At 34.3% G+C, this 115,343-nt stretch carries 106 protein-coding genes and 3 tRNA genes (1 of these 109 only partly in view); 51 read left to right on the forward strand and 58 right to left on the reverse strand.

What is annotated here, in order from left to right; all coding sequences use genetic code 11:
* A protein-coding gene (locus ACNQGJ_RS05900; RefSeq protein ID WP_417972134.1) for an FKBP-type peptidyl-prolyl cis-trans isomerase crosses the window boundary here: on the forward strand, positions 1-105 show its 3' end. It extends 882 nt beyond the left edge of the window; 105 of the gene's 987 nt are visible here — the last part of the coding sequence; the start codon falls outside the window, past its left edge; it ends in the stop codon at positions 103-105.
* Between the two features lie 66 nt (positions 106-171).
* Here ACNQGJ_RS05900 and ACNQGJ_RS05905 read toward each other — a convergent pair whose 3' ends face one another.
* Together ACNQGJ_RS05905 and ACNQGJ_RS05910 are read right to left on the reverse strand one after the other, a co-directional pair.
* Positions 172-1,125 carry a transketolase family protein gene (locus ACNQGJ_RS05905; RefSeq protein WP_417972136.1) on the reverse strand — a complete coding sequence of 318 codons (954 nt, stop codon included), beginning with the start codon at positions 1,123-1,125 and terminating at the stop codon, positions 172-174.
* 82 nt (positions 1,126-1,207) lie between these two features.
* Complete coding sequence (locus ACNQGJ_RS05910; RefSeq protein ID WP_417972138.1) at positions 1,208-2,059, reverse strand: transketolase; 852 nt, start codon at positions 2,057-2,059, stop codon at positions 1,208-1,210.
* Positions 2,060-2,782: 723 nt separating this feature from the next.
* Between ACNQGJ_RS05910 and ACNQGJ_RS05915 the strand changes: the two genes are divergently transcribed.
* Together ACNQGJ_RS05915 and ACNQGJ_RS05920 are read left to right on the forward strand one after the other, a co-directional pair.
* Entirely contained in the window at positions 2,783-3,160 is a 378-nt protein-coding gene (locus ACNQGJ_RS05915) for a hypothetical protein (protein WP_417972140.1), read from the forward strand.
* Between the two features lie 191 nt (positions 3,161-3,351).
* The gene (locus tag ACNQGJ_RS05920) at positions 3,352-4,197 is read left to right on the forward strand and encodes an alpha/beta hydrolase (RefSeq protein ID WP_417972142.1); all 846 of its coding nucleotides are present in this window, start codon (positions 3,352-3,354) and stop codon (positions 4,195-4,197) included.
* A 74-nt stretch (positions 4,198-4,271) separates the two neighbouring features.
* Here ACNQGJ_RS05920 and ACNQGJ_RS05925 read toward each other — a convergent pair whose 3' ends face one another.
* Both ACNQGJ_RS05925 and ACNQGJ_RS05930 read right to left on the reverse strand, forming a co-directional pair.
* Positions 4,272-4,691, reverse strand: coding sequence for a DoxX family protein (locus ACNQGJ_RS05925; RefSeq protein ID WP_417972144.1), 420 nt, complete (start codon positions 4,689-4,691; stop codon positions 4,272-4,274).
* 106 nt (positions 4,692-4,797) lie between these two features.
* Positions 4,798-5,175, reverse strand: coding sequence for a ribosomal maturation YjgA family protein (locus ACNQGJ_RS05930; protein WP_417972146.1), 378 nt, complete (start codon positions 5,173-5,175; stop codon positions 4,798-4,800).
* Between the two features lie 382 nt (positions 5,176-5,557).
* Here ACNQGJ_RS05930 and ACNQGJ_RS05935 point away from each other — a divergent pair, with 382 nt between their 5' ends.
* The 5 genes from ACNQGJ_RS05935 to guaB all read left to right on the forward strand — a co-directional run bounded on the left by ACNQGJ_RS05935 (position 5,558) and on the right by guaB (position 11,395).
* On the forward strand, positions 5,558-6,577 hold the full coding sequence (locus ACNQGJ_RS05935) for a quinone-dependent dihydroorotate dehydrogenase (protein ID WP_417972148.1): 1,020 nt from the start codon (positions 5,558-5,560) through the stop codon (positions 6,575-6,577).
* Between the two features lie 202 nt (positions 6,578-6,779).
* Complete coding sequence (locus ACNQGJ_RS05940; RefSeq protein ID WP_417972150.1) at positions 6,780-7,643, forward strand: hydroxymethylglutaryl-CoA lyase; 864 nt, start codon at positions 6,780-6,782, stop codon at positions 7,641-7,643.
* 105 nt (positions 7,644-7,748) lie between these two features.
* Complete coding sequence (locus tag ACNQGJ_RS05945) at positions 7,749-8,303, forward strand: hypothetical protein (RefSeq protein WP_417972152.1); 555 nt, start codon at positions 7,749-7,751, stop codon at positions 8,301-8,303.
* Positions 8,300-9,694: a DUF5723 family protein gene (locus tag ACNQGJ_RS05950; protein WP_417972154.1), complete on the forward strand. Its 1,395-nt coding sequence runs from the start codon at positions 8,300-8,302 to the stop codon at positions 9,692-9,694. Before ACNQGJ_RS05945 ends, ACNQGJ_RS05950 begins: the two co-directional genes overlap by 4 nt.
* A gap of 228 nt (positions 9,695-9,922) precedes the next feature.
* Entirely contained in the window at positions 9,923-11,395 is a 1,473-nt protein-coding gene (gene guaB, locus ACNQGJ_RS05955) for an IMP dehydrogenase (protein WP_417972156.1), read from the forward strand.
* 79 nt (positions 11,396-11,474) lie between these two features.
* Here the strand turns inward: guaB and ACNQGJ_RS05960 are convergent, their stop codons facing one another.
* The 5 genes from ACNQGJ_RS05960 to ACNQGJ_RS05980 all read right to left on the reverse strand — a co-directional run bounded on the left by ACNQGJ_RS05960 (position 11,475) and on the right by ACNQGJ_RS05980 (position 18,818).
* Positions 11,475-13,376, reverse strand: coding sequence for a monovalent cation:proton antiporter-2 (CPA2) family protein (locus ACNQGJ_RS05960; RefSeq protein WP_417972158.1), 1,902 nt, complete (start codon positions 13,374-13,376; stop codon positions 11,475-11,477).
* Between the two features lies 1 nt (position 13,377).
* Positions 13,378-13,983: an NAD(P)H-dependent oxidoreductase gene (locus ACNQGJ_RS05965; RefSeq protein WP_417972160.1), complete on the reverse strand. Its 606-nt coding sequence runs from the start codon at positions 13,981-13,983 to the stop codon at positions 13,378-13,380.
* A gap of 255 nt (positions 13,984-14,238) precedes the next feature.
* The gene (locus tag ACNQGJ_RS05970; protein WP_417972162.1) at positions 14,239-16,479 is read right to left on the reverse strand and encodes a cation:proton antiporter domain-containing protein; all 2,241 of its coding nucleotides are present in this window, start codon (positions 16,477-16,479) and stop codon (positions 14,239-14,241) included.
* A gap of 181 nt (positions 16,480-16,660) precedes the next feature.
* Positions 16,661-18,007 carry an adenylosuccinate lyase gene (purB, locus tag ACNQGJ_RS05975; RefSeq protein ID WP_417972164.1) on the reverse strand — a complete coding sequence of 449 codons (1,347 nt, stop codon included), beginning with the start codon at positions 18,005-18,007 and terminating at the stop codon, positions 16,661-16,663.
* A 115-nt stretch (positions 18,008-18,122) separates the two neighbouring features.
* Complete coding sequence (locus tag ACNQGJ_RS05980) at positions 18,123-18,818, reverse strand: SIR2 family NAD-dependent protein deacylase (protein WP_417972166.1); 696 nt, start codon at positions 18,816-18,818, stop codon at positions 18,123-18,125.
* 218 nt (positions 18,819-19,036) lie between these two features.
* On the opposite strand from ACNQGJ_RS05980, the gene ACNQGJ_RS05985 reads away from it, so the two are divergent.
* Positions 19,037-19,699 (forward strand): TrmH family RNA methyltransferase, encoded by a 663-nt coding sequence (locus tag ACNQGJ_RS05985; RefSeq protein WP_417972369.1) that lies wholly within the window; start codon positions 19,037-19,039, stop codon positions 19,697-19,699.
* Positions 19,700-19,824: 125 nt separating this feature from the next.
* On the forward strand, positions 19,825-20,646 hold the full coding sequence (locus tag ACNQGJ_RS05990) for a haloacid dehalogenase type II (protein WP_417972168.1): 822 nt from the start codon (positions 19,825-19,827) through the stop codon (positions 20,644-20,646).
* 227 nt (positions 20,647-20,873) lie between these two features.
* On the opposite strand, the gene ACNQGJ_RS05995 is transcribed toward ACNQGJ_RS05990, so the two are convergent.
* The 9 genes from ACNQGJ_RS05995 to ACNQGJ_RS06035 form a co-directional block, all read right to left on the reverse strand.
* Positions 20,874-21,179, reverse strand: a complete 306-nt coding sequence (locus tag ACNQGJ_RS05995; RefSeq protein ID WP_417972170.1) for a type II toxin-antitoxin system RelE/ParE family toxin — start codon at positions 21,177-21,179, stop codon at positions 20,874-20,876.
* Positions 21,179-21,397, reverse strand: coding sequence for a hypothetical protein (locus ACNQGJ_RS06000; RefSeq protein WP_417972172.1), 219 nt, complete (start codon positions 21,395-21,397; stop codon positions 21,179-21,181). Before ACNQGJ_RS06000 ends, ACNQGJ_RS05995 begins: the two co-directional genes overlap by 1 nt.
* 553 nt (positions 21,398-21,950) lie before the next feature.
* Entirely contained in the window at positions 21,951-22,751 is an 801-nt protein-coding gene (locus ACNQGJ_RS06005) for a hypothetical protein (RefSeq protein ID WP_417972174.1), read from the reverse strand.
* Positions 22,752-23,022: 271 nt separating this feature from the next.
* Positions 23,023-23,685 (reverse strand): hypothetical protein, encoded by a 663-nt coding sequence (locus ACNQGJ_RS06010; RefSeq protein WP_417972176.1) that lies wholly within the window; start codon positions 23,683-23,685, stop codon positions 23,023-23,025.
* 509 nt (positions 23,686-24,194) lie between these two features.
* A complete protein-coding gene (secA, locus tag ACNQGJ_RS06015; RefSeq protein ID WP_417972178.1) occupies positions 24,195-27,548 on the reverse strand; it encodes a preprotein translocase subunit SecA in 3,354 nt (1,117 codons plus the stop codon).
* Between the two features lie 85 nt (positions 27,549-27,633).
* Positions 27,634-27,855, reverse strand: coding sequence for a DUF2795 domain-containing protein (locus tag ACNQGJ_RS06020; protein WP_007138072.1), 222 nt, complete (start codon positions 27,853-27,855; stop codon positions 27,634-27,636).
* 247 nt (positions 27,856-28,102) lie between these two features.
* A complete protein-coding gene (locus tag ACNQGJ_RS06025) occupies positions 28,103-28,672 on the reverse strand; it encodes a cob(I)yrinic acid a,c-diamide adenosyltransferase (RefSeq protein WP_417972180.1) in 570 nt (189 codons plus the stop codon).
* Positions 28,673-28,701: 29 nt separating this feature from the next.
* A complete protein-coding gene (locus ACNQGJ_RS06030) occupies positions 28,702-29,559 on the reverse strand; it encodes an ATP-grasp domain-containing protein (RefSeq protein ID WP_417972182.1) in 858 nt (285 codons plus the stop codon).
* A gap of 155 nt (positions 29,560-29,714) precedes the next feature.
* Positions 29,715-30,401, reverse strand: a complete 687-nt coding sequence (locus tag ACNQGJ_RS06035) for an ABC transporter ATP-binding protein (RefSeq protein ID WP_417972184.1) — start codon at positions 30,399-30,401, stop codon at positions 29,715-29,717.
* A gap of 380 nt (positions 30,402-30,781) precedes the next feature.
* Here ACNQGJ_RS06035 and ACNQGJ_RS06040 point away from each other — a divergent pair, with 380 nt between their 5' ends.
* A complete protein-coding gene (locus ACNQGJ_RS06040) occupies positions 30,782-31,456 on the forward strand; it encodes a hypothetical protein (protein ID WP_417972186.1) in 675 nt (224 codons plus the stop codon).
* A 54-nt stretch (positions 31,457-31,510) separates the two neighbouring features.
* Here the strand turns inward: ACNQGJ_RS06040 and ACNQGJ_RS06045 are convergent, their stop codons facing one another.
* Complete coding sequence (locus tag ACNQGJ_RS06045; protein ID WP_417972188.1) at positions 31,511-32,335, reverse strand: O-methyltransferase; 825 nt, start codon at positions 32,333-32,335, stop codon at positions 31,511-31,513.
* Between the two features lie 177 nt (positions 32,336-32,512).
* Here ACNQGJ_RS06045 and ACNQGJ_RS06050 point away from each other — a divergent pair, with 177 nt between their 5' ends.
* Positions 32,513-34,060 carry an SDR family NAD(P)-dependent oxidoreductase gene (locus ACNQGJ_RS06050; RefSeq protein WP_417972370.1) on the forward strand — a complete coding sequence of 516 codons (1,548 nt, stop codon included), beginning with the start codon at positions 32,513-32,515 and terminating at the stop codon, positions 34,058-34,060.
* Positions 34,061-34,630: 570 nt separating this feature from the next.
* Here ACNQGJ_RS06050 and ACNQGJ_RS06055 read toward each other — a convergent pair.
* The 3 genes from ACNQGJ_RS06055 to ACNQGJ_RS06065 form a co-directional block, all read right to left on the reverse strand.
* The gene (locus ACNQGJ_RS06055; RefSeq protein WP_417972190.1) at positions 34,631-35,083 is read right to left on the reverse strand and encodes a Gmad2 immunoglobulin-like domain-containing protein; all 453 of its coding nucleotides are present in this window, start codon (positions 35,081-35,083) and stop codon (positions 34,631-34,633) included.
* A 53-nt stretch (positions 35,084-35,136) separates the two neighbouring features.
* A complete protein-coding gene (locus ACNQGJ_RS06060; RefSeq protein ID WP_417972192.1) occupies positions 35,137-35,442 on the reverse strand; it encodes a hypothetical protein in 306 nt (101 codons plus the stop codon).
* Positions 35,443-35,543: 101 nt separating this feature from the next.
* Positions 35,544-35,828 carry a hypothetical protein gene (locus tag ACNQGJ_RS06065; RefSeq protein ID WP_417972194.1) on the reverse strand — a complete coding sequence of 95 codons (285 nt, stop codon included), beginning with the start codon at positions 35,826-35,828 and terminating at the stop codon, positions 35,544-35,546.
* Positions 35,829-36,005: 177 nt separating this feature from the next.
* Between ACNQGJ_RS06065 and ACNQGJ_RS06070 the strand changes: the two genes are divergently transcribed.
* Positions 36,006-36,770, forward strand: a complete 765-nt coding sequence (locus tag ACNQGJ_RS06070) for an oxygenase MpaB family protein (protein WP_417972196.1) — start codon at positions 36,006-36,008, stop codon at positions 36,768-36,770.
* Positions 36,771-36,868: 98 nt separating this feature from the next.
* On the opposite strand, the gene ACNQGJ_RS06075 is transcribed toward ACNQGJ_RS06070, so the two are convergent.
* Positions 36,869-38,731, reverse strand: a complete 1,863-nt coding sequence (locus ACNQGJ_RS06075; RefSeq protein WP_417972198.1) for an ABC-F family ATP-binding cassette domain-containing protein — start codon at positions 38,729-38,731, stop codon at positions 36,869-36,871.
* 109 nt (positions 38,732-38,840) lie between these two features.
* Between ACNQGJ_RS06075 and ACNQGJ_RS06080 the strand changes: the two genes are divergently transcribed.
* From ACNQGJ_RS06080 to ftsY, 14 genes are all read left to right on the forward strand, one after another.
* Positions 38,841-38,999 carry a hypothetical protein gene (locus ACNQGJ_RS06080; RefSeq protein ID WP_417972200.1) on the forward strand — a complete coding sequence of 53 codons (159 nt, stop codon included), beginning with the start codon at positions 38,841-38,843 and terminating at the stop codon, positions 38,997-38,999.
* A gap of 35 nt (positions 39,000-39,034) precedes the next feature.
* A complete protein-coding gene (locus ACNQGJ_RS06085; protein ID WP_417972202.1) occupies positions 39,035-39,277 on the forward strand; it encodes a hypothetical protein in 243 nt (80 codons plus the stop codon).
* Entirely contained in the window at positions 39,277-39,567 is a 291-nt protein-coding gene (locus ACNQGJ_RS06090) for a type II toxin-antitoxin system RelE/ParE family toxin (RefSeq protein WP_417972204.1), read from the forward strand. Before ACNQGJ_RS06085 ends, ACNQGJ_RS06090 begins: the two co-directional genes overlap by 1 nt.
* 3 nt (positions 39,568-39,570) lie before the next feature.
* On the forward strand, positions 39,571-40,758 hold the full coding sequence (locus tag ACNQGJ_RS06095) for a glycosyltransferase family 2 protein (protein WP_417972206.1): 1,188 nt from the start codon (positions 39,571-39,573) through the stop codon (positions 40,756-40,758).
* 84 nt (positions 40,759-40,842) lie between these two features.
* Complete coding sequence (locus ACNQGJ_RS06100; RefSeq protein WP_417972208.1) at positions 40,843-42,141, forward strand: dihydrolipoamide acetyltransferase family protein; 1,299 nt, start codon at positions 40,843-40,845, stop codon at positions 42,139-42,141.
* 143 nt (positions 42,142-42,284) lie between these two features.
* Entirely contained in the window at positions 42,285-43,055 is a 771-nt protein-coding gene (locus ACNQGJ_RS06105) for an exonuclease domain-containing protein (RefSeq protein ID WP_417972210.1), read from the forward strand.
* A 76-nt stretch (positions 43,056-43,131) separates the two neighbouring features.
* Complete coding sequence (locus ACNQGJ_RS06110; protein WP_417972212.1) at positions 43,132-43,743, forward strand: fumarylacetoacetate hydrolase family protein; 612 nt, start codon at positions 43,132-43,134, stop codon at positions 43,741-43,743.
* Positions 43,743-44,087: an Hpt domain-containing protein gene (locus tag ACNQGJ_RS06115; RefSeq protein WP_417972214.1), complete on the forward strand. Its 345-nt coding sequence runs from the start codon at positions 43,743-43,745 to the stop codon at positions 44,085-44,087. Before ACNQGJ_RS06110 ends, ACNQGJ_RS06115 begins: the two co-directional genes overlap by 1 nt.
* 218 nt (positions 44,088-44,305) lie before the next feature.
* Complete coding sequence (locus tag ACNQGJ_RS06120) at positions 44,306-45,001, forward strand: hypothetical protein (RefSeq protein WP_417972216.1); 696 nt, start codon at positions 44,306-44,308, stop codon at positions 44,999-45,001.
* A gap of 47 nt (positions 45,002-45,048) precedes the next feature.
* Entirely contained in the window at positions 45,049-46,302 is a 1,254-nt protein-coding gene (locus tag ACNQGJ_RS06125) for a CinA family nicotinamide mononucleotide deamidase-related protein (RefSeq protein WP_417972218.1), read from the forward strand.
* A gap of 72 nt (positions 46,303-46,374) precedes the next feature.
* Positions 46,375-46,611, forward strand: a complete 237-nt coding sequence (gene rpmB / locus ACNQGJ_RS06130) for a 50S ribosomal protein L28 (RefSeq protein WP_024980263.1) — start codon at positions 46,375-46,377, stop codon at positions 46,609-46,611.
* Between the two features lie 27 nt (positions 46,612-46,638).
* Complete coding sequence (gene rpmG, locus ACNQGJ_RS06135) at positions 46,639-46,821, forward strand: 50S ribosomal protein L33 (RefSeq protein ID WP_017495179.1); 183 nt, start codon at positions 46,639-46,641, stop codon at positions 46,819-46,821.
* Positions 46,822-46,896: 75 nt separating this feature from the next.
* Positions 46,897-47,049, forward strand: coding sequence for a DUF4295 domain-containing protein (locus ACNQGJ_RS06140; protein WP_331580581.1), 153 nt, complete (start codon positions 46,897-46,899; stop codon positions 47,047-47,049).
* A gap of 127 nt (positions 47,050-47,176) precedes the next feature.
* Entirely contained in the window at positions 47,177-48,130 is a 954-nt protein-coding gene (gene ftsY / locus ACNQGJ_RS06145; protein WP_417972221.1) for a signal recognition particle-docking protein FtsY, read from the forward strand.
* A gap of 195 nt (positions 48,131-48,325) precedes the next feature.
* Here ftsY and ACNQGJ_RS06150 read toward each other — a convergent pair whose 3' ends face one another.
* Positions 48,326-48,484, reverse strand: a complete 159-nt coding sequence (locus ACNQGJ_RS06150) for a hypothetical protein (RefSeq protein ID WP_417972223.1) — start codon at positions 48,482-48,484, stop codon at positions 48,326-48,328.
* Positions 48,485-48,679: 195 nt separating this feature from the next.
* On the opposite strand from ACNQGJ_RS06150, the gene ACNQGJ_RS06155 reads away from it, so the two are divergent.
* A complete protein-coding gene (locus ACNQGJ_RS06155) occupies positions 48,680-49,120 on the forward strand; it encodes a hypothetical protein (protein ID WP_417972225.1) in 441 nt (146 codons plus the stop codon).
* Positions 49,101-49,397, forward strand: coding sequence for a DciA family protein (locus tag ACNQGJ_RS06160; protein ID WP_417972227.1), 297 nt, complete (start codon positions 49,101-49,103; stop codon positions 49,395-49,397). Before ACNQGJ_RS06155 ends, ACNQGJ_RS06160 begins: the two co-directional genes overlap by 20 nt.
* A gap of 129 nt (positions 49,398-49,526) precedes the next feature.
* On the opposite strand, the gene ACNQGJ_RS06165 is transcribed toward ACNQGJ_RS06160, so the two are convergent.
* The 3 genes from ACNQGJ_RS06165 to ACNQGJ_RS06175 form a co-directional block, all read right to left on the reverse strand.
* Complete coding sequence (locus ACNQGJ_RS06165; RefSeq protein WP_073355172.1) at positions 49,527-49,946, reverse strand: nucleoside-diphosphate kinase; 420 nt, start codon at positions 49,944-49,946, stop codon at positions 49,527-49,529.
* An 86-nt stretch (positions 49,947-50,032) separates the two neighbouring features.
* On the reverse strand, positions 50,033-51,622 hold the full coding sequence (gene bshC / locus ACNQGJ_RS06170; RefSeq protein WP_417972229.1) for a bacillithiol biosynthesis cysteine-adding enzyme BshC: 1,590 nt from the start codon (positions 51,620-51,622) through the stop codon (positions 50,033-50,035).
* 85 nt (positions 51,623-51,707) lie between these two features.
* Positions 51,708-53,801 carry a T9SS type B sorting domain-containing protein gene (locus tag ACNQGJ_RS06175; protein WP_417972231.1) on the reverse strand — a complete coding sequence of 698 codons (2,094 nt, stop codon included), beginning with the start codon at positions 53,799-53,801 and terminating at the stop codon, positions 51,708-51,710.
* A gap of 263 nt (positions 53,802-54,064) precedes the next feature.
* On the opposite strand from ACNQGJ_RS06175, the gene ACNQGJ_RS06180 reads away from it, so the two are divergent.
* From ACNQGJ_RS06180 to ACNQGJ_RS06210, 7 genes are all read left to right on the forward strand, one after another.
* Complete coding sequence (locus ACNQGJ_RS06180; protein WP_417972233.1) at positions 54,065-56,260, forward strand: B12-binding domain-containing radical SAM protein; 2,196 nt, start codon at positions 54,065-54,067, stop codon at positions 56,258-56,260.
* 100 nt (positions 56,261-56,360) lie between these two features.
* The gene (locus ACNQGJ_RS06185) at positions 56,361-56,846 is read left to right on the forward strand and encodes an acyl-CoA carboxylase biotin carboxyl carrier protein subunit (RefSeq protein ID WP_417972235.1); all 486 of its coding nucleotides are present in this window, start codon (positions 56,361-56,363) and stop codon (positions 56,844-56,846) included.
* A gap of 101 nt (positions 56,847-56,947) precedes the next feature.
* Complete coding sequence (gene accC / locus ACNQGJ_RS06190; RefSeq protein WP_417972237.1) at positions 56,948-58,387, forward strand: acetyl-CoA carboxylase biotin carboxylase subunit; 1,440 nt, start codon at positions 56,948-56,950, stop codon at positions 58,385-58,387.
* A 120-nt stretch (positions 58,388-58,507) separates the two neighbouring features.
* A complete protein-coding gene (locus tag ACNQGJ_RS06195) occupies positions 58,508-60,049 on the forward strand; it encodes an acyl-CoA carboxylase subunit beta (RefSeq protein ID WP_417972239.1) in 1,542 nt (513 codons plus the stop codon).
* A gap of 173 nt (positions 60,050-60,222) precedes the next feature.
* Positions 60,223-61,179 (forward strand): aldo/keto reductase, encoded by a 957-nt coding sequence (locus ACNQGJ_RS06200; RefSeq protein ID WP_417972241.1) that lies wholly within the window; start codon positions 60,223-60,225, stop codon positions 61,177-61,179.
* Between the two features lie 242 nt (positions 61,180-61,421).
* Positions 61,422-63,533: an ATP-binding protein gene (locus tag ACNQGJ_RS06205; protein WP_417972243.1), complete on the forward strand. Its 2,112-nt coding sequence runs from the start codon at positions 61,422-61,424 to the stop codon at positions 63,531-63,533.
* 257 nt (positions 63,534-63,790) lie between these two features.
* Entirely contained in the window at positions 63,791-65,143 is a 1,353-nt protein-coding gene (locus ACNQGJ_RS06210; protein ID WP_417972245.1) for an NAD-dependent succinate-semialdehyde dehydrogenase, read from the forward strand.
* Between the two features lie 140 nt (positions 65,144-65,283).
* Here the strand turns inward: ACNQGJ_RS06210 and ACNQGJ_RS06215 are convergent, their stop codons facing one another.
* Both ACNQGJ_RS06215 and ACNQGJ_RS06220 read right to left on the reverse strand, forming a co-directional pair.
* Positions 65,284-65,763 carry a hypothetical protein gene (locus tag ACNQGJ_RS06215; RefSeq protein ID WP_417972247.1) on the reverse strand — a complete coding sequence of 160 codons (480 nt, stop codon included), beginning with the start codon at positions 65,761-65,763 and terminating at the stop codon, positions 65,284-65,286.
* 83 nt (positions 65,764-65,846) lie between these two features.
* Positions 65,847-66,071, reverse strand: a complete 225-nt coding sequence (locus ACNQGJ_RS06220) for a hypothetical protein (RefSeq protein ID WP_417972249.1) — start codon at positions 66,069-66,071, stop codon at positions 65,847-65,849.
* A 700-nt stretch (positions 66,072-66,771) separates the two neighbouring features.
* On the opposite strand from ACNQGJ_RS06220, the gene ACNQGJ_RS06225 reads away from it, so the two are divergent.
* A complete protein-coding gene (locus ACNQGJ_RS06225) occupies positions 66,772-67,821 on the forward strand; it encodes an outer membrane beta-barrel protein (protein ID WP_417972251.1) in 1,050 nt (349 codons plus the stop codon).
* 190 nt (positions 67,822-68,011) lie between these two features.
* On the opposite strand, the gene ACNQGJ_RS06230 is transcribed toward ACNQGJ_RS06225, so the two are convergent.
* From ACNQGJ_RS06230 to ACNQGJ_RS06250, 5 genes are all read right to left on the reverse strand, one after another.
* Positions 68,012-68,914 carry an N-acetylmuramoyl-L-alanine amidase gene (locus ACNQGJ_RS06230; protein WP_417972253.1) on the reverse strand — a complete coding sequence of 301 codons (903 nt, stop codon included), beginning with the start codon at positions 68,912-68,914 and terminating at the stop codon, positions 68,012-68,014.
* A 33-nt stretch (positions 68,915-68,947) separates the two neighbouring features.
* A complete protein-coding gene (locus ACNQGJ_RS06235) occupies positions 68,948-69,421 on the reverse strand; it encodes a hypothetical protein (protein ID WP_417972255.1) in 474 nt (157 codons plus the stop codon).
* Between the two features lie 39 nt (positions 69,422-69,460).
* On the reverse strand, positions 69,461-70,774 hold the full coding sequence (gene rimO / locus ACNQGJ_RS06240; RefSeq protein ID WP_417972257.1) for a 30S ribosomal protein S12 methylthiotransferase RimO: 1,314 nt from the start codon (positions 70,772-70,774) through the stop codon (positions 69,461-69,463).
* A gap of 205 nt (positions 70,775-70,979) precedes the next feature.
* Positions 70,980-72,557, reverse strand: coding sequence for an OmpP1/FadL family transporter (locus tag ACNQGJ_RS06245; RefSeq protein WP_417972259.1), 1,578 nt, complete (start codon positions 72,555-72,557; stop codon positions 70,980-70,982).
* 43 nt (positions 72,558-72,600) lie between these two features.
* Positions 72,601-73,626, reverse strand: coding sequence for a hypothetical protein (locus ACNQGJ_RS06250; RefSeq protein ID WP_417972261.1), 1,026 nt, complete (start codon positions 73,624-73,626; stop codon positions 72,601-72,603).
* Between the two features lie 100 nt (positions 73,627-73,726).
* Here ACNQGJ_RS06250 and proS point away from each other — a divergent pair, with 100 nt between their 5' ends.
* The 5 genes from proS to rpsT all read left to right on the forward strand — a co-directional run bounded on the left by proS (position 73,727) and on the right by rpsT (position 75,870).
* Positions 73,727-75,205, forward strand: a complete 1,479-nt coding sequence (proS, locus tag ACNQGJ_RS06255; protein WP_417972263.1) for a proline--tRNA ligase — start codon at positions 73,727-73,729, stop codon at positions 75,203-75,205.
* A gap of 78 nt (positions 75,206-75,283) precedes the next feature.
* Positions 75,284-75,355 (forward strand) — tRNA-Glu (locus tag ACNQGJ_RS06260).
* A gap of 47 nt (positions 75,356-75,402) precedes the next feature.
* A tRNA-Glu gene (locus tag ACNQGJ_RS06265) sits at positions 75,403-75,474 on the forward strand.
* A gap of 40 nt (positions 75,475-75,514) precedes the next feature.
* Positions 75,515-75,586 (forward strand) — tRNA-Glu (locus ACNQGJ_RS06270).
* Between the two features lie 32 nt (positions 75,587-75,618).
* Positions 75,619-75,870, forward strand: a complete 252-nt coding sequence (gene rpsT, locus ACNQGJ_RS06275) for a 30S ribosomal protein S20 (RefSeq protein WP_091166799.1) — start codon at positions 75,619-75,621, stop codon at positions 75,868-75,870.
* Positions 75,871-75,939: 69 nt separating this feature from the next.
* Here the strand turns inward: rpsT and ACNQGJ_RS06280 are convergent, their stop codons facing one another.
* Together ACNQGJ_RS06280 and ACNQGJ_RS06285 are read right to left on the reverse strand one after the other, a co-directional pair.
* On the reverse strand, positions 75,940-76,347 hold the full coding sequence (locus tag ACNQGJ_RS06280; RefSeq protein ID WP_417972265.1) for a response regulator: 408 nt from the start codon (positions 76,345-76,347) through the stop codon (positions 75,940-75,942).
* A complete protein-coding gene (locus ACNQGJ_RS06285; RefSeq protein ID WP_417972267.1) occupies positions 76,347-78,062 on the reverse strand; it encodes a PAS domain-containing sensor histidine kinase in 1,716 nt (571 codons plus the stop codon). Before ACNQGJ_RS06285 ends, ACNQGJ_RS06280 begins: the two co-directional genes overlap by 1 nt.
* Before the next feature lie 173 nt (positions 78,063-78,235).
* On the opposite strand from ACNQGJ_RS06285, the gene typA reads away from it, so the two are divergent.
* Entirely contained in the window at positions 78,236-80,032 is a 1,797-nt protein-coding gene (gene typA / locus ACNQGJ_RS06290) for a translational GTPase TypA (RefSeq protein ID WP_417972268.1), read from the forward strand.
* A 183-nt stretch (positions 80,033-80,215) separates the two neighbouring features.
* On the opposite strand, the gene ACNQGJ_RS06295 is transcribed toward typA, so the two are convergent.
* From ACNQGJ_RS06295 to ACNQGJ_RS06320, 6 genes are all read right to left on the reverse strand, one after another.
* Positions 80,216-84,691: a T9SS type B sorting domain-containing protein gene (locus ACNQGJ_RS06295; RefSeq protein ID WP_417972269.1), complete on the reverse strand. Its 4,476-nt coding sequence runs from the start codon at positions 84,689-84,691 to the stop codon at positions 80,216-80,218.
* 24 nt (positions 84,692-84,715) lie between these two features.
* On the reverse strand, positions 84,716-87,046 hold the full coding sequence (locus ACNQGJ_RS06300) for a choice-of-anchor L domain-containing protein (RefSeq protein ID WP_417972270.1): 2,331 nt from the start codon (positions 87,044-87,046) through the stop codon (positions 84,716-84,718).
* 11 nt (positions 87,047-87,057) lie between these two features.
* The gene (locus ACNQGJ_RS06305; protein WP_417972271.1) at positions 87,058-87,894 is read right to left on the reverse strand and encodes an ABC transporter permease; all 837 of its coding nucleotides are present in this window, start codon (positions 87,892-87,894) and stop codon (positions 87,058-87,060) included.
* A 3-nt stretch (positions 87,895-87,897) separates the two neighbouring features.
* Entirely contained in the window at positions 87,898-88,809 is a 912-nt protein-coding gene (locus tag ACNQGJ_RS06310) for an ABC transporter ATP-binding protein (RefSeq protein ID WP_417972371.1), read from the reverse strand.
* Between the two features lie 67 nt (positions 88,810-88,876).
* Positions 88,877-89,278, reverse strand: coding sequence for a response regulator (locus ACNQGJ_RS06315; protein WP_417972272.1), 402 nt, complete (start codon positions 89,276-89,278; stop codon positions 88,877-88,879).
* Positions 89,268-91,097, reverse strand: coding sequence for a PAS domain-containing sensor histidine kinase (locus ACNQGJ_RS06320; RefSeq protein WP_417972273.1), 1,830 nt, complete (start codon positions 91,095-91,097; stop codon positions 89,268-89,270). The genes ACNQGJ_RS06315 and ACNQGJ_RS06320 overlap by 11 nt, the downstream gene beginning before the upstream one ends.
* A gap of 401 nt (positions 91,098-91,498) precedes the next feature.
* Here ACNQGJ_RS06320 and ACNQGJ_RS06325 point away from each other — a divergent pair, with 401 nt between their 5' ends.
* Positions 91,499-92,566, forward strand: a complete 1,068-nt coding sequence (locus ACNQGJ_RS06325) for a hypothetical protein (RefSeq protein ID WP_417972274.1) — start codon at positions 91,499-91,501, stop codon at positions 92,564-92,566.
* A gap of 36 nt (positions 92,567-92,602) precedes the next feature.
* Positions 92,603-93,481, forward strand: coding sequence for a hypothetical protein (locus tag ACNQGJ_RS06330; protein WP_417972275.1), 879 nt, complete (start codon positions 92,603-92,605; stop codon positions 93,479-93,481).
* Here ACNQGJ_RS06330 and ACNQGJ_RS06335 read toward each other — a convergent pair.
* The 10 genes from ACNQGJ_RS06335 to ACNQGJ_RS06380 form a co-directional block, all read right to left on the reverse strand.
* Positions 93,464-97,198 carry a metallophosphoesterase gene (locus tag ACNQGJ_RS06335; protein WP_417972276.1) on the reverse strand — a complete coding sequence of 1,245 codons (3,735 nt, stop codon included), beginning with the start codon at positions 97,196-97,198 and terminating at the stop codon, positions 93,464-93,466. The genes ACNQGJ_RS06330 and ACNQGJ_RS06335 overlap by 18 nt on opposite strands.
* A 397-nt stretch (positions 97,199-97,595) precedes the next feature.
* A complete protein-coding gene (locus ACNQGJ_RS06340; RefSeq protein WP_417972277.1) occupies positions 97,596-97,832 on the reverse strand; it encodes a hypothetical protein in 237 nt (78 codons plus the stop codon).
* A gap of 230 nt (positions 97,833-98,062) precedes the next feature.
* Positions 98,063-99,121 (reverse strand): nucleoid-associated protein, encoded by a 1,059-nt coding sequence (locus tag ACNQGJ_RS06345; RefSeq protein WP_417972278.1) that lies wholly within the window; start codon positions 99,119-99,121, stop codon positions 98,063-98,065.
* A gap of 87 nt (positions 99,122-99,208) precedes the next feature.
* A complete protein-coding gene (locus tag ACNQGJ_RS06350) occupies positions 99,209-99,748 on the reverse strand; it encodes an IS1096 element passenger TnpR family protein (RefSeq protein WP_417972279.1) in 540 nt (179 codons plus the stop codon).
* Positions 99,749-99,872: 124 nt separating this feature from the next.
* A complete protein-coding gene (locus ACNQGJ_RS06355; RefSeq protein WP_417972280.1) occupies positions 99,873-100,478 on the reverse strand; it encodes an HPP family protein in 606 nt (201 codons plus the stop codon).
* Positions 100,479-100,484: 6 nt separating this feature from the next.
* Positions 100,485-101,765 (reverse strand): chloride channel protein, encoded by a 1,281-nt coding sequence (locus tag ACNQGJ_RS06360; RefSeq protein ID WP_417972281.1) that lies wholly within the window; start codon positions 101,763-101,765, stop codon positions 100,485-100,487.
* A gap of 175 nt (positions 101,766-101,940) precedes the next feature.
* Positions 101,941-102,330 carry an SMU1112c/YaeR family gloxylase I-like metalloprotein gene (gene gloA2 / locus ACNQGJ_RS06365; protein WP_417972372.1) on the reverse strand — a complete coding sequence of 130 codons (390 nt, stop codon included), beginning with the start codon at positions 102,328-102,330 and terminating at the stop codon, positions 101,941-101,943.
* A 282-nt stretch (positions 102,331-102,612) separates the two neighbouring features.
* Positions 102,613-103,008, reverse strand: a complete 396-nt coding sequence (locus tag ACNQGJ_RS06370; RefSeq protein ID WP_417972282.1) for a hypothetical protein — start codon at positions 103,006-103,008, stop codon at positions 102,613-102,615.
* An 81-nt stretch (positions 103,009-103,089) separates the two neighbouring features.
* A complete protein-coding gene (locus ACNQGJ_RS06375) occupies positions 103,090-103,647 on the reverse strand; it encodes a sugar O-acetyltransferase (protein WP_417972283.1) in 558 nt (185 codons plus the stop codon).
* A gap of 220 nt (positions 103,648-103,867) precedes the next feature.
* Positions 103,868-103,999 (reverse strand): hypothetical protein, encoded by a 132-nt coding sequence (locus ACNQGJ_RS06380; protein ID WP_417972284.1) that lies wholly within the window; start codon positions 103,997-103,999, stop codon positions 103,868-103,870.
* A 192-nt stretch (positions 104,000-104,191) separates the two neighbouring features.
* On the opposite strand from ACNQGJ_RS06380, the gene ACNQGJ_RS06385 reads away from it, so the two are divergent.
* The 6 genes from ACNQGJ_RS06385 to ACNQGJ_RS06410 all read left to right on the forward strand — a co-directional run bounded on the left by ACNQGJ_RS06385 (position 104,192) and on the right by ACNQGJ_RS06410 (position 110,242).
* Positions 104,192-106,396: a TonB-dependent receptor gene (locus tag ACNQGJ_RS06385; protein ID WP_417972285.1), complete on the forward strand. Its 2,205-nt coding sequence runs from the start codon at positions 104,192-104,194 to the stop codon at positions 106,394-106,396.
* A 204-nt stretch (positions 106,397-106,600) separates the two neighbouring features.
* Positions 106,601-107,221 carry a hypothetical protein gene (locus tag ACNQGJ_RS06390; protein ID WP_417972286.1) on the forward strand — a complete coding sequence of 207 codons (621 nt, stop codon included), beginning with the start codon at positions 106,601-106,603 and terminating at the stop codon, positions 107,219-107,221.
* Positions 107,222-107,296: 75 nt separating this feature from the next.
* Positions 107,297-108,652: a histidine kinase gene (locus ACNQGJ_RS06395; RefSeq protein WP_417972287.1), complete on the forward strand. Its 1,356-nt coding sequence runs from the start codon at positions 107,297-107,299 to the stop codon at positions 108,650-108,652.
* A gap of 44 nt (positions 108,653-108,696) precedes the next feature.
* On the forward strand, positions 108,697-109,002 hold the full coding sequence (locus tag ACNQGJ_RS06400) for a 2TM domain-containing protein (protein ID WP_417972288.1): 306 nt from the start codon (positions 108,697-108,699) through the stop codon (positions 109,000-109,002).
* A gap of 69 nt (positions 109,003-109,071) precedes the next feature.
* Positions 109,072-109,407 (forward strand): 2TM domain-containing protein, encoded by a 336-nt coding sequence (locus ACNQGJ_RS06405; RefSeq protein WP_417972289.1) that lies wholly within the window; start codon positions 109,072-109,074, stop codon positions 109,405-109,407.
* 79 nt (positions 109,408-109,486) lie between these two features.
* Complete coding sequence (locus ACNQGJ_RS06410; RefSeq protein WP_417972290.1) at positions 109,487-110,242, forward strand: LytR/AlgR family response regulator transcription factor; 756 nt, start codon at positions 109,487-109,489, stop codon at positions 110,240-110,242.
* 103 nt (positions 110,243-110,345) lie between these two features.
* On the opposite strand, the gene ACNQGJ_RS06415 is transcribed toward ACNQGJ_RS06410, so the two are convergent.
* From ACNQGJ_RS06415 to ACNQGJ_RS06440, 6 genes are all read right to left on the reverse strand, one after another.
* A complete protein-coding gene (locus ACNQGJ_RS06415) occupies positions 110,346-110,528 on the reverse strand; it encodes a CsbD family protein (RefSeq protein ID WP_417972291.1) in 183 nt (60 codons plus the stop codon).
* A gap of 238 nt (positions 110,529-110,766) precedes the next feature.
* Positions 110,767-111,540 carry a CDP-alcohol phosphatidyltransferase family protein gene (locus ACNQGJ_RS06420; RefSeq protein WP_417972292.1) on the reverse strand — a complete coding sequence of 258 codons (774 nt, stop codon included), beginning with the start codon at positions 111,538-111,540 and terminating at the stop codon, positions 110,767-110,769.
* Between the two features lie 58 nt (positions 111,541-111,598).
* A complete protein-coding gene (locus ACNQGJ_RS06425; protein ID WP_417972293.1) occupies positions 111,599-112,621 on the reverse strand; it encodes a COX15/CtaA family protein in 1,023 nt (340 codons plus the stop codon).
* Between the two features lie 51 nt (positions 112,622-112,672).
* On the reverse strand, positions 112,673-114,094 hold the full coding sequence (locus ACNQGJ_RS06430) for a CCA tRNA nucleotidyltransferase (protein WP_417972373.1): 1,422 nt from the start codon (positions 114,092-114,094) through the stop codon (positions 112,673-112,675).
* A 67-nt stretch (positions 114,095-114,161) separates the two neighbouring features.
* Positions 114,162-114,545 carry a GxxExxY protein gene (locus ACNQGJ_RS06435; RefSeq protein WP_417972294.1) on the reverse strand — a complete coding sequence of 128 codons (384 nt, stop codon included), beginning with the start codon at positions 114,543-114,545 and terminating at the stop codon, positions 114,162-114,164.
* Positions 114,546-114,611: 66 nt separating this feature from the next.
* Complete coding sequence (locus ACNQGJ_RS06440; RefSeq protein ID WP_417972295.1) at positions 114,612-115,178, reverse strand: L-threonylcarbamoyladenylate synthase; 567 nt, start codon at positions 115,176-115,178, stop codon at positions 114,612-114,614.
* Positions 115,179-115,343 lie beyond the last annotated feature (165 nt).

Below are 115,343 nucleotides of genomic sequence, written 5' to 3' on the forward strand. Positions count from 1 at the left end.
ACTGGTGCTAATGGCGTTTTGATTCCATTTGCAGCTATTCCTAGTTGTGATGGAAATACCACCGATCCAGCAAGGATAAAAAGACATTTAGTGAAGTGCAATTAAAAAAATATAAGTCAAAAAAAATCCAGTTCAATTGAACTGGATTTTTTTTGGTGTAACATGAAATGTTTATTTTCTTTTCATTACTCTTTCTACAGCTTCAACAATTGCTTGATTGTTCAATTTGTATTTTTCCATTAATTTTTCAGGTGTTCCAGATTCTCCAAAACTGTCATTTACAGCAACAAACTCTTGTGGAGCAGGACTGTTTAATGCTAATACTCTGGAAACGCTTTCGCCAAGACCACCAATAATATTATGTTCTTCAGCAGTAACGATACATTTTGTTTTTGCCAATGATTTCAAAATCGCTTCTTCATCCAATGGTTTGATAGTGTGAATATTGATCACTTCGGCAGAAATACCTTTAGCTTCTAATGCTTCAGCAGCGATAAGAGCTTCCCAAACTAAGTGTCCTGTAGCAATAATTGTTACATCCGAACCTTCGCTTAAAACAATTGCTTTCCCGATGACGAAAGGTTCGTCAGCTGGCATAAAGTTAGGTACAACTGGACGACCAAAACGCAAATAAACAGGGCCATGGTGATCTGCAATTGCCAATGTAGCTGCTTTAGTTTGATTGTAATCACAAGTATTGATTACAGTCATTCCAGGTAACATTTTCATTAATCCAATGTCTTCAAGAATTTGATGCGTTGCACCGTCTTCACCTAATGTTAATCCAGCGTGTGAAGCACATATTTTCACATTTTTTTCAGAATACGCTACCGATTGACGGATTTGATCATACACTCTTCCTGTAGAAAAATTAGCGAAAGTTCCAGTAAAAGGAATTTTCCCACCGATAGTTAAACCAGCAGCTATTCCGATCATATTTGCCTCGGCAATTCCAATTTGGAAAAAACGTTCTGGGTGATTTTTCTTGAAATCGTCAAATTTTAAAGAACCAATTAAATCCGCGCAAAGTGCCACCACATTTTCATTCTTTTGACCTAATTCAGTCATTCCCGCTCCAAAACCCGAACGAGTATCTTTACTTCCTGTATTTGTATATTTTTTCATTATTCTGCTTTAATTGAAAGATTAAAAAGTTGAAAGATTAAAAAATTCTGCATTCAGAAATCGTTAATTTTCAATCTTAATTCTAGTAATCGCTTGCGGCTTCCGTGTAGTTTTGACCTAAAGCAATTTCAAGTTGTGTATCGTTTGGCGCTTTACCGTGCCATGCATGACTGTACATCATAAAATCTACACCGTTACCCATTTCAGTATGCAACAACACACAAACCGGTTTTCCTTTTCCAGTTCTTGATTTTGCATCGTTCATTCCGGCAATAATGGCGTCAATATCATTTCCTTTTTCAATTTCTAAAACATCCCAATCAAAAGCTTCAAATTTAGCACGGATACTTCCCATTGGTAAAACTTCGTCAGTTGTTCCGTCAATTTGTTTTCCGTTCAAATCGATTGTAGCGATAAGATTGTCCACTTTTTTTGCAGAAGCATACATAATTGCTTCCCAGTTTTGACCTTCTTGTAATTCACCATCTCCGTGAAGCGTATAAATAATATGGTTGTCACCATTTAATTTTTTAGCTTGGGCAGCACCAATTCCTATTGATAATCCTTGTCCGAGAGAACCAGACGCAATTCTCACCCCAGGTAAACCATCGTGAGTAGTTGGGTGACCTTGTAATCTTGAATTGATCAAACGGAAAGTTGCTAATTCCGATACCGGGAAATAACCACTTCTCGCTAAAACGCTATAGAACACAGGAGAAATATGTCCGTTTGAAAGGAAGAAAAGATCTTCTCCAATACCGTCCATATCAAAACCTTCTTTGCGTTCCATTATATTTTGGTATAAGGTTACCAGAAATTCAGTACAACCTAGAGAACCACCTGGGTGACCTGAGTTGACAGCGTGTACCATTCGAAGAATATCTCTTCTGACTTGGATTGTTAAGTCATTTAATTGTTGTGTGTTAGGCTTCATTTTATGTGTAAAAGTTAAACTATTGCAAATATAATTTTTATTTAGGGTTACCGCAAAAGTTTTCACGAATATTTAGGGTAACATTCCTTTTAGATTTAAGGACACTAAAAACACCAACTGACGGTTGTATATTTCATAAAACAGCACGCATTTGAATTGTTTTTGTCATTGCATAAATACAGAGTAACGGTAAATTCTCCAATTACCTTAATTGCTAAAGATTGTGTCCGTTGGCTTCACCCGTTTATTGTTTGCTGAGAATGCAATTCATCTGAGATATTACCGGAACAAACCAGCAACTTGTTCCCATTTCTTGGCGAATAATAAACGGGCAGCCTTTTCCCTATTTTAAAAGTAAATATATACGATTAAACTGATATAAAGTTATATTTTGTAAAATGTAGTTTGATTATTTTGCAATAAAATGTTGCGATCTATTCTAAACAAGCGAGATTAAATTAAGAAACTATAGATTCTAATTTCCTGATTTTAGGATAATAAAATAAGTACGGTAATAACGCCAACAACCATTTATTTAAAGGTTTAGGTAGCTTTTCTTTCTGATTTAGTGTAAATTAGCATTTGCTATTCGAAAAAGTAATGTTGGTATTTACTACCACTAATTGGAAACTGCAGCTTGTTTTTTAATGAAAAAAAATTTCATCCTTCACGGCAAGATTTTAGCTATTCAACAATATTAGTATCAATAAAAAAATAAATATTATGTCAGTAAAAAGTAAAAAACAATTTGGAGTTTGGATGGATTCCCATAACGCAACAATTGTAGGTCGAGAAAGTGTAGATTCAGGTAATTTCGTGGTGTTAGGTCACGAAAAAGTAGACGGTCAAGGCAGTAATTCAAGTGAGAATGCAGCAAATAATGCGGAAAGAGATTTACTTCACAAATTATTCAAAAATATCACCTCGCACATGCAGAATGTTGACGAATTGCATGTTACTGGTTCAGGCACGACTCAAGAACAATTTATTAAATATTTGAAAGAGACACCACAGTACAAAAATGTTGAGGCTAAAGAAAGCACTTCAAATAAAATGAGTGATGATAGTTTAATTGAATATGTGACGTCACAGTTCATGTAATCTATAGTAAAAAATTGGAGTGAGGTTGTTTAATGGAAGAAAGGCAGCCTCTTTTTTTTGAGTTATTTTTCCGTTTTTTAAATTAGAATTAAAATATAGAATCGTTTTTAGTACTTGCTGATTTTTAACTGTGTTTTTTAAAAATGGTTTGTGACACGATTTTTTCTCAAGCTTAGAATTCGTAAAATAAAATGAACATGCGCTTCTCTTTTGTAATCATCATTTTTTCGGCTGGGGTTCTACTGGTTAACTGTGGTGCGAAAAAAAGTACTGATGTTTCTTATTTAGAATCTTCGGAAAAAAACGGGGTAAAAATGCCTCAGCTGAACGTTTTTGTTCCCAGAAAATCGAGCGCAACGCAATTGCCGGTATTGATCTTTGTTCATGGAGGAAACTGGAACAGCGGCAGAAAAGGAACGTATGATTTATTAGGAAGGAATTTTGCACGTAAAGGCGTAATTACCGTTATTCCGGATTATACCCTGAGTCCGGACGCAATTTATGATGATATGGCACGTCAAATTGTGTCTGTTATACAGTGGACAAAAAAGAATATCAGCCAGTATAACGGGAATCCAAATACCATTTACGTTACTGGTCATTCTGCAGGAGGACATCTTGGCGCTTTAGCAGTTATGAATCCCAAATATGGAATTGATTCCGGCAGTATTTCTGGAATCATCCTCAACGATGCGGCAGGATTGGATATGAAAAATTATTTAGATGAAAATCCACCCACTTCAAAAGACGATTATCTGGTTACTTGGAGCTCAAATCCCGCGCAGTGGAAAGATGCTTCGCCAATTTATTTTTTAAATAATAACACGCCTCCTTTTTTAATTTATATTGGAAATAAAACCTATAATTCTATAAAAATTGCGAATAACCGTTTTGTAAATGCTTTGAAACCTTTCCAACCGAAGGTCACGCCAATATTCTTGAATAAGAAACACGTTCCAATGGTGCTTCAGTATTTTTCGCCTTGGAGTAATCGATTTGATGAGATTATAGCTTTTATGAAACTGCACAATAAGTAAAATCTTAAATGTACGGTGTGAAGAGTATGCCTAAAGTAGCACCAAAGTAAAATATATAATTTGCAACAGTTTGATCAGACTTCTCTTTTCAAAACGGTATCCATTGAGTAGGCACCACTTCCTATTAAAAAGAGCGCAATATAAGAAAGCAAATACAGTAAGGCAGGTTCAATTGTTCCCAGATCGTCATTAATATGAACAATAAACACGGCAACTGCCATTGTAATAATAAGCGGAATTAACGCTAGCCTGGTCCACAATCCTACTATGATTAATAAGGAGCATAATACCTCGGCAAAAACAGTCAAAGCTAATGATGCGGGGACACCAATGCCTATTGGATCACCAAATTCCATCGTTCCGTTCACTAACTTCATCAGTTTTGGGATGCCATGACTTAACATCAATAAACCAAGTGTTAATCGTAAAATAAGGGAAGCCCAGGCAGTTGCGTTTGCGGACCAGGAAATTGGAGATAATAGTTTTTGAATCATAATAAAATTTTTTAATATAATGTTCTTACAAACGTAAGATTTATTTACAAGAATGTGCGGTATGAAAAGGCTTATTTTACCTGTAGCTCATAGTTATTATCGCATTTTATGATCTGGTTTTAAAGCGGCATTTTTCAATAAAGATAATAGATGATATGCCAAGAATATAGGCAAGCAGATCCATCCACGCAAATGAACTTCCAAGAACAGCGGTAGCAATTTGAGAGTGCTGTAAACCTAGTATTTCAACCGTTTTAAAATATTGTGCAATTTCAATAGCGAATGCAAAGACTAACACAAGACTCGCAGCCAGCCATACCGAAACGTTTACAAATGCTTTTAGAAAACTATATAGTAGCATGACCACTAAAAAATCTCCAAAATAAGGCCTTATAAAGTTGTCATGAACAAACCAAGCGATGGCAATTTCTACGAGAAAAAATAAAACTGTAAACGTAAAATATTTTAAGTTGAAATATAGCATATTCGTTATTATCAGTTTGCAGATTTATTTTTTTTTATTCATTTTTGTTGATCATTTATTGTATTGTCTTTTCAAGTCGCACTATTTTAGTCTGATAAGGGACAAAGATCTACTGAAACTTAACTATTTTTATAAGTGCTTTTTAAACTTAAATATTAAAAAGCAAATCAAAATTTTATTTTTAATCGACAGATAGTACTTACAGCCAAATCTTTAATAGTAATTGTTCCGACTGATTCTGTTAAAAATAAATAAAAATTAGTTTAGAAAAATTTAATTTGAAAAGAATATTTGAAGCTATAAAATGATTTTCTAAAATTATTTTTCAAATATTTATTTATCGACTAGATAATTCTATTTTTGCACGACCAACACAATAAACATGTATAAATTAATAATTCGCCCAATACTTTTTTGGTTTGATCCGGAAAAAGTTCATTATTTTACTTTTTCAGTGATTCAATTTTTATCAAAAATACCTGGATTTTCATTCTTTTTCAAATCAATGTATGACATTGATGACCCAAGACTAGAAACGGAAGTATTTGGATTGAAATTTAAAAATCCAGTTGGACTTGCAGCAGGGTTTGATAAGGATGCCAAATTGTATACAGAATTGTCCAATTTTGGTTTTGGTTTTATCGAAATAGGAACGCTAACTCCAAAGGGACAGGAAGGAAACCCTAAAAAACGATTGTTTCGTTTAAAAGAAGATCGTGCAATTATCAACAGAATGGGTTTCAATAACGGCGGAGTTTTAGAAGCGGTGGAACGTTTGAAACAAAATAAAGGGGTGTTAATAGGTGGAAACATTGGTAAAAATAAGTTGACACCAAACGAAGAAGCCACTTCAGATTACGAAATTTGTTTTGATGCATTATATGATTATGTTGATTATTTTGTGGTGAATGTGAGTTCGCCAAACACGCCAAATCTTCGAGCATTGCAAGACAAGGAACCGTTGACACACTTGTTGCAAACCTTACAAAATAAAAATTTGGCTAAGCCAAGACAGAAACCAATTCTCTTGAAAATTGCTCCTGATTTAACAGATGAACAGTTGCTTGACATCATAGCTATAATTCAGGACACTAATATTGCAGGCGTAATTGCTACTAACACGACGATTTCTCGCGAAGGATTGCAATCAAATAATAAAACGGAAATAGGTGGGTTATCAGGAAAACCATTAACACAACGTTCTACCGAAGTAATCCGTTTTTTATCTGAAAAAAGTAATAAAGCCTTCCCAATTATTGGAGTAGGAGGCATCCATTCCGCCGCCGATGCACTAGAGAAATTAGATGCCGGAGCAAGTTTAGTTCAGTTGTACACCGGTTTTATTTATGAAGGTCCGTCTTTGGTGAAAGCCATAAACAAAAAGATTTTAGAAAGATTGTAATACTCCATATTGAAGACGGCAGTTTTCTCGAGTTGATAATGTCTCAGGGATTACTTATGATAATTCATTCATAATTTAAAAATCAAGTTTAATTCTAAAATTTTAATATCAAAATAGTACCAAAATATGTAATACCATCAATTTTATAAATTTTAAAATCATAATTTTAAAATCTTAATTGTTTTTCTATCTTTGGCTTTCTATGGAGCCAATAAAAATTATAGAATGTCCACGTGATGCCATGCAAGGCATAAAGCCATTTATTCCTACGGCAAAAAAAGTGACTTACATCCAGTCTTTATTGCGTGTAGGTTTTGATACTATAGATTTTGGCAGCTTTGTTTCGCCTAAAGCGATTCCGCAAATGCAGGATACCGCTGAAGTTTTGGCACAACTTGATCTATCGCAGACTAAAAGCAAATTATTGGCAATTATTGCAAATACCCAAGGAGCAACTTTAGCTTCAAATCATTCTGAAATACAGTATTTAGGATTTCCTTTTTCGATTTCCGAGAATTTCCAAATGCGAAATACCCATAAGACAATTGCCGAATCATTAATTACGTTACAAGAAATCCTTGAAATTGCCGATCGCACTAATAAGGAAGTTGTTGCCTACCTTTCGATGGGATTTGGTAATCCTTACGGTGATCCTTGGAGCGTTGAAATTGTAGGAGAGTGGACTGAAAAATTAGCTCAAATGGGAGTCAAAATTTTATCTCTTTCAGACACGGTAGGAAGTTCAACACCAGATATGATTTCATATTTATTTTCGAATTTAATTCCAAAATACCCTAAAATAGAATTTGGCGCCCATCTTCATACTACACCGGAGAAGTGGTTGGAGAAAATTGATGCGGCTTACAAAGCAGGTTGTCGCCGTTTTGATGGTGCTATTCAAGGTTTTGGCGGATGTCCCATGGCTACCGATGATTTAACGGGTAATATGCCCACAGAGAAGCTATTGTCCTATTTCACATCGCAAAAAGTAACGACAGATACGAGTCCCATGAGTTTTGAAAGTGCTTACAATGAGGCTTCAAAGTTATTTGGTGAATTTCATTAAAATTAAAAAGTGATATTCGTAGTTGCGCTCTAGATCTTACAAATAATATGTTAATGATTAATACGTTAGTTATTCAGTTCCCCAATTTATTTTTAATAGACTAATATGATGAAACTAAGAGCCATCCGTAGACTGATAAGCATACCAATGCTGATCTTATTTTTGTCTTCTTGCGCAAGTGATTTAGATTATAATCAAGTAAATGACATAAAATTAGAACCTGTGTTTATATCAAATTTAGCTTATTTTGATATTCAGGCAAATCAATTTGTAACTGGAGGTGTTGAACAAAACGTAATTTATGCTGCGCCAACTGTTGCGATATTCAATGAAAAATTTTTCAGGGATAATTTAAAGAGAGTTGATATTTTTTTTGAATTTAACAATACTATAAGAAGAGATTACAAAATAGATTTAGTGTTTATGGACCGAAATAATCAGCCAGTTCATTCCACAAACTTTTTCTTACGAGCTTATTCCGGTGCAGAAAATTTAGTTACAAAAACTGAAATATTTGAAAACGCTTCATTGGATTTATTAAAGAGAACGACTAACATTGCCTTCACGCTCACCATGCTTTCGGGACCCCAATTAAGCGAAAGCAGCACGGGAAGTTTAAAATTACGTTCAGGAATAACCGCTTATTTTATACTGGAATGAGAAAAATAATTTTGATTTTTGCTCTGTTTCTAACAGTAGGTTGCTTTTCACAAAACAAACAGATTTTATATAATTTCACTTCAGTACCCCAGTCATTGCTGGCTAATCCGGGCGGTGATGTCAAATACGATTGGTATTTAGGAATTCCTCTGCTGTCTGGTATTTCTGCCAATGTAGGTTCTAGTGGATTCTCCGCGTACGATTTATTTGCTGATAATGGCGTAGACTTTAATGTAAAACTGCGAAATGTAGTATTTTCCACAACACGAAAAGATAGAGTAGCCATAAACGAACAAATAGAATTATTTAACGGAGGATTTAAAATAGCGGGAGATCAAGGAGATTCCTTTGTTTCTTTTGGGGTGTACCAAGAATTTGATTTTATGAGTTATATTCCTAAAGATATTGCAATTTTAGCTTTGGATGGAAATCAAAATTATTTGGGCAAAGTATTCAATTTAGGGGATTTAAATGTAAATGCAGATATGCTTACAGTTTTTCATCTTGGATTTCATAAAAATATAAATGAAAAATTAATTTTGGGAGCGCGCGGAAAGATTTATTCTAGTATTTATAATGTCAATTCAACTAATAATTCAGGATATATTTATACAATTCCCTCCACACAGGGGGTTTATGAACAAATGATTTATTCGGATTTACAACTCAATACATCAGGGATTGCTAAATATGATGATGCTGATGATGATTCCAATGTGGTGAAAGATATCACTAAAAGAGCTTTTTTAGGAGGTAATTTAGGTTTGGGATTTGATGCTGGTTTAACTTATTATCCAAAGAAAAATATTCAATTAACAGCAAGTGTAATTGATTTTGGTTTTATAAAACATACCAAAGAAGTTGAAAATTTGACTTTAAAGGGGACGTACAAATATGAAGGTGTGCTTCCCAAATTCAATTCTGGAGGAATAGGAGAAGATGACTTTCAGGAATTTAAGGATGCGATTCCCTTGGATACCTTATACGCCGATTACACAACTTGGAGACCAACAAAATTCAATACTTCCGTTCAATTTTCATTCGAAGAAGAAGTATCTGAAGACTGCAATTGTCTTCATTATGATCCTGAAACTATTTATAAAAGTGCTGTAGGTGCACAATTATTCGTATTGTCTACACCGAGAACGCCTTTAGTAGCTTTTACGACTTATTATAGAAGAAAAATTTTCAATTCGTTCCAAATGAAGGCAACGTATACCATAGATTCCTATTCCTACAAAAATGTAGGATTGGGATTATCCAGTATGTTTGGACCGGTTAATTTCTACGTTCTTGCTGATAATCTATTGGAATATAACGATGTCAGTAAAGCCAATAGTTTATCTTTTCAGCTAGGGCTTAATGTTATTTTTAAGAATAATAAAAAATAATATTGGGTTTGTATTTGAATTTTTGTCGATTAAATCTGCTGTAATTTTCTATTCATTCTGTCCTTGAAAAACGAATGAATCAAATTTTCTTGATTGCAATCCAAAGAATAATTTAGGACCAAATAATTGACTTTGAACTACAATTTAATTATTTATTGGAACTTGATAGCGATTTTTTGCTTAAAATTATCTATATTTGCACGCAATTAAACTCCAACTACAATTGCAATGATCGCACACAACTCTAAGATTATCGGTGAAGGATTAACTTACGATGATGTTCTGTTAGTTCCCAATTACTCAAATGTGCTTCCTCGCGAAGTGAGTATTCAATCTAAATTTTCAAGAAATATTACACTTAATGTTCCTATTGTGTCTGCTGCTATGGATACAGTTACCGAAAGTGCAATGGCAATTGCTATGGCGCAAGAAGGCGGAATTGGTGTTTTACATAAAAATATGACTATCGAGCAACAAGCTGCGAAAGTTAGAAAAGTAAAACGTGCAGAGTCAGGAATGATTATCGATCCGGTTACTTTGCCATTGACTTCTACCGTTGCAGATGCTAAAAGTGCAATGAAAGAATTTGGTATTGGTGGTATTCCAATTGTAGATGAAAACCAAATATTAAAAGGAATTGTTACAAATAGAGATTTACGTTTCGAAAAAAATAGTTCAAGACCTATTGTTGAGGTGATGACTAGTGAAAACTTAGTAACTGTTGCTGAAGGTACGTCTTTGGAACAGGCAGAAGTAGTTTTACAAGGTCATAAAATTGAAAAACTTCCAGTAGTAAATGCTGATTATAAATTAGTGGGTCTGATTACCTTTAGGGACATCACTAAATTGACTCAAAAACCAAATGCAAACAAAGACAAATACGGACGTTTACGTGTAGCTGCTGCGTTAGGTGTAACTGCAGATGCAGTTGAAAGAGCTACTGCTTTGGTTAAGGCCGGGGTAGATGCGGTTATAATCGATACCGCTCACGGACACACAAAAGGAGTTGTCGATGTATTAAAATTAGTTAAAGCTAAATTTCCGGAATTAGACGTTATTGTTGGTAATATTGCCACTGCTGAAGCAGCCAAATATCTTGTTGAAAATGGTGCAGATGGAGTAAAAGTAGGTATTGGTCCAGGGTCTATTTGTACGACTCGTATTGTTGCCGGTGTTGGTTTTCCTCAGTTTTCAGCTGTTCTTGAAGTAGCTGCGGCTATCAAAGGTTCTGGAGTTCCAGTAATTGCTGATGGTGGAATTCGTTACACTGGAGATATTCCAAAAGCTATTGCTGCAGGTGCTGATTGTGTAATGTTGGGTTCATTACTTGCTGGTACGATGGAATCTCCTGGTGAAACTATTATTTTCGAAGGAAGAAAATTTAAGTCATACCGTGGTATGGGTTCTGTTGAAGCAATGCAAGAAGGTTCAAAAGACCGTTATTTTCAAGATGTGGAAGATGATGTGAAAAAGCTGGTTCCGGAAGGAATTGTGGGGCGTGTTCCTTATAAAGGAGAGTTGAACGAAAGTATGCAACAATTTATTGGTGGTCTTCGTGCTGGAATGGGTTATTGCGGTTCAAAAGATATTCCAACATTACAGGAAACAGGACGTTTTGTTCGTATTACAGCAAGCGGAATCAATGAAAGTCATCCTCATAACGTAACGATTACAAAAGAAGCTCCCAATTATTCTAGATAATACCTTTTAAAATTATAAAAAATCAGCATAATTAATTCCGTTTAAAGGGTGTTAATTATGCTTTTTTAGTAGTAGAGCTTTAGCTTTGTAATTCGGATGAGTCCGACAAGTCTGCCAGATTGTTTTTTAAATGTTGGCTGTCCCAACTGTGATTGGTTGCTGCAACTTGTGAATAGATATCACTTTTTAGTAATTGTTCCTGTAATTCAATTTCTTCCCTTATGGTAATCATGTATGCCATTTTATCGTGACGTTTTTCGGCTAATTTGCGCGTGGTAATTTCGTCGTATTTTATAAATTGTTGGCCTTGTCTTGTTGCTGTATATTTTCGAAGTCCTAATTCGACTAATGCATCAACACCCATATTTACAGCGCTGTATAATGTTTCCCTATAAATATGTTCCACCTTATGATCAATTAATTCATAAGCGTCATTTCGGTTTCGGGCACGCGTTAAGATTTTTAAATTGGGAAAGTGCTTCTTTAAGGTTTCTATTACTTGTAGATTTACGGTTGGATTATCGATGGCGGCGATAAATACTTTTGCATTTTCACAACCGGCGGCTTTTAATAGTTCTAATCGGGTTGCATCTCCATAATAGACTTTAAAACCCATCTTTCGCAGTAAATCGATACGGTCTGAATCATAATCCAGAATAGTTGATTTTATTTGGTTAGCTCTTAATAATCGCCCGACTGTACTTCCAAAATGCCCAAAACCAGCTATGATCACGGGATTGTCCTCATCAATATAATCGTTGTCTTTTTTTACTTCTTTTTCCTGACTTCTAGTATTTGGATAAATTAGTCGCTCATTTATTAAAAGTAAAAAAGGAGTTGCAACCATACTCATGGCTATGACGGCCATAATTTGATTGGCTAAAACGGTAGGTACAATATTTAATTGCATGCAAAAACTCATGATCACAAAACCAAATTCTCCCGCTTGGCTTAAACCAAATGCAAACAGTAAGTTTTGATCCAATTTCTTTTTGTAAAATCGACTGGTTAAATACAGAACTATGAATTTTACTAAAGTTAGAATTGCTCCAAAAAGAAAAATAAAGAACGGATTATTAATAATTAATTGAAAGTTTATTGAAGCACCTACACCTAAAAAGAATAAGCCTAAAAGCAATCCTTTAAATGGTGCAATATCTCCTTCTAATTCGTGACGAAACTCAGAGTTGGCCAGTACGACACCAGCCATAAAAGCACCAAGCGCAGGACTTAATCCAATTAATTGCATCATGTACGAAACACCAACGACCAATAGTAATGATGTCGCTGTAAACAATTCTTGTAATCGGGTTTTTGCGATTATATGCAATAAGGGAACAAACAAAAAGCGGCCTGCAAAATAGATTGTAGAAACAATTCCGATTACGATTACCGTTTGTAGCCAGCTCGCATAACCTGTAATTAGGGATTGTGGCGCATCATTTATTGCCTCAAGATTTACTGTGGATAAAAGAGGTAAAAAGGCTAAAATTGGAATTACAGCAATGTCTTGAAAAAGTAGGACTGCAAATGAGGAACGTCCTACGGAAGTGTTTGACAATCCTTTTTCTTTTAATGTTTGCAATACAATCGCGGTAGAAGATAAAGCCAACGCTAGCGAAATCGCTAATGCAGTTTCCCATATCCAGTCCATAAATAAAAGACATCCTAGAAATAGTATGATTGTGGTTCCAATTAATTGCATGGAACCCATTCCAAGAATGAATTTCCGCATTTTCCAAAATTTGCTTGGCTCTAATTCAAGTCCAATTAAAAAAAGCATCATTACCACACCAAATTCGGCAAAATGCATTATGTCCTGACCTTCCTGCCCAATAAAACCAAGCACATGAGGACCAATTACTATTCCGGCTAATAAATAGCCTAAAATAGAACTTAATCCTAATTTTTTAGCAATTGGCACGCAAATTACGGCAGCTGTTAAATAAATGATTGCCTGGAGTAAAAAATTTGTATCCATGTTATGTCAATATTGTGGCAAACCATTCATTTAAATAACGGTGTTGCAAAATTTCATCTGTATCTATTTCGTGATTCTCTAAATAGTCCAAAAAATAACCGTAAACCAAACCATTTTTTTCATAATCTTCTTTGGTCATATTATGTGTTCCATGTACCACAAAAGGCGGCAAATAAATCATGTTGCACACTTTTGCAGTTTGATTAAAAGGTTCCAGCAATTCAAGAATAGTGTATCGATCACTACCTGTTTCACAATAATTTTCTTTATCGCCACCCGTAGTAATTACCTGAAAAATAATTTTGTCCTGCAACGCATTTCCTCTTTTTCCGTACGCCCAGTTGTGCTCCAGTACCATATCAATCCATTGCTTCATCAATGGCGGGCAGCTGTACCAGTACATGGGATGATGCCAAATGATAATGTCATGCTGACTTAATAAATCTTGTTCGCGTTTTACATCAATATCAAAATCCGGATATTCCTCATATAAATCATGAAAAGTAATGTTTTCTGATTCGGGTATATTTTTCACTAAAGCTTGATTCGCATGGGATTTTTCGAATAGCGGATGTGAAAATAAGATTAAGATTTTATAAGTCGGCATGAAATTTATTTTTACTACTTAAAATAATTAGTATGTTGATTTACAATGGTTTTATGGAAATAAAATTGCTCTAAGGTATAAAATATTGCTTAATTTTAATGATTTACTATGGTTCTAATGCTATATTTAATACTAAATAGAAAATCCCTTCTGAACAAAATCTAAATTTTCGTCGAGAAGGGATGTAATTTGAATTTACATTTTGGACAGCAGTACTACAATTAAAATGGGATTGTGAAAAACAAATCCCCTTATTTAATTCTTTGAAAGATTTGCTAACAATTTTTTGCTGCCCACAATCCAAAGAATATCATTTTTTTCTAAAATTAATTTTGACTCTGGGTTGAGAATTCTTTTTCCTCCTCGTTCTAGTCCAACAATCAAACCACGTGTTTTTTCACGTAATTCAGAACTACGTATACTTTTCCCAATAAATGCTTGGTCGATTAGCTCTAGCTGTTGTAAAACAATATCAGACTCAGTTGCTAACGGGGAAACATCAATTTCATTTTGGTCTAAATATTTTTTAAATGCGACCACTTGGATATCAGAGCCAATGACGCAAATTTCATCACCTGGAAAAAGTCTTTCGTTTCTGCTGGGAATATTTATAGTGATTTCGCCCCGCTTGATGAACGCAATATTTATTCCTAATAGCTCCCTGATACCTAATTTTTCTAATGTTTTCCCCGCAATATTCGAGGTTGGGGCAATTTCAAAAATGGTCATGTGACCATCCCAAGGCGTTAAATCACTGCGACTTCTTACCGCTTTTTTGATTTCTCGGGCATTTAAATTTTTCAAAAAATGATCTTCTATTTTAAAATATTTTGCATTTAATTTTTTCGGAAAAACAAAATATACGACAACAGCTGCTATTAAAGCAATAAAGGCAATTATGGGAGAGAAAAAGATATTTAATAAAAATCCGATGTAAAAAAGAGTTAAAACCATTCGTAACAAAATCATCATTACAATTGGTGCGCGATATTTACGTTCCTCTCTTAAAATGGCTACTTCTTTTACCGCAACACGTCGCAATGAAAGTGCCCATAAAAAAGGAGATAGTATCACTAATGTAATTAATGCACCCAATATGTTTCCAAATTGTGATCCTTGCACTAAAGGTAAAATGAATTTAGAGGAAAGTAAAATGACAGCCACGATGATTACAGAATGGATAACTACTTGTGTCAGAAAAGCCCGTACGACTATCTGCCAGTTGCTTACTAATTTTATAGATTGCGCATTGGCGCTGTATCGTTCGATTTTTTTGATCCATTTTCGAGGTAATTTCTTTCCTAGATATTCAGAAAATGGAGTAGAGAATTTCACCATAAAAGGAGTTGTAAAAGTGGTCACTGCTGATACTGCCACGACAATAGGATATAGAAAATCACTCGTTACATTAAGTGTCATTCCCAGTGTTGCAATAATAAAAGAGAACTCCCCAATTTGCGATAAACTCATTCCTGTTTGCACGGATTGTTTCAGAGGTTGCCCGGAAAGTAAAGCACCAATTGTGGAACTGACGGATTGTCCAATAAGCACCACAAAAGTTAAAATGGCGACAGGAAAAGCATATTCATACAACGTTTCCGGATTAATTAACATACCCACAGATACGAAAAAGACGGCTCCAAAAAGATCTTTTACCGGTTTAACTAAATGTTCGATGTGTTCTGCCTGAGTAGTTTCAGCAATTATGGAACCCATGATAAAAGCACCTAATGCAGGAGAAAAACCCACATTGGCCGCTAGAACCACCATCATTAAGCACAAAGCGAGTGAGATGATGAGCAGCATTTCATCTGTCAATATGTTTTTGGCTTTTTTAAGTAAAGTCGGTATAAAAAAGATACCACCAACAAACCATATGGTCAGGAAAAAGAGCAGTTTAAAAACGGATAATAATAATTCACTTCCCGAAAACTGTTGACTCACCGCAATAGTTGATAATAATACCATCATCAAAATAGCAAGTATATCTTGAACGATAAGGGAACCAATAACTATTCCTGCAAATTTTTGGGTTTTTACGCCGAGTTCATCAAAAGTTTTCAGGATAATGGTGGTGGATGAAATCGAAAGTATCACTCCTAAAAAGATGCTATCCATCTGTTTCCAACCAATCCATTGGCCTACTAAATACCCGATGGTAACCATCGAAATTATTTGTGTTACAGCCGTAATCGATGCGGTTCCACCTACCTTCATCAGTTTCTTAAAACTAAATTCCAACCCCAAACTAAATAATAAAAAGATTACTCCAATTTCTGCCCAGACTTCAACGCTTTTAATATCTTTTACGGATGGGAAAAAATCAAAATGATTTCCTGCCAAAAACCCGGCAATTAAATAACCTAGAACTAACGGTTGTTTTATTTTTTTAAATAACAAAACTGCCACTGCAGCGGTCATAAGAATTAATCCCAAATCACTAATGAGAGGTTGTAAGTGATGTGATGCATTGGCTACTGTTTCTGCTGTATTCATTGGCGTTTACTTATTTTCATGGTTTGAGTGTATCTTGGTAAGATATAAAAAACATTACTTTTTTAAAGTATAATTCTAACGAAATACGACGGTGTATGATTTTTTAAACAAAAAAAATCCCGTTGAAAAAAAAATAGCTCTTTTCAGCGGGATTTTATAAAAACGAATTTTTTCGTAAAGCTTAAATTCCTAAGAAATTGCTAGGAGTGATTTGCATCAGTTCGGCTTTAATTTCATCCGAAACTTCTAAGGTTGTGATAAAGCCGTGAATTGCCTTTTTATCAATCGCTTCATTGGTTCTAGTCAATCCTTTCAACGCTTCATACGGATTAGGATATCCTTCACGGCGCAAAATCGTTTGAATCGCTTCCGCAACAACAGCCCAGTTTTTTTCTAAATCTTCATGAAATTTTGGTTCGTTTAATAGCAATTTATTCAGCCCTTTCAACGTGGCTTCAAAAGCGATTAAAGTATGCCCAATTGGTACGCCAATATTTCTTAAAACCGTACTGTCGGTTAAATCACGTTGTAATCTTGACAAAGGTAATTTAGCTGATAAATGTTCGAAAATCGCATTGGCAATTCCTAAATTTCCTTCTGAATTTTCAAAATCAATAGGATTAACTTTATGGGGCATCGCCGATGATCCTATTTCTCCTGCTTTGATTTTTTGTTTGAAATATTCCATTGAAACGTACGTCCAAATATCTCGGTCTAAATCAATTATGATAGTATTTATTCTTTTCAACGCATCAAAAAATGCGGCGAAATGATCGTAATGTTCAATTTGTGTAGTAGGGAAGGAGTGGTGTAGACCAAGATTTTCCTCCACAAATTTTCCTCCAAATTTTCGCCAGTCAATTTGTGGATACGCCACGTGATGCGCGTTGTAATTTCCAGTTGCTCCGCCAAATTTAGCTGCAAACGGGATGTTGAACAACAAACGCATTTGCTCTTCTAAACGTTCTACAAAAACACCAATTTCTTTTCCCAAACGAGTGGGTGAAGCTGGTTGTCCATGCGTACGGGCAAGCATTGGAATATCGCGCCATTCAACACTTAAATCTTTCAATTTTGATGTCAAAGTAATTAAAGACGGCATGTATACTTTCTCGAAAGCCTCTTTTGTTGAAAGCGGAATTGCCGTGTTGTTAATATCCTGAGAAGTCAATCCAAAGTGAATGAACTCTTTATATTCCGTTAAGCCTAATTTTTCAAAAGCATCTTTAATGAAGTATTCCACCGCTTTTACATCGTGGTTAGTCACTTTTTCTGTTTCTTTGATCCAAAGCGCATCTTCAGTAGAGAAATTTTTATAAATGTTGCGCAAACTTTCAAATAAATCTGGGTTTACGTTTTTAAGTTGAGGCAAAGGCACTTCGCACAAAGCAATGAAATATTCAATTTCAACCAATACGCGGTATTTGATTAAGGCCTCTTCCGAGAAAAATGGAGCCAGCGAAATAGTCTTGTTTCTATATCTTCCGTCAATTGGCGATATAGCATTCAATTCGTTTAAAGTAGTCATTGTTTAATTGTTTGTTCGAAAGGCACAAAAATAGTTATAAGTTATAAGGTATGGGTTATAAGTTTAGATTTTTATTGCAATTGTAATTGATTTTTTGCCATTGCAATTGTTGTTGTCATTGCATTTGATTGAGTAATTTTTCTTTCATAAAAGCAACTCCTTCCGTGGCACGCATAGGAATTACTTCCAACGGATTTCGAAGATTGGGAATTTTTATGGGTTTTGGATCAATATAAAAAATGGGCGTTTCTCTGCTTGTGAAATCGATTAATCCCGCAGCAGGATATACCTGTAGCGATGTTCCAATGACGGCAAAATAATCCGCACTTTGAGTAAGTGTTAACGCTTCTTCAAGCGCTGGAACTTCCTCTCCAAACCAAACGATGTGTGGACGCAATTGGTTTTCGTTCTCATCGAAATCACCAAAATTCAAATCATCTTGCCAATCCCGAATATAATTTGGATTTTTAGTACTTCTTACTTTCAATAATTCGCCGTGCAAATGCAATACATTGGAACTTCCGGCACGTTCGTGTAAATCATCTACATTTTGTGTGATAATGAAAACATCAAAGTAATCTTCTAATTCAGCCAAAATTAGATGGCCCAAATTGGGTTGTACATCCTTAAGTTGTTTTCGCCTTTGATTGTAAAAATTCAGTACCAAAGCGGGGTTTTTATGCCAGCCTTCTGGAGTTGCAACATCCATAACATTATGGCCTTCCCAAAGCCCGTCACTATCGCGAAAGGTTTTGATGCCACTTTCGGCACTAATTCCTGCTCCTGTCAAAACCACCAATTTCTTTTTCATTTTATTTCAATTTGGGCGTGACCGCAAGGGTCGGGCTTTCGGCTTTATCTTTTTGGCTAAAAAGCCCAAAAAAGGATATCGCCTCTATCCCTCACGCGAATTCCGCAAACATTCATAATTCCGCTTTTATGGAACAATCCCAAAAGCAGCAATCAGAATCTATTTTTGAAGGTATAAAGCTAGTCTTTTTTGCTATTTTTGCAAAAATAAATATTCTAATGATCGACATTGATTACCTTAATTTTCTCGAAAATATCCTGACTGATAACCGCAAAGAAAAATTTCTGAAAGTATTGGAAAACAGAACCAAGCATTTTACGATTGTTGTCGAGGATATTTTTCAAATGCACAATACTAGTGCTGTAATGCGCAGTTGTGAGATTTTTGGAATTCAGGAATTGAACGTTATCGAGCAACGGTATGGAAAAAGTATAGATAAGGAAATTGCTATGGGTGCCCAAAAATGGGTTGACATCAACACATTCGACAACATTACGAATTGTTTGGACACGTTAAAAAGTCAAGGCTACCAGATTATCGCTACCACGCCTCACGAGAATGATTGTTTGATGGAAGATTTTGATATTTCGAAACCGAGCGCTTTATTTTTTGGAACAGAAAGGGATGGACTATCCGAGGAAATTTTACAGCGCGCCGACGGTTTTCTTAAAATTCCTATGGTTGGTTTTACCGAAAGCTTGAATATCTCGGTTTCAGCCGCTATTATTATTCAAAACTTGACCATTCGATTACGCAGTTCAAATATTGATTGGCATTTATCCGAAAATGAAATTTTAGAAAAACGATTGGCTTGGGCCAAAAATTCTATAAAAGACATCAAGCGAATTGAAGAACGCTATTTTTCTGAAAACGTGAAATAGTTCTTTCATATAATGGCACGCTAATGTTTTTTATTTTAAAAAATATCATGTAACTTGTACTGTTTTCACGAAACAAGATACTTTGTCGTATATTTTATTTAACGCATGATTTAAAAAGAAAAACAATGAAAGACTTTAACAATAGCAACCAAGACTTAATAAATACTACATTGCCAGTTGGAGACGAAGAAATTAGCGCGCCTATTTTAATATTAAAAGAGGAGACGGACAATAATGAGGAGTATAGCGTTGGTTATTTACAAAGACCCAAGGTTTTATTTTTTGATGTAAATGAAACGTTGCTAGATCTTAATATGATGAAAGAAAGTATTGGCGCGGCGTTAGGAGGTCATCCTGAATTGATGTCCTTGTGGTTCACTACAATGCTTCAGTATTCATTGGTTACAACAGTAGCAAACCAATATCATGATTTTGGAACAATTGGAGCGGCTGCACTAGTGATGGTTGCCCACAAAAATGGAATTGATATAACGGATAAACAAGCCAAAGATGCTGTTGCCGCAATTTTATCATTGCCTGCACATCCAGAAGTGAAAGAAGCACTCTTACTGTTAAAAAAAGAAGGTTTTAAATTAGTTGCCTTCACCAACTCATCCAATAAAGCGGTAGCAACGCAACTTAAATATGCCGGGATTCATGATCTATTTGACGATGTGTTAAGTATTGAAGATGTAAGTAAATTCAAGCCACATACAGATACTTATAATTGGGCTGCCAAAAAAATGGGATTAAAACCGAATGAATGTATGTTGATCGCTGCCCACGGTTGGGATGTTGCAGGTGCAAATTGGGCAGGTTGGCAAACGGCTTTTGTCAGCCGTCCGGGACAGCAATTGTTTCCTCTTGCAAATCTACCTGAAATTAATGAAGAGAATATTTTATCAGTTGCTCAGAAGCTAATTTCAACACGGTTTCAGCAGTTCTAATCATTGAAAAATTAGCGAACCGATTGCGCAATTCAAACATTGATTGGTATTTATCCGAAAATGAAATTTTGGTAAAAAGATTGGCTTGAACCAAAAATTTCATAAAAAATATCAAAAAGAATGGAGGAAAGGTATTTTGAAGAGAATCCAAGGTAGATTGGCCACGGGTAGGAATTGCAAATTCAAACAATTGTTATAAAAACCAAGTTGGGAAACGGTTTTCAAATTTATCTTATGTCTTTTTCTAACTTGTCTGGATTTTGTCTTGTGTCAAAAACGGTAATAATCTCAATCTCTTTTTTGTCAAAGTTTACTCTATAGTAAAAAGTAGTTTGTTTTGTTACAACACATTTAAAAAGCCCTTTGAATAAGTATGATTCTGGACAACTTTCAGGTTGATTTAAAATTTGTTCAATTTTAGAGGTTAGCTTTTTAATAAAATCATTACGAACTTTCAAATTCCAATTCTTTAAAAGGAACTCATTTAATTTTAAAAGTTTACTTTCAGCTAATTCGGATAAAAAGACTTTCACTAAGAGATTTTTTTAAGAAAGTCGTTGAACTCAACTCTTTTTCCTTTATTCAATTCTTTTATTCCTTTCTCGATTTCCTCCTGCTCAGTAACACTCAATTCACACCAAAAATCTACTTTTTCTTTTTGAATAAATTCCGTAATTTTTTCGATAAATTTATCATTCTCAATGTTGAGAATGATTTTTACCAATTCTATTTTAGAAGATTGAATATCCATATCATTTATTTCTTAAATTCAAAGTTACAAAAAAATAGTCACAGATATTTCCATCGCTTTGTCTTTCCAACGAAGGAGGAATTGTAGTACGTATTTTGACAAAGTTTAGTTTACTCAACTTTGTTTTTTAACGATTTGCTGAGTCGTTGCGAGGAACGAAGCAATCACATCCTGTATTTTCTTTTGATTAAGTGCTTATCGTTGTGGGCACGAATTGCAAATCTTCGCAAACGGGGTTATTGCGAGGAACGAAATAAACATATCTTGTATTTTCTTTTTATTAGTGCTTGTCGTTGTGGGCACGGATTGCAAATCCGTGCTATCGTGGTTCAAAGGAAATTTCTTTATTTTATATTTTGAATATCTGTGTCATTGGTATCTTTATTATTGTTGCGGTTCATGTAAACATATCTTGTATTTTCTATGGATTAAGTGCTTATCGGTGTAAACACGAATTCTAAAAATTGTGGAAAGTCAGAGACATTTGCGCAGCATTCACGAAAAATTTATTGATTTAATGGATACTTTGCGGAGCGGGGCATTTTTTCGATAATTAATTAACCAAAATATTTCCGTTTTTGTCATACAAATATTGCCAGTTATTTTCATATTTTGTAGTTATCACATCATCATCGTAATGTATTTCAGTATATTTTCTGTAATTGTTTTTTGAGATTGAACCGTAGAAATACTGATCTAATAAATAAAATCTTTTCAAAGGATTTATAGAATTATCATAATTCTCAAATATTCGAACAATTTTTTCACCTTTATTTACTCCGTTGCGTTGCTCAAAATATTCAGCTTTAATTAAATTGCCATTAGAGTTATAATTGAATTTTTCTGAATAAGTCAACAAATAATTATCGGGAAATGTATATGGTGTATTTGGAAAAGTTGTTTTTATTTCCACAAGTTTATTGTTTAAATAATAATAAACAAGTTTTCTACGCCATGAGTCATTGTAACCATGTGGAATTTCTTTTTTCTCAATTTGCATTGATTTATTTAAAGTAATGTAAATAGATTCCTTAGGAACAGACTTTCCCACGAATGTTGTGAAGTTTTCGACAGTAACTGTAGTATTGTCATATATTAAAGAGGTGTATATTTCGTTGTAATAAAATGTTTTGATACCTATTTCAATAAATCCTCCCGATTTTTTGGTTAATCGTTTAGCATTGTCATATTCAAAATAAGTGTAGAGTCCAGATTGATTTTCTGAAGTAAGATTGTAAGGACTCATTTTGGTTATCAAAGGGAAATTATCTTGATCGTTCACAATTTCCTCTTCATTACTAGAACAAGAAAAAAGTAAAATTCCTAGGGTTAAAAATGTAAAAATTTTTTTCATTTATTATTTGTTTAGTGTTATGGCTAACGTTCCCTCGCTACGCGCCAACTAGTATATAGATCTGATGTTATTAGACTTATCACGATTATTTGGAAAGATATCCCTGATAAACCTCAGACTTTAGTTATTTTCAAATATATAAATAAATCGCTGAAAATACTTATAAAAACAAACAGTAATTCATTTGTTTTCTAAGATATATTCTTTGCTTACAGCATTATTTCGGGTAGTAAATCCGCGATGCAAATCCAGCAATGAGTTATAGCTATTGTTATGTACCGTAATCTATGTCAAGTGTCATCTTTTGGACGACATCGTTCGTGTTATAAATGTCAGCAATTTCTTTTAGAGGTCCGATATTAAGAATTAATGGTAAACTTGTTTGATTGCGCACCACAAAACGATGTTCGTGCTGATAACTGTACAGATGAGATTTCTGGAAATAAGTAATTTGATGACTATTTTTTTTATAATTTTTATATTGAACTAAATTGTGAAAATAGGTAAGATTAAGTTTCTTTAGTTCAGTTTCAATTAATTCGAAAAACTTAGGAACATCGTGGATTAGTAAGCAATTCGTGCCGAATGATATCATCCTTTTGTCCACTCGATGCAATTTTTTCCTATTTAATAATCGATCCGAAAGTGAATAAGTGGAATATATGTTCCCTAAATCGCCAAGAAAATCTTTTCTATACTGGGCGGTTTGTAATTGAAAATTATATGTCTCACCAGTCGCCACAGATGTAAGCTTTAAATTGCTCTCACCGAAATTTTTAATTTCAACCGTACGTTCAAATTTGTCACCGACTTCTTTTTTGTCTAGTTCTGCAAATGTTTGAAGAGTATTCATATAAATTTCTCCGTTTTCATACAGATTTTGAATATGCGATTTTTCACCAAATTTGAGGAGATAATGTACAGTTGTATTCACGTGATTGTTGGTTTTAAGGCACGAAATTTGTAAATAGGTGCCTTAAAGTGGCGGTAATCAACCCCTTTTGTGGGTGGTTGTGCCACAAAAGTAACTACTAATTACTTTTTCAAATATATAAATAAATCGCTGAAAATACTTATAAAAAAATAGCAATTCATTTGTTTTCAAACATATATTCTTTTCATGCAGGATCATTTCGGTAAACCGTAAACGATTTTATTTACCACAAAATTCCTAGCCCCGACAGCAGTGGAAAGCCTATGCCGGTTGAAAGCCTGGTGGTGGCAGAGCGACCAAAGGAAGCTCCTGACAGCGGCTAGAAAAAGGGTTTGAAACCAAATAGCTTGCAGTGTAGGGCGGGAAATTGCTCCTGAAATAAATTCAGGATAAATCCTGAAAAAGATTTAAAATAAACATTTAAAAAGATCCTGAAATAAATTCAGAATAAAAAAAAATTCCCCAACTACTTTCGTAATTGGGGAATTTAAATTAAGGTATTGAAACGGTTATTTATTCACGATAACCCATTGTCCTGAAGCAATTAAGCTTTCGGCTTTTTTGTATTTCATTTCTTGTGTTTGTCCGTTAGCCACGTTTTGAATCGTTACGTTGTCGTTACGATTGATTTTTGGCATATCTCTCACGATAGTTTCGGTAACTTGTCGTTGTTGGGTTTGTCCCGCTTCACGATTTTGTGTTGCTAATTCATCAGAATTCAGCACCTCGTCTTTACTCAATTGAAAATCTTCTTTTTGACGAACTTCTTTTGCTTCTTGAATTTGTTGATTTTCTTGAGCTGGTAAGTCGCCTTTAAATAAGAATGAAATCACTTCTTTATTTACATTGTCTATCATTGCTCTAAACAAATTGAAAGCTTCCAGTTTGTAAATAAGTAATGGATCTTTTTGTTCGTGAACCGCAAGTTGAACCGATTGTTTCAACTCATCCATTTTACGTAAGTGTTTCTTCCAAGCTTCGTCAACAATAGATAACGTAATATTTTTTTCAAAATCAGCAACAAGCTGAGCGCCCTCAGTTTCGTAGGCGCGTTTCAAATCAGTAACTACATTCAACGATTTGATTCCATCTGTAAAAGGAACTACAATACGTTCAAATTGGTTGTTTTTATCTTCGTAAACGCTTTTTATGATAGGAAATGCTTCTCTGGCGCTTCTTTCTGTTTTCTCCGTATAATATTCCAGCGTTGCTTTGTATATTTTACCGGTTAATTCCATGTCGTTCAATTTACTGAACTCACTTTCGGTCACAGGTGAGGTAATCGAGAAATAACGAATTAATTCGAATTCAAAGTTTTTGAAATTGTTTGTTGCTTTGTTTTGTTCAACAATCAATTCACAAGTATCATACAGCATATTCGCAATATCCAATTTCAATCGCTCTCCAAACAAAGCATGACGACGGCGTTTGTACACCACTTCACGTTGTGCATTCATTACATCATCATATTCCAATAAACGCTTACGAACACCAAAATTGTTTTCTTCTACTTTTTTCTGAGCCCGTTCGATTGATTTAGTCATCATAGAATGCTGAATCACTTCACCTTCCTGCAATCCCATTCTGTCCATCACTTTAGCCACTCTTTCAGAACCAAATAAACGCATTAAGTTGTCCTCAAGAGAAACATAAAACTGAGAACTTCCAGGATCACCTTGACGTCCGGCACGACCACGTAACTGACGGTCAACACGACGCGAATCATGACGTTCAGTTCCTACAATTGCTAATCCACCAGCGGCTTTCACTTCGGCAGATAATTTAATATCGGTACCACGACCAGCCATGTTGGTTGCAATAGTTACAACTCCGGGTTTTCCGGCTTCTTCAACAATTTGCGCTTCTTGTTTGTGCATTTTTGCATTCAAGACATTGTGTGCAACGCCTCTCATTTTCAACATTCGGCTTAATAATTCCGAAATCTCTACTGAAGTTGTACCAATAAGAACCGGTCTTCCTGCTTTAGATAATTCGGTAACGTCTTCAATTACGGCATTGAATTTTTCGCGAGTCGTTTTATAAATAAAATCCTCTTTGTCTAATCTTGCCATTGGTCGGTTAGTAGGAATTTCTACCACGTCCAATTTATATATTTGCCATAGCTCGCCTGCTTCAGTAGAGGCTGTTCCAGTCATTCCTCCCAGTTTGTTGTACATTCTGAAGTAATTCTGTAATGTTACGGTAGCAAATGTTTGTGTAGCAGCTTCAATTTTTACATTTTCTTTGGCTTCAATCGCTTGGTGCAAACCATCAGAATAACGGCGACCATCCATGATACGGCCCGTTTGCTCATCAACAATCATGATTTTATTATCCATGATTACATATTCCACATCTTTTTCGAATAAAGCGTACGCTTTCAAAAGTTGTGTCAATGTGTGAATACGCTCGCTTTTTATACCAAAATCTTGAAATAATTTTTCTTTTTCTTCCGCTTCTGCATCTTTGTCGAGTTTTCTTTTTTCGATCGCAGCAATTTCTGTTCCAATATCCGGAAGTACAAAAAAGTCCGAATCATCATCTCCAGAAAGAAATTTTATACCGTTATCAGATAATTCTACCTGATTGTTTTTTTCTTCAATGACAAAATACAATGCATCATCAATCTTGTGCATTTCTCTTTTGTTATCCTGCATGTATTGATTTTCTGTTTTTTGAAGCAATTGTCTAATTCCTTCTTCACTTAAAAACTTGATCAGTGCTTTATTTTTTGGTAACGCTCGGTACGCTCTTAATAATTGAAATCCACCATCTTTGGTATTTCCTTCTTTTATTAATTTTTTAGCTTCGGATAAAAATCCATTTGCCAGTTGACGTTGTAAACTAACTAAGTTTTCAATTTTTGGTTTCAGTTCGTTAAACTCATGACGATCTCCCTGCGGAACTGGACCTGAAATAATTAATGGTGTTCTTGCATCATCAATTAATACAGAATCTACCTCATCGACGATAGCATAATTGTGTTTTCTTTGCACTAAATCCTCTGGCGAATGAGCCATATTATCTCTCAAATAGTCAAAACCAAATTCATTATTGGTTCCGTAAGTGATATCCGCATCGTATGCTTTTTTTCTACCTTCTGAACTTGGCTGATAATTATCAATACATTCTACTGTCATTCCGTGAAATTCGAACAATGGAGCTTTCCAAGTACTATCTCTTTTTGCCAAATAATCATTCACAGTTACTAAATGAACTCCATTTCCTGTCAATGCATTTAGGTAAAGCGGTAAAGTTGCCACTAATGTTTTTCCCTCTCCTGTTTGCATTTCAGCTACTTTTCCTTCATGCAATACCATTCCGCCGATTAATTGTACGTCATAGTGAATCATGTCCCAAGTAATTTCTTTACCGGCAGCACTCCATGAATTTGCCCAAACGGATTTGTCGCCATCTAAAGTGATGTAGCTTTTTATCGCTGAAAGTTCACGGTCCTTTTCACTTGCAGTTACAACTACTTCAGTGTTGTCTTTGAAACGTCTTGCTGTTTCCTTTACAACGGCAAAAGCTTCCGGAAGAATTTCCATCAAGGTTTTTTCCGAAATATCGTAAGCTTCTTTCTCTAAGGCATCAATAGCGATGTAAATATCTTCTCGTTTGTCAATATCTTCAATGCTTTCTACTTCCAGTTTCAAAGCAGTAATTTTTGCGTCTTTTTCGGAACGAGCTTGTTTTATTTTGTCTTTGAAAAAGCTTGTTCGACCTCTAAGTTCATCATTAGATAATACTTGTAATGGTTCCTCAAAAGTTTTTACTTTGTTGAGATAAGGTTGTAAAGCTTTGACATCTTTTTGGGACTTATCGCCAACAAAGACTTTAATGATACTGTTTATGAAACTCATGATATATTTTTATTTCTAATTGTGTAATTCTGTAAATTTAAACCAAAAAAAAGCCTCTTTTGAGACTTTTTTATTGATTTACTTTTTAATATTCATCCTCGTTCCAAAGATAATCTTCGTCAGTAGGATAATCTGGCCAAATTTCTTCCATTGATTCATATATCTCGCCTTCATCTTCGATAGATTGAAGGTTTTCTACTACCTCTAATGGAGCCCCTGCTCTAATAGCGTAGTCAATAAGTTCGTCTTTGTTAGCAGGCCATGGTGCATCGCTTAAATATGATGCTAATTCTAATGTCCAATACATGTGTTGTCTATTTAGTTTTGTGCAAAAATAAATTTTTTACTGAAAAATACAAGTAAAAAATCATTTATTTTTTATTAAAGTTAAGAACGTTTTGTTGATTGCTGATTTTTGATTTCAGATTAACGATTTTTGATTTTAAAAAATGCTGTTTCACGGTTTTAAATCGCTGATAATCATTTGAATTAAATATAGATTTAACTTTTCAGTAAATCTGAAATTAAAAATCGTTAATCTTCAATCTGAAATCTTATTTCCTCGGAATCCACTGAACTTCCGCGGCTTTCAAATCATGGGACAACTTTCGTGCCAACACAAAAAGGTAGTCAGAAAGTCGGTTTAAGTACTTGATTGCTATTTCAGCAACGGGTTCATTGTGGCTTAAATGAACTGCTAAACGCTCTGCTCTACGACAAACGCAACGTGCAATGTGACAATATGACACTGTTGAGTGTCCGCCGGGAAGTACAAAATGAGTCATTGGCGGTAATGCTTCTTCCATGGCGTCAATTTCATTTTCTAATAATTCAATATCAGATTCGATAATTCCTAACTTTTTCAAACGAAGTTCTCCGTTTTTCAGCACTTCTTTTTCAGGTGGTGTTGCTAATATCGCGCCCACAGTGAAAAGACGATCTTGGATTTCTATAAGAATTTCTTTGTAATGCGCATTCATTTCCTGATCACGAATCAGACCTATATGAGAATTCAATTCGTCAACGGTTCCGTAACTTTCAATTCGGGCATGGTCTTTTGGGACTCTGGTTCCGCCAAAAAGTGCTGTTGTTCCATTATCTCCAGTCTTTGTATATACTTTCATCTACCGTTTATTTGATTTAAAAAACAAATTTAGCGTATTAATTCCACTATTGCCGTAACAAATCGCTCCAGTGAGTTTTCACTGAGATTGAAATATAAATCGGGTTCAATGCATTCAATTTCCATTAAACAGAGTTCATTGTCAATTAGAATTCCATCTACACGAGCATATAATAGGTTTTCCTTAAAGGTGTCAACTACTTTTTGAGCTTTCTCAATCATTTCTAGACTTGGTTGAACCAAATTGTATTTTCCTCCAAATAACGACTGTACTCTAAAATCGCCATCAACAGGTTTTTTATTCACTGCGTGAGAGAATTTTTTATTAAAAAAAATAAAAGAAGTTTCACCCAATGTTTGAATTTCGGGCATGAATTCCTGTAAAAGCAACTCTTTCTCTGCAGCTATACTTTTATATTTAGCGCTTATTTCTTGAATATCTGCTTTTTCAAAAACTTCGGTGAGATAGGATCCTGCTGAAAAGGCCGGTTTTACAACCGCTTTTTTCCAATGTGGTGGAATAAGTTCTGCTAAATTGAGATGGTTCGTTTTGTCAATAAAAACGGTTGGTAGAATTGTGACTCCTTGCTTTTCCATTTCACGCAAATAAAACTTATGAATATTTTGCTTGATTATTTCAATAGGGTTAAGCGTTTTTATTCCTAGTTTTTCTATTTGGTCGAGCCAAATCTTAAACTCGATTTCTTTTTCAAAATAATCCCAAGTATTGCGAAAAATTAGATAATCAAAGTCAGTCCAATTGATGGTTTTGTCACTCCAAATAACTGGTTTGGCATCTATATTATGTTTGGCTAATGCCGGAATAATTTTTTGATCTTCGGGATTTAAATCGGGAAGTTTTTCGCAGGTTAGTATAGCGATTTTCATTTTTGGGTAGGTATTATTTGGAATGTTAGCTGGTATTGTGTTGGGGATTTCCTAGCCCGGATAAAAGCGGCATCCTCTTTCTTGACATTCAGACGAAGGAAGAATGGCAAGAAAGAGATAGAGCGGATAGCCGGAAAAAGCTCCCGAAAAAAAAACTATTTAGTGGTGTCGCTTTCAATAAGTCCGTCACGCAAACGAATAATTCTATGTGCATAAGCGGCAATTTCTTCTTCATGCGTTACCAAAATTACGGTGTTTCCGTTAGCGTGGATGTCTCCAAAAAGTTTCATAATTTCTAATGATGTTTTGCTGTCCAGGTTTCCGGTAGGTTCATCGGCAAGAATAATAGAGGGTTTGTTGACCAAAGCACGGGCAATTGCCACACGCTGGCGTTGTCCTCCCGAAAGTTGGTTGGGTTGATGATCCATTCTGTCGGCAAGATTTACTTGATCCAAAACTTCAGTGGCGCGTTTGTTTCGTTCTGATTTAGAGAAACCGGCATAAATCATGGGCAAGGCAACATTATCTAATGCGGTGGTACGCGGTAAAAGGTTGAAAGTCTGGAAAACAAATCCTATTTCTTTATTTCGAATTTCGGCTAATTCATCATCTTTCATCTGGCTGACATCTTTTCCGTTGAGTATGTAATTCCCGGAAGTAGGTGTGTCTAAACACCCTAATAAATTCATTAAAGTTGATTTTCCAGATCCAGAAGGTCCCATTAAGGCTACATATTCGCCTTTATTAATTTCTAAATCAATGCCTTTAAGAACGTAAACGATTTCATTTCCAAGTACAAAATCGCGTTTGATATTGGTTATTTTGATTAACGGGTTTGCCATTAGAATATATGATTTTGACCTCCTACTGATCGCAGGGTGCTATTAAATTAAATTTTAAAAGTACAAAAGACTTTTGAATTATTAATAAGTAGCTGTTTTTTAAAATTTGTTACATTGTAAGCTACTTTTTTAAATAGGAACTAACTTTTTTAAAATCAAATGATTAACGTTTTTGTGTTTTTCTTTTAAAATGCGAATTTTAATACATAAAATATATTTGAAATAATTTATACTATTACGCGGTTTATTTATATAATTTACTCTTTATTTCTTTTTATTTCATAATTATATGTAATATTTATAATATTTTTGGATTATAATTCTGAATTGAATAATCTTTCTTAGATTTACTTAAATAATATTAATCAAATCAAATAGTTATGAAAACTACAAAAATGGTGTTTGGAATAGCGGTAATTGCTTTAGTATTTACTTCATGTAAAGATGAAAAAGCGGAACAAGCAGAGAAATCGGTTGATACATATGTAATGTATGTTGACTCATTGGGGAATGTTGCTTCAGAGGATGCTAAAGCAAACTGGCAAGGAATTGAGGCTACCTATCAAATAAGAAGCGGAGATGCTCAAGCAGCTTTAGTAAATATGAAAGACAACGCAGCAGCGCAGGAACGTCTAAATACTGCAACTGCTAAATATGAAGCGTTGAAAGCTAAATATGAAGCTGATATGCAGGAAACTGAACAGGCTGCTGTAGCTGCTAACCCAAAACAACAATTACGAAATGCATTGTTTGGTGAAGGAAAAATGGGAGAGGACATGAATTTTAATTGGGTAAACGCAGCGAACATTCATAATGTTTACCAACAATTTGTACATACAGCTGAGGATAATAAAGACAGATATTCGCGTGAAGATTGGGATGAAATTAAAGTAATGTATGAAGCCCTTGACAGCAGAAAAAATACTGTTGAGAAAGAAGGACTTTCTTCTGAAGATAATAGAAAAATTGCGGGTTTAAAAGCAAAATTTGGTCCTATGTATACCTTGAACCGTATGGGAGCTAAAACCTCAGAAATGAAAGAAGCCAAAGAATAAGGAATAATTAATTCAAAGTGAAAAATGACAGTCAGCAATGATTGTCATTTTTTTTTAGGTGCGAATTACGAAATGTTCTTTTGGTTGTTCGCTTCTAAAAAATACCAATCCCCATTGAAACGTGTCAATGGTTACCGTCACTTTTGGATGGGTTTTTATGATTTCCCAAGTTTCTTCCATTTCTTGTGACCAATGAATGTCATCGAATATCCAAATGGTTTCGTTAGTGATCGTAGGAAGTAATAAATCGAAATATTCCAGAGTTGCTTTCTTGGCGTGATTTCCGTCGAAGTAAATTAAGGAAAAGTGTTCAGTGTTCAGTTTGAAGTGTTCAGTTGTAGTATCTAGTAATGAATTCCGTTTCTCTAAATAAGAATTAAACGTAGTTACAATAGATTCTACATTGTTGCAATTAAATTTTTGGAATTGTAATTGAGCAATTTTTGCAGTTTCTGGACAACCTTCTAAAGTGATTATTGTTGCTTTTCTTACAGCGCTTCGGGACCCGAAGGAAAGCGCAGCAGTTGCTAATCCCAGCGAAGTTCCAATTTCTAAAATACTTTCTGGCTGAAAATAATTTACAATTCTAAATAATAATTCTGCTCTCTTCCGAGAAATTCCGGCGGTTTTGGCAATCGTGGCAATTTCTCTTATGTTGGATTTAAACACTTTCGAACCTGCACCAAAATCGGTCACTTCAATTGTATTGTTGTTTTGTAAAAGTGATTTTCGGTAATTCCTTAAAATAGCATATTCCGGTTTTGACTTTTTATCATAGAAACATTTCGTCAGTAGACTAAATACAAACGGGGAATGTACCCCATGTTCATTTTTGGAGTTCCAGAGAAATTTTAGGTAGGATTTTATTTGAAATAACATAAAGACATTTACAAAATAGGTGCGAAGATACTAAGATAATAGTCGAAAGTCAAAAGATGCGATGGCATCATCTTCAAGCTTGGACTTTTGACCTTATGACTTTGAAACTTTAAGACTATAAAGCATATATTTGCGGTCTTGAAATTACACCAAGAACAATATCTTTTTTTTACGATGATGATTGAAGGAATAAAACATAAAAGTGCCATAAGCTCGGAAGAAATTAACCGATGCATCGCAATTTTGGCACAATTGAATACCGATACCGACCAAATATTTGATATTCCAAAAGAGCAACGAACAGCTTTAATCAAAGCGGCTGGAATGTTTTCGAGACCCGACCGTGACGAGCTTTCTCGTAGAAAAAAAGACGGAAAAGTGGCTGCCAAACGCAAAATGGAAAAACGGGACCGCACCGCCAGAAAGGAAACCGGAATCCGGCATGCCCGGGAAGCGAGTATTTTTGTAGCGCCAAAATTATTGGCTTCACATGATCTCTCTCATAAAGAACAATTAGAACTGGAAACTCCCAGAAATTGTTACGTTTGTAAAACCGAGTTTACTAAAATGCACCATTTTTATGACACAATGTGTACGGACTGTGGTGATTTTAATTATGCCAAACGTTTTCAAACCGCAGATGTAAAAGGGCAAGTCGCCGTTATTACCGGTTCTCGACTAAAAATTGGCTATCACATTACGTTGATGTTGTTGCGTGGTGGCGCAACGGTTATTGCAACAACTCGTTTTCCGGTGGATTCCGCTTTGCGGTTTTCTAATGAACGTGATTTTTTAGATTGGGGACATCGCTTAAAAATTCATGGGCTGGATTTGCGACACATTCCCAGTGTGGAGATTTTTTGCAACTTTATTGAGCAAAAATATGAGCGTTTGGATATTTTAATTAATAATGCTGCGCAAACGGTGAGACGTCCCGCCGGATTCTATACCCATCTAATGGAAAATGAGGAGCGTTCCATTGCTTCTTTGCCGCCACAAGCGCAAGAATTATTGCTGGATCATACCAATTGTCTGGATGAATTAAAAGTACTAACGTCAGGAGCTTCTCCAAATCAAAACATGCCGGTGACTTGGCACGGACCGGAACCTGGAATTGGGTTGCGGGCTTCCGCCAAATTATCCCAAATTCCGTATTCGTTTGATAATGCGCTGGTGGCAAATGAAGTTTTTCCGGAAGGAGAACTCGATGCCGATTTGCAGCAAGTAGATTTAAGAAAAACCAACAGCTGGCGTTTGCGATTGGGACAAATAGAAACCACAGAAATGATCGAAGTGCAGTTGGTAAATTCGGTGGCGCCTTTTGTGTTGTGTAACCGCCTTTCGGAAGTCATGAAAAAAGACAACACCGGAAAAAAACACATCATTAATGTGTCGGCAATGGAAGGGAAGTTTCACCGCTTTTTCAAGGAAGACCGTCACCCGCACACTAATATGGCCAAAGCCGCATTGAATATGCTGACGCACACTTCCTCAGGAACTTTGGCAAAAGATGGAATTTTTATGAATGCGGTTGACACCGGTTGGGTAACCGACGAAGATCCCGCAGCATTAGCCAAAAGAAAACAAGAAGAAGAGGATTTTCAACCGCCATTAGATATTGTGGATGGAGCAGCACGAGTTATGGATCCGTTGTTTGACGGAATCAATACGGGAAAACATTGGTGCGGAAAGTTTTTGAAAGATTACAATCCGATTCCTTGGTAGAAGCCCCCTAACCCCGAGGGTGAAATTAAATAACTTTATAATATGAAAACCCACAACAGAATCTAATTTTGTTGTGGATTTTTTTAGGACTAGACACCTTACTATGCAAGCACTAAAAACTGACTATCGAGTTTTACTTAAAGATGCAGCATGACGTTTATCATAATTTGCACAGTCTTTTCCTAAATAGAATATACCAAAAACTATAAAGGCTACAAGTATCAATAGAGGCATTATTTTAAAAGGTTTTCTTGATGATGAATCAAAAGGATGATGATATTTTTTCATTTCTATTTTTTTTCTTATTTGCTAGCTAATGTATAAAAAACTTCTTAAAATTATAATTTTAAATAAAAACTTTGAAAATTTTCATAAACACTAAAAGTGTTGGAGTTGTGGAAATTATTTGTATTTGTTTTGTCATTTCGACAAAGGATAAATCTTACTTGTTTCTCTTGTTTCGCAATTTTGTGCTATCGTTGTTTTTAGCGCATTGTTATGGTCGAAAAGTTAAAGACATTTGCGCAGGTCAACCAAGAACTATTATAAGCTTTGGAAAGCGAACTCAACTTAAAAAAGAACAATTGGCAGTTCATGTTGACTGCTACCGTCTTTAGCACTTGATTCAAATAAAACGAGCGTTAATTTTGAATTCTCTTGTTTTTTTTGAACAGTAATGGTAAAGTCAAAATTACCCCATTCAGGAGCTCCCGCATCAGTCATTTGAAAACCTTTCTTTAACACATCGTGTCCGTCTTCAATAGTCCAGTTAAAGTTAGCCTCAAAGATTTGTCCTTTTCCGCGTACTCGAAATTTATTTTCATCTATCCGTTCTACAGTTACATCTTTGAAACGTTCATTAGAATATTGCTTAGGCAAAAGATTTTCTGGCATTGCAGCCCTTATTACTTTAGGGCTTTTAGGAGCGGTTATTAAAGTGTCATTCACAACAGTGGTGCGCTGAGTTTCGTTTTTATTGCATGCCAATAGTAGAAGCGCCGATAATAAAATTATCCATCTCATAGTTGTATTTTTTATTTTTATAGTCAAATCTTATTAGTTTGATACTGTAGTGACTATTGCTTGTTGTCAGGCAATAGTATAACAAAACGTTGTAAAACGAGATTCCCAAATAAAAACCAGAAGTAAGCAAAAACGCTGAACACGAAAACAAAGATAGGAGCAAAGCAAACTAAAACAACAACTCCTTTTAAACCATAAATATCTTCATTGTTAAATTTTACGGGCATAAGTCCAAAACTCACCAAGATTACAAATAATACTAAAAAGGGTAAATAAGCAAATGAAAACGTCACAAAAATTTTCTTAAATAAAGAGTTTGGCTTTCCTGAATATTTTGATAAAGTGGTTTTGAGATTCATTGGGTTTAGGTTTTACTTATAATTTTAAAAATTGTACTGACGGGCACGGATTGCAAATTCGCGCTATCTGGTTATAAATTCTGACAATCAAGGTTTACTATCTAGGAGCCGGCGAAAGGTGTCCCAAAAATACCTACTGCAAGTTCTATCCAAACGAGGAGAAGCACCGCCAGAATAACTGTACATAAAAAAAATCGATGATTAGTATTGTTCACCTTCCTCATTACGAGCTCACAGATAAGACCAGTGCCGAGCAGTAGGATACCGGCGACCACAAAATCATCGAGGTTCCAGTTTACTTCATTTGTAAATTGCATCGCTATCAATGGGATGAACAGTAAAAAAACTACTGTGAGGACAATGCCAATAAGTCTTTTGTTTTTCATAATCATAATTTTCAGTTTTATAAATTAATTTAGTCGTACATAGCCCGAAAGTGTAGCTTCCAATATTCAATATGGTTCACTTTCAACGTTTTGTTGTACAAATATAAGCAACTTTGAAATACAAAGTACTTTCTATTTGAAAAATATTCATAACTTTGTGAAAATCAATTTGAACTTATGCAAAACTTTGTTGAAAAAAATTCGGTTGTTAGAAAAATATGGGGTAAAAGCGACACCGTACTTTTTATTTTTTCGGGTGCCGCTGCTGAATTTGCCCTTAATAAAGCTGTCGATTGGCTTTACTTTACTGGCAAGCTGCCTTCCGATCCTTTAGGTCGACTGTTCTCCACAGTTACCTATGCAAGAAAGATTGTTTTTTCGTCAATGGATGAAGCTCATGGCGCCATTGACTCCTTGCGACACATACATACTGCCGTCGAACAAAACCGTGGTACGGCAATACCCGATTGGGCTTACCGTGATGTGCTGTTTATGTTGATACATTATTCCATTTCCGCCTACGAGCTGTTAGAGGAAAAATTAAGCGATGAAGAAAAGGAGGAAGTATACAATGTTTTTTATCGTGTTGGAGCAAGGATGGGATTAGTAGTGTTGCCACTTACGTATATTGAATGGCTACCTGTGCGACATGCACATTTGATGGAAGACCTGCAAAAGAGTGAATACACTACCGATCTTTTTAAACAATATAAAATACACCTTGGCGCCATGCGGTTTAAGGTATTGATTGAAGCTCAAAAATTAATTGTGCCCGATAGAGTAAAAGAGCTGCTGCATTTTACTAATTTTTCTTTGCTTACACCTGTTATACCGGTGTATAAAATTATCAGGCTGATGAAGATGGATTGGCTGCTTAAAAACATCTTGCTTCCTTCCAAGTATAAAGATCAAATAGACGAACTAGATGTGTTCCCGAGTTAAAAGCTATTGGTCCTAATTTGTTTATAGACAAAAAAAACCTCAATATTCTTAACGCTATCGTTAAAAATATTGAGGTCGTATATTTGTAAAGGAAAATTTTATCCCTCGATCTTCGCACTCAGCTCAAACCAGCGTTCCTCTTTCTCTTCAATTTTATTGATGATGTTTTTCAATTCGTTAGCTTTCTTTTCAATATCGCTTTCCCCAATTTTCCCGTCTGAGAATAATTGCTCAATGGCTACTTTCTGAATTTCTAAATCCTTGATTTCTCGCTCGATTTTCTGAAATTCTTTTTGCTCGTTAAAAGTTAAATTTCCAGTTGGATTGTTTTGTTTCCAGTCTTTCTTGTCGGCTTTGTTTTCCTCTTTTTGAGCCACATCAGTACTGTCTTCATAGGCTCTAAAATCAGAATAGTTTCCAGGGAAATCTTCCACAACACCATCACCTCTAAAAATGAATAAGTGATCCACAATTTTATCCATGAAATACCGGTCGTGAGAAACCACAACTAAACATCCAGGATAATCCAAAAGGAAACTTTCCAAAACATTCAGTGTTACAATATCCAGATCATTGGTAGGCTCATCCAGAATCAAGAAGTTTGGGTTCTGAATTAAAACCGTACACAAGTACAAACGTTTCAATTCTCCACCGCTCAATCTATCGACAAAATCATACTGTTTTTTTGCATCAAATAAGAAACGCTCTAACAACTGCGAAGCCGAAATCAATTTCCCTTTCATCAACGGAATAAATTCTCCGTATTCCTTAATCACATCAATAACGCGCTGACCCGGTTTTGGGTTAATTCCGCTTTGGGTATAGTATCCTACTTTTATGGTTTCGCCAATCACTACTTTACCACTATCTAGGGGAACGTTTCCGGTCAATAAATTTAAAAAAGTCGATTTTCCGGTTCCATTTTTCCCAATAATTCCAATGCGTTCGCCACGTTGAAAATCAAAACTGAAATTGTCCATGATCACATGATCCTTGAATTTTTTGGAAATTTTGTGAAGCTCGATAATCTTGCTTCCCATGCGTTCCATATTGATTTCCAGGTCTACCTTATTTTCACGACGGCGACTTTGTGCTTTTTCTTTGATGTCATAAAAATCATCTTGACGCGATTTCGACTTGGTTGTTCTCGCTTTTGGTTGGCGGCGCATCCATTCCAATTCTTTCACAAAAAGATTCTGCGCTTTATCCACACTCGAGTTTTCGGATGCGATGCGTTCCTCTTTTTTCTCTAGATAATAGGAGTAATTTCCTTTGTATTGGTATAATTTTCCGTTATCTAATTCGATGATTTCATTACAAACACGCTCCAGAAAGAAACGGTCGTGCGTTACCATAAACAACGTAATATTTTCTTTAGTAAAATAACTTTCTAACCATTCAATCATCTCTAAATCCAAGTGATTCGTAGGTTCATCCAGAATTAATAAATCAGGACGGTTGATCAAAATGATGGCCAGCGACAACCTTTTTTTCTGTCCACCGGAAAGATTTTTTACTTTCAGTTTGAAATCTTCCAACTTCAATTTGAACAAAATTTGTTTGTATTGCGTTTCAAAATCCCACGCATTATGCTGATCCATTCCGTCAAAAGCTTTTTGGTAGGCTTCTTCATCTTCCGGATTTTCTAATGCTTTTTCATACGCTTCAATCACTTTCAAAGTCTCATTATCCGAAGCGAAAATACTTTCTTCAATCGTCAATTCTTCCTGCAAATTGTTATTTTGTGAAAGGAAGGCCATTTTTATACCTTTTCTCAAAACAACTTGTCCGGTATCTGATTCTTCAAGACCATTAATGATACTCATGATGGTCGTTTTGCCAGAACCGTTTTTGGCTATGAAGGCAATTTTTTGATCTTTGCTAATTCCAAACGAGATGTCTTTAAACAGCGTACGTTCACCAAAAGATTTCGAGATATTTTCTACAGAAAGGTAATTCACTTTGTAAGATATGAGTTATAAATTGAAAGCTATGCCTGCGTTGCGAAACATAACTTTTTTGCAAAAGTAATTCATTTACATCAAGTTTCAAGTTTTTGTGGTTTAAGTAATGTTAAAACTAAAAAGGGTTGCCTATTTTTTAGGAGCGAAAGATTTGGTTTTATTTGGAGATATCGTTCCCGCTTTCGCCTTTATCTTTGTTCGTTCCTCTCAAAAGATATCGGCTCTATCGGGGCTAAGAAGAAACATGTTTTTTGATTTTCAATAAAATAGCGTAAATTTGAGTAGTTAAAAATTTGTATCATGAAAACGGAGACTTTAAAAATCAACATTACGCAAAGAATCTTAAATATTAACGACAATAAGATCCTTAGTAAAATAGCAAAACTTCTTGATGAAGAAAACAGTGTCGGTTATGATGCATATGGAAACCCAATTTCTGAAAAAGAATACGTAAAGGATATTCATGAGGCTTTGCATCAATTGAATGAAGGGAAATTAGAAACCTATTCGAGTGAAGAAGTTAGAAAAAAAATTTTAGGTTAATGAAAGTGCTTTGGAGTAAAAAAGCATCAAATGAACTAGAAGCTATTTATAAATATATAAAAAATGAAAGTCCTCAAAATGCCGTTTTAGTATTTAATGAAATTTATGATTTGGCAAATTCTCTACCCAATTTCCCCTATAAATTTCCAGTTGAGCCAATAATTAATGTCGAAAAAGTTAGATTTGTAGCCATTTGGAGTTTTAAAATTATCTATTCCGTGGAGAAAGATAGTATTGTGATTTTGAGAATTTTCAACACAAAACAAAATTCCAAAAAATTAAAACAATAAGCTTTGCAACTATCCGTCATCATTCTCAATTACAACGTCCGTTATTTTCTCGAACAATGTGTTTTAAGCGTTCAAAGTGCTTTAGAAACCATTGACGGTGAAATCATTGTAGTGGATAATAATTCTTCAGATGACAGTCGTGCGATGATGAAACAGCTTTTTCCAAATGTAAAACTCATACAAAATAACGAAAATGTAGGTTTTCCAAAAGGTAATAATATTGGTGTAGCCCATGCCAAAGGCGAATACATTTGCATTCTCAATCCGGATACTGTTGTCGCCGAAGATACGTTTATAAAAATTTTAAATTTTGTCACTTCGAGCGCAGTCGAGAAGAATAATTTAGGAATTGTGGGTTGTAAACTCATTGATGGAGCCGGAAAATTCCTGCCCGAAAGTAAACGAGGCGTTCCTACACCTTGGGTCGCCTTTACCAAAATTACGAGTTTATACAAATTATTTACAAAGTCAAAAACATTCGGGAAATATTACGCACAGCATTTAAACGAAAACGAAACGGGAAAAGTAGACATTCTCGTGGGTGCTTTTATGTTTCTGAAAAGAGATTTGTATCTTGAAGTGGGCGGATTTGATGAAGACTGTTTCATGTATGCTGACGATATTGATTTGTCGTATCGAATTTTGCAAAAAGGAAAGGCGAACTATTATTTCCATGAAACTACAGTACTTCATTACAAAGGAGAAAGCACCGTTAAGGACGAAACGTATGTGAAGCGGTTTCAAGAAGCGATGAATTTCTTTTATAAAAAACATTTTCGTGTACCCGTGTTATTCTCGCTTTTTATAAAAATGGGAATTGTTTTTTTCTCCGTGTTAAAGATGTTTCAAGGAAAATCATCTCAAAACGTAGCGATGAAAATTACGCCAAAATCATATCTACTGTATTCGGCTAACAAAAAATTAGCGGATAAACTCTGTTTAGTTTTGCAAAAAAAAGTCCTGTTTCACAATTTGAAAACAGAAAAAATGGTAATTTCGTATTCTGTTACAAGTAAAATAGGCACAGAAGTTATTTTAGATAACGAATTCATTTCTTTTAAAGATAGCATTGCAATTCTCGAATCTTCAAGGAATAAAGGGTTTACCTTTAAAATTATACCTAAAACAGCTAATTTTTTAATAGGAAGTAACAATAGCAACGAGAGAGGTGAGATTATAGAAATAGAATAAAAAATTACATTTAATGTAATTTATATATGATATATTTAGTAATTTCGCAAATTGAAAATCAAAATCACCTTTTAGGTTAACAATATGGCAAGATTTGAATTAAAGCTTCCAAAAATGGGAGAAAGCGTTGCAGAAGCGACCATTACAAATTGGTTAAAACAAGTTGGCGACAAAATCGAAGCCGATGAAGCTGTTCTTGAAATTGCTACTGATAAGGTAGACAGTGAAGTGCCAAGCGAAGTTTCGGGAATTTTGGTGGAACAATTGTTTGGAAAAGACGATCTGGTTCAAGTGGGTCAGACTATAGCAATTATTGAAACCGAAGGCGGAGAACTTGTACCTGTTGTTAAAGAAGAGGCTGTCCCAGAGGCTGTTGCCGAAGTAACAAAAATGGTTGAGGCAGCTAAAGAAGGCGTTGCAGCTCCAGTAGATTTCTCTGATTCTGAAAAATTCTTATCGCCTTTAGTTAAAAATATCGCCAAAGAAGAAGGTGTTTCGGTTGCTGAACTCGAAGCAATTTCCGGAACAGGAAAAGAAGGCAGAGTAACTAAAAATGATATTTTAGACTACGTAAAAAATAGAGCAAATCAACCAGCAGTTTCGGCTCCGGTTGCAGCAGTTCAAAAACCAGCAGTTCCAGTGGCTCAAAAAGCAGCGCCAATATCTGTAAGTGGTGGAGATGAAATTATAGAAATGGACAGAATGCGCAAGTTAATTGCGGGTTATATGGTGGCTTCTGTACAAACTTCGGCGCACGTACAATCATTTATTGAAGTGGATGTAACGAATATTGTAAAATGGAGAGAGAAAAATAAAGTTGCTTTCGAAAAAAGAGAAGGGGAGAAATTGACCTATACTCCCATTTTTATGGAAGCCGTTGCAAAAGCGCTGAAAGATTATCCTGGAATGAATATCTCAGTTGATGGCGATTATATCATTAAAAAGAAAAACATCAACCTTGGAATGGCAGCTTCGTTACCAAACGGCAATTTAATTGTTCCTGTAATTAAAAATGCAGATCAATTGAATTTAGTGGGAATGGCCAAAGCGGTAAACGATTTAGGAGGTCGTGCAAAAGCAGGTAAACTAAAACCGGACGACACCCAAGGCGGAACGTATACGGTTACGAATGTGGGAACTTTTGGAAGTGTTTTTGGTACTCCAATTTTGAATCAGCCGCAAGTGGGGATTCTAGCTCTTGGAGCAATCCGTAAAATGCCGGCGGTAATTGAAACTCCGGATGGGGACTTTATTGGTATTCGCCAAAAAATGTTCTTATCCCACAGCTATGACCACAGAGTAGTTGATGGCGCATTAGGAGGAAGTTTTGTAAAAAGAGTCGCTGAATACTTAGAAGCTTTTGATGTAAACAGAGATGTATAAGCGTATATAATTATTAAAAACCCGATTGATTTTTAAAAATCAATCGGGTTTTCTTTTTTTGAGGTTTTCTGGAACTTTAAGTGTTGAACTTTAAATGAAATTAAACCCAAATTTCTATATTTGTATCCACACAAAATTTAAAAATGGAACTCAAACTCAATAAACCAATTTGCTTTTTCGATCTTGAAACCACAGGAATTGACATTGGAAAAGATAGAATTGTAGAAATCTCAATATTCAAAGTTTTCCCAAACGGAAACAAAGAAAGCAAAACTTGGCTGGTTAATCCTACGATTCCAATTCCGCCACAAACCACGGCTGTTCATGGAATTACCAATGAAAAAGTGGCTAATGAGCCTACTTTTAACGAACTGGCAGCACAGGTTTATAATATGATCAAAGACAGTGATTTGGCTGGATTTAATTCGGATCGATTTGATATTCCATTGTTGGCAGAAGAAATGCTACGTGCCGGAGTGGATTTTGATATGAAAAACAGAGTTTCCGTTGATGTACAAACCGTTTTTCACAAAAAGGAAGAACGTACCTTGAGTGCGGCACTTAAGTTCTATTGCGCAAAAACACTTGAAAATGCGCATTCTGCAGAAGCAGATACTATGGCTACATACGAAATTTTGAAAGCGCAACTGGATCGTTATCCGGAATTGGAAAACGATATGAAATCATTATCGGAGTTTACCACAAGAAAGAAAATAGCTGATTTTGCAGGAATGATTGCTTTTGATAAAGATGATGAAGAGATTTTTACTTTTGGAAAACACAAAGGAGTGAAAGTGGGTAAAATTTTGGAAACAGAACCTGGTTATTTTAGCTGGATACAAAATGCGGATTTTCCACTGTATACCAAGAAGGTTTTAACGGCAATAAAATTAAGAAAACTGAATACAAAATAAGTTTTCAGTCGCGGTCTCAGTTTTCAGTTTGTATGCTGCGACTGAAAACTGCGACTGAAAACTGAATACTAAATTTATGAAAATAATCTGCATCGGTAGAAATTATACCAATCATATAGAAGAATTACAAAACGAAAGACCAACAGAGCCTGTTGTTTTTATGAAGCCCGATTCGGCCGTTTTGTTAAAGCAACACCCGTTTGTTATCCCGGAATTTTCGGAAGATGTGCACCACGAAATTGAAATTATTGTCAAAATAAATAAAGTTGGAAAATACATCGAGCCTAAATTTGCGCATAAATATTACGACGAAATCAGCGTGGGGATTGACTTTACGGCACGTGACTTACAGGAAAAATTAAAAGCAAAAGGGCTGCCTTGGGAAAAAGCCAAAGCATTTGACGGCTCGGCAGTTATAGGGGAATTTTTGTCGAAAAATCAATTTAGTTCATTGGAAAATATTACTTTTGAATTAACTAACAACAATAAAACGGTACAAAAGAGTAATTCCAGTCACATGTTGTGGAAAATTGACGAACTAATTTCATACGTTTCTCAGTTTTTTACCTTAAAAATTGGAGATATTATTTTTACGGGAACTCCTGAAGGAGTCGCTGCTGTAAAGTCAGATGACATTTTAGAAGGGTTTTTAGAAGGACAACAACTATTTAGAATACAAGTGAAATAATGGCTATAAACTACAACCTTTCAAAAGTGTACGCACTTTCAGATAACGATGCGGATTTTGTAAATGAAATTTTGACTTTGTTCGTTACTGAAGTTCCGGATGATTTATTGCAAATCAAAGAAGGAATAAAAAAGAAAGATCATAAGCATGCTTATGCTTATGCGCACAAGATAAAACCGACGCTTGATTTAATGGGTTTAAATGTAGCTTTTGAAGAGATTCTGCAAATCGAAGCTTGGACCAAAGCCGAAGGTAAAAAGAAAGACATTAAAGAAACTTTTAAAAGCGTGAAAAATCAAATTAACGACGCTATCAAAGAAATTAAAAAAGATTTTGATTTGTAAAATTTGGGCGTGACCCGCTGAAAAAGTAGGTTAGGTTGTCCAATACAACTGGATTTACTGAAGGCGAAAAAGAATAACGATTAAGGGAAGTAATCTCCGTAAAAAAACGGGAGGATTTTCACGATTATCCTTCACGCAAACTACAAATGAATACTTTCATTTAACTATTGCGTATTTTTAAAAATCACCATAGAATTGTTTTGGTATAAAAGACAAATATGAAATACAAAATAATACTACTGCTTTTGTTGTTGTGTTTTTATAATAGCTACGCTCAAAAAACGTATTCTTTTGATTACATCATTGAATATAATTTCCAGAAAAATGAAACCTCAAAAATTGAGAAACTATACCTTTTAACTAATTCTCAAGACGATAGTTACAGTGTATATGTTAATGAAGAGGATAATTTAAAGTTCAGAATGGATTTTAAAGATGAAAAAGGCATTCGTAGTATTTCGAGAATTGGTAAAAGTGATTTTTTTAAAGCAGAAACTATATCGTTGACTTGTGAAAGTGTTTCTTATCAAAAAGAGAAAAATAAGTATGATTCTACTAGGTTTGATTTTGTGAATGAAAAGGATACACTGATTGATGGTGTTACTTATGAAAATTATGCGATGAAGTATGATAAAATCAAAGAAGCGAGAAAGTATAATCGTGGAACTTCACATTATATAGTAGAGAATAATACAGAATTTCATCCGCCTTTAATGATGTTTTCAAGTATTTTCGATTTTACTGTAACCAGTAAAAATAGGCCCAATGGGATTGCAAAAGAAATTTTCTCCTTAACTTATGATGAAAAACAGTATGAGTTTATCTATAAACTATTGCAATTTGTGAAAATTAAAAAATTTTTACAAATCCCTGCAGAATGTGATTATACAAATCCTAAAGTTAGCAAGTGTTAAGTGTTAATTTTTTAGGTAAAAATTAAATTTCAAATTCTAATTTAAAAATGAAAGCAACCATAGTTACCATAGGGGACGAAATTTTAATAGGTCAAATTGTCGATACAAATTCTGGTTTTATTGCCAAGTCGTTGGATAAAATTGGTGTTGAAATCAACGAAATGATTTCGATTAGTGATGATAAAAAACACATTTTTGATACGTTTGCAGCACTTCAAAACAAAGTCGATTTGGTTATTATAACTGGAGGTTTAGGGCCAACAAAAGATGATATTACCAAGAAAACATTTTGTGATTACTTTGAAGATGAATTAGTTGTTGATCAAAAAGTGCTGGCTCATGTTACACAACTTATAGAAGGTTTTTATAAGCGAACCATTACGCAAATCAATAAAGATCAGGCGCTTGTTCCGTCAAAATGTACGGTGCTTCACAATCAAGTAGGTACTGCCCCAGGAATGTGGATGAAAAAGGAAAACACCGTTTTTATTTCGCTTCCTGGAGTTCCATATGAAATGAAGTATTTAGTGGAGCATGAAATTATCCCGAAAGTAGTTCGGGAATACAAACGCCCTTATATTATCCATAAAACTATCCTTACTTACGGACAAGGTGAAAGTATGGTGGCGGAACGTATTGAAGATTGGGAAAATAACCTTCCTGAATTTATAAAGTTGGCTTATTTACCTGCACCAGGAAGAGTTCGTTTGCGTCTTTCGGCCCGTGGCACTGATAAAGAAAAATTAGAAGCCGCTATTGCCGAAAATGTAGCCTCATTGGATGCAATCATACATGATATTATCGTAGGTTTTGATGATGAGGAAACTTTAGAGGTTGTAGTGGGAAAGATGCTTACCGCACAAAATAAAACCATTTCCACTGCGGAGAGTTGCACTGGAGGTAAGATTGCGGCAGTTTTGACATCGGTTTCCGGAGCTTCTGCCTACTTTAAAGGAACTGTGGTTTCCTATGCAACAGCTGTTAAAATTGATGTTTTGGGTATTTCGGAAAGTCTTGTAAAGGAAAATTCGGTGGTGAGTAAAGCAGTGGTTACCGCTATGGCTTTGAACATAAAAAACATGATGAAAACGGACTATGCAATTGCGACAACAGGGAATGCCGGACCGTCAAAAGGAGACTCCGATGCTGAAGTTGGAACAGTTTTTATCGCATTGGCAACACCAAGCGAAGTTATTGTTGAAGAATTTAATTTTGGTCAACCCCGTGAGAAAGTGATAGATAGAGCTGTAATTAAAAGTTTAGAACTATTACGGAAAGAAATTTTAAAAAATGTGCAATAAATATGTTGCTTAATAGGTTTATTTTTCTTTTCTTTGCACCCTGATTTTGAATAACGATAAAAGATAAGTATAATGTCAAGAGTTTGTGACCTTACAGGTAAAAGAGCGATGGTAGGAAATAACGTTTCTCACGCTATGAACAAAACTAAGAGAAAATTTTCTGTAAACTTAGTTAAAAAGCGTTTTTATCTTCCAGAAGAAGATAGATGGATTACTCTAAGAGTAGCTGCATCTACGATAAAAACAATTAATAAAAATGGAATCGCTGCAGTTTTGAAAAAAGCACAGTCAGAAGGATTTATTAAATAATCCATTCCAAAATAAAAAAATAGCAAGATGGCAAAGAAAGGTAATAGAATCCAGGTAATTTTAGAATGTACTGAGCACAAGACTTCAGGTGTTGCAGGAACTTCAAGATACATAACAACAAAGAACAAAAAGAATACACCAGATAGATTAGAGATTAAAAAATTTAATCCAATCTTGAAACGTGTAACTGTTCACAAAGAAATTAAATAATAATTAGAGATTTTAATAGAAATCTCAAATGGTGACATTTAGAGGTTTTATTTAAATTTAAATAACATTTGAATCATGGCAAAGAAAACCGTAGCATCGTTACAAACATCTTCTAAGAGATTATCAAAAGCCATCAAAATGGTGAAATCTCCAAAAACAGGTGCATATACATTCGTAGAATCTATTATGGCTCCTGAAGCTGTTGAAGAATTCTTGAAAAAGAAATAATTAGCAATCACATTATATAGAAAAGCTACTTTCATTCGGAAGTAGCTTTTTTATTTTCTATATTTACCATTAGAAAAACGTATTGGTCCTTGGACTTAAATACTTCATTCTTAATCCTATTTATACAATGAGCTTTTTCAAAAGAATATTTTCATCAGAGAAAAAAGAAACATTAGACAAAGGTCTTGAAAAATCAAAAACAAATTTCTTTTCGAAGTTAACGAAAGCGGTTGCTGGAAAGTCAAAGGTTGATGATGAAGTTTTAGATAATTTAGAGGAAATTCTTGTTGCCTCAGATGTTGGCGTAAATACAACATTAAAAATAATTACTAGAATCGAAAACCGCGTTGCCTCAGATAAATACCTTGGTATTGAAGAACTCAATGAAATTCTTAGAGAAGAGATTGCTGCTTTATTATCAGAGACTAACTCTGGCGAAGCAATTGAATTTGTGATTCCAAAGCAAACAAAACCTTATGTTTTAATGGTGGTAGGTGTTAATGGAGTTGGGAAAACGACCACCATTGGTAAACTAGCCTATCAGTTTAAAAAAGCAGGTTACAATGTAGTTCTTGGTGCTGCCGATACTTTTCGTGCCGCAGCCATTGACCAATTACAAATATGGGCGGATAGAGTAGGAGTTCCTGTTGTTCGACAAGATATGGGAAGTGATCCGGCTTCGGTAGCTTTTGATACCTTACAGTCAGCGGTAGCACAAAACGCTGATATTGTTATTATTGATACCGCAGGCCGTTTGCATAATAAAATTAATTTAATGAACGAATTGACCAAAGTAAAACGCGTGATGCAAAAAGTCGTTGGTGATGCACCACATGATGTATTATTAGTTTTGGACGGTTCAACCGGTCAAAATGCTTTTGAACAAGCCAAACAATTTACAGCAGCTACTGAGGTTACTTGTTTAGCCGTTACGAAATTAGACGGAACTGCCAAAGGTGGGGTGGTAATAGGAATCTCAGATCAATTTCAAATTCCCGTAAAATATATTGGCGTAGGAGAAGGAATTGAGGATCTTCAGGTTTTTAATAAATACGAGTTCGTAGATAGTTTTTTTAAGTAATAGTTAAGTAATGAATTTTTCTTCAATCAAAAATAGCAACCCAATTTATTTTTATTTTATAAGTATTATTTCTTTTATAGTAGCAAATCTTGTCCGAGAAAAAAGTCTTGGTTTCTATTATTTTTTGCTAATAGTAGGTTTGGTTTTCTTTGTATTAGCTTTTATGAAACGTTTGAAAACCAAGTAGTTTTATTGTTATAAAACGCTAGTTTTTTGCCATAAAGTTTCATCGAAATCGGATAAGGGAAAAGTTGGATTATCAGGATTTGCAACATCTCCCATTCTGAGTATTGCAGTAGTATTCCCCGTTTGGCCACTGGCTTGAGCAATCACATCCTGTAATTTTACATACACATTATAATCCGGAAGTCATCATAAGTAAATGTTTGTTTGTAATCAAGTTTTCTTTGGCTTTAATAAGAGTAACTTTGTATTTAGATTAAACATGATGTAACACAAATTCCCTAGCCCTGATGGAAGCGGTATCCCACGCTTTTTTTGCGTGGATTTAGCGTACAGCAGGAAACAGCTCCTAAAAACAATAATTATATGAAAAACACATTTAGCATTCTTTTTATCGTATTCCTTTTTGTAGGATGTCAACAAAATATTAAACCTGCCGATATTGCTAAAATAAATGGATATTGGGAAATTGAAAAAGTTGTTTTTGAAAAAGGAAAAGATAAGGAGTATGGGATGAATGAAAGTTATGATTTTTTCAAAATAAGCACTAATAGAGGGATTCGGAAGAAAGTAATGCCACAATTGGACGGCACTTTTTTAGTGAATGATGTTTATGAAAACGTGACGGTGCGATTTGCAGATGATAGAGTATTTTTGGATTATTCGACGCCGTATATGAAATGGAGTGAGGAATTAATTGCTCTTTCAGAGAAAGAATTAATATTGCTGAACAAGGAGAAAATGGAATATCATTATAAGAAAACAACATCAATAAATTTACTGGGCGATGGCAAGACGACTAAATAATCAAAGTACAATAGGGGATGTTTTGAAACAAATTATCCAAGTGAATAAACTGCAGCCCGGAATGGATCAAATTGACGTAAAAGACGCATGGAAAAATCTGATGGGGAATGGTGTGAATAATTATACTAAAAATGTGGTTTTGAAAGGAAGTACTTTGTATGTAGAATTGAGCTCTTCAGTTTTAAGAGAAGAATTAAGTCACGGCCGATCAAAAATTGTGGCAATGATAAATGAGGAATTAAGACGGGATGTGGTGAAAGACGTTGTTTTGAGGTAATGATTTTAGATTGTTGATTAACGATTTTAGATTTCAGATTTTTATATAAAAAAATCCCGTTTCAATTTTGAAACGGGATTTCTATTTTATTATAATTCGTAACTGTCAACTGTGACTGAAAACGGAATACTAGAACTGCTCTCTTCCAGCAAAATGGAACGCACCTTCGATAGCTGCATTTTCATCGCTATCAGAACCGTGAACTGCATTTTCTCCGATAGAAGTTGCGTATGCTTTACGGATAGTTCCTTCAGCAGCTTCAGCTGGATTTGTAGCACCAATTAAAGTTCTGAAATCTTCAACTGCATTGTCTTTTTCTAAAATTGCAGCAACAATTGGTCCTCTTGACATGAATTCAACTAATTCACCATAGAAAGGTCTTGCAGCATGAACTTCGTAAAAAGCTTGAGCATCAGCAATAGTTAATTGTGTCAATTTCAAAGAAACGATTTTGAAACCTGCAGTAGTAATCATTGCAAGTATGTTTCCGATGTGTCCGTTAGCAACAGCATCAGGCTTAATCATTGTAAATGTTCTATTAGTAGCCATCTTTTTATTTTTTAAATTTTGTGCAAAAATAGTATTTTTTTATTTATAATTTTTACAAATTTGGCATTCAAATAACCATAATCTGATTAAAGTACAATAACGTCAAATGTATTGTCCAATGGTTTAAGTTGTTTGATCAATGTTGGAATCAGATTTTCGCCGTATTCCAAATAAAATTCTGAAAAATTAGTTTGGCGTTCTTGTAAACTTTGATTGGGAAACAATTCGTTTTGCAAGTCAGTGATGCGTTGTAAAACAGTGCTCAGTTTTCTTTTTTGTGCTTTCAGCAAACGTTTCTCCAGATTTTCTAATCCTCTGGTTTGCTTTGTTTCCTGCGCTTTTACAGCGCCAAGGAAAGATTCGTCTGTTTTATTCGCTACTTCATAAAGCGTACTAAATTGTTTTTGCAATTGCGCTTTCAGATGCGTTAAGTCGATTGGAAATTCAGATAATTGTTTGGTTTTAGTATTGACTAATGTCGCTTGTTTTGAAAATAAATCAGCCCATTGCAAGTTTAATTTGTCTGCTTTTTTAGCTTGTTTTTCAGTTGCTAATAATGCAGAGTTTCTCAGTAAAAGGATGGGAAAAGTTACATTTGCAGCAGCAAAAAAAGATTTTAATTCTAACCAATACGCAATTTCTCCACCTCCGCCAATATAGCATAAATTAGGCAGAATCACTTCTTGATACAACGGACGCATAATCACGTTTGGACTGAATTTTTCGGGATGATTTTCTAAATGGGATAGAATTTCATTTTCAGAAAATTCTATTTGAGTATGATTTACTTTGTAAGTATCGTTTTCCAATATGATGCGTTCCCTGATGTCATCTTCAATATAAAACAAATTGATTTCTCTGGGGTTTACCTGAATCGTATAGTTTTTTAATTTTTCAGTAGTTTCTAATACCAATTTGTGAGAAGACTGCTGTAGTAATTCTTCTTTTATGTAAGGTATAAAGTTGCGTTTCAAATCTGAATTATCTGCGTCCAAAATAACTAAACCATACACTCCAAAAAGCGCATTCGCCAAAAACCGTGTTGCATCGGCTAAATTATCGTGTTTGAGATATGAATCCTCGAACAGTTTTTTGAGTATATTGGCGTTTGTACTGGAACCTAATTCTAGTGCATATACTTCTAGGAAATCCGATAAACCTTCAGTAGACAATCGACCAACAGGACCTGTACTTTCTTTGTTCCAACGGAATTTTTTGCCTTTAAAATTAAAATAATTGATTTCTTCAAAATCATGATCCTCGGTCGCCATCCAGTAAATGGGAACAAAATTATAAGTTGGATATTTCGCTTTTAATTCGGTTGTCAAATTAATTGTCGAAATGATTTTATATAAAAAATATAAAGGTCCGCTGAATAAATTTAGCTGATGACCCGTTGTAACAGTAAATGTATTTGGATTAGATAAAGCTTCAATATTTTGATTTGTTAAAGCCGAAGATTCACTTTTAGCGTATTGTTTTTGTAAAACGGAAACCAAAGTAGCTCTGGATTTATCATTAAAATTAGCTTGCTTTTCCTGAATTTGTTCTTTAAAGTTTTCAAGATTTGGAAAACGATGGTATAAAGATTGAAGATTGCTTTTTTCCTCTAAATAATCATTCATTAAAGCAGAAAAATATCCTGAATTCTGATAGCTGATGCAGTCGGTTGGCATGTTTTGAGTTTCTAAATTTGGTGCTAAAGTACTAAAAAGTAAAGGTAGGTTTTTTTGGTTTAAGATATGTTTAGCAAAATAATACTTATCGCTTCAAACTAAAATGCCCTTTGTATTCTTTTCCATCAGTTCTGGTTGTTACAAACCAATAATCATCGGAAGGAAGTTCTAATCCATTCATGGTTCCGTTCCAATCTCCGTTTTGGATTAATTCTGTAATTAACTTTCCATAACGGTCAAATATTTTTACAGTCAAGTTGGTTTCCGAGTCTGAAAATTTAATATTCCAAGTGTCGTTGAAACCATCACCGTTTGGGGTGAAGTATTTTGGGTATGATAATGATGAATCATCACCTATCGCCAAATCACAATTTGTAACTGCTGAAATTCGGGTATTTATTAAAATTCGATTGCTTTCACAATTAGTTACGGTTTGTGATGCGTAATAATTTATCCCGTCTTGTAATAAAGTTGTTTTCGGTAATTCTGAACCTTCCATTAGTGAATCATACCATTTAATATCTTCACCACTAATGGTTAAATCATGTAAAGTGGCATTTCGTTTCGCACAAAATTCCTGTGGAGAATTTGCTGTAGGTAAGGGTGCAACATTAATCACAATATTTACGGATTTTATAGCATCACAGCCACCAGTTCCAGTGATGTTACAACTATATTGACCACTTTTTGATGCATTTGCATTTAATATTAATGGATTTTGTTCTATTGAAGTAAAACCATTTGGTCCTGTCCAAGAATAATTAGTTCCACCAATTGCAGAAAGTTGTATAGTATTACCCAAACAAATTGGAGAATTACTGGTTGCCGAGAGATTTTGAGAACATATTTGGAGTTTAACAACCCAGAAGTCTTGTAATCCACTTTTATTTTCTGTTTTATCCCCGGATATATTAGATTGTGACCAGCCTAATGTAACATAGCCTCCATCTTTGGCTTGAACTATGGATTGGGTTTGGTCAACACTATCGCCTCCTATGGTTTTGTCCCATTCAAATTTACCGGTTGAATCGAGTTTTACTACCCAATAATCCCGTTGTCCTCTTGACGCTTCTGTTTTATGACCTGAAATTCCTGAATATGACATAATACCAAGAATAAAACCGTTGTCTGAGGTCATTCGGATGTCAGCTAATGTTTCCGTATTATCTCCTCCAATGACTTTTTGCCAAAGAATTTGCCCATCGTTGTTTAATTTTAGAAGCCAAGCATCATCAGAGTTGTTGATTTTGTTCTCCGTTTTTTCTCCAGAAATAGTAGAAAAAGAACTACCTCCTATAAGGTAATTCCCATCGGAGGTTGCTATTATAGATTTTGCGTAATCCCCGTTATTTCCTCCAATGGTTTTTTGCCAGACTATAGCTCCTAAACTATCTATTTTTAAAACCCAATAATCGCCACCGCCTCTTGAATTTTCAGTTTTGTCACCTGAAATATTTGAATGAGAAGATCCCGTTAATAAATAACCACCATCGGGTGTTTTTATCATAGATTGCACCCAATCACTATTACTTCCTCCAAAAGTTTTTTGCCACATTATATTCCCGGAAGAGTCAGTTTTAATAATCCACATATCAAGACTACCACGAGAATTCTCCGTTTTTTCACCTGAGATATTAGAATCTGATGAACCTCCTATCAGGTAACCTCCGTCAGAAGTTTCAATAATTGATGTTAATCGATCCACTCCAGTTCCACCAAAAGTTTTATCCCAAATAATATTTCTGTTAGCATCCAGTTTAACGATCCAATAATCATCATTTCCTCTTGAGCTTTGCGTTTTTTCTGCAGATATTCCAGAAGAGCTGTAACCGCCAAGAATATAACCTCCATCTTTTGTTTCTTTTCCTGATGTTAAATGGTCAAAATTGTTTCCGCCAATAGTTTTTTGCCATAATAAATTACCAGACGTGTCATCAATTTTTATAAACCAATAATCACCTGCACCTCTTGAATTTTCACTTTTATCGTCAGATATATTAGAATACGAATATCCTCCCAAAAGATAATTCCCATCATTTGATACTTCTATAAAATCACCCCAATCGTAATCATTACCTCCAATTGTATTTTGCCATTGTATCGTTTGAGAACTAATTTTGCTAGGAAAAAACACTATAATTATTAAAGAGAATATAATGAATTTTATTTTTTTTATCATTTAGTTTGGGGCTTATAATTTGTAACGGTTTAATTTCTATTTTCGAGTATAAGAAAGTGGGTTGTTAATAAAAAAGGAAAAGTAATTTTTGTCTCATATAAAAATTTAACCAAGCGTAAATGTAATTAAATAAGTACAGATTACGTAAAAACTAAAAATGACTTTATTTTATATTTGAATCCAAAGAATAAATAAAAATGCAGCCTTTTACTTTTGTGAAAAGAATAGAATTATCCCTTATTTTTGCACCAAACTTATTTCTTTTGAAAACCAAACTTTTCCTCATCACGCCACCGTTTACCCAACTGAATACACCGTATCCGGCAACCGCATATATCAAAGGGTTTCTGAATACCAAAAATATCGAGTCCGTTCAGGCAGATTTGGGTATCGAAGTGATTTTGAAATTGTTTTCGAAAGAAGGTTTGCAAAATGTTTTTGCTATTGCAACGCCTAGCACCCAAAAGCTAACACCCAACTTCCAAAGAATTCAAGCTTTGCAAGATGAATATGTAAAGACGATTGATCCCGTAATTGCTTTTCTGCAAGGGAAAAATCCAACCTTGGCACTTCAAATTTGTCAGGAAGATTTCTTGCCGGAAGCATCTCGGTTTGCACAATTGGAAGACCTCGATTGGGCTTTTGGAACGATGGGAACGCAGGATAAAGCGAAACACTTGGCGACTTTGTATCTTGAAGATATTTCTGATTTTATTGTTGAATGTGTTGATGCTAATTTTGGTTTCAGCCGCTATGCAGAACGTTTGGGACGAAGTGCCAATTCTTTTGACGAATTGTATGAAGCCCTGCAACAGCAACCAACTTATATTGATACTGTTCTTCTTTCTATTTTAAAAGAAAAAATAGAAACCATCCAACCTACATTATTCTTGATTTCAGTTCCGTTTCCAGGGAATTTATATTCGGCTTTTCGTTCGGCACAATGGGTGAAGAAGAATCATCCCAATATCAAGATTTCGATGGGTGGTGGTTTCCCGAATACCGAATTGCGTTCGCTTTCTGACGCTCGTGTGTTTGAGTTTTTTGATTTTATTACTTTGGACGATGGGGAAGCACCAATTGAAGAACTAATAAATGCTGTCACTTCGAGCGCAGTCGAGAAGAAATATAAAAGAACCTTTCTATTGGAAGAAGGAAATGTAGTTTATAAAAATAATTCCCTAAAACACGATTACAAACAATCGGAAGTCGGTACACCTGATTATTCGGATTTATTTTTGGATAAATACATTTCGGTTATCGAAATTGTGAATCCCATGCACCGCATGTGGAGTGACGGACGCTGGAATAAGCTCACCATGGCACACGGTTGCTATTGGGGAAAATGTACCTTTTGCGATATTTCTTTGGATTACATCAAAATTTACGAACCCGTTGCTGCTAATTTATTGTGCGATCGAATGGAGGAAATGATTGCCCAAACAGGTGAGAATGGATTTCATTATGTTGATGAAGCGGCTCCTCCAGCTTTAATGCGGGCTTTGGCACTCGAAATTCTTCGCAGAAAATTAGCAGTCACGTGGTGGACAAACATTCGATTCGAAAAAAGTTTTACCAAAGATTTGTGTTTGCTTCTAAAGGCTTCAGGTTGTATCGCCGTTTCTGGCGGACTCGAAGTCGCTTCTGATAGATTATTAAAACTGATTGATAAAGGCGTAACGGTGGATCAAGTGGCAAAAGTTACCCGAAATTTCACGGAAGCAGGCGTAATGGTGCATGCCTATTTGATGTACGGATATCCAACGCAAACCATTCAGGAAACCGTAGATAGTCTTGAAATGGTGCGTCAATTATTTGAAGTTGGTGTATTACAGTCAGGATTTTGGCATCAATTTGCTATGACGGCGCACAGTCCCGTAGGATTGTATCCGGAAAAATTTGGTGTGGTAAAAGAAACCGAAGCGATTGGAACTTTTGCCAATAACGATATTAATTATACGGATGCAACAGGAATTGACCATGATAAATTTAGTTTTGGACTTAAGAAATCCTTGTTTAATTTTATGCACGGAATCTGTTTTGAATATGCACTTCAGGATTGGTTCCAATTTAAAATTCCAAAGACTACGATTTCACCTGATTTTATTTTTGATGCACTCCAGGAAGAGAATGAATTCAATGTCAAACCTACAGCAAAAATAGTTTGGTTAGGCGGGAAGCCATTTGTTGATCATTTCACCAAATCTAAAAAAGGGAATTCTTGGGAAATGATGACTTTGACTTTTCATGATAAAAAGGAAAGTTTTAGTATTCAAACGAATAAAAAGGAAGGAGAATGGTTGGTGGAAATACTACAAAAAATCTCAGTTTCGAATGCTAAAATATATACATTTCAAGAAATGAAAACAGATTTTGAAGCAAATCTGGAAGACTTTGAATTATTTTGGTACTCAAAACCAATTAAAACCCTTAGAGATTTTGGATTATTACTCTTATAATTTATTTCACCAAACTATAATAAATTAGCATAAAACTTTTGTTTTTCGATTACGAAAACGTTTTCTTTTACTTATTTTTACGATTCTAAAATAGAAACAAATGAGTATTGGTTATAAAGTTAATGTAAACGAAACTTTTCATTTTGATTTGGAGAAAGAAAGTGTTTCACAACTGGATGCAGTGAGCGTGGAATCGAATAAATTCCATGTATTACATGAAAACACTCCTTATCAAGCGGAAATCATCACTTCTGATTTTCTTCAAAAAAACTACACTGTTAAGGTAAACAACAACACGTACACCGTTGCCATATCAAATTCTTTAGATATTTTGATTAAGGAAATGGGATTCGAAACGGGACTTACCAAACAAGTCAATTTTATCAAAGCACCTATGCCCGGTTTGATTCTTGAAATCAGTGTTGTGGTGGGGCAAACTGTAAAAGAGAATGACAACCTGATTATTTTGGGTGCCATGAAAATGGAAAATAGTTTTCTTTCCCCGCGTGATGGCGTTATCAAAACCATATCGGTACAGATGGGAGATGCCGTGGATAAAGGACAGTTATTAATTGAATTCGAATAAAACACCATTAATTCACTAATTAAAAATAGAATATTAAATGCTGCAACGCAATTAATTGTAAAAGCATTAAAATTAGCGAATCTGCGGTTAAAAAATATAAAATGAAAAAATTATTAGTTGCCAATAGAGGGGAAATCGCCATCAGGGTGATGAAAACCGCACAGAAGATGGGCATAAAAACCGTAGCAGTGTATTCAACTGCCGACAGAAATGCACCGCACGTAAAATTTGCTGATGAAGCCGTTTGGATTGGAGAAGCCCCTTCGAGTCAATCCTATTTGTTAGGAAGTAAAATTATAGAGGTTGCGAAATCTTTAAATGTAGATGCCATTCATCCGGGTTACGGATTTTTGAGTGAAAATGCTGATTTTGCCGAAGAAGCGGAGAAAAACAACATCATTTTTATTGGTCCAAAGTCGAAAGCAATAAAAATCATGGGAAGTAAATTAGCGGCCAAAGAGGCTGTTAAGCAATACAATATTCCAATGGTTCCCGGTTTTGACCAAGCCATTACGGATGTCGAAAAAGCTAAAGTCGTAGCCAAGGAAATTGGTTTTCCGATACTGATTAAAGCATCTGCCGGTGGTGGTGGAAAAGGTATGCGAGTGGTTGAAAGTGAAGCTGATTTTGAATCTCAAATGGATCGCGCCATCAGTGAAGCGATTGCTGCCTTTGGCGACGGTTCGGTATTTATAGAAAAATATGTGGGCTCGCCAAGACATATCGAAATTCAGGTTATGGCGGACAGTCATGGCAATGTGTTGTATTTATTTGAAAGAGAATGCAGCATACAGCGTCGTCATCAAAAAGTAATTGAAGAAGCGCCTTCTTCGGTTTTAACACCGGAATTGCGCAAAAAAATGGGTGAAGCAGCTGTTTTGGTGGCTAAATCCTGTGATTATTTAGGAGCAGGAACGGTGGAATTTTTATTGGACGAAAATAATAATTTCTACTTCTTGGAGATGAACACGCGTTTGCAAGTGGAACATCCAGTTACGGAATGGATTACAGGAACCGACTTGGTGGAACTGCAAATCAGAGTAGCAAGAGGAGAAGCATTAGCAATCAAACAAGAAGATTTGAAAATAAAAGGACACGCGATGGAATTACGTGTGTATGCCGAAGATCCGACAAATGATTTCTTGCCTAGTGTGGGTCATTTGGATGTGTATGAATTGCCTGTTGGTGAAGGAATTCGTGTGGATAATGGTTTTGAACAAGGCATGGATATTCCTATTTATTACGATCCAATGTTGGCCAAATTAATTACGTACGGCGAAACCCGCGAAGAAGCGATTCAAGTTATGTTAAAAGCTATTGAAGCGTATAAAGTTGAGGGTGTGCAAACAACTTTACCTTTTGGGAAATTTGTTTTTGAACACGAGGCATTTCGTTCCGGGAAATTTGACACCCATTTTGTAAAGAATTATTACAATGCCGACGTATTGAGAAATCAAGCGGCAAAAGAAGCCGAAATCGCTGCTCTAGTGGCATTGAAACAGTATTTTGAAGATCAAAAAATCGTACGCTTGTTAAATTAAAATATTTTTTTAACTATTAATAAATTAAGAAAATTGAAGTACTACTTTTTTTAAATGAAACTTAAATTCTTACTGGGTTTTTAATAAAATTAGCGAATTGGCGGTTAAAAAAAAGCAAATATGAAAGACAAAATAAATATACTAAACGATAAAATTGCCGAAGCTCATTTGGGTGGAGGTAAAAACAGAATTGCAAAACAACATTCGAATAAAAAACTAACCGCAAGAGAGCGTGTCAATTATTTGATGGACGAAGGTTCCTTTGAAGAAATCGGGATGTTGGTCACGCACCGAACATCTGATTTTGGAATGGAAAAAGAACTGTATTACGGGGATGGTGTCATTACGGGATATGGAACCATAAACGGACGATTGGTGTATATTTTTGCGCAGGATTTCACTGTTTTTGGTGGGTCATTATCCGAAACTCATGCCGAAAAAATTTGTAAAGTTATGGATATGGCAGTCAAAATGGGAGCACCCATGATTGGACTGAATGATTCTGGTGGCGCGCGTATTCAGGAAGGTGTTCGTTCTTTAGGTGGTTACGCGGACATTTTTTATCGAAACGTACAAGCTTCAGGAGTAATCCCGCAGATTTCTGCAATTATGGGACCCTGCGCCGGTGGAGCGGTATATTCTCCTGCAATGACTGATTTTACGATGATGGTCGAAGATACCAGTTATATGTTTGTAACAGGGCCGAATGTGGTAAAAACAGTAACCAATGAAACCGTAACTTCGGAGGAATTAGGGGGTGCGAGTACACATTCCACTAAATCGGGTGTGGCGCATTGCACGTCGACCAATGATGTGGAATGTTTGGAGGATTTAAAACGCTTGTTGAGTTATTTGCCACAAAGCAATAAAGAAAAAGCACACAATTTACCTTACGAACTGAATGACGAGGTTCGGGCCAAATTAGCGACGATTATTCCGGATAATCCAAACAAACCGTATGACATGCACATGGTGATTGGCGGAATTATTGATGAAGATTCGTTTTTTGAAATTCATAAAAATTATGCCGAAAATATTCTGGTTGGTTTTGCCCGATTGGGAGGAAAAAGCATTGGAATTATAGCAAACCAACCGATGATTTTAGCCGGTTGTCTCGATGTGAATAGTTCAAAAAAAGCAGCTCGATTTACCCGTTTTTGCGATTGTTTTAATATTCCGTTGCTGGTTTTGGTAGATGTTCCGGGCTTTTTGCCGGGAACCGATCAAGAATGGAGCGGAATTATTGTTCACGGCGCAAAATTATTATACGCTTTAAGTGAAGCAACCGTGCCGAGAGTTACCGTGATTACACGTAAAGCCTATGGTGGCGCGTATGACGTGATGAACTCGAAACACATCGGTGCCGATATGAATTTTGCTTGGCCAAGTGCCGAAATTGCAGTGATGGGAGCAAAAGGGGCCTCTGAAATTATCTTCAAGAAAGAAATTAAAGAAGCCGAAGATCATGATGCTAAACTCTTGGAAAAAGAAGCAGAATATGCCGATTTGTTTGCAAATCCATATACGGCAGCGCAACGTGGTTTTGTAGATGAGGTAATTTTACCCGAAGACACCAGACGTAAATTGATAAAAGCCTTTAGCATGCTCGAAAATAAAGTAAGTATTACTCCTAATAGAAAACACGGGAATATCCCTTTGTAATTGTTGGATAGAATTGAAGAAACCACCTGATGAAGGTGGTTTTTTTACTTTATTTGAGTTTTGTATTTAAAGCTAAAAAACTGGTTGGTGTTTTTATAGTGCTATTTGGCATTTAAGTAACTTTCGCCACTGACTAAAAATTAAATTAGAATTTGATTTTAAAAAACAAATAGATGAAATACAACAGATGTGGGAAAAGCGGTTTATTACTGCCGCAAATATCGTTAGGATTATGGCATAACTTCGGTTCGGTGGATAGTTTTAAAAACGGAGAAAATATTGTCAAAGCTGCATTTGACAAAGGAATTACCCATTTTGATTTGGCTAATAATTACGGTCCTATTCCGGGTTCGGCAGAAACTAATTTTGGAAAAATCCTAAAGAATAATTTCCAGGGAAACTTGCGCGATGAAATTGTAATTACGACTAAAGCCGGTTACACGATGTGGGACGGCCCATATGGTGACTGGGGTTCCCGAAAATATTTGCTGTCGAGTTTGGACCAGAGTCTGCAACGTATGAATTTGGAATATGTAGATATTTTCTATTCGCATCGCTTTGATCCGGAAACACCTTTGGAGGAAACCATGATGGCTTTGGACCATGCGGTCCGAAGCGGAAAAGCATTGTATGCGGGCATTTCGAACTACAACCCAGAACAAACCAGGGAAGCTACTGAAATTTTGAAAAGATTGGGAACACCTTGCTTGATTCATCAAATGAAATATTCAATGTTTGTCCGGGAGCCAGAAGCGGGATTGTTAGACGTTCTTGAAGAAAAAGGAGTAGGGGGTATTGCTTTTTCACCTTTGGCACAAGGACTTTTAACGGATAAATATTTGAAAGGAATTCCGGAAAATTCAAGAGCTTTTAATCCAAATGGTCATTTAAGAACAGAGGAAGTTTCAGAGGAAAGAATCCAAAAAATAATTCAATTGAATGCCATTGCGCAGCAAAGAAATCAATCATTGGCACAAATGGCTTTGGCTTGGCTATTAAAAGACAACCGAATTACCTCTGTTTTGATTGGTGCCAGTTCTGTGGATCAATTAAATAACAATATCGACAGTTTACAAAATCTGGATTTTTCCAAAACTGATTTATTGGAGATTGAAAATATTTTAGGATAAGTAAAATAGTGTAGACAATAGAAGTGCTATATATTTTGAAAAACCTGTAACCATGGCTTGATTAGTTTTACAAAAGTATACCGTTGATAAATAAACCTTTATTGTAAAAAACGCTGTTGCTTTAAATCAATAGCGTTTTTTTTATGATAAAAAAGCTTACCTTGCGTCACAGAAAAAAGTGATATATCTTACAAAACGTGTAGTTTATTTTATCACTGTTTCTTTTGATTCGAGTTTATTCCATGAAGAGAGTGATTAATTTAAATACGTATGTTAAACTACTGTTGTTGATAATTTCAACAAGTATTTTCTTTTTTCTAATTTACATCTTGCTGTATCTCTACACAGTTCAAGAAGAACGTCATTTTTACAAAATTACTTACAATCAATACGATAAAGAAGTGAAGTCGTTGTTTAGACTCAATTCTAAAACGGCTACAGCCACTATTGTTGATGTTACCCATTGGGATGATTTGGTTCGTTTTACTACAACAAAAGATAAAAAATGGTATGATAAATATATAGTAAGCGAATTTGAAACCTATTCTGCTGATTACATTGGTGTTTATGGTTTAGATCAAAAAATACTAAATAAAACAGCTTCCTCTAAGATTAAAAGCCTTGACTTTATTCCAAAAGAAATGATGTCAGTGCTTTATAAATCTAAACTTAAAAGATTTTACATAAAAATCCCAGAAGGTGTTGTAGAGGTGTTTGGCGCGACAATTCATCCTTCACATGACCCTCAAAAGAATAAAACAAAGCCTGCTGGTTATTTTTTTATGGCTAGACTTTTAGACGAATCATTTTTCGATGCTTTAGGGAATATAAGCAGCTCAAAAGTTACTATAGCGACAAGCGATTACGTAATTGCAAATGAAAATGATTTTGTAATTGTAGGGGTAAATTTAAAAGATTGGAAAAAGGAAGTTGTAGCCCGATTGCTTTTTAAACGACCGTTTAATTTAAATTATACCAATACTAAGGAGATTCTTTTTATTGTTGTTCTAGTTTCCTTAATTAATATCTTCGTTTACGTTTATTACACGAAAAGATGGGTTTATAATCCATTAAAGTTAATTAAAAGCATCTTGGAAACAGGGAATGTAAATTCCATAAATAGTTTAAAAAAATCTGATGGAGAGTTTGGATACATTGGAAACCTATTCGAAGACAACAGCAATCAGCGGAAACAATTAGAAATTTCCAAACAAAAAGCAGAAGAAAGCGATACGTTAAAATCCTCTTTTTTGGCTAACTTATCCCATGAAATTAGAACGCCCATGAATGCCATAATGGGGTTCAGTGATTTACTTCATGATGTAAATTTGGAAGAAAAGGAGCGATTAGAATATTTGAAAATTATAAAAAATAGTGGCGGCAGCTTGGTTTCAATAATCGAAGACCTTATCGAAATGTCTAAAATTGATGCAAAACAAATTATGCCTAATTATAAAGGATTAGATGTAGAAAAATGTATCACAGAGTTGTACGATTCCATCAAGATTACAATTCCTAAAGACAAAGAGATTCAATTTTATATTCTTGAAAATCCCGATAAACTTCAAGGAAATATTCTGACGGATGAAACCAAACTGAAACAGATTATCGTTAATTTAATTACTAATGCGTTAAAATTTACCGATAGAGGTTTTGTTGCTTTTGGATATTCAGTAAACAAAGAAAAAGATCTTTTAGAATTTAAGGTGGAAGATTCCGGTATGGGAATCAGCGAAAATTATTTAAAAGTAATTTTTGAGAGGTTCAGAAGAATTGAAGGCAATGGATCTGTCGAATTGTCTGGATTAGGGCTGGGGTTGTCAATTACAAAAGCGTATGTCGAAATGTTGGGAGGAACTATAAAGGTAGAATCTACAATTGGATTGGGTTCCGTTTTTTCATTTACGATACCTTTAAAATTGGATCAAACGGTACAAGCAGTAAAACTTAAAAAAGCAAAATCTTTTTACAGGAATTATGACAATGAAATTATTTTAGTCGCCGAGGATGATTCTATTAATTTCTTACTGTTGAAGAAAATTATTGAATTAAAAAATCATACGGTTCTTAGAGCTAAAAACGGACAAGAAGCTGTAGATATTTGTACTGAAAACCCAAACATTACTATGGTTTTTATGGATATAAAAATGCCTATTTTAGATGGTTATCAAGCGTTCGAAAAAATTAAAGTAATAAAACCGGAACTTCCTGTTATAGCCCAAACCGCTTATTCCTCCTTTGAAGATAAAGAAAAAATGATGCAATTAGGATTTATGGATTGTATCACAAAACCATTGGATAAAGAAAAAGTATTCGAACTGTTAGATACAGTTTTTATGGGAACTACTAAATAAATTTGGGGATACCTAAGCTTGAATTACTACTTTTAATTGTGCTGTTTTTCTTATTTCTATAATTTTTAGAAGTTTTCAGAATAACATTAGTTACACTTTTTCCGTTTTTACACTTTTCCTCCATTTAATAGCTGTAATTTTATTAGTAGCAAAACCTTTCTAAGGTTATGTGAATAATTAGTCAATGTTTGAAATAATATCAGACTGCGACCTATTTTTCTAAAACTTATATTTTACATAATTTAAATTACAAACACATGGTTTTTAAATCTATAAATCCGTTTTCTCAAGTAGTTATAGCGGAATACGAAGTATTGACGGATGCGCAATTAAATCAAAAATTGCACGTTGCAGAACGCGCATTTAAAAATTGGAAACAAAGCTCATTTGATCAAAGAGCAGTTATGATGAAAAAGCTAGCCCATATTCTTAGGGAAAAGAAAGAGGAGTTAGGTTTATTGATAACAAATGAGATGGGCAAGATACTATCGGAAAGTATTTCGGAAGTCGAAAAGTCAGCTAACAACTGTGACTTTTACGCCGAAAATGCCGAAAAAATGTTGAAGGATGACTATTATGATACGCCTTACAAAAGTATGTCAGTTTATGATCCCATGGGGGCGGTTTTTGCGATAATGCCTTGGAACTATCCTTTTTGGCAAGTCTTGCGGTATGCAGCTCCGGCAATTATGGCGGGAAATGTCACACTTTTAAAACATGCGTCAAATGTTATAGGTTGCGCCAAAGCTATTGAAAAAGCATTTTTGGAAGCTGGTTTTCCTGAGGGTGTTTTTCAACAAATTACTATTACTATTCCTCAGGTCGAAGGTGTAATTGCGTCAGATATTGTGCATGGAGTCACGCTGACCGGAAGTGAAGGGGCAGGATCATCTGTGGCGTCATTGGCAGGAAAACACCTCAAAAAATCAGTCATGGAATTAGGTGGCTCAGATGCTTTTATAGTTTTGAATGATGCAAATCTTGAAAAGGCAGCCACAGTTGCCACTCAATCCAGAATGTTAAATGCGGGTCAGGCCTGTATTTGCGCCAAACGATTTATTGTTACTGAAAAAGTAGCTGACGAATTTACAACGCTTTTTACCCAAAAAATAAAAACGTTGCAGCAAGGAAATCCATTAGGACAAGGAATTAATATGGGACCTCTTGCTCGATTGGATTTTGTGGATAAATTAGCAAGTCAATTGGAAAAATCATTGCAACAAGGTGCGAAGTTATTAGTTGGAGGCGAACACGAAGGTTGTAATTTCCAACCAACACTCATCGATTTTGTAGATTCAAACAATATTGCGTTTCAAGAGGAAACTTTCGGACCTTTAGCCACTATTATCCGAGCTAAAGATGAAAATGATGCGATAACCATTGCTAATAATCATAGATATGGATTGGCATCTACAATTTGGACTGAGGACCGAGAAAATGCATATAGACTGGCAAGGAGGATCGAGGCTGGAAATGTATTTGTAAATTCATTAGTACGGTCTGATTCCAGAGTTCCTTTTGGAGGAATAAAAAAATCAGGCTATGGAAGAGAATTAGGCACAATAGGAATCAAAGAATTTATGAATATGAAATCATTGATTATTGAATAATAGTATTTGGTACATATTATAATTAAGGAATCGAGAACAGGAATTGTGTTTATAACACATTCTGTCCTCGATTTTTTTATTCACTCTATGCCTATTTACAAAAGTGTCAGGCTACGATTTCATAGTACGATATGATTTAATTAATAGGTGTAAAGAGCCGCTTTTAAATTTTTTGGTTTGTTCGAAAGAATCACAATAAATGGAAATCCTTTGAGTGCAGCATTTTGTTTTAATCGTTTTTCACCATTATCTGAAAACGATACAGGCGATTCTCCTTTTGTACCTCCGTAAAAACTAGTAATTATCCCAGACTCTTTTAATCCCGCGGTTTGATGTTTTTGTAATACAATAACTTTTTTATAACCTGATTTTCCACTTAATTGAATTTTTTCTGATATAATTGTAGACTCACTTTTTGATTTTGTATTCAATGCAGCCACGGCATAGGTACTAATTGTTTTTTCTTCTGAACTTTCAGGCAAAGTGAAGTACACTAAATTATTTTCTATTTTTATAAAGTGTATATCCATTATGCTGCCATCATGTTTAATTATTTGTTGTGTTTGCGCAATTAATGATATGGTGTATAAAAAGGTGAACGCTATAAATAAATTTCTCATGTTTTTGTATAATAGTTAAGGTGTATGATCCTATTTTTTAAATTGGAACATATAGTTATAATATTTTTTAGTAAACAAAGGAATTATACCAATTCGGGCGGAGGGGTATAGTTTTTTAAAGCGAACTCTTTCGTATAAAATAAATCGAAAGAATTGATTTTCTTGCTTTCAAAGGAGTAGCATTCAAAACCATTACTGTTTTCATTTGTAGTTATAAATAATATTTTTGATTTGCTCTCCGAATTATCTTCTTCAGCATTTTTTTCCGTCTGTTCGTTTAAATCATATTTATTTTCACTAGAAAACATTGAAAATTTGTCATTTATCCAAACAGTGGAAAAAGCGACAAATAATAATAAAACGGAACATTTAATTAAAAGACGAATCATACGGAAAGGTAATAAAAAGTGATTTATGCGTTGTTAAAATTTTCATAAAATGGGCGATAGTAATAGCACGATAAAATTTTGATGCTTCTTAAGTAAGGTGTCTTAACAGTGCGATAAAAATGGCATTGTGTAACGAAAAAAAATTGATTTTTAACATATAAAATTGATGCAAATTGAAATAGCGTCAATTAATTTATAAAATTATATTTAAACTTAAATTGTTTTTGTTGGGGGGGGTGTTTATTTATTTTTAAATAAAATAAGTTAAATTGTGTTATTTCATATGTATATTTTAATTTTTAATAAAAAAATAGGGGGTCAGTGATTATAATTGAATTATTAAATTTTTAAAATTGGCGCTTTTAAATACGGAATAATTATTTTTTTTTAGGGATTTTTCAGTATTAACAATTCTTTTCAAAAGGACAAAAAAAACCATTAAATAATAATTTAAGTAAAAAAAAAGTTAATAAATTCGCTTCAGAATCTAAAGGATTTTACATAAAAAAAAGTACACTTGATGATAATTTACTTCGTTATAAATAGTGAAATATTTTAAAAAGCACAAACCGAAACCAAAAAATAACCAAACTAAAGTACCAATTAAAACCAATTAAAGATGAAAAAGCACCTCGTTATTCTGACATTAATACTCACAACAAGTTTAACTTTCGCGCAAGACGCTCCTCTTAGTCATTTAACTACTTTTGCAGGATCAGCTGATGCATATTATAAATATGATTTTTCTGGTGTGGATAATAGTTTGACCAGTTTTACAAATTCTCATAATTCATTTGAATTGGGCATGGCTTCCATCGAAGCATCTCATAAGAGGGGTAAAGCGTCTATTTTTGTTGATTTGGGATTTGGCAAAAGAGCAGCTCAATTTTCATACAATGATAACGCTTCAACTTTTATGATTAAACAATTGAATTTTACTTACGAGTTTTCAGATAAGTTTAAAGTTACTGCTGGAAGTTTTGGAACGCATTTAGGATATGAGTTGTTGGATGCAGTAGATAATAAAAATTACAGTATGTCGTACGCATTTACGTATGGTCCGTTTTTTAATACTGGAATAAAAGCACAATATACTTTAGGAAAGTTCAGTTTCATGGCTGGAGTTTCAAATCCAACAGATTTCAAGACCGCAATCGAGGCGGGTTCAAGCCAAAAAACGTTCATAGGACAATTAGGTTATTTTGGTGACAGCGGCAGTGCGTATTTTAATGTCACTTTTGGAAGTGCTAATCCTGGTTCTGATGAAAACAAAACACAATTTGATTTTGTAGGTTCAAAAAAAATAAGTGATTCATTTTCTTTAGGATTTAACGGCACTTATGCTATGACTAACAATGACTTTGATCGTTCATTGGATGGGGAATGGTTTGCTTTAGTAGGCTATGCGAATTTAGCATTGAAAGAAACATTAAGCTTAGCGTATCGATTAGAGTATTTAGATGCTAAAAACGCAACTGCTGGACTTGGCTCACTTGTTGGAACGAGTGTTGTTGGTAATACGTTGTCACTAAATTATAAGGTAGGGAACTTGACTATTATTCCTGAATTCCGTGTTGATGTAGCGTCAGAAGATATCTTCACAGATAAGGATGCTACTCCAAAAGGTTTAACTGCTTATGCCTTACTTGCAACAACATACTCATTTTAGTATTGAAATTTTTTTTTTTTACTGCCAAGATGCTTTCAAGTATTTTGGCAGTTTTTTTTTGCTTAGATTTTCGGGGTACTACAAAAGTGTATTTTTGGGTAAATTATAGAAGTTTGAAAAGTATTTAAATAAAAAACGGTTCTTTGAAAGATTCAAAAAACCGTTTTTATATGTATTATAACTAAAATGCTTATTGTTTTTTATAAATTGAATAAATGGTGTTTATTGTTTTTTCATCCAATACATCATTGACTTCCGTTTGAATATAATGTAATTTAAAAGCAGTTATTGCAGCAGGGAGATTTTTAGTATCATATCCTATAATTTGCAATCCTTGTTCTACATTAAAATCAGTCGGAGCAGTTTCTAAAATCTCATCAGACCAAATACCAAAACCCTGGTCTGCTAATATTTTCCAAGGAAACAATTGGCTGGGATCCTTTTTTCTGGTTGGTGCAATATCTGCATGACCAATAATGTTTTGAGCAGGAATATTGTAATCTTTTTTTAGCTTGGTCAAAAGCGCCAGTAAGCTATTGATTTGTAACTCGGAAAAAACTTCTGATCCATTGTTGTCTAATTCAATTCCTATTGATGTCGAATTAATATCAGTGTTTCTTCCCCAAGTGCCAGCACCTGCATGCCACGCTCGTAAATAATCATTTAGCATCTGAACTACTTTTCCATCATCTGAAATTAGATAATGAGAACTCACTTGAGATTCTATTTTTGTGAATGTTTTTAGTGTTTGTTGTAATGAATCCTGTGCAGTATGATGAATAATAACGAAATTCGGTTTTCTTAAATTAAAATTTACGGTTCCTATCCATTCTGTATTAACACCATTTTCCAATGGTGTAGATCCCATTTTAAAAAGAGTATCTTTATAAGTATGCAGCTGTTGTGTGTACAATGTGTCAATGTTTATCTCGACATGCGGAATTACAGGTAAGGGTTGCGGATCTTTGTTAGAAATAGTTTTAGTTAAAGTTTTGAGCTTAGAATCATAAATTTTTTCACTCTTTTTGTAAGGATTTGTGGAGCATGAAGCAGCGATAACTGCCATAATAAGGTAATAATAAGTTTTTCTCATGTAGGTTTTCATTTAGAAACAGGCTCAAATCGATTAATTAGATTTTTTTTTAGATTTCGATTTTCTAGGGTTTTTAGCTTCTTCATTTAAAGCAATATATTTTTCCTTTTGCTCTTTGTTTAATAATTCCATTATCTTTCTGTCCGTAGTTTCTGAAAGAACTTTAATGTTTTTTATTTTTTCATCTTGGCTGACTTCTGCTTTTATGAGCATGCCTTGTGTTTTTATGCTTTCGATCAAAATGTTAGAAATCGCAATTTCCTGAAGTGCATCCAGAATAAGTTCCGGTTTTATTCGCTCCATGATTTTACCAACCGTAACTTCCACAGGAATTTCTTTTGGCTTGTCAGGAGTTCTGGGTTGATCCATTGCGCTATTCATTCGACGATTACTTCCATAACCATTTCCGTAACCGTTTCCATATCCGCCATTTCCATATTGTGCAGTACTTATATTTGTTGATAATACTGCAAATGCGATGATTAATAGTGATTGAAATAGTTTCATATTTAGTTTTTAAAATGGATTAAAATCGTCTTTAGGAAATTATGCTGGTTCGCCGTACAAATCAAATTCTGTTGCTTCAATAATTTTTATCTGAACAAACTCACCTGTTTTTACATAATGTTTTGAGGCATCAATCAAGACTTCATTGTCAACATCTGGACTGTCAAATTCAGTTCTTCCGACAAAATGTCCGCCTTCTTTTCTGTCAATGATGCATCTAAATATTTGTCCGACTTTCTCTTGGTTTAAATCCCAGGAAATTTGTGACTGTAGTTCCATAATTTCGTTAGCACGCTCTTGCTTTACAGTATCTGGAACATCATCTTCCAGTGCGTAAGCATGCGTATTTTCTTCGTGAGAATAAGCAAAACAACCCATTCTGTCAAACTTCATTTCTTGAACAAAATCTTTCAATATGTTGAAATCCTCTTGTGTCTCTCCTGGATAACCTACGATCAAAGTCGTACGAATAGCCATTCCGGGAACAGCAGCACGGAAATCTTTCAGCAATTTTGTTGTTTTCTCCCGAGTAGTTCCGCGACGCATTGATTTTAAAATAGAATCTGAAATGTGTTGCAACGGAATATCAATATAATTACAAATTTTAGGCTCGCGCTTCATGATTTCCAGAACATCCATCGGAAAACCAGTAGGGAAGGCATAATGAAGACGGATCCATTCAATTCCATCTACTTTAACTAACGCTTCTAATAATTCCCCAAGAGCTCTTTTTTTGTAAATATCTAAGCCATAATAGGTTAAATCCTGAGCGATTAAAATCAATTCTTTTACTCCGTTCTTAGCTAATCCTTCGGATTCTTTAACTAATTTTTCAATCGTTTGGGAAACATTTTTTCCTCGCATTAACGGAATTGCACAAAAACTACAGGGTCTGTCACAGCCTTCTGAAATTTTCAAATAAGCATAATTCTTAGGCGTTGTAGTCAATCTTTCTCCTAATAATTCATGCTTATAATCCGCTCCTAAAGCTTTCAATAATTGTGGTAACTCTGTAGTGCCAAAAAACTGATCTACATTTGGTATCTCTTTTTCTAAATCAGGTCGGTATCGTTCCGATAAACATCCGGTAACAAATACTTTGTCCACCAATCCTCTTTCTTTCTTATCAGCATATTCCAAAATCATATTTACTGATTCTGCTTTAGCATTATCAATAAATCCGCATGTATTTATTACAATAATATTTCCTTCTTCGGCTTCTGGCGCTTCATGTGTAACATCTTTTCCGCTGGCGCGAAGTTGTCCCATCAGCACTTCACTGTCATAGACATTTTTCGAACACCCAAGAGTAATTACGTTGATTTTATTCTTTTTTAAAGACTTAGTTCTCATAACATTATAATCCCGATAATTTGGGAATTTTGCAAAATTACAATTTTTATTTTTAGGACCATAAATCTTTAGGGTTTTTATGGAGCTATTCCTGCTGTACGTTGCAATCTCCCGAAAAAACGGGAGGATTTCCACTGCCATCAGGGCTAAAAAAAATCCGTTCCAAGATAGCGAAACGGATTTTAAATTTTATTTCTCGGAATGATTACAATTCAAATGCCAATGTTAATGAAATATTATTGTTTATAGCATCAATACTGGCGCCATCTGTAAATCCTTTATTAAAAAATCCTTGTTGTGAATTTCTTTTAGCGTAAGAATACGCTAAATCTACTTTGGTAGAACCAAAGCTGTATCCGATACCTGCTGAATAACCGGTTAAATCTCCTACTGTTACGGCATTTTTATACGGACTTTGTTCGTAACGATATCCTGCTCTTAAGCTCAAAGCTTCAATTTTATACTCAGCACCTATTCTTAATTCGCCTGTTGTGTCTAAAATTGAATTCATCTCACTATTTAAATCAGTAAAATACGGATCGTTTTCAGGTTTAAATTTAGTACTGCTGTAATCTTTAATAGCATAATCAACGCTTATTAAACCAGATTTTCCAAAAACATAAGCAAAACTTCCAGTTAGTTTGCTCGGCGTTTGTAATTTATATGGTTCGTAAATATTAACCACTTGAGGATTAACCATGTCATTTGTATTGTCAGCATTCGTTGCACTGCTTACTACATTGAGTCTTTGTGATAATTCATCGTTTAATTTATACCAAGTAGAAGATTCGTAAGCCAGACCTAACCGAATTTCATCAGAAACTTTTGCGATAGCTCCCAATTGAAAAGAGAAACCCGTTCCGTACGTATACAAGTCGTTTTCAAAACTCAATCGAGACACTGTATAATCTGACGTTAATGGAGCATCGTTATCTTCGTAAAAAGTAGATGATTTGTGAAAGTCAGTAAAATGTGAATTCAAATTTAATCCTAAGTACAACTTATCATTATATGATGTTGCAGCATTAAAAGAGAGTTTTCCGTTGTATCCAGTGCTGTAAATGGAGTTTTCTTGGTAATAACTACCTCCGGCAGGAACATTTGAAGTGTAAGGAGAATTATTAGTTTGATCAACTGCATTAATAACAAAACCTTGGTAGCCTAAAAATGCCTGTTGCGCTGCAAATCCATTTAAATTTGGATACTGATTATTAGGAAGGTTGCTTCCTAAAAATGAGTATAAGTCCGAAATTGATTCTCCGGAATTTGTATTTACAAATTCTTGAGGTACTGGAGCGCCATTATTGGAATTGTTGGCGTAACTTAAAAAATAGTCCCCTATGGAATTATTTGGGTTGGTTCCGGCCGAAAAGAATCCGTTGTCAAAATTAGAAATGTTTTCGTAATTAACACCTAATGAAATCTTTTTCCAATTACTATTTGAATTTTTATTATTAAAAATAAAAACCGCACCAGCTTGATTCAAATCAAAAGAATTGTTTTTCTCACTTGCTGTAGTTCCAAAATAATTGGACTTATTTTTTGTATCAAAATTACTTAAGGTAAGTGCCATTTGATTGTTTGTAAATACTGCAGAACCCGCAGGATTTACATTTAGCGAGGACAAATCACCACCAAGAGCTCCAAAAGCACCGCTCATGGCTCTAAAACGAGCTGTTCCATTCAGGTTATCCTGAGTGTAACGCATGGCATCTGAAATTTCTTGTGATTGGACAATGCTTACAGAGAAGCCTACAGCTAATAAAAATATATATTTTTTCATTTCTAATTTGTAAGTTTAGTTTCTTATGAATATTGCAATACTATTATCCTCTGCCACCTCTTCCGCCACCGCCGGATGATCTACCACCGCCACCGCCACCAGAATTCCTAGAATTATTTGAGCTAGGACTGTGTGATCTGGAATTGTTATCGTTGCTAGAACTTGGAGAATACGATCTTTGCGTTCTATTATTTTCGTAACGATTGCTATTCGTGTTCGATCTTCTGCTGGGTGTATTATTGTTGTTTTGATTTCTTGAAAACGTTGGCCTTGTATTATTGAATCCGTTTGTAGTACTTCGTTGTCTTACATCACTGTTCGTATTTCCGTTATAATTTGAATTGTTTCTTCGGTTAACGCTATTGCTTTGGTTTCTAGAGGAATTAGTTGCATTTCGGGAGCTGTAATTTCTATCACTACTTGTGGTGGTAGTGGTGGAGGAACCTCGTCTTCCTGAATTGGATGAATAGGATCGGTTGTTATAGTAATTGGAGTTACCCCAATTATTTCCATACCCATTATTCCAACCCCAATTATTTCCATACCAGTTATTCCATCCCCAATTATTACCGTACCAGCTGTTTCCATACCAGTTATTCCAGCCAAAGCCAATGTTCATACCCCAGCCGTAACCGCCGTTCCATCCCCAGTTATTTCCATACCAGTTATTTCCGTACCAGTTATTTCCATACCAATTGTTCATTCCCCAACCGGTATCATAAACATTGATACTTACGCTTTGGGGATTACTGCCCCATCCGGGGTAGTTAGAGTCGTTGTATTGCAACGAATCATTTTCTAAATTGTAATCGTTGTAATTGTTTACATCGGTTAAGATTTCGACAGGTTGATTGTTGTTCTGTAAAGATCCAAAGTAATCTCTATATTGATTATTTGGATCATTTTGAGTATTTGTGTCTGGTGCTCTATTTGACGTGTTACCATAGATTCCGTCAGAATCATAGTAAGAGCTGTTTTGGTACGAGCCACAAGATGACAATAAGACACTCAGAAATCCAACAATGTAATACATTGATGAATTTTGTATGGAAAGAGTTCTACGTTTCATATATATGGAGTTTTTATTGTTGCACATTACAAAAATAGTTAGTTTTGCTGAATTATTTATTTAAAATTATAAACGCAAAATTTGTGCCAAACTATTCAATATGAGTAAGAACCTAATTACAAGATCAGAAGATTATTCAAAATGGTATAACGAGTTGGTTGTCAAAGCCGATTTAGCCGAAAATTCAGGAGTTAGAGGCTGTATGGTTATCAAACCTTACGGGTATGCGATATGGGAAAAGATGCAGGCAGAGTTGGATCGAATGTTTAAGGAAACGGGACATCAAAACGCATATTTCCCTTTGTTTGTTCCAAAAAGTATGTTTGAAGCGGAAGAAAAAAACGCGGAAGGGTTCGCAAAAGAATGTGCCATTGTAACTCATTATCGATTAAAAAATGATCCTGACAGGCCAGGGAAATTAATGGTTGACCCCAATGCAAAATTAGAAGAAGAATTAATTGTTCGGCCTACAAGCGAAGCTATCATTTGGTCTACATACAAAGGTTGGGTACAATCCTATCGAGATTTGCCTTTACTGATTAATCAATGGGCAAACGTGGTGCGCTGGGAAATGAGAACCAGATTGTTTTTAAGAACGGCAGAGTTTTTATGGCAAGAGGGACATACTGCCCATGCAACAAAAGCAGAAGCGTTAGAGGAATCTGAAAAGATGATGAATGTATATGCTGATTTTGCCCAAAATTTTATGGCGATTCCTGTTGTAAGAGGAACGAAAACTGAAACCGAACGTTTTGCGGGAGCCGAAGAAACGTATTGTATCGAAGCCTTAATGCAGGATGGGAAAGCCTTGCAGGCCGGAACGTCACATTTTTTAGGTCAAAATTTTGCGAAAGCTTTTGATGTTAAATTTGCAAATGCTCAAGGAAAGCAAGAACATGTTTGGGGAACATCTTGGGGTGTTTCTACTCGTCTGATGGGGGCATTGGTGATGACGCATTCAGATGATCAAGGATTGGTATTGCCTCCGAGCTTAGCACCGATTCAAGTTGTGGTTGTTCCTATTTACAAAACAGACGAGCAATTGGCAGCGATAACCGCTGAGGTAAATGTTTTGACAGCGTCTTTAAAAAAATTACACATTTCTGTAAAATTTGATGACAGGACCACTCAAAAACCGGGTTTTAAATTTGCTGAATGGGAATTAAAAGGTGTGCCGGTTAGGATAGCTGTAGGTCCAAAAGATTTAGAAAATGGAACTTTTGAAGTTGCAAGAAGAGATACGTTAACTAAAGAAGTAGTTTTTAAAGATGAAATTGCAGCTTACATCAGTAATTTATTAGAACAAATTCAAAAAGAATTGTTTGAAAAAGCATTAAATTATAGAGATACACATATTACTGAGGTAAATAGTTTTGAAGAGTTTAAAGAGGTTTTAGATCGTAAAGGAGGTTTTGTATCAGCACATTGGGATGGAACTGCAGCAACTGAGGAGAAGATTAAAGACTTAACTAAAGCAACCATCAGATGCATCCCTTTAGACCGAGTAGAAGAAGCGGGAAGCTGTGTTTTTACTGGGGAAAGCTCAGTAGGTCGAGTACTGTTTGCGAAGGCATATTAAAAAAAAATAATTTTTTTTGCATGTACTATTGTACGTTTCAAAAATAGTTGTATTTTTGCATCCGCATTAGAGAAGCAGGGCCCGTTCGTCTATCGGTTAGGACGCATGGTTTTCATCCATGTAAGAGCGGTTCGATTCCGCTACGGGCTACTATTTTTATTGCAGGTTAAAGTTTTCCTGAACTTAGAGGGAAGTATGGCCCGTTCGTCTATCGGTTAGGACGCATGGTTTTCATCCATGTAAGAGCGGTTCGATTCCGCTACGGGCTACAATTTCAATATTTTAGATTGATAAAACTTAGGGGATAATGGTCCGTTCGTCTAGGGGTTAGGACGCCAAGATTTCGTCTTGGTAACAGGGGTTCGATTCCCTTACGGACTACAAAAAATAGTAAAAGATAAAAAAGCAATAAAATGGCAAATCATAAATCAGCTCTAAAAAGAATTAGAAGTAACGAAAAGAGAAGAGTATTAAACAGATACCAACACAAAACCACTCGTAATGCTATCAAAGCATTAAGAATAGCGACTGATAAAGTTGATGCTACATCTAAATTATCAAATGTTATTTCTATGATAGATAAATTAGCTAAAAAGAATATCATTCATGATAACAAAGCGTCTAATTTAAAATCTAAATTAACAAAACTTGTTGCTAAATTGTAATTACTACAATTTTTAAATATAAAAAAAGCTCTCAATTACGAGAGCTTTTTTTATGTCTATGATTTGGCATTATTCAAATTTAGTTTTTAAATAGTCCAGCATTGAACGGGTAATTGGTTTAGATAAGAAGTCAATTACCATTGGGTATTGTTTTGTTTTTTCTAAGTCTTCCGGGTCTATAGTTGAGGAAAGTACAACTACTTTTATAGTAGTATTGAATTCTGAAAATTCCGGGCTACTGAAATGATCCAGAAATTCCCAGCCACCCATTACAGGCATATTCAAATCTAAAAAAATTAATTGTGGCTGTTCGTTTGATTTGTTATTGGCACATCTGATAGTGTTGAAGTAAATGAGTGCTTCTTCGCCATTTTGAGCTGTTATTATTTCATTTGAAAACGATGATTTGATAATTACTTTTTTGCATAACATAAGTGTTATCGGGTCGTCATCAACGCATAAAATTCGATCTAGCATTATTGTTTGTTTTTAAATATTAATGTAAACGTAGTTCCCTTATTTACTTCGCTTTCGATTTCAATGGTTCCTCCCATTGTTTCAATTTGTGATTTTACGAGATATAGGCCTAGTCCTTTGCTGTCAGGGTAATTATGGAAACGTTGATAAAGTCCAAATACTTTATCTCTATTTCTTTCTAAATTGATACCTATTCCGTTATCTTTAAAAACCATAACAACAGTGTCATCGATTTCATGGGTGGTAATGATTATTTTTAGCTTTCGGTTTTCGGATTTGTATTTTATTGCATTTGTCAAAAGATTCAACATTATGCTCTCTATATAAGCTTTATTAATGTTTAATATCGAAACTTTTTCGAAATTGAGTTTTATGATGGGTTTGTATAATTCGATTTGAAAACTAAGTTGACTAAAAACATTTTCAAATATTTCTTTTATTAAAACAGCTTCTTTTTCAATGGAAGGATTGTCTTTTATGATAATAACTTTTACTAAATCATTGATAGTGTCATTTAATAAATGAGTAGATTTATTAAAGCCATTTAAGATCTCTTTTAATTCTTGGTTTTCAATAGGAATATCTTCCAATAGGTTCAATAGCCCAGTTAGGTTTGATAATGGAGCTCTAAGGTTGTGCGAGGTGATGTAAGAAAATTGTTTTAAGTCTTTATTGTTTTGAGTTAATTCTCTAATAAGCTGTTCTTTTTCTTTTTCTTGCTTTTTTTCATCAGTTATGTCTCTTTGAATAGAAATCCAGTGCGAAAGTTCATTCTCTGAATTATATATTGGTATCATTGAGAAGCGAACCCAATATTCTTCTTTGTTTTTGGTTAGGCTGATTGTTTCTATAAGGCATTCCTCTTTGTTTTTGATGGAACTCAAAAGTTTTTCAAGTTCGTTGCGATCAGAATTTGGACTATTGAAAGGATCGGCGGATTTACCTGAAATTTCTTCAAAGTCATACCCCGACATGGAAGAAAAAGCCGGATTTACATAAATTATATTAGGTATTTTTCCATCAAAAGAACTTGCTTCGGTAATAATAATTGAATCTTTAGACTGTGTAAAAACGGTTTCTAGTAATTTAAGTCGTTGTTCTTCCTCTTTCTGTTTTGTGATGTCTTGAATGGCTCCAATCATTCTAACGGCTTTTCCAGTTTCATCTTTCAACAGAAAACCTCTGTCAAGAACATATTTATAGGAATTGTTAGCGCATTTAAAGCGATATTGATCTTGCCAGTTTTCGGTTTTTTGTTCGATAAAAGAGTAAAGTTTAATGGACATTTTGATACTGTCTTCGGGGTGAATTTTGTCAAACCACCACTTTGAACTATTACCAACTTCATTTTCTTTATAGCCGAAAACACTTTCAATTCCTTTATTCCAAGAAAAGCTGTCTTCTTGTATTTTCCAATCCCAAATAGTGTCACTGGTTGCTTTTGCTACAATATTGTATTGTTCATTCGATTCCTTAATTTCATCATTTGTATTTTTCAGCTTTTCAAAAATGGATATGTTTCGAGTGTCATTTTTTGATAAAATGAGTTTGAAAATTATGCCGGTCAGAAATATAAATAAAATGTCTTTTGTGAAAGTGTAAAATTGAAGGTTTGAATCAGAAATATAATGTAGTAATAATTTATGACTAATAATGGCTACAAACATTGAGATTAGAATGTAGATGATGATTATTTGATTGGTTTTGCTTTTCATTACTCAAATATAATTAATTATTGGTGAATTATTAAACAACATAAGTAACTTATTTTTCGAGATTTTTTTAAAAGTCTATTTCTGTGTCTAATGCGTTAAGAATATGTAAACTATTACATAAATATTTTTTATTGGAAAATAAAGTGTACCTTTGCACCCACAAAAAATCACAGATGGAATCTATTAGAAACATTGCAATTATTGCCCACGTCGATCACGGTAAAACAACTTTGGTTGATAAAATTATGTATCACTGTCAGTTATTTCGTGATAACGAGAATACAGGTGACTTAATCCTTGATAACAACGACTTAGAGCGTGAAAGAGGTATTACCATTACTTCAAAGAATGTTTCTGTAGTATACAAAGGAACAAAAATCAACATTATTGATACTCCTGGCCACGCCGATTTTGGTGGTGAGGTAGAACGTGTATTGAATATGGCTGATGGAGTTTGTCTACTTGTAGATGCTTTTGAAGGACCAATGCCACAAACGCGTTTTGTATTACAAAAAGCTCTTGACCTTGGTTTGAAACCATGCGTTGTTATTAATAAAGTAGATAAAGAAAACTGTACTCCGGAAGAAGTTCACGAGAAAGTTTTCGATTTAATGTTCGAATTAGGAGCAGAAGAGTGGCAATTGGATTTCCCAACTGTTTACGGGTCAGCTAAAAATAACTGGATGTCTGACCATTGGGAAAACGTAACTGATAATGTGGAAGCATTGTTAGATATGGTTCTTGAAAATGTACCAGCTCCAAAAGTTTCTGAAGGAACGCCACAAATGTTGATTACTTCATTAGACTTCTCTGCTTTTACAGGTCGTATTGCTATTGGTCGTTTGGAAAGAGGTGTTTTGAAAGAAGGAATGCCAATTTCATTATGCAAAAGAGATGGTACTATTATAAAATCTAGAATTAAAGAACTTCATACTTTTGAAGGTCTTGGTCGTAAAAAAGTGCAAGAAGTAGTTGCTGGAGATATTTGTGCGATTATTGGCGTTGAAGGTTTTGAAATTGGAGATACTATCGCTGATTTTGAAAATCCAGAAGCGTTACAAACAATTGCTATTGATGAGCCTACTATGAGTATGTTGTTTACAATTAATGACTCTCCTTTCTTTGGTAAAGAGGGTAAATTTGTAACTTCTCGCCATATTAGAGACCGTTTACATAAAGAACTAGAGAAAAACTTAGCAATGAAATTGGGTGAAACCGATTCTGCTGATAAGTTCATGGTTTTTGGTCGTGGTGTACTTCACTTGTCTGTTCTTATTGAAACAATGAGAAGAGAAGGGTATGAATTACAAATTGGTCAACCACAAGTTATCATCAAAGAAATTGATGGTAAAAAATGTGAGCCAATCGAGGAATTAACAATCGACTTACCAGAAACACTTTCGGGAAGAGCGGTAGAGTTTGTTACTATGCGTAAAGGTGAAATGCTGAGTATGGAAACTAAAGGGGAGCGTATGATTGTAAAATTTAATATTCCATCACGTGGAATTATTGGATTGCGTAACCAATTGCTAACTGCAACAGCTGGTGAGGCTATTATGGCACACCGTTTTATAGGATATGAGCCTTACAAAGGAGAAATTTCTGGACGTAACAAAGGTTCATTAATTTCTATGGAAAAAGGAAAAGCTATTCCTTATTCTATCGATAAATTGCAGGATCGTGGTAAGTTTTTTGTTGAACCAAATGCCGAAATTTACGAAGGTCAGGTTATTGGAGAAAATTCTCGTAGCGATGATATGTGTGTGAACGTGACGAAAGAGAAAAAACAATCTAACGTTCGTTCTTCTGGAAATGATGAAAAAGCTAGAATTATCCCTCCAATTATTTTCTCTCTTGAAGAAGCTTTAGAATACATTCAAAAAGATGAATACGTTGAGGTTACTCCGAAATCTATTCGTTTAAGAAAAATATATTTGACTGAAACAGATAGAAAAAGATTTAAATTCTAATTTTATAGTTTATACTAAAAAGCCATTCGAAAGAATGGCTTTTTTTATGCTTTTATAATTTTTTGTAGCGTCATTATTTATTAATACAGATTAATAATACATTATTAGTCATTCTGGTCACTAGAATAAAATCGTTTAAAAAATTAAATACAACTATTGAGATTATTTATTTTTTTTTGCTCTTTACCTCTTCAAACTAAAATGTCCTTTGGCTTCCCTGCCATCGTCTAATTTTATGGAATACCAATAGTCATCTGAAGGTAAGGGTAGGCCCAAAAATACACCATCCCAACCTTCACTGGAGGGAACAATCTGTTTTAAAAGCTTACCGTAACGATCGAAAATATAAATAATCGAATTTTTATTGAAATTTGCATTTACTCCTTTTACATTCCAATAGTCATTGTAACCATCTCCGTTGGGGGTAAAGAATTTTGGAACACCAATTACTGTTATTGTTTGCTTCACGGTTCCACAACCATTTTTATCATTAATGTAGATGTCATGAATTCCGGCTGGAACATTATCAAAAAAATTAGAGTCTTGAAAAGGCCCGGAAGGAGCGTCAAGACTATATTCATATTGACCTTGTCCAGTTACAGTTACCGTTACTGAGTTTATAGCTGATAAATCAATAATTGAAATGCTCCCTATTTCTGCTATATCCGAAGCGGTTACTTTTATAGTTCGAGTTCTACTACAGCCGTTAATGGAACTAACTTTTACGGTATAATCACCTTCTGCGTTTACATTCAATGTTGAGCCCGTTTCAGAGGTTAAAACAACGTTATCCTTTGTCCAGACATACGTATAGTCCGCACTGGGAGTGCCGTCCTGAATTCCAGAATCTAATTTCACAAAGAAAGTGGGAAGGTTAGAACAAACTAATTCATTTTCTTCGAAATCTTCATTGGTATCAATATCGGGTTTTGGATTTACTTTTAAAGTCACTCTTGGACTCAAACCATAACATGCATTATTAGAGGTGCTTTCCACCCGAACCCAAATTTTTTGTTCGTTTGGATATCTAATATTGCGGTAATTTGATGTGTTTGATATTTCATCATTCTCTGACAAAGCATCGGCTTCATTTTTATAAAACTTTATCGAATAAGAAGAACTCGATAAAGGAAGAATGGCTAAGATGTCAGTGGCTACACTGCTAAAATCAAAGGTTGCGATTCCATCAGTATCGTTATTTGCTGCTCCTAAGTCATCACAGGTATTAAAAGTACGAGTGAATGAAGCGGGAATTTGGGTAGTTGAAACCACTAATGTAATTTGAACTACACTAGTGCACCCGTTAGCATTTTTTACCCTTACCCAAACAGGCATGCCACCCGAAGTAGTATTTGTAAATGCCAAAGGATTAGAAATTAATTTTCCTAAATCAGCTGTTTCAGCTCCCGATTGTGACGTGTAATAGGTAAAAGCTTCTGATGTCGAATTTGACGATATCGCATTGTTTTTAACTGTTAAATTAAAATCAGAAAAGCCATCCGTATCGTCATCACATTGAACTATTGTGACAGTATTAACTACTGGTAACGTATAAATTGTCAAAGTAGTTTCGGAAGAAATCAAGCCACATGAATTTCCGATTTTATCCAGTTTCACTCTGTATTTATAACCATTCATTGCATTGGTAACTTTTATCAATGTTAAAGTTTTTGTTGTTGCATTCAGATAGTTTGTATTATTCAGGATGTTATTCCAATTTGTTCCGTCAGTTGACAATTGCCACTGATAGGTATTTCCGCCATTATCAAGAACTGTGATTGTTGTGCTTTCTAATTCACAAGTTGGCGCAACTTGAGGTTGAGAATTGATTTTTATTGGCGCAGCAATTACGTAATTGTTATTTGGAGTTGTATAACCTTGACCACTCGTGACTTTTCCTTTAACGTTAACAGTAACAGGATTGTTTCCTAATAATCCATCATTGTTAGGGTCATTAAAACCAGCTTCAATGACATCAAAACAAACATCATTGTCGCTATCCATATCGATGTAATTAAAAGTTAGATCAGAATCGGTATCAGTAATGGTATAATTTAGTTTACCACTATCTGGACTTGTTTCAAGTCCGTCAAATAAACCATTTGTACCAAAAGTAATAGGTGACCCATCTATAACTCCATCGTTATTACCATCAGTAGCAGTGCTTCCAGCTTCCTTTAAGTCATAAATCCCGTCGTTATCACTATCTAAATCCAATAAATCATATACAATAGGAAAAGTATTGAAAACATCATTGTCCGTATTAATTCGTATTAATCCAGGTTCAAAAGCATTATCCAGCCCATCTTTATTGGAATCAGATCCAGATAAAACTTTAAAACCTTTTCCTTGTGCTTCAATCGTGTCAGGGATTCCATCATTATCACTATCTAAATCTAATAAGTCTGGAATTCCATCAGAATCTGAATCAAAAATTTGAGTATGTTCTATAGCAAATGTTGCTTTGTTAATATTTACGTCAGATAAATTACTGTGAGAAAAAGTCAGTGAATTTGTTAAATAAGTTTTAAAATAGAATAAGCCATTTCCGGGAATTAATGGAGTTGTACTATTAAGTCTGAAACGGATTTCGAAAGAAGAAAATTCCTTTATGCCACTTTCATAAATTCCATCATAATTGGTGTCAATCAACAATTGGCCATTAGGGTCAATAACCGTAATAGTTTTGTCAGTTGGTACGCGTAGTATAAAATCACCATCACTATTCATATAATCAGTAATAGCTGTAGTTTGTGTTGAATTGTCTTGCGCTATATAACTAATGCGGATTGTTTCATTTTTTGTAAGATTCAGGGTGTATGCAACGCTATTTGTTTTCCCTGCAGGAACTTCTGAAACAAATCCATAAAATGGTTTTCCAATAATCGTTCCGCTTCCTGTAATTGTCGCAGTGTAATCAACACTTGAGGTGGTGTTTGACTGGTTTAAGTTAGAAACAGCCGCTTCCCAATTATTTATGATACCATCATTGTCTAAATCAATATCGATGTTATTATTTGTTCCGTCATTATCTGAATCCAAAGGACAGGTACTCACCGGAATTTTATCGGAGAAAATTGGATCTGCATTGGGACAACCAGTGATACTACCTTTTACTTGATAAAAACCGGGTTGAGTAGGTGTGTGCGAATTTATAGTGGCTCCAATAATTGGATTGTCGTTGAAATACCACTGAAAGGTATCATACGAGGATAAAGTACTAATTTTTAAAACAACATTTGGAATGCATGCCGCGTTTAAAACTGTGATTTTATCAGTTATAATTTCTGGTTTCGTGTCAAATCCGGAGTAGTAACCTCCATAAGTTGCCGCACCATTTGTTCCAAAGTAAGAAACATAAACTTGTTTTGTGGATTTTACAGCAATATTCCCCGTCAGGTTAGATACAGTGTATCTCACATAATCTATAGTTCCTGTTATGGCAACTGGAGGGCTTGAAATAGGAAAGTTGTTTATGGTTACAATAGCCCCAGTTTCAGTCACAATATTTAACCCACCATTGTAAAATGTATTTCCTATCGATTCAATTAAAGGAATATTGTCAACGATATTGGGTGTCGCACAATTTAAGGGTGGTACAAAAAATAAATTTTGATTTGCAGGTGAAAAATTTCCTCCAATACTTTGGTAAGCAGAAACGTTTTCGGAAGTTTTAACATATAAATTGCCGTCTATAAATTGACTTCCATCAAGTACAGTATATTGTCCTTTACTAAGAGTAGCGGTAGGTGCTGCAGAACCATTAATGAAAATTTTGGTATTATCCACATTTGCAATTAATAAAACCCGTTCTAATTCATCAGTTCCAAGCCCTTTTACAAATATGTATTCCTTACCGGTTTTTTCGGTTGGAACAATTTGGTCAAAACCTACATCTCTGCCAACCGGATTACCTTGAGCATTAACGAATGTACTGTTACTTCCGCCAAACGAACCTGAATTGACTACTACAGGTTTATCCGATTCCACCAGCGCACCTATCATAGTTGAACTGTTAGATATAGTGTTGCTGTAATTTTCCAAAGCCAAAACATAACTTTGATTTTTACCTAAAGTAACGATTATAGGTCCAGTTACAGCGGTTCCATCTGATAGTATAGATCCTGTTGGAATGTTTGAAATAGTGACTTTAGTATTATTCTCTGTTGAAAGTATTGATGCAAAATTTAAAACACTTGAATCGTAAAGTGGATTTAGCATTGCTCCTAATCTAAATTCTTTGCCTAGGGCGCTGTTTCCTTTTGATACCAGTCCGCCAGCATGATTAAAATTCCCATTTTGGGTTAAGCCTGCATTTACCCTGACACTTACATAAATTAAATCTTCAGCTTCAACAATATATCCTTTGTTAGTAACAATTCCAATACTAGTTTTTGGAGTAAATAACTGTGTGTTTTCTCCTTGACCAATGGAATAAATATAGGGAGTAGTATTGTTAACTACACCAGTTGTTACGCTGCCGCCATTTGCTATAATTTTAAAATTAACATTGGTGCGGCTTGGTGTAGAGATATATAAATAATGATCCCCTGCTAAATTTGTAGCACAGGTTAACGGCGGAATATAGTGTGTCTTACTAAATTGAGCAAAGCAACTTATTGATAGAAAAATAAAGAAAATAAGTAAAGTTTTTTTCATGGGCTAAAAATAGGAAAATAACGATTATCTTTTTAATGTAAAATGACCTTTTATTATTTTGCCGTTTTCTAAATTTAAATGAAACCAATAATCATCAGAAGGTACTGTAAATCCATTGAAAGTTCCATTCCATCCAATGTCCGAAGAGAGAAATTGCTTCAGTAATTTTCCATAACGATCAAATATTGATACAGTTGATTCAGGTAAAAGATCCAGATTTTTAATTTCCCAAAAATCATTATATCCATCTCCATTTGGAGTAAAATAACGGGGATAATCCAATACATATATTTTAAAAGGAATCGATAATCCACAACCGTTTTTATCACGAGCATAAACTAAATATTCTCCGGGTGCAACCCCGTTAAATAGTGGATTATCCTGAAAATAAGAGCCGTCAATTGAAAATTCATAATTGCCTATTCCGGAATATTCTATCAAAACTGAATTTTCGTTTCCTGCAAAATCATTAATGATTGCTCCAGTGACAATTGCAATTCCAGATGCTGATACACTATATTTTTTTATTGCAGTACATCCATTTGTATTGGTAACTTTCACAGAATAATTTCCTGGTAAAGTAACTGTTATAGTATTCGAAATTTCTCCAGTAGTCCATAAATAACTAGAAAATCCGGCATCAACTATTAAGTTTGTGGAAGTTCCATTACACAAAGAAGTTGTTTCATCTTGAAAATTTATTGGGTCAAATGTTTTTACTATTAGAATTATGGGAGTAATTGCATAACAATCTGTACCGTTAAAAATTTTTGAGTAAATTGTTTGCTGATTTTGAATCGTATTTCTAAATATATTTGGTAATTGATTCTGTTGGGCTATTGCATCGGCGGGATTTAGATAATATTCTACTGTCAAACCGCCTGGTAAACCCGTTAGTACTTGAGGAGTTACTTGTACTTTTAAATCAAATAGTGATAAACTATCATTTGTACCATCAGTATCACAGGTTGTAATTGGATTTTGAACCGCAATAGCATTATTGGAAATAATCAGTTTTACTTCGGCATAATTTGCGCAGTTGAATGAATTGCTTACTCTTGCAAATACGGACTGGTTGATGACTTTGTTGCTGTACGTTGTTGAGTTTGTAATTGGGTTAATTTTTGCTTTAGCATCAGCCAAAGTTTCATAATAGACTACGGCACTTAAGTTACTCGCATTGCTTTTTACAGTGGCATCAGCTTTGGTTAAATTGAAAATAGATATTCCATCGGTGTCGATGTCGCATTGTACCAGTGTAGTGTCGTTTAAAATAATTTCTGGAGTATACTCGATTATTATTTCTTCGCTAGCGATACAACTGGGTGTCAATTGCACTTCAACTCTGTAGATTCCCGGACTTGTAACGGTATAATTAGAAAAGTTGTTTATAAATGCTACATTATCCTTATACCATTTGTAGGTATAACCTAAACTCGCAGATAGTTTGGTGTCAATACTAAAGCTTTCACCAAAACATATTGGATTGTTTGTTGCTAATAATCGGTCTGTTCCCAAATCAATTTTCGGCAAAAAACTACCTGCCTTGAGAAAAACTGCGGAGTCATAATATTGGTTTCTCTGATCCGCAATTACTAATTTCATATGGTATATTTTGCCGGGTTCAACTCTGGTTTGAGCAGTCAATATTTTGGTTTGTCCGGCATAATTTATGGGACTCGCAGCAGTATTGAATCCGCCAAAATAAATTTCGTTTTGCGGGCCACAATTTTTTATGGGTTCTGTAGAGTTTTGAATCGGATTAATTAAAGGGTGAATACTTGTTGATGCAACAGGAATGGAGGTGCCCGGAAGCAATGCTAAGTTTATATAAGAGGCTGTATTGATTTCTTTGATTAGAAAAGCAAAACCATCAGAATAGTTACAAGGAAAATCATCTTGGTATTCATTTGAAGCAAAGATATAATCAAAACTTATGAAATCTGTTAAAGCTGTAAAATCAAATTCTAAAACTGTCGCATTTAATGTATTTGTTATTCCTAAAGCTTGTTCTAAATCAATATCTCCTGACCAAGAAGAATTCCCGCCTCCCAGACTTCTTATAAATGAACCTTCGGATTTTTTGCTACTCCAAGTACTCAAAAGAACGCCCTCTGTAAAAGGAAAACTACCTCCTCGATTATTAAAATACCCGTAGCTGTTTTGACTACCGGAAAATGGATCTCCTTTTACTGAGAAATTAGAAACATTGGCGCAAGAACTATTTACTAAAATGTTTTCAACAAGTTGTTGCGCTGTGTATGAATCAGTTACTGAAATAGATTGCGCGGTTGCATCAAATACAGCGCAAGTAATAAAAATATAAAATAATATTATTTTTACACATTTCATCATGTGTAAAGATACTACAAATCTCTATTTTTTAATAATCGATACGAAAGGAAAATAAAAAGTACGGTCCAAAATAATACTATAATAATAGAGAATGCAGTTACATTGTACTCCTTGATATTGTCTAAACCAATTTGGGTTCCCAGGTTTTTTACGACAGATAATCGGCTAAATGGTTCTACTATTAAATTCGACATGGATTGTAACGGTAAAAACTGGGTAATAGATGATGCTGTATCACTTTTAGGGAATACTTTAAAGGTTAAAATACCATTGATAACTCCTTCGATAATATTCCATACTAAAAGAAATCCCAGTGCAAAAGCCGAACGTTTGACCAATATTCCTAAAAATAAACAAAAGGAGAAAAAACCAACTAGTTTGACAAAATAAGCCAAAAGGTATTCTAAATTAGAGAATATAATACCTATTTCAGTGTACGAAGAATAGCTAAGACCTAAAATGAGTGACATTATAAAAACAAAAATAGTGGAAACTGTTGCAAATAAAACGACAGTTATAAATTTAGACTGAATAAATTCTTGTTTACTCATGCCATCAATTAAGTTTTGTTTGAGTGTTCCATAGCTGTATTCATTTGCCATCATGGAGACAATTACTATTGCTAAAAACAGCTTCAACACGGCTGCGATATACGTGTTGAAATGCCAAATAAAAGGAAAGTTGAATATTCCCATCTCCGCTAGATGAAATTTAAAAATACCAAGATCAAATTTTATGGATGCTATTAAAGCAATGAAGGTTAAGAGAATAAAATAAGATAAAGTCAAAACCCGACTAGCTTTGTTTTTCCATATTTTCTGTAATTCTATTGAGAGTAATCTTTTCATGATTTAGTTTTTGAAAGTTGGATTAGAATTAGTCAGTTCTAAAAATTGTTCTTCTAAGCTGTTTTTGCGTTTTACCAAATGATTCAGTGTGATGTTTTTCTCAAAAAGAAATCGATTCAATTCCTTCGCTTCCAATTCATTTTTTAAATAAACTAAAACTTTCCCATCTTCATTTACTACATTTTTAACAGCTGGATGCGTTTTAACCGCTAGAATTAAATTTTCAATGTCATCCGCTTGTAATTCGAAAAATCCTTCATTAGCGGACATTCCATCAACTAAACCAGTGTATAAAATTTCTCCTTTTCTTAAAACCAAAACGTGTGTGCATACTTTTTCTACTTCGTCTAATAAATGAGAAGCGAGTAAAATAGTAGTCCCTTTTGATGCTATTTGTTTGATGATATCTCTAATTTGATGAATCCCTTGCGGATCTAAACCGTTTGTAGGTTCATCAAGAATTAAAATTTCTGGGTCATTCAGTAGGGCAGAAGCTATGGCTAACCGCTGTTTCATTCCCAAAGAAAAAGTGCTGAATTTACTGTTTTGTCGATCCACTAAACCTACTAATTCAAGTTTTTCATTGACTTTTGCAGAGTTGATTCCTTTAATTTTACAAACCAGCTCTAGATTTTCTTTAGCAGTCATGTACGGATAGAAATTAGGTCTTTCTATTATTGCCCCTACTTTTTTAAGGGCTTCATGTGTTTGCATTGAACCACTAAACCAGCTATATTCTCCTGAGGTTTTGTTAACTACGTTTAAAACTATTCCTAAAGTTGTTGATTTTCCGCTTCCGTTAGGACCCAGAATTCCGTAGACATTGCCTTTGTGTATGTCGAAGGTGACGTTTTTAAGGGCTTGTAGTGAGCCATAACGTTTATTGAGATTTTTGATCGAAAGTATCGTTTCCAATGGTATCATCTTTTTATATTTTCATATAGGACGATAAAGGAAGCCATTTGTTACTTCTTAATGCAAATTAGTTTAAATCACCTATTAATTTGCATAAAATATCTAATTTTTGAGTAGTTATAGGTTTCATTATATACTCTTTAACCACTTTGTACGTTGTGGCCATTTCAATATCTGCGGGGTCAATTGAAGAAGTCATAATAAAAATATGAATTTCTTTTGTTATTTGTAAAGAAATAAATTCGTCTAAAAACTGCCATCCATCCATGACAGGCATATTGAGATCGAGTAAAATTGCATCCGGCAGCTTCCCATTATCTCCCGCATTTTGTTTTAATTTCTTAATGGCATCTTGTGCGTTGTAAAACGACTCTATTTCTTCACAAAAATCATTTTTAGAAATGAGGATACTCATCAACTTTACGGTTAATTTGTCATCGTCTATGATGTATGTTAATTTATTTTTCATGTAAATAAATTTTAAAATTACTGCCTTCACCTACTTTACTTTCTACTTCAATTTTACCATCCATGGCTTCCAACTGATTTTTGGTTATAAACAACCCAATTCCTTTGGCATCCTCGTTGTCATGAAACGTTTTATACATTCCAAAAATTTTATGACCATTTTTTTCTAAATTTAATCCTAAACCATTGTCTTTGAAGTTTATGACAATATAATCTTTTATAATTTTATATCCTATTTCTAGGGTTGAATTACGTTCTAGAGATTTGTATTTTATTGCATTTGTAAATAAATTTAATAATATGCTGTCTAAGTAAGCGGGAATAGCAGTAACAGTTAAATTTTTTGGTATGGTGTCCGTTATTGTTATGTCACTTTCTTTTATAACTAAACTTAATGCCATTTTAGTTTTCTCAATTTCGTTTTTTAAACTAATTTTCGTTTTTTCAATATTTGTCTTTTGTTGAATGCAGATAATCTCATTCAGATACTCTATTGATTCAGACAGTTTTTCGGTTCCCTCTTTGAACAAATCAAAATAAGAAAGTTTATCATCAACGTTATCAGCATTTTCTATAACATCTACAATCATGGAGAGGTTGCTGGTATGCGAACGAATATTATGGGACACGATGTGAGTAAAATTAAATAATTTATTATTTTGGCTGCTTGTAACTTCTAAAAGGTTTTTTAGTTCTAATTCTTTTTCAATTCTGGACGTTACATTTCGTCCTACACCAATGAAATTGATAAAGTTATTTTGGCTATCAAAGGCTGTGGTAATATTGAGTTCAAACCAGTATTTTTCTTTGTTCTTAGTGTAATTGAGTATTGTGATTTTAATACTTTCTTTATTCTTGATCGCTTTTCTTACTAATAAAGTTGTCTGCACATCAGTTTCAGGACCTTTGGACAAATAGCCCGGTTTTTGTCCTATTATTTCTGCCATAGTAAAACCAGTCAGGTCTATATATGCTTGATTTGCCCAGACAGCAATTCCTTTTTTATCAGCAATCACAATGGTATCTGTCGTTTCGGATGCGGCAAGTGAAAGCAAATTCAATTTATTTTCAACGTTTTTTCTTTCACTAATATCTCGAATAAAACAAACCAAATAAGTGATAGTACCAACTTTAAACTTTTTACCGGAAGCAATCTCTACGGGAATAGATTTTCCGGATTTAGTCTTTATATATGTTTCAACTACTGTATATTTATTTTTTTGTAGATTATATTTTAGAAATAAACTGGCTTTTTTTCTAAATTCTTTTGGAAATAATTTAGAATTATGTAAGCCGATTACTTCATATATATCGTATCCAGTAAGTTCAAATGATCTGGGATTACAATCCGTTATAATTCCATTTGACGTGTCAATAATAAAAATGGCATCGTTGGCACTAGAAAAAATCGAGGAAAATTTTTCAACATTTAACTGTAATTCATTTATTAAATTTTGCTCATTTGTAATGTCTTGAAATGTACCCACTAGGTTCATTGGTTTTCCGTCAATAATTTCAACCTGACAGATACATTCGATATATTTAATGTTGTTTTTAGCAGTGGTAATCTGAAATTTTTCATCAAATGAAATCCCCTCACTGACTGCTCTTTCAAGTAGGATTTTTATTCGATTTCTATTCTCACCCTCTGTGTAGAAATTAATTCCGTTTCCATTTACAGGTTTAAAATCTTCTGGGACTTCAAGAATACACTTCGTAACAGCGTCCCAAGATACATCATGGGTAGCCACATTCATTTTCCAAATTCCAATTTTAGCTGATTGCGCAGCTTTGAAATAAAGTTCAAGCGTTTCTTCCATTAGCAGGGTTTAAATGTTTTATTAATCGTGGGGACAATCAAATATATAGTTTATATCTTACTATTGTCCTTTTTTAATAAAAAAACAGTCGAACCATAATTATATTTTATCACTCAAAATATAACTACTTGGTTTTTAGCAATTTACGATTTTAAATTAAGAATAAAAGTATAAAAAAATAAATTTTGTCTAATTATAAGGTAGTTGCAATTTTTACATAATTTTCACTCTTATTAATTGCTTTTCGATCAAAATATTTTGGACCTTTAAAATGAAACGGATGATCATTTCTAGAAAAAATTCATGCTTTTAATAGGGCAGGAGTTTACACTTATATATTTAAAAAGGAATAACCTTCAACGGAATAATTTATTGTAATTTTGTATCAAATTACTTTTCAAATGACCAGTGAGCCACTTATGCTTTTTAAAAAACCATCGTATCCAGTAAATAAATCACTGTTGGAATACTTGGAGCGTTTTGATCGTTTGTCAAAAGTTTCTATTTTTTACGATGATTTATTGCGCATTTCAGGTTCTGTGACCGTTTATGATAAAAATGATGAGGATACTTTATGGATTAGAGTATATTATACGGAATTTGAAAGACAAGAAATTGATTTGACACTAAAAAAAATATATTCCTTGTTGCATTCAGATGGTAATCTGGGAATTATTAAATTTTTGAATGTAGATTCTATTGATTACTGCACTTTTGGAAACTCTAAACCATTTCGAATTAAAGTCAGAAACATACTGAATGATAATTACACTCATTTTTATATTAAGAAAGCCGATGCTTCCCGTATTTACGGCCTTGAATTAGAGCATATTTTATCTCCTGATAAAATAAATTTTTTAGTGTATAAAGACACTTTGATCGAGGAACACATTATGGGAATTCCAGGAGATGTTTTTATAAAAACACTTCTGGCAGATTGTACCGAAACTGAAAAAGCGCAAATTGCAAAAGAGTTTGTGAAATTTAACGAGCGATGCATGATACGGTTATTGGGCGATATGCGTTCCTATAATTATGTAATTGTTCCTACGCATGATTTTGATCAAGTGGTTTATAAAATACGCGCCATCGATTTTGACCAGCAATGCTACGAAGGAAATTTTAAAGTCTACCGACCTCAATTTTTCAAAGAAAATTATCCAATGGTAAAATTGGTTAAAGACAAACTTCAAGACAGTTCAATCCAGCAGTACAAGGACGAAGAAAGAGCGGTTCTTGCCAAAAGAATTATTTCTGCTGAAAATCGTATTAAAAGGTTGTTAAAAATTATGGGGGCTGACGTGATCGCTCCACAAGAACATTTGAAGCATTTAAAATTAGAATTGTATCATTACACAAATGATTTGAATTTTAAAAAAGCAAAATCTATGGGTAATATTATGAGCGCTGCTTTTGAATTTATTACAAGAAACTTTAAAAATACAAATTTATTTAAAACAGGATTTTAGTCTTTTTATAACGTTATTATGTACTTCAATTCAATTATGAGAATCTACATTTTTATCCTATCCGTTTTTACTTTATTATCGTGTCAACGAGATTCGGGTGCTTTAATAACGTTGTATTCGCTGCCTAAAAAACTAAAAGAGGTTTCGGGCATTACGTATATGTCTTCAAGTAATTTGATTTGGGCATTGGAAGACAGCGGTAATGCAAATGAAATTTATGGTCTGAATTTTGAAAACGGCAAAATTGAAAAAACAATAACCATCGAAAACACAGCAAATGTCGATTGGGAAGATATAACAAAAGACAACGATGGAAATCTATACATTGGAGATTTTGGAAACAATGATAATGAAAGAAAGAATCTAAGTATTTATAAAATCGATAGAAAATTCTTAACTTCCGATAGTGCAATTCCAACTTATAAAGTATCTTTTACATATCCGGAACAAAAAGATTTTCCACCTAAAAAATCCGAAATGTTTTATGATGTTGAAGGTTTTTTCGAATTCAGAAATAATTTCTATCTCTTCACTAAAAATCGAAGCAAAGGTTTTGACGGCACCGCTTTTTTATATAAAATTCCAAATACAGCCGGTTTTCATCAAGCGGTTTTAATGGGAGAAATTAACACTTGCGGCAGCTACAAGCATTGTGCAATCACGGCTGCAACGATAAGCCCCGATGGGTCCAAAGTTGCTGTTTTAACACATGACACGGTTTTTTTATTCGAAGAATTCGCAGGTGATGATTTTTTGAATGGAATAAAAACCACCTTAGAATTAAATCATTTTTCTCAAAAAGAAGCAGCTTCTTTTATTGATAATGACAGAATTTTTATTGCCGATGAAAAAACCAAAAGTGTGGGCGGGAATGTTTATGATATAAGTGTCAAAAAACTAAAATCCAAATCCTAATCCAAAAGCGATTCGAGCTTCCTCGCCAGCACTTTTAAAATAAGTCAGTCTTGCCGTTAATGCATTCAGGCTGTTGAGCCATAATCCGCCTCCAACAGATTGATGCCATTTCTCTGAATTCTCACCTTTTTGCCACACTCTTCCGTAATCAAAACCACCAAGAATTCCATAGGTCATAGGCAGAATGCTTCTTCTAATTCTCCCTAAATTCCAGCGTATATCGCTACTTTGATAAAAGGATTGATTGCCTAAAAAGCGTTCGTTTCTAAAACCTCTTAAGTCATAGTCACCACCTAAATTGGCCCCTTGGTAAAAATCAAAATTGTTATTCAATACTATTTTTGCCCTCATGATCGAAGCTAAAACTAATTTTCCGTCAGCGTCAATTTTATGATTGAAATTCAGTTTACTTTCAATAGCCGGAAAATTTCTTTTGGTATCTTCTAAATTCATTTTCCAAGTACCAGCAATAGAAAATCCCATTCCCATAGTGGGAAAGGAGGGAACATCGTAATTTTCAAAACTGTATTTTAAGGTTGCCCCTGCAAATTGTTGATTTTGGAAAACAGCGGGATTTATTTTTGTTGAAATATCGACGAATCGATTCATGGTTTCTTCTACGGTGATTCTTTCAAAGCTAGTTTGAAAATGGATTGTACTGCCATATTTCCCCACTTTTTTTATGGATGGCATCACTTTTAACATTCGGATGCGAACGCGATTGAAATCCATTCCAAAAGTATCGTCATTATTTACAGTCTCGTTTCCGTAACCAAAATAATTTATGGTAAAATTAGGACTCGTGAATTGAGTTTCAAAATCTAAATCCCATTTGCCAAATAATCGAGGAAAATTAGCGTTGTAAATAAGTTCGTACCCTTTAGTAGCAAAAAAATAATTGGCTTTTAAACTGTGTTTTTGTGTGTACGGATTTTGTTTAAAATCATTAACAACATAGCCACTAACAATGCCGAGTTTGATACCATCATCAGGATTAAAACCAATGTTAGGAAGTGCCGAAAAGGAATTGTATTTTGGTTTTTTATAATCATACAAGCTGGTTTCATAGTCATCTGATAGTAAAACTTTGCTCTTCGAGTCTAAAGTATAGGTGTTATTTTTTGATTTAAAATCATGAATTTTTATTCCACTTCCGTTTTCAACTACATACGAATCTTGATTTTGTCCTCCAATTAATCGAATTTTAATCCCTGATTTTGAGCTTCCATTTACTTCAAAAATATCATCATCATCTAAGCCATAAATCCATATTTTTTTAGTTTTTTTAGCGGTGAAACTTTTAGTGTATTGTAATTCATCCCCACTATTTTTTACACGATACACTTGGATTTCAAGTTTATTTTTTTCTTTATTTTGGATTATGAATTTGTCTTTTTTATCCGTTCCAACGATCAAAACCGTTTGTTGAAGGACTGTGTAGTATTGTGAGGCGGAACGGTACAATTTATTCCTTCTAAGTTTCAATTTGCGCTTAATGTCTTTAATGGTTTCATCCTGAACTTCTTTTGGCAAATTAGTAAAGGCGCCATCGATGTCCGCATCCGATAGGTTTTCCTGAATGTATCTCGCTTGTTTGATCCACTCGTTTTCTCCGGCAGTTTTTATAAAGGCAAGATCTAACGGGTAGGGTTCACGGTTCATCAATTTGACATTTGATATTTTTTCTTTAAAAGGTTGCATGTGACGCAATTGTGCTTTTTTCATTAAAACAAATAATAAAGCGCCATCATACTTAGTAAATGCCTGATCTCGGTCTCGTGGAATCGGTTTGTAAATAATTTTTTGCCCTACATTATATTCACCCCAACGCCATTGATCTTCATGTCTGTCCCAATCCCCTATAAGCATATCAAACAATCGGGCTTTGATATAGGCACTCTCATCAACTGTATATTTTTCATCTTTGTGAAGATTCTTCATTACTTCTTCCGTGCTGATAATGGCAGTTGGATTGCCAAAACTTTTCACGGCTTTCTGGCTATCACTTGGTTGTTCTTCAACAAGGTATAATTCATTCCCAAAATCAGCATTGAAATTTTTTAACGCTTTGTGTTTCGGAATATAATACAGTACAGGATTGGTATGTGCTACGCCAATTTTTGCTGCTAAATTCCCCACTGCAAATGGAGTGTAAGGATGTGCCGTTGTATAAAAATCCGACAGTAAATCTTCGGCATAGGTGTCTTCAAATTCGTCTTGGATAAACTGGTTTTTGAAAGCCACTGATTGCAGGAAACGCGTCGTGCTTTTTTTCATGGCGCGCATAAAATATTCTTTGCCGTCTTTGTTAATGAGTTGTAATGCATTCGACTGATGACCACCAACGGAGGGTCTTGGCTGCAGTCCACCAAAAAGAGTGTCAATAGTAGTTGTTGTTGCTTCGATTGGAAGGCTGTAATATTTTCGGTAGTGGTTTCCGAAGAAAAATTTATAAAATCCGGATTTTTTGGTTTGCCTCGCAGTATAAATGCTTGATGTTGTTGTCTTAGAAAAAGCGACAGGGAATTCTCTGGTATCATAGTTGTCTTTTTCAGGAAGAACCAATTGTTGATGAATTAATTTTTCTTTGTCATTTTGCGTACCATAAAAAGAAACTTTTGCAGCCCCATTTTGATAAACAGCTAATGCGGCATATCCATTTCGAGCATACGAAAAATCATAGGGAAAAATTGCTTTTGCAGCCTCAGATTTGGAACCGGCACCACTGATTATTTGTTTGATATTATCTTTTTCAATGTATTGTAAATTATGGTCATGACCTGAAACAACAATTACATTATCTTGATTGTGTAGCAATGTTTTTACCCTTTTAATAAAAAAGGTATATTGTTTGTTTTGAATGTCTTGTGGACTTATTCCAGATGTTTTTCGCACAAAATTGATTACAGAACCTAAAACTGGAAGCGGAATTTTTTGTTCTAATGGGAAAAGTTGTTTTTCTACAGAAAATTGTCCTCCATGAGATCCATTACTCATTAGTGGATGATGTAATGCTACAACGACTGTTTTATCTTGGTTTTTAATCAAAAGACTTTCCAGCTCGACAAAAAAAGCTTCTCGTGTTTTAATGGTACAATCATCGTTAATGGTAGGACTTTTATCCCAATCTTCTAGGAACCATTGGCTGTCAATAGTGATGAGAACTAGATTTTTATTAATTTCTAAATTGTCAATTCCACAGCCGTTTCTAGGTGAAAATGAGTTTTTATCATTTAAATAGTCCGTTACAAATTTAGCTTGACGTTCTAGTCCTTTAATACCGTTGTACCAATCATGGTTTCCAGGAATGTAAATAGTTTTCCCTTTGAAATCTTTGGATAATTGAAGTTGATTTGTGAGCTTACTTTCGGCAATAATTCGTTCATTTGGGTTGTCAGCACTAGGCAATCCTTTTGGATAAATATTATCACCAAGAAATAAAAGAGTACTGTTTTTATTGGCTTTTTTCAATCGATTTTCCAAAAAGCCAAGCGTTTGCTTTACCGTTTTTTCATTGGTATTTCCAGCATCGCCAATCAAGTAAAAGGTATGTGCAATTTTTGAGCTATCTGTATCGCTTTGAAATGCTGTTTTATCTAATTTTTTACCAAATTGTGCGTGATGTGTTGCACACGACTGAAAAATTAAGGTCGAAACAAATAACATAAAAGCTACTTTATTTGAAGTAACATAATAATTATCCCAAAACAACTTCATAATTTAGTAGTATAAAAATTTATTTCTGAATCTTATAAAACAAACCGAAAAGTTTGTTAATAAATTACCCAAAGATAAACTTTCTACATCATATACCCATTATATTTTTAATTACACTTTTGACGTAGTTTATGCTGTTGATATACGTGCTGAAAGCAAAAAAAAGACGTTCTGCTGACAAATAAATTTTGCGTACTGACGCTTGGTTTCATGACGGGAGATATAAAAAAGAAGAAAAACCAGAACGCGAAGTTGATGCCGTATTCGTTCCAAAAATAGTTAAAATCATGTGCTTAAATGCATTTAGTACACAACACTTTGGTAAATATGTTTATTTCAGTAATTAAAAGTAATTGCTGATTTTCCGGAGTTTAATGAATTGTAATAAATTTAGAGATTAATTTTCTACAGAATGAATTCTTTTATTGTAAAATCCAATTAGGGTTTCATTGATTTCTTTTAGCTCTGGTGTTAAAAATGTTTTTTTGCCTTTTTCATCGTTAGTAAATTCGAGCTGACAGACAGTGCATTTAAATTCTTTGAAATGATCTGTGACATTTCGAGTTGTAATTATTTTATGGCCAAATAGAATGCACAAAATTTTTTTACTTAGAAATTTTTCTTTGATTTCCATTAAATTCATTTTTTTGGGTATTTAGATCTCGGCGTTAAACTTACGTAATAACCGTTTAAACGTCAAATAAAATCGATGAAATACACTTTAAATTAATTATAACAAAAAAATTCTTATAAAATATTTTTTTATTCTTTAAGTAATTATATTGAAGGGTTGTAAACGCAAAAAAGAATCCTCAACTACTTAAGCAATTGAGGATTGAAATCTTAAAACCATAAAAAGTATCTTTAACTTTTTTCTTCTTTATTGAAATATACTAAGTAGTAATACATTTGTTTTTCTTCGTCCCAACCTTTTTCTACATATTTTTCGGCACTTTCGGGATTGATGAAATCCATTTTAATCTGAATGTGAGTATCTAAATTGATTACGTTTTTGATTGATTTTCTAGCGTCAGAAACGGCTGCGTTCGCAATAGGAAATGACGTTACATCTTCAATGCTGTATTTTTCTCCTTTGTCAATTTTGTAGTTTTTAAATTCTGGAATCAAATCCGGATTATCTAACACTTCGTTTAAGAAATTAGTCTCTTCAAATTGATCGTTTTTTGCAAAGTAATTTACAGAACGGTTCATGAACATCACTTCTTCTTTTTTGTCTTCTGCAGGGAAAACGACATCTTTAGCAAAGTTTTGACAGAATTTCAAATACTTTTTAGTGATAAAGTTTTCATCCTCAAAAGCATCAACAGACAAGAAGTGTTCTAACCAATATCTGGCATCATAACGGTTGCTATCAACCGTTAGGATTTTGTAACCTTCTTCTTTTTTATAGTTAAAAATGATACAGCCTTTGTCCAGCTTATTCAAACTGACACCGTGCTGTAAAATCATTTCCAAGTGTGTTGCTTTTTCTTCAAACTGCAAAAAGTCAGATTGAATCTCGCTTTTAAAGATCCCTATTGCATCCACCACATTATTATCAATGCTTACGTTAGTTAAATACGTCACATAAACTTCGCCGTTCTTGATGTGTGGATGATTGGACTGTTCAAATAAGTGCGTTGTGATTTTTTTAGAAATGTCATGAATTGTACTTGGATTATCAAAAACTTCCGATGCAAACTTGAACATATCGTTGTAGTCCAAATCAATTTCATGCGCAAACTGAAAATAGTTTTCTTCTTTTTCTCTAAATGGTTTAAAGAAAAATTCCTTCATCAACGGCACAATTTCATCGTTTAGATTAAAAGGTTGTTCCGATAAAAAGATAGCTTCATTTCTACTTTTATTACCAACTCTATGAATTGATAAGTTCTCGATATGTGTATTGTATAAGTTGATCATTTTTCTTTTTTTAGATAAAAGAACCAAGATGAAAGACAGCAAAAATCGTCTTTTATCTTGGCTCTGGATTCTTAATCCGCTGTTTTTTTAATTCCAATTCTCCTCAAACCCAAAGTCTTCAAAACTATCGTCGCCTTCAAACATATCCAAATCATCTTCGTCTAGGCCATCTTCAAACTCGTCATTATAGTCGTCGGCATTGTCTGATTCAAAGTTTTTCTCCATCGCTTCGTCAGGCATTTCTCCATGAGAAAATATCGTCTCAGGATATAAATTGCCAACTAGTTGATCTTCTACAGCAGCCAGTTCTACAAGGAATGTCCACATATTAATGAAATCATAAACGTAGAGGATTTTAGTATTTTCCTGGTCTAAAATATCTGATAATTGGTAGTCGCTCATGATTTTTTGCTCACCTGGAACATCACCGTTATCAAAAAGTGAAATTTCATCTTCTTGATTCCAAGTTTCATCGCATGTATAAAACGAAGCCACTTCCATTCCGTCAAATCCGAATGAATTGAAAATAGCATTGTGCAAATCTTCTAAAGTATCGTCTTCAAGTATTGCAATGTCTCTAAAAACATCCTCTTCTGCGTCTAGAATTACTCTAAATTTATAAACCATAATCTTTAATTTTATTGAAAGCTCAAAGATAAAATTTAATTTTTAGATTTAGATTTCAGATTTTAGATTTGTTGATAATATTTTTGTGTATGACTATCACGTGACATAAATGATTAGTTGTTATTTAAACGGTGCTTTTTTTAATCTTGCGCGCCATTTTTTTTCTTATGATGTGGTACCTTTTGTGACTTGGATATAACCGGTTAGTCGTCATGTTATTAAAAATCAAAGCCACAGCCAATAAGATCAGTACTCCGCTCAATACGGGATAAAGTACATACCAATAGCCTAGATCTTTAATTTTTGGTGTACCTATTATAGCAATCAAAGCAGTGGCGCCTCCCGGAGGATGGAGCGTTTTTGTCATTTGCATTAAAACGATAGATAAGGAAACAGCAAGAGGAGCGGCAATCCATAAAATAGTAGGTATAAATGTAGCAACAGTAACTCCTACAAATGCCGAAACAACATGTCCGCCCACAAGATTTCGGGGTTGTGCCAACGGACTTTGAATATTCCCATAAACCAATACGCTGGAAGCTCCAAAAGACCCGATTAAGTAGACCACATCCGAATGTAATAACGTTTTGGATTGCATGTAAGCAATTAATCCGATTCCAATAAATGAACCTAAAAAAGCCCAAAAATGTTCCTTAAAATCAATTAGTGTTTCTTTGTAAAGTATGTATTTGGTTTTACGATAACCCCTTTTTATTTTTTTAACTTCCATAGATAATTATTTAACTAAACTTGGGGAATACGTGTAAACCGTGAACGGATAAATTAGCTTAGCTGTATATTTTGAAATCAAACAAACTATTAGAATAGGAAGAAATAAGGTATAATCATTAGTTAATCCACAAACTAAGAATATAGCAGTAAATGGCGCATGAATACTGGCGCTCAAAACGGCCGCCATTCCTATTATGATGAAGTTTATTGGAATTACGTTAGCATTGAAATACGTATTCAAAACTAAAGCAAGCAATAGTCCTAAAAATGCACCAATAAACAGGCTTGGGGCAAAAACACCACCATCTCCTCCTGAGGCTAGCGTAACGGAAGTAACAATAGGTTTCAAAACTATAATCCCGATAAAACTCAGTACCAATGAAAGCGAAAGCACCAGTTCATTCGGATTGATAAAAATAGTTTTGATGGCATGATATCCTTCACCATAAAGTTGTGGAAATACAAAAAGAGAAATACTTAAAATCACAGATCCAAAGATGATTTTAAAATAAGGCACTTTTATTTTCGAAAACTGTTCTTTAAAAAATAACACACAACGCGTTAAATAAACGGAATTTATTCCTGCTATAATTCCCAAAAGTATGAAGTAGGGGATTGCTCTAATGTGCCAAGTTGTGATGTGTATTGCAAATAACGGTTTTTCGTCCAACAAATAAATGAGTCCAAAAGCGATGGAAACCGCCACAAGGTTTGTGAGTACAAACGCTCGAGTTACTTTTTTTGAAATCACTTCAAGTGAAAATAAAATTCCGGCAATCGGGCTGCTGAATAATGCGGTAATTCCAGCCGCAACTCCTGCACAAATCAACTCGGTTTTGTATTTTCTGAAAACATTTTGTTTTCTTTGCGCAACGGAACCAATCGTAGCCGAAGCGACAACAGTAGAAACTTCTATACCGGTAGAGCCACCAAAAACGACGGTCAATAAACCATTAATGAAATGAGATGGGATTTTGTAGCTGGGTAAATTCTTAGATTGGGAATTGGTACTTTCAAAAACTTCTTTTATTCCCTTATTTTCCTTTTTCTTGAATAAATATTCTCGTAGAAAATAAATAACTGACAAGCCAAAAACTGGAAAAACAACAAAAAATATTGGATTTACAATCGTTTGGTGAAAAAAGATTTCTTCGTAATACTCTGTTGTGTTTTTTAAAATAACACCTAAAAAAGCAGAAAGAAAACCAATTAGAATGGATACAATAACTAGTTTTTGAAATTTAATGAAATGATAGTTTTTTTTAATTTTTGCGGTATTGTTCATTTGAGATTGTTTGTCATCTTTTAAATACTCTAAATAAAAGAGCAATCAATTAAAGTAATGTGTCTGATTATTACAAAATTAAAGAAACAAAATCAGATTTGAACGGAAAAAAGAGTTTGACAATTTCCTTTTATGATATCGGTACTATTTTTACTTTTTTGTGAGCAAATACAATTTATTTTTCATAAAATTCTATCGGTAACTCATCGGGATCTGCAATGAAGAAGAAGCTTTTTTGTGTAAATTCATCAATACGAATTGCTTCCGCAGTTATCTTTTGATTCACTAAGTGATCTCGCGTTTTTTGAATATCGTTCACTTCAAAAGCTAAATGCCGCATTCCAGACGCTTCTGGAGCAGAAAGACGTTTTGGTGGATTTGGAAATGAAAACAATTCAATCACATATTCTCCATTAAGTGCCAAATCAAGTTTGTAGGATTGTCTTGCTTCACGATAAATTTCCTGTATAATTTCTAGACCTAAAATTTTTGTATAAAACGTTTTAGATTTCTGATAATCGGAGCAAATAATGGCTATGTGGTGTATTTTATTTAGTTGTAGCATGTTATTTAAATAAGTAATTACGTGAAGAATTGCGGTGATATTTTTAGTCAAAGCATTTGAATAAAAGCGATATAACAGCATTTTGGGTTATGAAAACCATTTATTCCTAAAAGAAAAAGTACTTGGTTGTGATCATCGTTATTTTGTCAATGATGTCTCAGAAACAACTTATTTTTAAGAGGAAAGGCATTATCCTTGTCTGAAATATATTTAATGCATTTTTTCTAGAATTGCTAAAGCGTAAAATGAAAAAAGCTTAATCAATTGATTAAGCTTTAATTTCTATTTTTTTGCATCCGAACAAAGACCAACAATTTCATGAAAAGTGTCGTGTAAATCAGTAATTGATTTCAATATTACGGCGTCAGATTCATTTAAAGTAATTAATTTATGCAGTGCTTTGCTTTTCAATTGTAAACGTTCAGAGGAAGCCAATATAGCGTTTGTTCTGAATTCTGCAGGAATATCAGACTTCAATACTAGAGCTGCTTTGTCCATTATTTCCCCTGAGCGTGCTCTGATAGGTGTAAAATTTCCTTCTTCTGCAGGATGAAAAGTTTGTGACATTACTTCGTGAAATTCCTTTAAGGCAGACCATTTTTCGAAAGTGGATTGTGCCGAAACAGCGTTTGCGACAACAATAAGCGCCATGATTAGAAATGCTTTAAGATGTTTCATAATTGTTTCAGAGTTTAAATGTTCATGCCAAAGTTAAGAAAATTTACTTTTAACGAACTCATTTTTTGCTTTTGAGATTCGTTAAACATTCAGTTTCCGGATCACTTTTGCCGGATTTCCTACTGCCAATGAATTGTCAGGAATGTCTTTTGTAACTACTGATCCTGCGCCAATTACACAGCCACTGCCAATGGTTACACCAGGGCAAATAACTGAGTTTCCGCCGATCCAACAGTCGTCACCGATCGTTATTGGTAGTGCATTCTCCAATGTTTTTCTTAATTCAGCATCCAGCGGATGTGTGGCAGTATACAATTGTACTCCTGGCGCAAAAAAGACATTCGAACCAATAGTAACTTTGGCGCAATCCAAGACAACACAGTTTACATTAAAATATACATTTTCGCCACAACTGATATTATATCCGTAATCACAAAAAAACGGAGGTTCTATGTAAAGATTTGCTCCTGCATTAGGAATGAGTTCTGTAACTATTTCTCTCGCTTTTTTTGTGACCCGATATTCTGTAACATTTAATCGGTGGAGTAAATTTTTAGATTTCCGTCTGTCCTTTACTAAAACAGGATCGCCTGCCAAATAATATTCTCCCGCAATCATTTTTTCTTTTTCAGTTATCATGTTTTTTTAATTTAATCTAGATGATTTTTTAGTTGGCTTTTCCAAATAAATGGGTTAATAAATTGATTTACAGTTTAGTTTTGGCAATTTTATCGTGAATTTTTACCGTTTCCTGAAGTGCTGCGCTTCCATACCTAAGCGTCAGTTCTGCTTCCAGAAGTTTTTGAGTTTCCTCTTTTGTTGCCGTTGTATTGCTTCCATTTTTTAATAAACAAAAGACTTATTGCTTCATTCCATAATCATTTGCTTTTAATGATTTTGCCAATTTTTCATCAAATGTTGATTCAACTTGCTGAGAAAATACTGCAGTGCTACCGCAAAGTAGTACAAGTAGAAAGATTGATTTTTTCATTTTTTCTAGATTTGATGGCAAACAAATTTAAGGTTTTCATCATAAGATAAAACATCCTGATGTAAAATACTTGGTTTTAAGTTCGAAATGTATTGGCTGAAACAATTCATCCAGCAATTTTAACAGTTCAGTAATTACTTTTTTTGGTTCTGATTTTTGCGACGGATATTTGCTTCATCACAATCAAACATTATGAAGCCACGATTTATTCATCAGTCCAATCATTCGAACAGAAGCCTAAAAGTCACCTTTACGGTTGCCTTTTTATTATTCAGCTTGCTAATATTTGCACAAAATACAATTTCTGGCAAAGTGGTGGATGAGAAAGGAAAACCTATTTCGGGCGCTAATGTTTTTATTGAAGGAACGAATGATGGCACTTCCAGCACGGAAACGGGCGATTTTAGTTTTACGACTACAACAACGGGCAATCAAACTTTGGTAGTGAGTTTTCTAATTTTTGAAACTTCAAAAACTGTTATTGATGTAGCTAATTTTCAAAATAAAACGATAAAACTGCGAGAAAGTGTTACCTCGCTCGATGCAGTTGTAATTACGGCAGGAACATTAGAAGCAGGCGATAAGGCTAGAGTTTCGGTTTTAAAACCATTAGACATCGTAACTACGGCGGGTTCTGCAGGAAATATTATTGCGGCTTTGCAAACCTTGCCGGGAACACAAACGGTAGGCGAGGATGGGCGATTGTTCGTTCGTGGTGGCGAGGCCAATGAAACACAAACTTTTGTTGATGGGATTCGGGTGGCACAACCGTATGGCGCTACCACAAATAACTTGCCTACCAGAGGGAGGTTCTCTCCTTTTTTATTCGGTGGAATATCATTTTCCACTGGCGGATATTCTGCGGAATATGGCGAAGCGTTATCCAGTGTTTTACTGTTGAATACACAAGATAATCCGGATCAAAATAAAATCGAAATCGCTTTGATGACTGTAGGTTTAGGGCTTGGTAGCACTCAAAAATGGAAAAAAAGTTCTTTGAGCGTAAATACTAATTACATCAATTTAGCGCCGTATCAAGCTGTTATTCCTCAAAATGTGGATTGGAACAGTCCTTTTCAATCTTTGTCAGGAGAAACAGTGTATCGCTATAACTTTAATAATGGGATCTTGAAAGTATACGCTGCTTTTGACTCATCAAAATTCGATATTAATCAGGAAAACATCAATTCGCCAGAGAAAGTCAGAGTAGATTTAAACAATACCAATTTCTATTTGAATACCTCTTATAAAGGTGTTTTTGGGAACAACTGGCAAATTACTTCTGGGTTGAGTTATGGCTATAGCAACAACAAAATAAATTTGGATTTAGATAGAGTGAACAATGATGAAAACGCTGCCCATTTGAAATTAAAATTAAGAAAAAGCTTTTCTGAACGATTGAAATTATCCTTTGGAGCCGATTATTTTGTTACCCAATTCAATGAAGACTTCAAGGAAAGTTTAGGTTCGGATTTTACCAATGGCTACGATGCTAACATTGCAGCTGTTTATACGGAAGCTGATATTTTCTTCTCTAAAAAGTGGGCTGCAAAAGTAGGAGTAAGGGCTTCGAATAACAATTTACTGAACGAAACTGCCATTTCACCCCGAATTTCATTCGCATATAAAATGGCTAAAAACAGTCAGTTTTCATTTGCTTATGGCAATTTTACCCAAACACCAACTGCGGAATATATCAAATATTCCAATAATCATCAGTTTGAAAGCGAAAAGGCTTCGCATTACATTTTAAATTTTCAGTACTATAAAAACGGAAAAACGTTCCGTGCTGAAACCTATTTTAAAGAGTACAATAATTTAGTAAAATTCGACACAGAAAGAGCCGCTTATAATTCTGTTTATGATAATACCGGTGCTGGTTTTGCGAAAGGATTAGATCTGTTTTGGAGAGACGGAAAATCCATCAAGAATCTAGAATATTGGGTTTCCTATTCCTACATCGATACGGAGAGAGATTATAAAAATTTCAGATCGCAAGTAACACCAAGCTTTGTTGCGGATCATAGTTTATCAATTGTTACTAAATACTGGATAAACGATTGGAAATCGCAAATAGGTTTTACGAACTCGTACAGTTCCGGACGGCCTTACAACAATCCAAATGAAACTAAATTTATGAATGGAAAAACCAAATCCTACAATAGTTTGAGTTTCAATTGGGCGTATTTATTGTCACCGCAAAAGATTTTGTATTTCTCGGTTTCCAATGTTTTAGGTTCACAGAATGTATTTGGATACGAATACGCGAACAACCCGGATAATGCAGGCTTTTACAACCGAAAAGAAATTGTTCCTACGGCAGATCGTTTTTTCTTCGTAGGATTCTTTTGGACGATAAGCAACGATAAGAAAGATAATCAGTTGAGAAATCTTTAAAAAAGTCATAAAGTCAAAAGCCTAAAGTCATTATTATCGTAAACTCTTTCGACTTTACGATTTTGGACTAAATAACAATTCATCCTTCAAATTCTACAATTCAGTATTTATAAATTTTAAAGCAAGAAAATCCGAGATACTTTTGAGGTATAATTAACACAATGTTTCAATCATCAAAAAAACAACCCTTTAAAACAAGAAATCATGACAAAAGTTATCACCACCATCGCATTTTTTATCTGTAGTTTGCTATCAGCCCAAGCGCAATTCGAGCAAGGAATGGGAAAAGCATTCCAATTATGGGGCGAAGGAAAAAATACCGAAGCTTCTGATTTGTTCGAAAGAATTGCTGCCGCTGAAAAAACAAGTTGGTTGCCGAATTATTATGTGGCTCTGGTGAACACAACGACTGCTTTTAGAACAAAAGATAAAGATCAAATGAATTTATTGCTTTCGAAAGCACAAAATGCGTTGGATATAGAAATAGATAAAAATCCAAATAATGCCGAACTATTGGTTATGCAGGCGATGATTCACACCGCTTGGATTGCTTTTGACCCGATGACAAACGGACAAAAATTATCGGGAACGGTTATGGAATTGTACGGAAAAGCACAGGCAATTGCTCCTGAAAACCCACGAGTTGTTTTTGGCAAAGCCGAATTTGAAATTGGTGGAGCCAAATTTTGGGGAACAGACACTAAACCAATGTGTGCGCAAATTGAAAAAGCTATCGGACTTTTTGCTACTTTTAAACCTGAAACACCCTTCTCTCCAAAATGGGGATTGGACAGAGCATTAGCAGCACAGAAAAATTGTAAATAGGTAAATAAAACAACAGAGCGTAAAACATTCAAAACCTTTGCGTGATTGTAGCTTCTAAATTAAAAGCATAATAAAATGAGTAGAATATATAAAGAATTTCAAAGAGCACTAAAACTGACCGTACTAATTTTTGTAGTGATTCAATTAGTCAATGTAATAATGGGAAGTGAAATTTATTTTGGTAAGAGACTGCTGGTCAATTTTCTCTTCACAATGATGTATACTTTTTCTTTATACGCTGCAAACATGTTCCTTTTTTGGAAATTAGACGCTTATTTTGAAGACCGATTTTCAGTAAAAAGAGTGGCATTTGGTTTTATAGGTTCGTTTTTGGTTTCATTGTTGGTCATTTTTTTAATGCACGTTTTTGAAGAAGTGGTGTACAATAAAAACTCTTTTGACTACTTCTTGACTAACGAAAAGCCTTCTAGCTATTTAGGATCAATAATAATCACTTTTTTTGTCACATTATCCATTTACACGATTACATTTTATAAAGCGTATAATGAGAACAAAGTCAAAGAACAGAAAATTATTGCTGGAACGGCTAACGCGAAATTCGAGAGTTTAAAAAATCAAATTGATCCTCATTTTCTGTTTAATAGTTTGAATGTATTAAGTTCTTTGATCGAAGAAAATCCAGATAATGCACAGCGGTTTACGATCTCTTTATCAAAGATTTATCGCTATGTATTGGAACAAAAAGATAAAGAACTGGTTTCGGTTGAAGAGGAATTGGCTTTCGCCAAAACGTATATGAATTTATTGAAAATGCGGTTTGAAAATAGTTTGTTTTATGAATTGCCAAGTCGAGATGATGGCGTTTCTTCGTCCCTCGCAATGAAAGAAGCCAAAGTAGTGCCGCTTTCATTACAGCTTTTGTTGGAGAATACAGTAAAGCACAACGTGGTTAGTGAACAAAGACCTTTGCACATCAGGATTTATGTGGAGGGTGATTATTTAGCCGTTCAAAACGATTACCAAAAAAAAGAAGTATTGCAGGACAGACAAGGTGTTGGTTTGCAAAATATTGTCAACAGGTACGGAATTATAACCAATAGGAAAGTCTTGATTGCTCAAAATGAGAAAACATTTACGGTCAAAATACCCATTTTAACCAAACAAATTACCGTTATGGAAACAACTACAAATTATAATGAAAATAACGCCTATTACAGAGCCAAAAAACGAGTGGGAGAGCTCAAGGGATTTTACGGAAACTTAATTTCCTATTGTTGTGTGATTCCTTTTTTAATTTTTATTAATTTGAGTTTTTCACCACATTTTCAATGGTTTTGGTTTTCTGCAGTCGGATGGGGATTTGGATTGACGATGCACGCGTTCAAGGTTTTTGGGTATAGTTCCAATTGGGAAGAAAGAAAAATTCAGGAAATTTTGCGCAAAGAAGAGCATAAGCAAACTTGGAAATAAGAATTAGAGGCATTTTAATCGTAGAAAAATTTAAATAAAGAATTATGAAAAATACATATCAAAATGAAGATCGCTATTTTGAAGCGAAAAAACAAATGGAAGAAATTAAAGGTTTCTATGGAAACTTGACAGCCTACATTGTCTTTAATATTGCTCTTCTAATCATAAATTTAGTAACATCTCCTGAGCATTTATGGTTTTTTTGGCCTATGTTGGGATGGGGAATTGGGGTGATTTTTCATGGTATGAAAGTATTTAATTATACTCCATTTTTTGGTAAAGTTTGGGAAGAACAAAAAATTAAGGAGTTGATGGAAAAAGAGAATCTGAGAAAAGATACTTGGACGTAAGTCCCCAGTTTTTAAATTAAAATAGAATTGCCTTTGTTTATAATTCAAATGACACTTAATAATATCAAAATGAAAAAAAATGATAATTCTGAGTTTGGAGAATTCCAACCGGAAGATAAGTATGCTGCCGCCCAACTGGAAGTGAAGCGATTGAAAGGCTTTTACACGCATTTAATAGTGTATATAGCCATAAATATAATGATTGTATTCATAAACATCAGAGATTTGGATCCAGAAGAAAGTTATTTCAAAATAGAGAATTTCTTTACGGCATTCGTGTGGGGAATAGGAATAGTGGCACACGGTTGTACTGTTTTCTTGCCCAATTTTATTTTTGGAAAAAACTGGGAAGATAAAAAAATAAAGGAATTCATGGAAAAAGAGAAAAGCGAGAAATGGGAATAATTAATAGGTGTCGGGTTCATAGTATCTAACCCAAAATCCCAAAACCTAAAAACCAAAACCCAAATCCTAAAACCCAAATATGACAACAATAATAATCGAAGACGAAAAGCCAGCTGCAAGATTGCTGCAGCGGAAATTAGAAAAACTAAATATTCAAGTAGGAGTACTATTGCATTCTGTAGAAGAAGCGATTGATTGGTTTTCTAACAATCAGCATCCTGAATTGATCTTTTTAGACATTCAATTATCGGATGGATTGTCATTTGAAATATTTGAAAAAATTGAAATTAAGAGCGCGGTAATTTTTACAACGGCTTATGATGAGTATGCTTTAAGAGCTTTTAAATTGAATAGCCTTGATTATCTTTTGAAGCCAATTGACGAAGAGGATTTAGAGGTTGCTGTTTCTAAATTTAAAGCGCGTTTGCCAAAACAAGAAATCTTGCAGTTGGATTTTGAGCAGATAAAAAAAATGTTGTCTAATCCATTAGAAAAAAATCATAAAAAACGGTTTACGGTAAAAATTGGGCAACATTTAAAAGTGATTTCTACCGATGAAATTGAGTGTTTTTTTAGCGAGAATAAGGGAACGTATCTTCATACGTTTGACAATAGAAATTATTTAATTGAAACAACTTTAGAACTTTTGGAACAGGAATTAAATCCAAAAGATTTTTATAGAGTAAGCCGAAAATTCATAGTTCCGCTAAAGGCAATTAAGGAAATAGTTGTCTATAGTAATTCCCGGTTAAAAGTTATTTTGCCTTCTTATAAAGAAGATGAAGTAATTGTAAGCAGAGAAAAAGTTTCTGATTTTAAGAACTGGATTGAGTAGTTTTAGTATTTAAAAAACTGCTTCAAGCTCAGGTTCAAAAATCTTAAAAAAAGAAATTTTGATCGCGAAATTGAAACAGTTTTAGAACCTGTTAATCGTCGAATTAATCAAATAATGATTTGATTTCTTTTTTTGTCTTACCTAACTTTTGTTGTAATTTACCCCACATTTCGTCTTCTTTACCCTCGTCATAAAGTAAATCATCATCCGTTAAATCGGCAAATTTTTGTTTAAGTTTTCCTTTTAACTCATTCCAGTTTCCTTCAATCTCTTCTGAATTCGGCATAATTTCTAAGTTTAAAATTACTATTTGTTCACTTCAAATTTGGGGATTTTAAACTGTTATTCTGTTACACAATTTTAGGAAATTATTATATAATTTTAATAAATTGTATAATCGTGTTTTACGTTGTAGTGTTGTAAAGCAATTACATTTTAGTTAAATTATGACTAAAGGTCTAGTTTATTAAAGTGCTGGTAATGTGTTTTTTGTTAATTTAATATAGATTATATCTATGATCAGTTTAAATTTTAAAAAACACTTTTCTGATAGCTATTATTACAAAAATTAAAATAGTATACAGTACAAAAAATGGAATGATATACTCAATGAAATTTAGAGATAACAGTACGGCAATTATCAATAATTGAAACCCCAATCCATAAATTGAAACCAAAGTCATAAACCAGTTAGGGAACGTTTTTACTTTGTAAGCATCTTTGTCAAGGGCGTGAATCGTTTTATCAAACGCTCCATAGACAATGGTATAAATACAGAATAAAATATCAACTGATTTTTGAGTTTCTCCAAGTAATGCTGTCGGAGATTTATTTTCAAAAATTTTACTGGTTGTGTCTCCGCCAACTGAGTTATTTCTTAAAATTACATAGTAGTAATTGTATAAAGTACCCTGTAACTGAATGCCAATAAAAGCCAAAACAGTCCACCAAAAAGTTGTTTGGGAAACATAACAAATGCTCATTAAAAATAAAAAATTTAAGATGATGTCAAAAACGCTGTCTAAGTATCTTCCGGTGTAGGAAGGCGTTTTTTTTAATCGTGCCAGTTCGCCATCTGCAGCATCAATCATTGATTTCAAAATGATAAAAAAACCTGCGAAATAGTAGCTTCCTTGCAGAATACAGTATATCGCGATCAAGCCTGAAACACCAAAAAGAAGAGTGACATGTATAGGCGTAAAACACGTATCTTTTAATTTATTGGCAAGAAATTTTCCAAATGGTCTTCCATAATCTGATAAATCTAAAAATTTATCTTGTGCAGCAAGTTTAGACATTTACGTTAATAAGCAAAGAAATGCGACAATATAGTCAAGTGTAGTAATCGTTATATTTTTATTTTGATAATCGATGTAAAGTAAATGTCATTGCCGTCATTAGTAAGAAAGCCATTACTTGATGCAATAATCCCAGCCAAAGTGGAACACTGTAAAGTAAAGTAAATACGCCTAACAGGAACTGCAAAAATACAATCAATACCAATATATTAATTCCTTTTTTCTGAAGCGATGTAAGAATATGTTTTTTACTGGTGAGATAAAGTGCGAGAATTAATCCTACCACGACGTACGCCATCGTTCGGTGTACGAATTGAACGCCGCTTTTTCCTTCAATAAAATTCAAAAACAATGTGCTTTTTTCTATAAAAACGCTATCGTGAATGAATTGTCCGTCACTCATTAAAGGCCAATAATTGTGAATTAATCCTGCGTTCAAACCCGCAACAAAACCTCCATAAATGATTTGGATAATTAGAAAAACTAATGCGACACGCGCAAGATTTCGCAATGGAAGTAATACAGTCACTTTATTTGGATAGATCAAATCCAGAGCTACCCAAAGTGTGTAAGCAAAGGTAATAAAGGCAAATGTGAGATGTAATGCCAATCTAAAATGGCTAACATCTGGATTGTTTATTAATCCGCTTCGTACCATAAACCAACCTAGAAATCCTTGAAAAGCGCCCATGAATAACAAAAGCACGCATTTTTTGATGGTTTCCTTCGAAAGACGTTTCTTGAACAAGAAATAAACAAAGGGAACAATAAATGCCAAACCAATTATTCTTCCTATAAAACGGTGGAACCATTCCCAAAAATAAATGAATTTGTAGTCACTTAACGTAAAATCATTGTGGATGTTTATTTTTTGATATTCTGGAAATTTTTTATATTCGTCGAAAGCTTGTGACCATTTTTCTGCTGTCAAAGGAGGAAAAGTATCGGTTACTAAATGCCAGTCGGTCATTGATAAACCGGAATTGGTCAATCGGGTAATTCCTCCAACGACAACCATCATAAACAATAATAAGCATCCCGATAACAACCAAATGATTACGTAATTATTCTCTTTCTTCATTGTCTGAAATTAATTTATGCAAAGATATTTGAAATGTAATTAATTGTTAATTCAACAAGCGTTAATCTTTAATCCAATTTTTGCAGCTCTTTTTAGCATGAATTGATATGCTGGCTCATATTCATTCGGAATTTCTCCTTCTAAAATCGCTTCTTTTATGGCTTCTTTTAGCATACCGATTTCTTTGGATGGCTTTAAATTGAATTTTTCCATTATTTCCTCTCCTGAAATTGGTGGCTGAAAATTACGAACATGATCGCGTTCTTCAACTTCCACAATTTTCTGGCGTACAATTACAAAATTATTGTGGTATTTCTTGAATTTATTAGCGTTTTTTGTAGTGATATCAGCTTCGCACAGCGTCATCAGATTTTCAACATCTTCACCAGCGTCAAAAACTAAACGACGTACCGCTGAATCCGTAACAGTGTCTTGTGATAAAACGATCGGACGCGAACTCATCATGACCATTTTTTGCACAAATTTCATTTTTTGATTTAAAGGCATGTGCAAACGCTCAAATATTTTCTTTGCCATTTTTCCGCCAAGAAATTCATGTCCATGAAAGGTCCAGCCTTGTTTTTTATTAAAGCGTTTTGTCGGTGCTTTTCCAATGTCGTGTAGTAATGCTGACCAGCGCAGCCAGACATCATCAGTATGCGGACAAATATTATCAACAACCTCAAGTGTGTGATAGAAATTATTTTTATGCGTGTGGCCTTCTATTTCTTCAACTTGATTCAAAGCGGTTAATTCTGGAAGAATAATATCTAATAGACCGGTTTTGAATAAAAGCAGAAATCCTATGGAAGGTTTGTCTGTAGAAAGTATTTTATTCAATTCATCAACAATGCGTTCTCCGGAAATGATTTTGATGCGGTGTGCGTTTTTGGTGATGGAATTCAATGAATTTTCTTCGATTTCAAATCCCAATTGGTTCGCAAAACGAATGCCTCTCAACATGCGCAATGGATCATCAGAAAAAGTGATGTCTGGATCCAAAGGAGTTTTTATTACCTTATTTTCTAAATCAGATAAGCCATTGAAAGGATCTGAAAGTTTTCCAAAATTAGCGGTGTTCAACGATAAAGCTAACGCGTTTATGGTAAAATCACGCCGATTTTGGTCGTCTTCTAATGACCCATTTTCTACGACAGGATTGCGACTCTCAAAATGATAGGATTCCTTCCTTGCGCCTACAAACTCAATTTCAGTATCATCAAAACGCAACATCGCTGTTCCATATGTTTTGAAAACTTGAACTTTTGGTTTTTTTGGAAGTAATTGAGAAACTTTTAAAGCCAATTCAATTCCGCTTCCTACGGCAACAATATCAATGTCTTTTCTTGAGTCTCGTTTCAAAAGCAAATCTCTTACGAAACCGCCAATAACGTAACTTTCTATGTTAAGTTCTTGGGACGCTTGGGAAATTACTTGAAAGATTCTATTTTGTAAGGCTTCTTTGTAGTTCATTCGGTCAGTCACTAATTTATTTTTTTGCCGCAGATTCACAGATTTTTAATTTTAAAAATGATTTAAGCTAATTTTTTGACATTACGATTCGCTTGTGTTCTAATGAAGATTTGTTAAAATTTACTAAAAGAGCTAATTCACTTTTAGATACTTTTAAATAATTTAAGCATTGAGAAATATGACTATTATTAAAAGATTCACAAGATTTTATTTCAAGAATTATAGTATCGAAAACTACAAAGTCCACATAAAATTTATGTTTCAAAATAGTATCTTTATAATTTACATTATATTCTTTTTCTCTTTCAAATGGAATTTTAGCATTATTAAATTCAAATGCTAATGCATCTTTATATACTATTTCTGAAAATCCTTTTCCAAGATTTTTATGTACTTCAAATAAAATTCCAATTATTTGATACGTTTCTTCTTTAAATAAATATTGAGACATAAATTTTTAAATCTTAGTTAATTCATTTTTATAAAAAAAATCTGTGAATCTGCGGTAAAAAAAAATCTATTTCCGAATCACTTTCACCTGAGAGTCATTCGTTAATTTTATTATTGTTGACGGTTTTCCACCAATTTTTTCACGGTGCAAATTTACAACATAGTCTACACCTTTTATAATTTCCGGACTAATATCTTTGAAGGCAATGGGAGTAGGTTGACCTGAAACATTTGCAGATGTCGAAACCAATGGTTTTTTCATTTTTTCCATTAATTTAAAGCAAAAGGGTTCTTTTACAACGCGTATTCCCAATGAGTTATCCGAAGAGATGATATTGGGAGCAACATTTCTGGGTTTGTCCAATATTAGCGTAGTTGGTTTTTCGGATAAGTCAATGATTTGCCACGCTACTTCGGGAATGTCTTTAAAAACATTGTACATCATTTTTTCACCATTCATCAAAACAATCATGCTTTGGGTTTCGGCTCTTTGCTTAAGTTGGTATATTTTGGCAACAGCCTCGGCGTTAGTGGCATCACAACCAATTCCCCAAACGGTGTCAGTAGGATACAGGATAATTCCGCCTTCTTTTATAACTTCGTAGGCTTTGTGAACTTCTTCGTTAATTTCCATGGTAATATCAAATTTTTTGTTGTAAAAATAGCCATTCTTATTCGTAAATCTTATATTAATAAAGAATAACGGTTAATAAAATTAGCGCCATAATGATTTAAAAATTGACTACTGATTGTTTATTTACATTGGCATTTGGAATACAAATGTAAATTAATTTTAAAT

The organism is Flavobacterium cryophilum, from assembly GCF_048286555.1.
Taxonomy (GTDB): domain Bacteria; phylum Bacteroidota; class Bacteroidia; order Flavobacteriales; family Flavobacteriaceae; genus Flavobacterium.

Bases quoted from the DNA above. Each gene is read 5' to 3' on its own strand.
- ACNQGJ_RS05905 (WP_417972136.1), bottom strand. From the start codon at position 1,125: ATGAAAAAATATACAAATACAGGAAGTAAAGATACTCGTTCGGGTTTT.
- ACNQGJ_RS05910 (WP_417972138.1), bottom strand. From the start codon at position 2,059: ATGAAGCCTAACACACAACAATTAAATGACTTAACAATCCAAGTCAGA.
- ACNQGJ_RS05915 (WP_417972140.1), top strand. From the start codon at position 2,783: ATGTCAGTAAAAAGTAAAAAACAATTTGGAGTTTGGATGGATTCCCAT.
- ACNQGJ_RS05920 (WP_417972142.1), top strand. From the start codon at position 3,352: ATGAACATGCGCTTCTCTTTTGTAATCATCATTTTTTCGGCTGGGGTT.
- ACNQGJ_RS05925 (WP_417972144.1), bottom strand. From the start codon at position 4,691: ATGATTCAAAAACTATTATCTCCAATTTCCTGGTCCGCAAACGCAACT.
- ACNQGJ_RS05930 (WP_417972146.1), bottom strand. From the start codon at position 5,175: ATGCTATATTTCAACTTAAAATATTTTACGTTTACAGTTTTATTTTTT.
- ACNQGJ_RS05935 (WP_417972148.1), top strand. From the start codon at position 5,558: ATGTATAAATTAATAATTCGCCCAATACTTTTTTGGTTTGATCCGGAA.
- ACNQGJ_RS05940 (WP_417972150.1), top strand. From the start codon at position 6,780: ATGGAGCCAATAAAAATTATAGAATGTCCACGTGATGCCATGCAAGGC.
- ACNQGJ_RS05945 (WP_417972152.1), top strand. From the start codon at position 7,749: ATGATGAAACTAAGAGCCATCCGTAGACTGATAAGCATACCAATGCTG.
- ACNQGJ_RS05950 (WP_417972154.1), top strand. From the start codon at position 8,300: ATGAGAAAAATAATTTTGATTTTTGCTCTGTTTCTAACAGTAGGTTGC.
- guaB (WP_417972156.1), top strand. From the start codon at position 9,923: ATGATCGCACACAACTCTAAGATTATCGGTGAAGGATTAACTTACGAT.
- ACNQGJ_RS05960 (WP_417972158.1), bottom strand. From the start codon at position 13,376: ATGGATACAAATTTTTTACTCCAGGCAATCATTTATTTAACAGCTGCC.
- ACNQGJ_RS05965 (WP_417972160.1), bottom strand. From the start codon at position 13,983: ATGCCGACTTATAAAATCTTAATCTTATTTTCACATCCGCTATTCGAA.
- ACNQGJ_RS05970 (WP_417972162.1), bottom strand. From the start codon at position 16,479: ATGAATACAGCAGAAACAGTAGCCAATGCATCACATCACTTACAACCT.
- purB (WP_417972164.1), bottom strand. From the start codon at position 18,007: ATGACTACTTTAAACGAATTGAATGCTATATCGCCAATTGACGGAAGA.
- ACNQGJ_RS05980 (WP_417972166.1), bottom strand. From the start codon at position 18,818: ATGAAAAAGAAATTGGTGGTTTTGACAGGAGCAGGAATTAGTGCCGAA.
- ACNQGJ_RS05985 (WP_417972369.1), top strand. From the start codon at position 19,037: ATGATCGACATTGATTACCTTAATTTTCTCGAAAATATCCTGACTGAT.
- ACNQGJ_RS05990 (WP_417972168.1), top strand. From the start codon at position 19,825: ATGAAAGACTTTAACAATAGCAACCAAGACTTAATAAATACTACATTG.
- ACNQGJ_RS06000 (WP_417972172.1), bottom strand. From the start codon at position 21,397: ATGGATATTCAATCTTCTAAAATAGAATTGGTAAAAATCATTCTCAAC.
- ACNQGJ_RS06005 (WP_417972174.1), bottom strand. From the start codon at position 22,751: ATGAAAAAAATTTTTACATTTTTAACCCTAGGAATTTTACTTTTTTCT.
- secA (WP_417972178.1), bottom strand. From the start codon at position 27,548: ATGAGTTTCATAAACAGTATCATTAAAGTCTTTGTTGGCGATAAGTCC.
- ACNQGJ_RS06020 (WP_007138072.1), bottom strand. From the start codon at position 27,855: ATGTATTGGACATTAGAATTAGCATCATATTTAAGCGATGCACCATGG.
- ACNQGJ_RS06025 (WP_417972180.1), bottom strand. From the start codon at position 28,672: ATGAAAGTATATACAAAGACTGGAGATAATGGAACAACAGCACTTTTT.
- ACNQGJ_RS06030 (WP_417972182.1), bottom strand. From the start codon at position 29,559: ATGAAAATCGCTATACTAACCTGCGAAAAACTTCCCGATTTAAATCCC.
- ACNQGJ_RS06035 (WP_417972184.1), bottom strand. From the start codon at position 30,401: ATGGCAAACCCGTTAATCAAAATAACCAATATCAAACGCGATTTTGTA.
- ACNQGJ_RS06040 (WP_417972186.1), top strand. From the start codon at position 30,782: ATGAAAACTACAAAAATGGTGTTTGGAATAGCGGTAATTGCTTTAGTA.
- ACNQGJ_RS06045 (WP_417972188.1), bottom strand. From the start codon at position 32,335: ATGTTATTTCAAATAAAATCCTACCTAAAATTTCTCTGGAACTCCAAA.
- ACNQGJ_RS06050 (WP_417972370.1), top strand. From the start codon at position 32,513: ATGATTGAAGGAATAAAACATAAAAGTGCCATAAGCTCGGAAGAAATT.
- ACNQGJ_RS06055 (WP_417972190.1), bottom strand. From the start codon at position 35,083: ATGAGATGGATAATTTTATTATCGGCGCTTCTACTATTGGCATGCAAT.
- ACNQGJ_RS06060 (WP_417972192.1), bottom strand. From the start codon at position 35,442: ATGAATCTCAAAACCACTTTATCAAAATATTCAGGAAAGCCAAACTCT.
- ACNQGJ_RS06065 (WP_417972194.1), bottom strand. From the start codon at position 35,828: ATGAAAAACAAAAGACTTATTGGCATTGTCCTCACAGTAGTTTTTTTA.
- ACNQGJ_RS06070 (WP_417972196.1), top strand. From the start codon at position 36,006: ATGCAAAACTTTGTTGAAAAAAATTCGGTTGTTAGAAAAATATGGGGT.
- ACNQGJ_RS06080 (WP_417972200.1), top strand. From the start codon at position 38,841: ATGTTAAAACTAAAAAGGGTTGCCTATTTTTTAGGAGCGAAAGATTTG.
- ACNQGJ_RS06085 (WP_417972202.1), top strand. From the start codon at position 39,035: ATGAAAACGGAGACTTTAAAAATCAACATTACGCAAAGAATCTTAAAT.
- ACNQGJ_RS06090 (WP_417972204.1), top strand. From the start codon at position 39,277: ATGAAAGTGCTTTGGAGTAAAAAAGCATCAAATGAACTAGAAGCTATT.
- ACNQGJ_RS06100 (WP_417972208.1), top strand. From the start codon at position 40,843: ATGGCAAGATTTGAATTAAAGCTTCCAAAAATGGGAGAAAGCGTTGCA.
- ACNQGJ_RS06105 (WP_417972210.1), top strand. From the start codon at position 42,285: ATGGAACTCAAACTCAATAAACCAATTTGCTTTTTCGATCTTGAAACC.
- ACNQGJ_RS06110 (WP_417972212.1), top strand. From the start codon at position 43,132: ATGAAAATAATCTGCATCGGTAGAAATTATACCAATCATATAGAAGAA.
- ACNQGJ_RS06115 (WP_417972214.1), top strand. From the start codon at position 43,743: ATGGCTATAAACTACAACCTTTCAAAAGTGTACGCACTTTCAGATAAC.
- ACNQGJ_RS06120 (WP_417972216.1), top strand. From the start codon at position 44,306: ATGAAATACAAAATAATACTACTGCTTTTGTTGTTGTGTTTTTATAAT.
- ACNQGJ_RS06125 (WP_417972218.1), top strand. From the start codon at position 45,049: ATGAAAGCAACCATAGTTACCATAGGGGACGAAATTTTAATAGGTCAA.
- rpmB (WP_024980263.1), top strand. From the start codon at position 46,375: ATGTCAAGAGTTTGTGACCTTACAGGTAAAAGAGCGATGGTAGGAAAT.
- rpmG (WP_017495179.1), top strand. From the start codon at position 46,639: ATGGCAAAGAAAGGTAATAGAATCCAGGTAATTTTAGAATGTACTGAG.
- ACNQGJ_RS06140 (WP_331580581.1), top strand. From the start codon at position 46,897: ATGGCAAAGAAAACCGTAGCATCGTTACAAACATCTTCTAAGAGATTA.
- ftsY (WP_417972221.1), top strand. From the start codon at position 47,177: ATGAGCTTTTTCAAAAGAATATTTTCATCAGAGAAAAAAGAAACATTA.
- ACNQGJ_RS06155 (WP_417972225.1), top strand. From the start codon at position 48,680: ATGAAAAACACATTTAGCATTCTTTTTATCGTATTCCTTTTTGTAGGA.
- ACNQGJ_RS06160 (WP_417972227.1), top strand. From the start codon at position 49,101: ATGGCAAGACGACTAAATAATCAAAGTACAATAGGGGATGTTTTGAAA.
- ACNQGJ_RS06165 (WP_073355172.1), bottom strand. From the start codon at position 49,946: ATGGCTACTAATAGAACATTTACAATGATTAAGCCTGATGCTGTTGCT.
- bshC (WP_417972229.1), bottom strand. From the start codon at position 51,622: ATGCCAACCGACTGCATCAGCTATCAGAATTCAGGATATTTTTCTGCT.
- ACNQGJ_RS06175 (WP_417972231.1), bottom strand. From the start codon at position 53,801: ATGATAAAAAAAATAAAATTCATTATATTCTCTTTAATAATTATAGTG.
- ACNQGJ_RS06185 (WP_417972235.1), top strand. From the start codon at position 56,361: ATGAGTATTGGTTATAAAGTTAATGTAAACGAAACTTTTCATTTTGAT.
- accC (WP_417972237.1), top strand. From the start codon at position 56,948: ATGAAAAAATTATTAGTTGCCAATAGAGGGGAAATCGCCATCAGGGTG.
- ACNQGJ_RS06195 (WP_417972239.1), top strand. From the start codon at position 58,508: ATGAAAGACAAAATAAATATACTAAACGATAAAATTGCCGAAGCTCAT.
- ACNQGJ_RS06200 (WP_417972241.1), top strand. From the start codon at position 60,223: ATGAAATACAACAGATGTGGGAAAAGCGGTTTATTACTGCCGCAAATA.
- ACNQGJ_RS06205 (WP_417972243.1), top strand. From the start codon at position 61,422: ATGAAGAGAGTGATTAATTTAAATACGTATGTTAAACTACTGTTGTTG.
- ACNQGJ_RS06210 (WP_417972245.1), top strand. From the start codon at position 63,791: ATGGTTTTTAAATCTATAAATCCGTTTTCTCAAGTAGTTATAGCGGAA.
- ACNQGJ_RS06215 (WP_417972247.1), bottom strand. From the start codon at position 65,763: ATGAGAAATTTATTTATAGCGTTCACCTTTTTATACACCATATCATTA.
- ACNQGJ_RS06220 (WP_417972249.1), bottom strand. From the start codon at position 66,071: ATGTTTTCTAGTGAAAATAAATATGATTTAAACGAACAGACGGAAAAA.
- ACNQGJ_RS06225 (WP_417972251.1), top strand. From the start codon at position 66,772: ATGAAAAAGCACCTCGTTATTCTGACATTAATACTCACAACAAGTTTA.
- ACNQGJ_RS06230 (WP_417972253.1), bottom strand. From the start codon at position 68,914: ATGAGAAAAACTTATTATTACCTTATTATGGCAGTTATCGCTGCTTCA.
- ACNQGJ_RS06235 (WP_417972255.1), bottom strand. From the start codon at position 69,421: ATGAAACTATTTCAATCACTATTAATCATCGCATTTGCAGTATTATCA.
- rimO (WP_417972257.1), bottom strand. From the start codon at position 70,774: ATGAGAACTAAGTCTTTAAAAAAGAATAAAATCAACGTAATTACTCTT.
- ACNQGJ_RS06245 (WP_417972259.1), bottom strand. From the start codon at position 72,557: ATGAAAAAATATATATTTTTATTAGCTGTAGGCTTCTCTGTAAGCATT.
- ACNQGJ_RS06250 (WP_417972261.1), bottom strand. From the start codon at position 73,626: ATGAAACGTAGAACTCTTTCCATACAAAATTCATCAATGTATTACATT.
- proS (WP_417972263.1), top strand. From the start codon at position 73,727: ATGAGTAAGAACCTAATTACAAGATCAGAAGATTATTCAAAATGGTAT.
- rpsT (WP_091166799.1), top strand. From the start codon at position 75,619: ATGGCAAATCATAAATCAGCTCTAAAAAGAATTAGAAGTAACGAAAAG.
- ACNQGJ_RS06280 (WP_417972265.1), bottom strand. From the start codon at position 76,347: ATGCTAGATCGAATTTTATGCGTTGATGACGACCCGATAACACTTATG.
- ACNQGJ_RS06285 (WP_417972267.1), bottom strand. From the start codon at position 78,062: ATGAAAAGCAAAACCAATCAAATAATCATCATCTACATTCTAATCTCA.
- typA (WP_417972268.1), top strand. From the start codon at position 78,236: ATGGAATCTATTAGAAACATTGCAATTATTGCCCACGTCGATCACGGT.
- ACNQGJ_RS06295 (WP_417972269.1), bottom strand. From the start codon at position 84,691: ATGAAAAAAACTTTACTTATTTTCTTTATTTTTCTATCAATAAGTTGC.
- ACNQGJ_RS06300 (WP_417972270.1), bottom strand. From the start codon at position 87,046: ATGATGAAATGTGTAAAAATAATATTATTTTATATTTTTATTACTTGC.
- ACNQGJ_RS06305 (WP_417972271.1), bottom strand. From the start codon at position 87,894: ATGAAAAGATTACTCTCAATAGAATTACAGAAAATATGGAAAAACAAA.
- ACNQGJ_RS06315 (WP_417972272.1), bottom strand. From the start codon at position 89,278: ATGAAAAATAAATTAACATACATCATAGACGATGACAAATTAACCGTA.
- ACNQGJ_RS06320 (WP_417972273.1), bottom strand. From the start codon at position 91,097: ATGGAAGAAACGCTTGAACTTTATTTCAAAGCTGCGCAATCAGCTAAA.
- ACNQGJ_RS06325 (WP_417972274.1), top strand. From the start codon at position 91,499: ATGACCAGTGAGCCACTTATGCTTTTTAAAAAACCATCGTATCCAGTA.
- ACNQGJ_RS06330 (WP_417972275.1), top strand. From the start codon at position 92,603: ATGAGAATCTACATTTTTATCCTATCCGTTTTTACTTTATTATCGTGT.
- ACNQGJ_RS06335 (WP_417972276.1), bottom strand. From the start codon at position 97,198: ATGAAGTTGTTTTGGGATAATTATTATGTTACTTCAAATAAAGTAGCT.
- ACNQGJ_RS06340 (WP_417972277.1), bottom strand. From the start codon at position 97,832: ATGGAAATCAAAGAAAAATTTCTAAGTAAAAAAATTTTGTGCATTCTA.
- ACNQGJ_RS06345 (WP_417972278.1), bottom strand. From the start codon at position 99,121: ATGATCAACTTATACAATACACATATCGAGAACTTATCAATTCATAGA.
- ACNQGJ_RS06350 (WP_417972279.1), bottom strand. From the start codon at position 99,748: ATGGTTTATAAATTTAGAGTAATTCTAGACGCAGAAGAGGATGTTTTT.
- ACNQGJ_RS06355 (WP_417972280.1), bottom strand. From the start codon at position 100,478: ATGGAAGTTAAAAAAATAAAAAGGGGTTATCGTAAAACCAAATACATA.
- ACNQGJ_RS06360 (WP_417972281.1), bottom strand. From the start codon at position 101,765: ATGAACAATACCGCAAAAATTAAAAAAAACTATCATTTCATTAAATTT.
- gloA2 (WP_417972372.1), bottom strand. From the start codon at position 102,330: ATGCTACAACTAAATAAAATACACCACATAGCCATTATTTGCTCCGAT.
- ACNQGJ_RS06370 (WP_417972282.1), bottom strand. From the start codon at position 103,008: ATGAAACATCTTAAAGCATTTCTAATCATGGCGCTTATTGTTGTCGCA.
- ACNQGJ_RS06375 (WP_417972283.1), bottom strand. From the start codon at position 103,647: ATGATAACTGAAAAAGAAAAAATGATTGCGGGAGAATATTATTTGGCA.
- ACNQGJ_RS06380 (WP_417972284.1), bottom strand. From the start codon at position 103,999: ATGAAAAAATCAATCTTTCTACTTGTACTACTTTGCGGTAGCACTGCA.
- ACNQGJ_RS06385 (WP_417972285.1), top strand. From the start codon at position 104,192: ATGAAGCCACGATTTATTCATCAGTCCAATCATTCGAACAGAAGCCTA.
- ACNQGJ_RS06390 (WP_417972286.1), top strand. From the start codon at position 106,601: ATGACAAAAGTTATCACCACCATCGCATTTTTTATCTGTAGTTTGCTA.
- ACNQGJ_RS06395 (WP_417972287.1), top strand. From the start codon at position 107,297: ATGAGTAGAATATATAAAGAATTTCAAAGAGCACTAAAACTGACCGTA.
- ACNQGJ_RS06400 (WP_417972288.1), top strand. From the start codon at position 108,697: ATGAAAAATACATATCAAAATGAAGATCGCTATTTTGAAGCGAAAAAA.
- ACNQGJ_RS06405 (WP_417972289.1), top strand. From the start codon at position 109,072: ATGAAAAAAAATGATAATTCTGAGTTTGGAGAATTCCAACCGGAAGAT.
- ACNQGJ_RS06410 (WP_417972290.1), top strand. From the start codon at position 109,487: ATGACAACAATAATAATCGAAGACGAAAAGCCAGCTGCAAGATTGCTG.
- ACNQGJ_RS06415 (WP_417972291.1), bottom strand. From the start codon at position 110,528: ATGCCGAATTCAGAAGAGATTGAAGGAAACTGGAATGAGTTAAAAGGA.
- ACNQGJ_RS06420 (WP_417972292.1), bottom strand. From the start codon at position 111,540: ATGTCTAAACTTGCTGCACAAGATAAATTTTTAGATTTATCAGATTAT.
- ACNQGJ_RS06425 (WP_417972293.1), bottom strand. From the start codon at position 112,621: ATGAAGAAAGAGAATAATTACGTAATCATTTGGTTGTTATCGGGATGC.
- ACNQGJ_RS06430 (WP_417972373.1), bottom strand. From the start codon at position 114,094: ATGAACTACAAAGAAGCCTTACAAAATAGAATCTTTCAAGTAATTTCC.
- ACNQGJ_RS06435 (WP_417972294.1), bottom strand. From the start codon at position 114,545: ATGTCTCAATATTTATTTAAAGAAGAAACGTATCAAATAATTGGAATT.
- ACNQGJ_RS06440 (WP_417972295.1), bottom strand. From the start codon at position 115,178: ATGGAAATTAACGAAGAAGTTCACAAAGCCTACGAAGTTATAAAAGAA.